Raw genomic sequence first — 115,343 nt, 5'->3', positions numbered from 1 at the left:
TAGCCGGTATTTTGCCGAAGGAGCCCGAAACGGGCCGGTACGGTGGTATCATGGCCTATGGTGAAGATGCTTTCGCCCGGAACATGCTCACCATTATGGAGGCCAACAAGAACAAGCGCGACCGGCAGGAGCTGAACGCCAACCTGTACGGCGAGTGGAGCCCTATTGAAGGGCTGACCCTCCGGGGCGATTACGGCTTGCGGTACTACAACCAGTTTACCAAAAGTTACTCATTCCCGACGGACGAGTGGAACTTCCAGACCAACCAGATTGCCCGCAACGTAATTGCGCCGAGTGCCGGTATCAGCAATGCCGTGAACTCGGGCTACAAAACCCTGTTGCAGGGGCGTATCACCTACAACCGCACGCTGTTTGGCAACCATCAGCTGAGCCTGTTGGGGGCGTATAACGAAGAATACTGGTTTAACCGGAACCTGTCGGCGAGCCGGCAAGACCGGATTAACCCGCTCCTGAGCGAAATTGACGCGGCCCTGACCACCACGCAGGCCGCCGGGGGTAACTCCGACGCCGAGGGCCTGCGGTCGGGTATCGGGCGGATCAACTACGTGATCAACGACCGGTATCTGTTCGAGGCCAACGCCCGGTACGACGGTTCCAGTAAGTTTTTGCCCGGTTTCCAGTACGGATTTTTTCCGTCGGCTTCGGTAGGCTGGCGCATTTCGGAGGAGCCATTCTTCAGCAAGCTGTCGTCGGTCGTTTCGTCGGCTAAAATCCGGGCTTCGATTGGTAAACTGGGCAACAACTCAGGGGTAGGCCGGTACGAGCAGCGCGACATTTTCAACCTGACCAATTACATCCTGAACGGAAAAATTGTGAAGGGCTTCAGCTCCGCCAAAATTATCAACGAAGATTTCTCGTGGGAAGAAACCAACGTGACCAACGTGGGTCTCGACCTGGCATTCTTCGGCGGCCGGCTGACCACCGAGATCGATGCCTACAACAAACTGACTTCGGGCATGATCCGGCCGTCGTCGCTGTCGACGTTTCTGTCGGGCTACAGTGCCCCACGGGTCAACATTGGCAAGCTGCGCAACGTTGGTCTCGAGACCAACATCACCTACCGGGCCAAAGTACGCGACGCCAACGTGGGGGCAACCCTCAACCTGGCGTTTAACCGCAACCGCCTGTTGGAGTGGAACGAGTTTTTGGGTAAGGGCTTCACCTACCTGAATATGCCGTACCACTTTGCCTACAGCCGCGTGTCGACGGGGATTGCGCAGACCTGGGAAGATATTGCCAACGCACCCTTTCAGGGGCAGTATTTCTCGCCCGGTGATATTCTCTACAAAGACATGAATGGCGACGGTCAGGTGAACGACGAAGACCGCGTGGCTCAGCCCCGGTTCAACCGCGATCAGCCAACGGGCACGTTTGGTCTGAACCTGTTTGGTAACTGGCGGGGCTTCGACGTGAGCATTCTGTGGCAGGGCGCTACCGGCCGGAAAGACTTCTGGCTTGAGCCGTTCAACCAGGTAAACATCCCCTCGGCGCGCAATGCCTTCCAGGATTTCCTGTGGTACGATACCTGGACCCTCGACAACCGCTCGGCTTCGTTGCCGCGTCTGGTGAGTGGATCGGGTGGTAACAATCAGGCCGAGTCGACATTCTGGCTCGATAGCTTCAATTACCTGCGTCTGAAGAATATTCAGGCGGGGTACAACATCCCGAGCAAGTACAGCAGCCGGGTGGGTATCGGGCGGGTACGGGTGTACCTGACCTCCGAAAACCTGCTGACCTTCACGAAGTACCGGGGCGTCGACCCTGAGAAAAGTACGAGTACGTCGGGGGCCGAAAACAACGACGACCCCTTCCCACTGCTCAAAAGCTATTCGTTTGGTCTCAACATCAGCCTTTAATTCATCCCGATGTTTGATCTGTCATCCATGAAACGATTTTCTCCTCTATACCTGCTGGTTGGGCTGGCCCTGTTTGTGACCGCCTGTACGGAAGACCTGCTCGATCAGGTTCCGACAACCCAGCTTTCGTCTGACCTGTTCTGGAAAACCACTGACGACGCCATTTTTGCCGTCAACGGCGTGTACGAGGCCAACCGGACGACCTTCGACCGCGATTATTATTTCGACGGGGCGGGTGAGTTTGTCAACACCCGCGGTACCAGCAACGGGCAGGGTACCTACAACCCCGGCCCCATTGGTTCGAGCGGTAACTTCGGGTTTCTCTGGGGCGACTGCTACCGGACCATCAACCGGGCCAACTACGTGCTGCAAAACATCGGCGCGTTGCGGAAAACACTCACCGCCCCGGCCGATTTGGCCCTGATGGACCGGCTTGTGGCCGAAACCCGGTTTCTGCGCGCGCTCAATTACTTCCGCCTGATCGATTTGTGGGGCGATGTGCCGTTCTTTACCAAAAAGCTTGACGGCAACACCGAAGCCTACAATCTGACGCGCACCCCGCGGGCCGCCGTGAAAGATTCGATTCTGGCCGATCTGTCCTATGCGGCAACCGTGCTGCCCGAAACCTACACGGGCGATAACCTCGGTCGGGCTACCAAACTGGCTGCGTGGTCGTTTAGTGGCAAGGTAAATCTGTTCTGGGCCTGCTGGATGAAAAACGCCGGGAATGGCTCCGAAGCGCAGAAGCACTACACGGCCGCGGCTGCCGATTTCAAAAAGGTCATCGACAAAAACATTCCTCTGTTTCGGAATGGGGAGCCCGGCCCGGCCGACAACCCAAACTACTGGCACCTGTTCCAGTATTTCAACGAGTACGACCCCGAAATCATCTTCTCAGTGCAGTTTGGCGGCCCGCTGCTGAGTCAGGGCGAGGAAATGATGCGCGACTTTGGCACCCGCAACACCGGCAACGCTCAGTGCTGGGTAGCGCCCACGTTCCGGCTTGCCAACCGTTACCAGTTGATATCGACGGGCGACTTTGCGCCCCCGCTCGTGCTCAGCCGCAACACCACGCAGGTCAACAGCGCTACCAACCCCCGTTCCTACGTCGGCCGCGATTACCGGATGCGGGCCACGATGCTCTGGGATGAGCAAAAAATGCTCCGGCTCTCGACCGACGGCCTGAACGTACTCGACAGTATTCCGTTCCGGTTCGGTAGCCGCGATGGGGTCACGTATATCAACTACGACGGTGCGCCCTCGGGCTATATTTTCCGGAAGTGGGTACGCCAAACAGGCGGCATTGGCCGGAGCGACGGCCCGCAGGATATGTACCTCATGCGCTTGCCCGATGTGTGGCTCATGTACGCCGAGGCTGTCAACGAACTGAGCGGCCCCACACCCGAAACGTTTACACTGCTCGACCGGATTCGTCGGCGGGGTAACCTGCCCCCACTCAACCGGGCCAAATTTGCCAGCCGCGACGAGTTCTTCAAGGCCATTGAGCAGGAGCGGATTATTGAGCTGGTCGGCGAAGGACACCGTTTCTTCGACATCCGGCGCTGGAAAAAAGTAGAGGAAATCTGGCCAATGCCGGGCGGACAGGTCTTGTTCGATACGCAGGGGACGCGGGTGCGCGACGAGTTTGTGAACGCACCGGACCGGAACTACCAGCGGTTTTACATCTTCCAGATTCCGACGGGCGAGATTGAGGTAAACCCCAAAATTGTGCAGAACGAGCCCTGGTTATAAACTGATGCTTTCTACTGAAATGATGAAAAAGAGTATTTTGATCAAATTGATGAGCCTGTTGACGGTGATCGGTCTGCTTTCGTGTGCGGAGGAACCCGTCGACGAGTCGGGCTTGCTCATTACCGGGCGTTCCCAATGCTTTATGACCTTCTTCGATCTGTTGGGCTCCGACCACCGCACGGTGCTGGTGAGTGGCCAAACGGTGATCGATACCACGGCGCTGACCGTAAAAGCCGTAGCCCGGTTTGGTACGAATATGCAGCGGGTAAAACCGTATTGCAGCGTGGTGACCGATGCCATTGTCGAACCAAACATGGGTGTCTGGACAGACTTTACCGAGCCCAAACAGTACACGGTGGTGTCGGGCAACCGGAAAGTCCGGAAAACCTACACCATCACGGTAACGCTTCAGAAATAACCCCCAACCGATTTAGCTCATGAAAACAATAGGTTATGCTATCGGTGCGGTGGTGGGAAGTCTGCTGCTGATAACCGGTTGCCAAAGCGACAAGGTGACGCCCGAAGGCCCCCTGCGCAACGATCTGCTTAAAAAAACAACCGGCCCCGCCGTTGTCGGCGACCGCATTGAGTTTGCCTACGCCCTCGGCACCGTCGAAGGGAACCTGCAAAACGTGCGGGCCGAAGCCACCATTGCCGGGGGGGCGGGTACCGGTTTCAGCCGGTTCTCGTGGTTTACCAACCGAAATACGGGCGTCGATCAGCCGGTGCAAACCGCCACCGATACCGTTACCAACGGAGCCCTCTCGACCGCCCGTATCATTGACTCCCCAACGAGCAACAAGGCCGTGACCCTGCGCTACTACTATTACCCCACGGCCGACGCCAAGGGTAAAGATGTATCGTTTCGGTTTAGCGGTACTTCGTCGACGGGGCAGGAGGTGAGTTTCCAGTCGCCCACGTACCGGATCAGCAACATGGACATGCGCCGGTCGCTGGTGCTGGCCGATGGGGCCAAAGCCTACGTGTCGATTGCCGACATGGCCGTGTACACCAAAGCCGAGGTGGAGCAGAATAATCTGGCCAACAAAATCGATTTTGTGTACATCTACCGCCCTACGCTGGGCACCGGTAACTTCGCGTTCGGACACGCCATTGTGGCCCCTTCTAACCCGGAGTATCTGAAAGACGTAACCCTGCCGACTGGTTTGGCCCGGACGCGTACGGCTATCGACAAGCGTGTGGATGTGAAAGATGCTCAACTGCGGGGAACGTCGGGTTTTGACCTGTATATCGACGATATTGATCTACAACAAACCACCTTCCCCAGCGCGGCCGATTACGCCTTCGGGTTTGCCGCCGATCAGGGTGCCTTTGTCAAAACCGCCGATGGCGCTTACAACGCGTATGTGTACGTCAACGCCGTTAACAACACGGCCAAAACTATGACCATCAGCATTAAGCGACTGAAAGTGAACTAATTGTATTGCCGGAGCCAGCGCAGAGTTGATATATCCATCAATTCTGCGCTGGTTTTTTATGGGGCTATCCCGCACCGAACGAATGGATCGAAAACTTATGGAAAAACTGGCCTTTTACGGATTGGCGTTTCTCTGGCTGCTTGGCTTGCCCGCGTCCGCTCAGAACCTCCGAAAGCCAACCACGTTTCTGCTCAATGCGGAGCTGTTGCAAGCCAACAAGACGAAGATTAAGCAGGGGGACCCTGTTTTGAAGGCGGCTCAGCAGGCGTTTTTAGCGATTGCCGACAAGACGTTGACCAAGCCGACGTATTCGGTGGTGAATAAAAGCAAAGTGCCTCCGAGTGGCGATAAGCACGATTACATGAGTGTTGGGCCGTACTGGTGGCCCGATTCTACCAAGCCCGACGGCCTACCCTACATCCGTAAAGACGGACAGATTAACCCGGAACGATACGCCATTCAGGACGATGCTTACATGAACGGCCTGTGCAATGATGTTCAGACGCTGGCAATCGCGTATTACTTCTCCGACAATGAGAAATACGCACGTCGGGCCGCCGAATTGCTGTGGGCCTGGTTTCTGGACCCCGCTACCAAAATGAACCCGAATCTGAATTTTGGGCAGGCTATTCCGGGGATTACACAGGGGAGGGGAATTGGCCTGATTGATTCGCGGGAGTTGGCCGTTCTTGCCGATGCCGTTCAGCTGATTCGTGGGTCGTCGGCCTGGTCAGAGGCTGACCATCAGGCTTTGCAGGATTGGTTTCGCCAGTTTCTGGACTGGATGCTGACTAGCCCGATTGGCAAGGATGAAGAAGACGAACATAACAATCACGGGACGTATTACGATTTTCAAACGGTAGCCTACGCGTTATTCACCGACAACAAGCCCCTGGCGAAGCAGATCATTGAGCAAAAGACGTACAAACGAATTGGTAGCCAACTGACCCCCGAGGGAAGCCAGCCCCACGAGTTGGCGCGGACGCTCTCGTGGAACTACTCGGTGATGAATTTGCAGGGCTTTTTCGGTATCGCGCAACTGGCCGATAACCTAAATCTGGATGTGTGGCACTACGAAACGCCAGACGGAAAAAGCCTTCAGAAAGCTTTTTTCTGGTTGTTGCCCTACGCCGAAGGGAAAAAAAGCTGGACACACAAGCAGATTAAGGCTATGCACCCCGAAAATCTGTGGCCCATGGCCCTAGTGGCTGCCGGCCACTACAAACTGGAAACGCTGCCAGCGGTAGCTCACGAACAGGCTTCAAAGCAGCCCCTGTTTACCCTGACACAGTCGTTATTCTAAAGTCGGCAGGTTGTAAAGCAGATACGGGGTGAATGTGCCAGCTTAGGCACATTCACCCCGTATCTGCTTTTATGGAGGCAATTGCTTATCCTTTCTTAACTTCTTTACCCCAGCTGTCTTTGAGGGTCACTGTCCGGTTGAAAAGGAGCAAATCGGACGTAGAGTCGGGGTCGACGGTGAAGTAGCCTTTCCGCATAAACTGAACGCGGTCGCCCACCTGCCGGGTGCTCAGGTTCGGCTCAACCTTAGCCCGAACGACCTGCAGTGAGTTGGGGTTGATGTACGACTTGAAATCACCTTCCTCGCCCGACGGGTCTTCGACGGTAAACAGGCGGTCGTACAGCCGGACTTCGGCTTCTTTGGCGTGCGGTACCGATACCCAGTGGATGGTGCCTTTCACGTTGATACCCGAGGTGTCGGAGCCGCTGCGGCTTTCGGGAATGTAGGTGCAGTTGAGCTGTACCACCGTGCCATCGGCATCTTTGACCACCTCGTCGCACCGCACAATGTAAGCCCCTTTGAGCCGGACCATCTGACCCGGAGCCAGCCGGAAGTATTTCTTCGGCGGGTTTTCCATGAAATCGTCGCGCTCTACGTACACTTCCCGGCTAAACGGCACTTCGCGGTCACCCGCTGAGGCATCTTCGGGGTTGTTTTCGATACGCAGCGTTTCGGTTTGGCCTTCGGGGTAGTTCGTAATGACGAGTTTGATGGGATTCTCGTCCACCACGGCCATCACGCGGTCGGTGGTTTTGTTTAGTTCTTCCCGAATGCAAAACTCGAGCAGACCCACGTCGATCATGTTTTCGCGCTTGGCGATACCAATCCGGTCGGCAAATTCCCGAATACTGGCGGGCGTGTAGCCACGCCGACGCAGGCCCGAAATGGTGGGCATGCGGGGGTCGTCCCAGCCGGTTACGTGGCCTTCGTTCACCAATTGCAGCAGTTTCCGCTTGCTCATGACGGTGTACGTCAGGTTCAGGCGGGCAAACTCGTACTGTTTGGAGGGGAAGATCTCCAGTTTTTCGATAAACCAATCGTACAGCGGCCGGTGCGGAATAAACTCCAGCGTACAGACCGAATGGGTGATTTCTTCAATCGAGTCCGACTGCCCGTGGGCAAAGTCGTACATCGGGTAAATGCACCACTTGTCGCCGGTACGGTGATGGTGGGCGTGTTTGATCCGGTAAATAATCGGGTCGCGGAAGTGCATGTTGGGCGAGGCCATGTCGATTTTGGCCCGCAGCACTTTAGCCCCATCAGGAAACTCACCTGCCCGCATCCGACGGAACAAATCCAGATTTTCGTCGACGCTCCGGTTCCGGTAAGGGCTTTCCTGACCGGGCTCGGCCGGGTTGCCTTTTTGTGCGGCAATCTCTTCCGCGGTCGAATCGTCAACATACGCAAGGCCTTTCTGAATGAGCGACTCGGCAAATTCGTATAGCTTGTCGAAGTAGTCAGACGCGTAAAATTCGTTTTCCCACTCGAAGCCTAACCAGCGTACATCCGCCTTGATCGACTCAACGTACTCGGTGTCTTCGGTAACGGGGTTGGTGTCGTCGAAGCGCAGGTTTGTCTGACCGCCGTACTTGTCGGCCAGCCCAAAATTGAGGCAGATCGACTTGGCGTGGCCGATGTGCAGGTAGCCGTTGGGTTCGGGCGGAAAGCGCGTGTGGACCCGACCACCGTGTTTACCACTGGCCAGATCGTCTTCGACAATCTGCTCAATAAAATTCAGCGAACGGGCCGACGATTCGTCGTCACGGCGTTCGGTAGCGTCTGTAGGTGCGCCTGTCATGCGGTCAGGTTGTACTTGATAAAGGGTCAAAATTACGGGTATTGGCCCGTAAAGGCAAGTAAAGCGATGAGTAGAAACACCGGGCCTAGACAGATGAACAGACGGCCCGCCCCGGTACGCTGAGGCTCCATGAAGGGGCTTTGAACCAGTTTACGCCTAAAATTTCGGAAAAGCATGCCCGAATACGCAGCCGTTCCGTGCGACTCTGTGCCGCAGGGTTTACCTTTACGGCATGAATGATTTTACCATCGCGGCTTTATTTGACATGGACGGTGTGCTGGTCGACAATTACCGTTACCATGCCGATTCGTGGGTGCAGTTTGCGGCTCGTTACGAGCGTACGGTTACGCCCGAGCAGTATGCCCGGTATATCAATGGTCGGGTGGCTTCGGATTCGATGCCTTACGTGATGCAGCGCGACCTGCTGCCCGACGAGATTGTGACGCTGACGGAGGAAAAAGAAGAAATCTACCGGGCTTTGTACGCACCCGATCTGGCTCCCACGCCGGGCCTGATTCCGTTCCTGCAATCGCTCCAGGCACACAAGGTGCGTATGGCGGTTGGTACATCGGCCCCGGTGAGTAACATCGCCTTCACGCTCGACGGCGCCGGTATTCGGCCGTATTTCCCAACGGTAGTGGATGCGTCGATGGTCCGCCGGGGCAAACCCGACCCGGAGATTTACCTCACCGCAGCCCGGCAATTGGGAGTGCCGCCCGAACGCTGTGTGGTATTTGAAGATGCTTTTTCGGGCATAGAGGCCGGTTTGCGGGCGGGCATGGCGGTGGTAGCTCTGGCAACTACCCACACCCGCGACGAGCTCGCCGTTGCCAAAGCCCAATTGGTTATTGATGATTTTACCCAGCTAACCTACGAAGGGCTGGTTCGGCTGGTAGAAGGTAACTGGCATTAGTAACGCGGAGAAGAACGTTAAACGAAACGCTACATAGGAGAATGTATAATGTAAAATGAATTTCAGTGCTGGACATTCGGACTTCAGACACTGGACTTTAGACTTCCTACCTTTATATATGAAGGTCTAACGTCTAATGTCTAACATCTAATGTCCGGTAATGAGAAAATGAGGGATGGATAATGGTCTTTCCCGCTGATTGTCAGCGTATTCATTATCCATTCTGCACTACACATTATACATTGAATTTTTGCTACACTATACATTCTGCATTGAATTTTGACTCAGTACTCAGATGAAAGTAGGCATTGAAATAGGCGGTACCAAACTTCAGCTCTTCGCCACCGACGGCTCTGGTCAGGTGAAAGAGCGGTTCCGGTACGAAGTCGATAAAACGAAGGGCGCCGAAGGAATTCTGGCTAACATCAGTCAGACCTTCAAAAAACTCAATACGCCCATCACGGCGGTAGGTGTCGGGTTTGGTGGCCCTATCAATAGCGAAACCGGACAGATCAGCACCTCGTATCAGATTGAAGGCTGGGCTGGTTTTAACCTGGTAAGCTGGCTCGAAGAACAAACAGCCGCTCAGACCATTCGGGTAGAAAACGACGCCAACGTGGCGGCTCTGGGCGAGGCTCTGCACGGGGCCGGCCGGGGGTATCGGCACGTGTTTTACGTGACGGTAGGCAGCGGAATCGGCGGGGGAATGATTGTCGATGGGCAGATCTATCACGGGGCTTTACCGGGTGAGGCCGAATTGGGTCACCTGTGGTTGGTGCCGCCGGGCGTCGGTACGCCGGGGGGCGGTACGTCGGGCGAAGCGTCGCCCGGTCAAACTCTGGAGGAAACCTGTTCGGGTTGGGCCGTCGACCGGCAGATTCGGGAATTATTGCCGCAATTACCCACCGACTCGCCCCTGCGGCAAATGGTGGAAGCGGCCACAAACGAAGGCCGGGTTGGTGGCGAAGCTCGTTTTCTGCACCCAGCCTACGAAAAAAGTGACCAGGTAGCTAAGATGCTCATTGAGCAGGTCGGCTCGGTGCTGGCGCTGGGTCTCTCGCACGTCACGCACCTGTTTCACCCACAGGTGATTGTGCTCGGTGGAGGGCTGTCGCTCATTGGCGAACCCTTTCGGGTGGCCGTTAAAACGGCGCTGGAGCGGTTTGTGATGAAAGCCTTCCGGCCGGCCCCGTTAATTTTTCAGGCGCAGCTCCGCGAGGAGGCCGTACCCATCGGCGCTATTGCGATGCTGTAGAGGTGCTTATTAGCGATGACATCTCGTTTCGAGAGATGTCATCGCTAATAAGCAGGCTGATGAACCAAGAGATGTCATCTTTGAACGTGCCGAGGCCATTTAGCGATGACCGCCGGGCGGCCCCGATCTTTCCAAACAAGATGTCATCGCTAATAAACTGGCTGAATTTCGTTCAGCCGATTCATTAGGCCCAATTGCTCAGGCGCTTTATCAGGTAACCCCCCCTACGAACTGACGGCCGGGGCTTGCCGATTCGTTAACTTCTTATTCCCATGACCTATTTTGCCGAGTATCTGACTCAACAGAAAAACGCCTACGATTCCATTCCGCTCGATCAGGTTGCCCAAGTGGCCGAACTAATGACCGATTGCTGGCGCAACGACCGCCAGTTATTTGTTTTCGGAAACGGGGGAAGTGCGGCCAACGCGTCTCACTTTATCACCGATCTGGGCAAAGGGTCATCGGACCGGGTGCAGCGCGATGGGCTGGGCAAACGGTTTCGGTGTCTGTCGCTCAACGATAATGTCGCCTGGCTGACGGCCCTTGGTAATGATTACAGTTACGACGATGTGTTTGTAGGGCAGTTGCAGAACTACGCCCGCCCCGGCGACCTGGTGTTGACAATGAGCGTGAGCGGCAACTCGCCTAACCTCGTCAAAGCAATTGATTGGGCCAACGAAAATGGCCTGAAAACGGTGGCTTTGGTAGGCGGAAAGCGGGGGCGGCTGGCCCAGTTGGCTCATCATGCCTTGGTGATTGAGTCGGAGCATTACGGCCGGGTCGAAGACGCGCACATGACTATTTGCCACATGCTTTGTTATTATTTCATGGAAAGGTTGAAATAATCAAAAAAAACTTAACTTTCAGGTAGTTAAGTTGGTTAAGGCAACAACCGAAAACGCTACGCGGCAATGAAACAAACGTTTACGTTCGTGCTTCTTTACCTTATCACCCTCGTGGGCGTGTCGGCTCAGGGCCTTGTGGAGTATTACCAGGCCGGTAAGCAGATAAAGACGCAGCAAAAGAGTCTGTTGCAGATGCGATACGGCCCTTATCTGGCTCCGCAATGGTATCTGATGACCGAGGGGTTTGTTCGGCGCGACAACAGCAGGCTCGATCAATCGCTCGGTGGATTACTGACGGCGAGTCCCGTAACCCGGGTGGGTGGGAGCCTTGGCGTTGGGGTTACCTACCGCAACAAATGGGCGCTGGAGGCTGGGCTGGCGTTGTCGCCAGTACACAATCAGGCCCGCGTTAATACCTATCCGCCTGTGGAGATACAGACGCGTACAGGCAAGGCAAGTGCTTTTGTGCGCGGAAAATGGGCGTTGCTAACCACCAGTCGACAATGGCATCGGTCGGGCTTCTGGCTGACCGGTGGTGCTTGGGCTGTACCCAATTCAAGTGCAACGGCGGAGGCATCGGCCGTAACGGGTTACCGGTACCTGAGCTACGACGCTCGTAGCAAAATGACGCTCGTGAGCCAGGCACGGCCCGGTAGCGGCCTGACGGCGCTGGCTGAGCTGGGTGCCGAGTACCAGGTGCGTCTGTCGCCGACACTCGACCTGAGCCTGTTTGCACGGGGTAACTGGGGCCTTGGTGAAGTACTAACCACCGATGTAGCCTATCACGTTAATAACCAGCCTATTGGCGAAACGGTAATTCGGGCGCGGGGCAACGGAGCGAGCTACGGGCTATCGGTCCGGTACGTTTTTCAACGCCCGACGGCCAACCCAAAATCACTGTATCAGCTTCAGGGCAACGCGACGAAATAAGGTTTGCTATATTCTAAATACTGGACATTCGGACTTCAGACACTGGACTTTAGACTCACTACCATTCTGTAGGGAGGTCTAACGTCTAATTTCCAACATCTAATGTCCAGTACTGAGTACTATATTCAGAAAACGGGCGTAAGTCGTTGACATAGTGTCAATCGCTTACGCCCGTTCTGCTTGTCAAAGGCCTTCGTTTTTGGATTACGAGTACCGGTCGTTGCGCCAGGGGTAGGCCGTATCGGAGTAGCCCCGTTCTTCCCAGAAACCCAGCCGGTTACCCGCCATAAATTCAATTCGTTTGATCCACTTGGAGCCTTTCCAGGCATAGAGCTGTGGAGTAATCATCCTGACCGGGCCACCGTGCTCTTTGGTAAGCGGTTGCCCATCGGCGGTATGTACGAGCAGTACGTCGGGTTTGAGGGCTTCTTCAAGGGCCACATTGGTTGAGTAGCCATCGTAGCCGTAGCACATGATGTGGGTTGCCGTGCCTTTCGGATCAACTAAAGCGGCCAAATCCATAAACCGAACCCCCACCCAGGGCACATCGAGCCGCGACCAGGTTGTTACGCAGTGAAAATCACTCGTGTCTTCAACCTGAGGCAGCTCCATAAAATCGGCCCACTTAAGCCGCACGGGGTTGTTCACCTCACCGTCGATGTTGAGTTGCCACTTCTCGAGTGGAATAGCTGGCTGATAGCCAAGGTCGAGCACCGGCCATTTGGTCGTGACGGTTTGCCCAACGGGTACCTGTGGCATGCCGTGCCGGTTGGTTGGGCCGGTACCGCGCGCCCGGTTGGGGCCCACGAGCTGGTCCGACATCGACGGCGTGTTGACCATTTTCTCCTCAAAACGCCGTTTGAGTTTCATCCGGGCCTCTACAATCCGGTCCAGTTTGTCGTTCGATTCCATGAAGGCTATAACCCGCGCTGAATCGGGAAAGTTTTTGGAGGACACTTATCGGCTCATTGTCGCCCGGCCGAGGTAGATTTCGTCGCCCCGGAGCTGGATCTGACTATAAAACCGGTATCCGTTTTCCACGTAACGCACCAGCACCCGGGTCGATTGGTTGGCCTGGGCGTAGGGCATCGTTGCACTGACCAGAATCTGGTCGCCGTTGACAATGGCCCGCACAAACGGCAACGATTTGGTTTTGAGTTGATTCGCGTTGTATTTGTACCACGTCTGCCCCCCATCGAATGAGCACTCGGTGTTTTGGTTGAGGTATTTCTCCCGGCCATTGAACAGGTCGCCGTGGTGCTTAAACAACCGCCAGAGTCCGTGCAGGTAGTGCTCATAACAAGCATAGTTACGGTCGTCGCCCAAGCCCTGCATAGCCGGGTCACGCGGGACGGGCTGGCTGGGCGTCAGCCGGTTATGGTCGTCCCAGAACAAGACCCCGTAAGCGCCTGTAAACCAGTAAAAAATAGACATACCCTCGGCAATAGCGGGTGGGGCCGCGTTGGAGGCTTTGGCACTGTTGGCAAACTCGCTGCTCTGAGTGTTGAATAGCCATTGCCAGGCTACCCGCCGTTTGTTCGTCAGGGCCATGTTTACCTCTTGCTCACCCACGAGCGAGGCCAGCCAATGCCGGGCATCGTCGGCGTTGTGCGGAATGGTGTAGTCAAAGTCGGGGTAGAGATAGTAGGTGCCGGGCATGGCAATATCCATGTAATCGGAAAACGACTTGCCAAGTATATCGTCGGGCATACCGCGCTGCCGGCTGGTGGCGGTGTGTTGGGCTGTTTTGGTCCAGAGCCACTCGGGGCCAGCCGTGTAGTCCGACGTGCGTGAGTAGCCAAAACTATTGTGGGGCACTGGTGTGATGGAGCCGATCTGCGTGTACGGCATAGCGTTTTCCTTCACGGTTTTAGCCATGTACACATACATATTGGCGTGCTCCTGCTGGTTACCGGCCGACGTACCGTCGTTTTCCAGGTCGAAGAAAATGAAGCCGTTTGTGTTTTTGAGCGTACCCGGCGGGCAATCGCCATAGTTCACGCACTGTCCGCACAGCTCATACGATGCCTGGTACATGGTTTTGCGGGCTTGGGGGTGGCTGGGTGGCCGACGGTACCAGGTTTGCCGGGCCAGTTCACTATCCCGCGACCATGCCAGGGCAAAGGGCTCGTCGATGTAATAGTTTCGGTAAATCGTTAGCGACCGCTGACTTGGCTTGAGTCGACTCCGCCAGTTGGCCGGGGGCATGCCGGGCTCACGCCAGACCTCGGTGCCGCCTATCATGCGGGTTTGGTCGATGGCCGAAAAACCCCGCCGAAACAGTTTGTCCCAACTCTGATCGACGTGCAGGTTACGCCCGGCCGCCGAAAAAATGAGGGTTTTGGTGGGCGGTAATTGAAAATCGCCCACTACGTCGATGTTCCAGTAGCCTTTGCGGGTGGTGGGCCGGAAAAAAGCGCGTGGAGTGGGCTGCAACGGGGTGAGTGTGGGCAGGTGCCCCTGTAGTTTTACACCCGCGGGATCTGGTAGGCCGCCAATCAGGCCGGTCTTGTCCAGCACGAAAAAACCGCCAGCCAGTGAGGCTAAGGCGGTTGATAAAAGGAGTATCTTCATGGGGTTACTCATCAATATACCGTTTGGTAATGGGCTGGTAGGAGTCGATCCGCCGGTCGCGGAAGTACGGCCACGTAGTGCGGTACCGGTCCGACTGATCGAGGTCTATCTCCTGAACGTGCACAATCTCTTTATCGTGTGGAGCTACGTACAACAGAGACCCAAACGCATTGGTCACAAACGACCCTCCCCAAAACTGCTGATCGGCCTCGCGACCAACCCGGTTCACGGCCACCACTGGCACTCCGTTGGCAATGGCATGACTCCGCTGGATGGTTTGCCACGCGCTATATTGTTCCTCGTTGGCTTTGGGGTCGGGCTCGTTAGTATCCCAGCCAATGGCCGTGGGATAAAACAACACCTCGGCCCCCATCAGTGATGTGATGCGGGCGGCTTCGGGGTACCACTGATCCCAGCAGATCAACACCCCGATTTTGGCCACTTTAGTGTCGAATACCTTATACCCCAGGTCGCCGGGTGTAAAGTAAAACTTCTCGTAATAGCCGGGATCGTCGGGGATGTGCATTTTACGGTACTTACCGAGGTAAGTGCCGTCGGCATCGAGCACGGCGGTTGTATTATGGTACAGACCCTGGGCGCGCTTTTCAAACAGCGAGGCAACCACCACTACGCCACACTCTTTGGCTACCTCGGCCATGCGGTCGGTAGTGGGGCCGGGAATTGACTCAGCGAGGCTGAAATTATGGTGATCTTCGACATCGCAGAAGTACAGCGACCGGAAGAGTTCCTGCAAACAGACGATCTGTGCCCCCTTGCGGGCAGCCTCCCGAACGCCTTCGATGGCTTTCTGTACGTTGGCCTCCACATCGTCGGAGCAGGCCATCTGAACAAAGCCGATATTTATCTTTCGTGACATTTCTATTCAGTTTTCAGTGTACGGTTTTCAGTTTTCAGTTGTTAGTACCTGAAGCGCTGTATCCACGCACATAGTAACTCTAAACTTTTAACTCTAAACTGTAAACTTTAAAATGGAAGTTTCCCTAAGTCAACGTTGCCGCCGGTGAGGATAATTCCCACCTTTTGACCGGCAAATAGGTCTTTATGTTTTAAAACAACAGCCAGTGGGACAGCGCAGGAGGGTTCGATGATAATTTTCATTCGTTCCCAAATCAGCCGCATAGCTGCAATGATCTCCGGGTCAGATACCGTTTTGATGTCAGTTACGTGCTGCCGGATAATCGCCAGGGTTCGCTCGCTGAGGGTCGTAAGCAGGCCGTCGGCGATGGTATTAATGTACGGCGCTGGCTCGACCCGGCCGCTCTGAAACGACAAAATAGCGTCGGCCGCACCCTCCGGCTCGCCCGCCAGTACGCGGGTGCCCGGCGCGAAAAAGTGCGCCGAGAGCGCCGTACCGCTCAGTAACCCTCCGCCCCCAACGGGAGCCAGCAGCCAGTCGAACGGCCGGTTGCCGGTTGCGTCTTCCAGCAACTCCTTGGCTGCGGTAGCCTGCCCGGCAATCACCCGGTCGTCATCGAAGGGGTGGATCATGGTGGCTCCAGTACGAGCCATCACCTCAGCTACCCCCTGTTCGCGGGCGTCGAGCGTAGGTTCACACTCAATCACCTCGGCTCCATATCCCCGAACGGCGTCTTTCTTGACTTGCGGAGCCGTGCGTGGCATCACGATGTACGCCTGTGCGCCTACCTCACGGGCTGCGTACGCAATGGCTTGCGCGTGGTTGCCCGACGAGTGAGTAGTTACCCCCGATTTCAACTCGTGAGGAGCCAGCTGTAAAACGGCATTAAGCCCCCCCCGCGCCTTAAACGCGCCGATTTTCTGGAAGTTTTCGCACTTAAAATGCAACTCGGCTCCAGCCAGCGCGTCGATGGTGCGGTTGGTTAGTACGGGCGTGCGGTGAATGTACGACCGAATCCGGTCGTGGGCGGTCAGAATGGTTTCGGCGGTCATCGTTTGAAAGGGTTCTGGCACAAAATGGCACAAAGGCCTTGCCATGTGAAACAACGCCTTTGTGCAACTCGATGTGATAGCTTCAGGTAAGCTCGGGCAACCTAAAAGTTATACCGTAGACCGAGGCCCGACTGTACGTTCATGAACAGCGGGGCGGGTAGTACCTCTACGTACAGGCCCGATTCCAGAAAGACCGAAAAAGGCTTGTCGGGTACGAAATATTCCAGGCCGGCAATAGCCGAGCCACCGAGTGAAATTTCGGCGATGTAGTCGATCTGCTGCCCCCGCAGGTTGTCGGGGTAGTACCTACGGCGGTTTACCTGCCCGCCCAATCCGTAGTAACCCCGCAGGTTGTCGCGGCCAAACAGGCGGTTGTGCCACACATAGTGACCCTGCACCGAGAGGCCAATGCTCCGGTAACGTCCCTGCCGGTACTCACGGGTGTTGCCATAAAGCCCCCCGTACGAGCCTACGTTAAGGTCAAACGCTTTGGTGTCGCGGAAATATTTGCGGACGTTGATGCCGGAGGGTTCGCCCAGCCGGAAACCAACGGCCCAGTTGTTGTATTGGGCAACCGCCCGACTACCCGGAAACAGCCCCAGCATGAGGGCCACAAAAGCGACCAGAAAGGATTTCTGCATAAAGAAAAAGATTCGGTAATAGAGATGCGACCGTCGGGGCGGTGTCAGTGCGTTACGGCCCCGGTGTCTTCTGTCAAACGGCCAACGTCCTGAAACTGTTGTAACCGGCTCATAAGTACCGCGTTTTCGGCCGGGGTACCTACCGTGATGCGTAGGCAGCCATCGCACCATTTTACCTTTGATCGGTCGCGGACAATAACTTGTTGGTCAATTAGATAGTCGAATACAGCCCTGGCATTGTCGAACCGGACGAGCAAAAAGTTCGCGTCGGAGGGGTACACATGCTGCACAATAGGCAAAGCGCGCAGAGCAGCGGCCAGTACGGCCCGCTCGGCCAGAATCTCCCGGACCATCGCGTCTTTGTCGTCCACATGATCGAGGGCTTCGAGGGCGAGGGCCTGCGTAGGGGCCGAGATGTTGTACGGCGGCTTGATTTTGTTCAGTACCGCAATCAGCTCTTCGGAAGCAAAGCACATACCGAGCCGAAGCGCAGCCAGGCCCCAGGCCTTCGAGAAGGTTTGCAGCACCACCAGATTCGGGTATTGGTCAAGCTGGGTCGTCCAGGACGGGGCATCGGCAAAGTCGATATACGCTTCGTCGACCACCACAAGCGAGTGCGTAGCGGCTTCCAGTACGCGCCGGATGGCGTCGGCTGAGAGCTGATTCCCCGACGGGTTGTTGGGCGAACAGATCCAGATAATCTTGGTGTCGGGCTCGATAGCGGCCAGCACGGCCTCTACATCGAGGTTGAAGTCGGGCGTGAGGGGTACCCGAATCTGACGAATATCGTTGATAGTAGCCGACACCTCGTACATGCCGTACGTGGGCGGCATAATCAGAATGCTGTCGTGACCAGGGCGGCAGGTGGCCCGAATCAGCAGGTCAATGGGTTCGTCGGAGCCGTTACCCAGAAAAATCTGACCCGGCCGCACACCCTTAATGGGCGCCAGCTTTTCCTTAATCAGGGCCTGATAGGGGTCGGGGTAGCGGTTGTAGGGGCCGGCTGTAGCCGAGCCGAGGGCATTCTCATTGGCATCCAGAAAAACTCCTTCCTTGCCGGTGTATTCGTCGCGGGCCGACGAGTAGGGCGTGAGCGTCAGGATATGGGGCCGCAGTAGCGTGTTCAGATCAATAGTTGGCATTCGTCAGAAAGTCGTAGGCACAAAAATACCGCATCTTACTGTACCGACAAATTACGGGGGGCTTCGGTTCGGCCGGGTATAGAAAAAGCCGCCCCGGAGTGTCAGGAGCGGCCAAGGTAGGTTGGGCGTGTGCGAATCAATTATTCGTAATACCCCCCGCCAATGTCGAATCCCAGCTTGAAGCCGAGGTACGAGTTGTTGGATTTGGCCGGGGCTACGGTCCCATTCATCATAGAAACCGTGTATTTGGTGGTTGGGACGAGGTTATACTCCACGCCCATGTTGAAATGGCCCAGTTTAAAGCCAACCCGCGCCATAGCCCCCAGCTTGCGCGATGCGCCTACGCCAAGGTCGGATGAATTCTCACTAAAACTCAGGCTGCCCACCGAATACAGACCACCTCCAATACCTACGTAGGGTCGGAAGTACGTGTTGGTCAGCATGTAGGTACCTGTGAGTACATACGACGACGAAATGCTGATTTCTGAGTCGGCCATTTCACCGGCGATCTCGGCAGCGCGGGCCATAAATGCCCCCTCCATGCGCAGACCTACATCGATCTGATCGTTAAGACCGTACTTAGGTTCTACCGAAAGTAGAATCCCGGCCGATGAGCCAGCACCCATTGGCTTGGCATACCCCAGCGATGTGTTTACTTTGAAGGGTTTAAAATCTTGAGCATTGGCTCCATAAGCCAATAACCCGAGTACTACGGCGAGGACTTTTCTCATAAAATTCAATCGTGTAAAGAATGTGGTGGACTTGTTAGGTAGTCCCAACGCTACCTGTGGTGACCAAAACTACTGTGTCTGAGGACCAAATGAAAATATACCAATCAAAGCGATTCGATGGGGTAAGCTGATGTTCAGGTATTTATGTGTGAAATTTTAATGAAAAAATTTCACTTTCAATGTATTAACGTACTGGAATATCTCTTTGATGGTACAAAGGCCCGTTCGTTTAATGGCTCAGACAACCGTTCATCCCAAAATGAAGATTATCTATTCGCCAACGGGGTGAAATGACCTAATTTTAGGGTTTAAATGCACTACAAACGCTTCATACATGTTAACATTCGGAAAACAAGCTAGTACGGTAGCTACGCTGGCTTTACTGACTCACGCCGGTTTGGCCCAGCAGAACAGCCGCCCGGCCAGCCCGACTACGCAGCCGGCATCGGCCCGCGCTGCGGTGAAGTCGGCGTCTACCCCCTCTGATCGTATGACTCAAAATCCGCTTCTTCAGGCGTTTGCAACGCCCCACCAGACGGCCCCGTTTGCGCTCATTAAAAACGAGCATTACCTCCCCGCTATTAAGGAAGGAATGGTGCAGGGCCGTAAAGAGGTTGACGCTATTGCGGCCAACCCGGCCAAACCAACGTTCGAAAACACGATTGTTGCCCTCGAACGCTCGGGCGATTTGCTGGGCCGTACCGTGTCGATCCTGTTTAACCTGAACAGTGCCGAAACTACCCCTGAGCTACAGGGAATCGTGCGCGAAGCATCGCCTTTGCTAACTGAGTACGGCAACGACATTACACTCAACGAAAAACTCTTTGGCCGTATCAAAGCGGTGTACGACACCCGTGCCAGTCTGAAACTCGATACCGAGAGCCAGATGCTGCTCGAAAAAACGTATAAGCGGTTTGCCCGCAACGGTGCCAACCTGAGCGCCAAAGACAAAGACCGGCTGCGTGCCATTGACAAGGAGCTCTCACAACTGTCGCTTCAGTTCGGTGAGAATGTGCTGAACGAAACCAACGAGTACTCAATGCTCGTGACTGACGAAAAAGACCTCGCCGGCTTGCCCGATTTTGCTCGTGAAGCCGCCCGGTCGACGGCTAAGCAGAAGGGAAAAGAGGGATGGATGTTTACCCTGCAGGCTCCTAGCTACGGTCCATTCATGCAGTATGCCGATAACCGGGCGCTGCGCCAGAAACTGTTCATGGCGTTCAACTCGCGCGGGTTCCGGGGCGATAAGAACGATAACTCAGCCATTATCCAGAAAATGGTGAACCTGCGCTACGAGCGGGCTAACCTGCTGGGCTATAAAACCCATGCTGACTTTGTACTCGAAGAGAGCATGGCCGGCTCAAAAGATAAGGTACAGAGCTTTCTGAACGAGCTGGTGGCGTACGCCAAACCAGCCGCCGAGAAGCAACTCACTGAGCTGAACACCTACGCAAAAGCACATGGCTTCACCGGCGACCGCGTGGAGCAGTGGGACTACAGCTACTACTCGGAGAAACTCAAAAAGGAAAAATACGACCTTGACGATGAGACGCTGAAGCCGTACTTCAAACTTGAAAACGTGCTGGAGGGTGTGTTTACGGTGGCCAACAAGATGTACGGCCTGACGTTCAAAGAAAACAAGTCGATTCCGGTGTATAACCCCGAAGTACGGGCCTACGAGGTATTTGACCGCGACGGCAAGTTTATCTCGGTTTTCTACGGCGACTACTTCCCCCGGCCGGGCAAGCGGAGCGGTGCCTGGATGAACGATGTGCAGGGGCAGAAGATCGTGAACGGGCAGAACATCCGGCCGCATATCGTGAACGTTTGTAATTTCTCGCGCCCAACCGAGACCAAGCCTTCGCTGCTGAGCTTTTACGAGGTGACCACCCTGTTCCACGAGTTTGGTCATGCCCTGCACGGTATGCTGGCCAATGGGCAGTATGAGAGCCTGTCGGGTACGAGCGTACCCCGCGACTTTGTAGAGTTGCCTTCGCAGGTGATGGAAAACTGGTGCTACGACCCCGAAGCACTCCGTTTGTTTGCCAAGCACTACCAGACCGGCGAAGTAATTCCGAATGAACTGGTAGAGAAAATTCGGGCCAGCCAGAATTTCATGGCGGGTATGGCCAACCTGCGTCAGCTCCGGTTTGGTCTGGTCGATATGTACTGGCACAGCCAGAAGCCCACGGGTGAGTCGGTGACGGAGGTAGAGAGCCGCGTGGATTCGCTGGTGCAGTTGCTGCCGCCGGTGAAGGGCACCGCGTTTAGCCCGGCGTTCTCACATATTTTTGCCGGTGGGTATTCGGCTGGTTATTACAGCTACAAATGGTCGGAGGTGCTTGACGCCGATGCGTTTGAAGCCTTCAAGGAAAAGGGTGGCCTGAACAGCCGCGAAGTAGCCGAAAAATTCCGGGCCAATGTCCTCGAAAAAGGCGGCAGCGAGAAGCCCATGGAGCTGTACAAGAAGTTCCGGGGTCGGGAGCCATCGCCCAAGGCTATGTTACGCCGAAGCGGTCTGATTTTGTAAAGGGAAGTTTACGGTTTTCAGTCTACAGTTTTCAGTTTATTGGGGGGCTCTTTCCCCATAAATAGCCCCCGGTAAAAGTAGCCGCTTAGAGCTGACTACCGAAACGTATGAATACTAAGCGAAGAAGCGACCCGTCACTGGGTCGCTTCTTCGCTTTTGTTATATCAGATCTTCCAAAGAGAGGCAGTGCCGAGTAAATAAGGTATTGTGCCGATCAACGCACCGGGAGGCCTACAGCCCTGGCGAACCTAAAATTGGTCGGCAAAGAAAGGGTTTAGATCGGCACAGACCTGGATTTGGCAACGGGAAGCGGAAAACTTTTGTAAACTGGAGTATGAAGTTTCTCGAACGGTATCAGACCCCGCTTCACCTCATGGGCTGGCTGGTGTTTATCAGCTTACCTCTGCTGACCATTCCCGGTTTTCTGCGAAACCCGCAGGACTTGCTGAGTTTAGGTATGGCGCAATTACTCACCAGCCTGCTCATTATGGTGTACTTTTACATCAATCTGGGTAGGCTCACGCCGGCCTTGTTGCAGGGAGGCTCACCTCGGCGGTTCTGGCTCATTATGGGACTAATGCTGGTCAGTGTACTGGCTATTAAAGTAGGCTCATTTTATGCGTTTCCGCCTGCACAGCCTCCCCGAATGCCGCCCCCACCCATGCCGCCGGGTATGCGCCCGACTATCCGTCTGTTTGGTCCACGCTCCCCCTGGCCGAGCCTGCCGGGTACCGCCATTTCATTTGGGTTTGCCATGGTAGTAGCCTCCATGATTGCCCTGTTTCGGTACCATACCCGCGCCCTTGAGGCTCAGCAGCAGATGGCCCTCGAAAAAGTCTCGGCCGAGCTGGCCATGCTCAAATTGCAGGTGAGCCCCCACTTTCTGTTCAATACCCTCAATAACATTCGGTGGCTGGCCCGGCAGAAATCCGACCAAACCGAAAACGCCATCATCACGTTGGCGCAACTGCTGCGGTACATGATTTATCAGGCCCGGCACGATTGGGTGCCCTTGCGGCAGGAGGTTGAGCATGTACAGCATTACATCGACTTGCAAAAAATGCGACTGACCGCCAGGCATACGGTTCGGTTTACGGTGTCGGGTGATGTTGATAAGCACCAGATTGAGCCGTTGCTGTTTATTCCGTTTGTCGAAAATGCGTTTAAGTACGGCACCAATCAGGCAGGAGGGGGCATCGACATATGGCTGCGGGTAGACGCACAAACGCTGGAGTTTGGGGCCGAAAATCCTATGCCCATTACCGTGGCTGAATCGGGGTCTGTCAATGCTGAGTCGGGTATCGGGATTGCCAATGTTCGGCAGCGGTTGGCTTTGCATTACCCAGAAACCCATACCTTGCAGATTACCGAGACCGATCTGCTGTTTCGGGTGGTACTAACCCTCCAGCTCCATCATGCATAAACTCCGTTGTATTGCGGTCGACGACGAACCGTTTGCGCTCGATATTCTGGCCGACGATATGGCCAAAGTGCCGTTTTTGGAGTTGGTCGGGCGGTTTAGCAACCCGTTGGATGCGTCGGTGATGTTGCAGCGTGAGCCGATCGACCTTTTGTTTCTGGATATTCAGATGCCCGTACTGACCGGAATCCAGTTTCTACGAACCATGGCCAAGCCGCCTATGGTGATTCTGACAACCGCTTACGAACAATATGCCCTCGAAGGGTACGAGCTGGCTGTGGTCGACTATTTGCTGAAACCTATTCCGTTTGAGCGGCTTCTGAAAGCGGCAAACAAAGCGTACGATTTGTACCAGCTTCGGCAGGGTGTTATCTCCGAACCGACAGTGACGGCAACGGCCGAGCCAGAACCCGCCGACTTCTTCTTTATTTTCTCGGAGTACCGGGAGATTAAAGTTTTTTACAGCGAGGTGCTGTACGTAGAGGGTCTCAAAGACTACGTTAAAATCTACACGACCGGGCAAACCCGCCCGCTGCTAAGCCGTCTGACACTGAAAGCCATCGAAGCCAAACTGCCCGTGAGTCGGTTTTGCCGGGTCCACAAATCGTTTATTGTTGCATTGGACAAAATCAGCTCGTTTCAGCGGTCCAGGCTGTACGTTGGCCCGCGGGAAATTCCGGTCGGTAGCAGTTATGTTGATCATTTTGAGCAGCGGTACCGGCAATAAAAAAACCGGTGAGGACCCAAAGGCCTCACCGGTTTAACTGGTATGTTAACTTCCCCTTACTGCTTGATAATCTTGGTCGAGGTAGCGCGGGTGCCGTCGCTTACCTGCATGACCAGAACTCCCGCATCCTGACCGCTCAGGTCAAACACGTGCTGACCGGGGCGGTCGTTGCCCGTGAGCGTACGGGTGGCAACCACGTCGCCATTGTAGTTCACAATCCGGAAGTCCAGTGTCTCGCCGGTATAGCCTTCTACCACAACCACCAACTGATCCACAACCGGGTTACCCCAGACAGAAATCGTCAACGGCGTTTCTTCCGACGAAGCTACGCGGGCGGCTGTGTTGGCGCAGTAAGCCCGGAAGTCGAACGTGTAGCTTACTGTTACACCATTCTGACGGGCTTGCAGCGAGAGGGGTTTCGAACCCGGATCGAGCCGGAGACCGAGGTCCACCGTTTGGACCGGGTTGGTAGTCCAGCCGGTTACCCCAATCGCCATATACTCAATCGTTGACCCATTACCGCCCGATGTGCGGAACGTTATCTGACCCGTCTGACAGTTATAGGCAGGCATAATGAGCTGGAACAATTGGCTTGTCGAAGTGCTTCCCGTGGTTGGACTAAGGCCGCCGACAGGGCTCGTGGAGACCGTCGGCGAAGTGGTAGTAAGCGTGCCCGAGCAGTATGCTTTGAACGGGAATGAATACGAGATAGCTACTCCGCTCTGCCGTGCCTGTAAGGTCAGCATGGTAGTCATGGGGTCTTGCCGCAGGGCCGCATCCACAATGTGGTTGGGATTTGTTGTCCAGCCCGTGATACCCATCGCCATGTATTCGATCGTAGAACCGTTGCCGCCCGAAGTCTTGAAGGTGAGCGCCCCGGTGTTGCAGTCGTAAGCCGGTGCCAGTAGTTGTAGACCTGTGCTGCTGGTAATCGAAGCAGCCATAGTGGTAGTCAGCGGGGCAGTGGTGGTACCTCCTGCACAATAGGCCCGGAAATCAAACGTGTACGACACCGTTATGCCATTTTGTCGAGCCTGTAGCGTAAGTGTTTTCGCGGTGGGGTCTTGCCGGATACCCGCATCCACTATTTGATTAGGGTTGGTTGTCCAGCCGGTTACGCCCACAGCCATATACTCAATCGTTGATCCGTTGCCGCCCGTTGTTTTGAAAGTCAATGCTCCCGTGTTGCAATTATAGCCGGGAGCAACCAGTTGCAGCCCTGTACCGCTTGGGGCCGTTGGAGTCGGGCTAACCGTAATTGGGGTTGCAATAGCCGTGCCCGAGCAGTACGCCTTGAACGGGAACGCATACGATACGGCTACTCCGCTCTGCCGAGCCTGCAGGTTGAGTGTAGTGGTCATGGGGTCTTGCCGGATAGCCGCATCCACAATGTGGTTGGGGTTTGTTGTCCAGCCCGTAATACCCAGCGCCATATATTCGATCGTAGAACCGTTGCCGCCCGAAGTCTTGAACGTGAGTGCCCCCGTGTTGCAGTCGTAAGCTGGTGGCAGTAATTGCAGGCCCGTAGTGCTGGTGACCGGTTCGGTTGGGGTAGGTGTGGGGCTGGTGTACGTCGGGGGCGGAGTTGTTGCGACCGGGGTAGCATTGGGGTCGGTTGTGACCGACTCGATTTTTACCCAGCCATTCACATCGGGTCCGTCGTAGCGGGGGCCAAACATAAACTGTACAATCTCCTGGTCCGTCCAGCTGCTGCGCTTGCTGAGGTCAATGGCGTAGGTATGAAACTGACCGTCGTTGATAATCGGGAAGTCGATGTACCGATCGGGGGTCGGAATAAACTCCCGGTCGTTCAGTTGCCGCCAAATCATACGGTACGTGTCTGATTGCCCCTGGAAGGCGGCCCGCAGATAAATGATTTTGTTATCGCGCCCCCGCCAGAAACCTGCGGGTGATTTGATGGCTGCTTCTGACTTGTTCGATACCATCACGTGCAGGTTGTTCTGGATGGGCCAGCCTGTATCCTGCGCTTTGTGGTAGTACCAGCCTTTGCGTGTCTGATCATCAAACCGGTAATTGATCGTGGCTCCCAGACGTGGCTGGCTATACACGTAATTCCGAATCTGGTCGATGGAGCCAACAATCAGGTCGTAATCCCACTCGTGCACAATGTTGTGGTCGAGTACCACGAAGTCGGAAGCGGCAACGTAGGTCGAGCTGAAGCCAAATTCACCACTGTTGAAGTTGTCGCCGAAAAAGCCTTTGGTCCACTGGTAGTTGTTCCGTTTGAACAAACCCACGCCAAAACCACTGTTGTTGGTAGCGGCCATCCAGGGCTCGGTCACGGGCCGAACGTACTCCTGTTCGGTTGGGGCCACAATCCGGGTCATGGCACCGTTGGTATAGGGACTGTTGCCCTGATACATGTACACGTTGTTGTAGGCCGGATTGATAAAGAGGCAGGGGTGTTCCTGCGAGCGGGCATCGTACTGGGTACGGTCGCTGCGGAACAGGGTCAGCTTGGCGTGTACCTTCACTACGTTGCCCGATAGCCGAATCCAGTGCTCAATGTACACCTCGCCGGGTACGTTGTTGAGAGCAAACTGTTTGCCAATCGTCTTAACGTAGATCTCGTTGGCCTGTTTCTGAAACGCTACAACTTCGGCGGGGTTACCGGCCCAGTCGCCACCCTGAATCGGGTTCCAGCCGATACTCGACCACATAGCGTTCCCGTTCTGCGAATAATTGGCCGGGCCACTGTAATTGGAGATTTGAAACTGGCGTCCGGGGTCGAAGTTGTTGACCATGTTTTGGCCGCCAATGGGAGCGAGGTACGAGATGGCCCCCCCGTAACGGGAGTCAACGCCAACTTTGATAATACCGTTTTCGATGGTTTCCAGCCCATTCAGAGGGGATTGGGCCGAGGTAGTGTTGGTTGCGGGCGGACCGTCGTGAACGGCTGGCCTCGCTTCTAAAGGTAAGGTAACTGAACCGTTTAGAAGCGCTCCCAGCGTGCATAAAGCGGCCAGGCGTTTCAGAGAAACGTGAAGCATTTCAATCAGTAGGTTTTAAGTGGTAAGTACAAGAAGCAACCACAGCCAACGTACCGAATGCCCCGCTTCTAATCAGTGACGAACATAGGTGGGTAAGTGGCCTCCCCCGGTGGGGAGGCCATACGAAACATCGTTTTCCTGCCTGATCTACGAACCTGGTTGATTACCTCAACGCTCCCTGATGTCTTTGTGAAAATCTTCTCAATCGATAGAAGAAGATCCTAAAACAACGCGACAAAACGGCTTGTTTGCCGTTCGACTTGGTTGCAAGTTTAATACTAAACCTATAGACAAAACATTAAAATGCTGTTAGGCTTCCCGACCTGTTGGAATAGGCAAAATTGATTAGGTATCTGAACTCATTGAACGTGAGTATGATACAGTACGATTTCGTCATATATCAGTCGTGCAAAAATTCGATTTCCTTAAAATTAAAATGTTGCCTGTCTGAACCGACCATAAGCACCAACTGCCCATTTTCGTTTACGCCTATGATGGTGCCCGTAAAAACGGTACCGGTTTGCGCATCCCGAAACCGGCCTGCCTCCCCAAACCGGTAGAGTCGTTGCAGGTAGGTAGCTTTCAGGATGGCTTCATGACCGGCTTTAAGCTGAAGGTATCGTTTCTCGATGTGTTCACAGATCGAGGTCAGGACGCCCGGCAGGTGATAGCCTTCGGGCAGCGGAAACCGCGCTTGCAGCGAGGTAGCGGTGGGGTAGGCAAACGTGGTTTGATTGAGGTTGAGGCCCAGGCCTACAATAGACCACGCCAACCATTGCCCCTGAATCGTGTTTTCGATGAGCAAACCGCCGGTTTTCTGGGTCTCGATGTACAGATCGTTGGGCCATTTGATCCGAATCAGGCCGTCGGTGAGGGGGAGCAGGGCGTCGGTAATCCCGACCGATACGGCTATGTTGAGCCAGAACTGCCGGGCTGCGGGCAGGAAATTAGGCCGTAGTACGAGTGAAAACGTCAGGTTTTGCCCCGGCTCGGCCAGCCAGATATTGCCCCGTTGCCCACGCCCGGCCGTTTGGTTGTCCGTAACAATGAGCGTACCCTCTGCGAGGTCCGTTTGGCTCAGCAGATCGGCGGCTTCGTCATTCGTAGACTGACAGCTTGGCAGGTATTGACAATTTTGGCCAATAAAAAGAGTTTTGGGATGGATTTTGTACAAAAATTTGTTACGTTTAGTGAAAGGCTTCATTGACGGTGCGCGCGACAGACAGACCTGCCCTTTGGTAACGCACCCGCTCGTACAGACCTGATGTGCAAAACTAAGCCGAGAACGCTTAGCTTGAAATTTTAAACCATACGCATGATAATTAACAACTCAACAGCCGTTGAGCGCGTGCGCGCCAACAGCGATCAAGTATCTTCCGAAGAACTGCGGGACCTGATTGTGAAGGGAATGCAGGAGAAGAAAGCCGTGGATATAGCCGTGATGGATCTTCGGGAGGTAAAAAATGCAATCTGCGATTACTTCGTTATCTGTTCCGGTAACTCCGATACGCAAATTGATGCCATTGCTAATTCCATTGATGAAGAAGTGCATAAAGCCACCGGTCAGAACCCCTGGCACCAGGAAGGTAAAATGAACAAAGAGTGGATTCTGCTCGACTATGTCGACGTTGTGGCCCACGTGTTTAAGAAAGACCGCCGGGCATTTTATGATTTAGAGCAACTTTGGGGCGATGCTGACGTTCAGTATCTTGATGAAGCTAACCCCGACGAGGCTCCTGTTGCCATTTAAGCTTCTTATCCCTTAATCTGACCGTCTATCAATGGCGTTTCGGCCCCCGAAACATTCACTTTATAAACGGTGTTAGTCTTTGAAAACCCCTTTTTGTACAACCTGTCGAAATGCCAGAGAATAACAATAGAAATCCGCTGTCATCCCGCGGGCCCAAGCGCCCGAATTTTCAGGGATGGATCGTTTTCCTGCTGATTGCGGCTATTCTGGGAATCACGTTTATGAGCCGCACCAGTTCGGTTCGCGAGATTTCCCTCAAACGCTTTGAGCGGATGGTGAAAGACCGCGAGGTTGCCGAGGTAACCGTGGTCAACGATCGGGTGGCTGAAGTAACACTGACCCAACAGGCGCTTCAAAGCCCAAAATACAAAAGTCTGTTTGCCGAGAAACCGTACTTCGGTACCGGTAGCGGCCCTCATTACTCGTTTCAGGTGGCTTCCGGCGAGTCGTTTAAAGAAGATCTCGATAAACTACAGGCCAACGTTGGCGACAACGAGAAAATTGAGTACAAATTTGAACAACGCAGTGACTGGGGTAGCTTTATCAGCACCTGGGGCATCCTGATTATCATGATTCTGGCGATGTACTTTTTGCTGGGTCGGATGTCGGGGGCTGGCGGGCCCGGTGGGCAGATTTTCAACATTGGTAAATCGCGGGCGGCTTTGTTCGACGCCGAGAACCGGGTGAAAATTACGTTCAACGAGGTAGCTGGTCTGGAAGAGGCCAAAGAAGAAATCAAGGAGATTGTTGATTACCTCAAGGCGCCAACTAAGTTTACCAAGCTGGGGGCTAAAATCCCCAAAGGTGCGTTGCTGGTTGGCCCTCCGGGTACCGGTAAGACCCTGTTGGCCAAGGCTGTAGCTGGCGAGGCTGGGGTGCCGTTCTTCTCGCTTTCAGGCTCCGATTTTGTGGAGATGTTTGTCGGGGTTGGGGCTGCCCGTGTCCGTGACCTTTTCAAGCAAGCCAAAGAAAAAGCACCCTGTATCATCTTCATTGATGAAATCGACGCCGTAGGCCGTTCGCGGGGGCGGGGTGCCATGCCCGGTGCCAACGACGAGCGCGAAAACACGCTCAACTCGCTGCTGGTAGAAATGGACGGTTTCGCAACTGACTCAGGTATCATTATCTTGGCCGCTACCAACCGCCCCGATGTACTCGACTCAGCCTTGCTGCGCCCCGGTCGCTTCGACCGGCAGATCAGCATCGATAAGCCGGACATTGTCGGTCGTGAGGCTATCTTTAAGGTACACCTGAAGCCGCTCAAGCTGCATTCTGATGTTGACCCGAAAGATTTGGCTGCTCAGACTCCCGGTTTTGCCGGTGCCGAAATCGCCAACGTTTGTAACGAAGCGGCCCTGATTGCGGCCCGTCGGGATAAGGAGTCTATTCAAATGATCGATTTCCAGGACGCAATGGACCGGGTAATCGGTGGTCTGGAGAAGAAGAACAAGCTTATTTCGCCCGAGGAAAAAGAGATTGTGGCCTATCATGAAGCGGGTCATGCCGTGGCTGGCTGGTTCCTCGAACATGCCGATCCCCTCGTGAAGGTGACCATCGTACCGCGTGGTGTGGCCGCGCTGGGCTACGCGCAGTACCTGCCCCGTGAGCAGTACCTGTACCGCACTGAGCAATTGCTCGACGAGATGTGCATGGCGCTGGGTGGCCGGGCTGCCGAAGATCTGGTGTTCGGTAAAGTATCAACCGGTGCCCTGAGCGATCTGGAGCGTATCACCAAACTGGCGTATAGCATGGTGACCATGTATGGCATGAACGACAAGATTGGCAACGTTTCGTTCTATGATTCGAAGCAGTCAGAATACGCGTTCAACAAGCCCTACTCGGAAGAAACCGCCAAGCATATCGACGAAGAAGTCCGCAAGATTGTCGATGAGGCTTATCAGCGTACCAAAAACCTGCTCGCCGACAAGCGCGAGGCTCTGGAGATTATCTCGCAGGAGTTGCTGTCGAAAGAGATTTTGTACCAGGCTGATCTGGAGCGTCTGATTGGTCGTCGTCCGTTTGAGCGCGACACAGCCTATCAGGCTTACAAGAAGCGTGGCGAAGAGGTGAAGGAAGAGATAGGGCCTGAGTCGAAGCCTGCTCAAACCGAACCCGAATCGTTACCGCAGATTTAAAGAATATTTAGTCAAAAAGCCGCCCTAATCTGGGGCGGCTTTTTTTATGCACTCAAATCGCCTTTTTCAAAATAACCATACCACGCCGTTCTACTTTCATCTGAGGGAATTCGAGCTGTAACGTTCCGCAGGTTTCGAATCCTACCCGGTTATAGAACTGAAGTGCATCACTCGTGTCCATTGCCTTCAGCCATAACACTGTTTTACCCCGTTCACGGCCCAGGTTTTCGGTAAATGTGAGCGCGGCCCGACCCACTCCCCGACCTGTTACCCGGCCAATCAGATAAATGCGCTCCAGTTCAAAACTTCGGGGATCTGTGGTGCCCGGTAGCGGATGATCGGGGTTGATTTTGAGAAAGCCAACAGGCTCACTATCGAGACTCACCAAAAAGAAAAGAGCCGTCGGATCGGCCAATTCGGCAGAGAGCACCGCCGGGTCAAAGGAGCGTTTCATGTACCACTCGCCCCGGTCGTACCAGTAATCGAGGTAGTGGTCGCGGTAGGCGCGGAGCGCAATCTCAGAGAGCGCAGGGGCATCGGTGGTGGTAAGCGGGGTGATCTGTACGGCGGGCATTTGAATACAAACTAAAACGAAACTGCGAGGAGTATTGTGACGACAAAGTTCGTCGATTCGAGGTAAAAAAGGCGTAGAGCGCCGGTCAGACTTTTTGCGAGAAAGGGAGTATGATGTTGTGTTAGCTTACCTGTCAGAAAGAAATTAAACGGGCCATACAATAAGGAAAAGGCTAAAAGAGGATTTATCGGAGAAAATTTAAAAATCAAGTAAGGTGATTTTCGCTAAAAGTTGTCTTTACTAATATGAAATAGATTTTATCTAAGGAGTTGTCTTAAACCCCCTGCCTTATGCAAGTTCGTCGAATGGTTGAGTCGGAGGTTGAGGAAACCCAGATGGAAAAAGTAGGGCCAACCGTGGTAGGTGGGGATGCGAGTGAGTTGGCAGATCGGCAGGACACCGAGTTTTTTGTCCGGTCGGTATTTCTCGATAACCCCCGCAAAGGGTGCGAATTGCTTTTCCGTCGGTATCATGGGGCACTGTGTAGTCATGCTGTTCGGTACGTATATTCCAGAGAGGTAGCCGAAGATTTGGTGAGCGATGTGTTTTGCAAATTCTGGAAAACGAAAGCGTACGAAAATATCACGTCTTCGTACCGGTTTTACCTGTTTCGGAGTGTGCGCAACGAAGCCTACAACTACCTGCGGCTCGAATTCCGGGATCTCGACACCATTGATACGGCAGGTGTGCAGGAGGGGGCTTTTAGCCAGCAACCCGACCAGATTATGCAATACGAAGAGGTGCTGCACAAAGTTGAGGACCTGGTCGAACGGCTACCTCCGCAATGCCGGAAAGTGTTCTTACTCAGCCGATTCGAGGGCAAAAAGTATCAGGATATAGCCTCGGAGCTGGGGTTGTCGGTCAAAACTGTTGAAGTGCACATTGTAAAAGCATTGAGTCTGGTACGGCGGGGCCTTAAGGATTACTGGCTTACAGTTGCTCTGGCACTGGGGTACGGCTGGTAGAGAGGATTGGGATTGGTTCGCGAAGGAACCCGGAAAGTTGACCTACAAAAGCAGCGAACGCACATGGGAACAGACATCAACAAAGACTTTATATTCAGGCATTTTGCCCGTAAAACCTCTACACTTCAACGTGAGCTGATTGCGCAGTGGCTGCGTGATCCCAAAAACGAAGAAACGTACTACGAATGGCTGGAGGAATGGGAAACCCGGCACCCGCAGTACATAGCGCCTACCGAAAGGGCGTACGAACAGTACCGGGCTTATCTGGATGCCAACGCCAATACCGATGAGGTGACGCTGTTGGCACCGGTGGTACCGCTGCACGCCAGCCCGTGGTGGAACCGCCCCTGGTTTATGGCGGCTTCGATAATCGTGTTGCTGGGCCTGACGGCGTTTTTCCTGCGCGACCGCCTTCAGTACCAAACGTACCGGACGGTCTATGGCGAAACCCGCGCCCTGACCTTGTCGGATGGAAGTCGGGTGCGGCTAAACCCCAACTCGCAGCTGCGGGTACCCCGGTGGGGGTTTGGCCAGCGCACCCGCGAGGTCTGGTTGACGGGTGAGGCCGACTTTTCGGTGACGCACACACTGGACAATAGCCGGTTTGTGGTCAAAACAAACAAGAACGTGGAAGTGGTGGTGCTGGGCACCGAGTTTACGGTGTTTGCACGCAATCGGGGAGCCCGCGTGGCCCTCACCAAAGGACAGATTCAACTTCAATACCGCGACGGTGGCCAAGCCCGTGAACTGTTGATGAAGCCCGGCCAACTGGCAACGTTTGAACCGGGGCGGCACATGGCGCTGACGGCCGTGAAACCCACAAGCCCGCTCCCCCTTTCGGCCGGGAATCGATTTGTGTTCGACGAAACGCCCCTGCGCGAAGTGGCCTTTATGCTCGAAGAACGCTATGGGTTGCAGGTGCAGATCAGTAGCCCCGAACTGGCCGATCGGGTGCTGGTAGGCTCCATACAGGCCGGTGACCCTGACCAACTGCTGCAATTTATTTCTGAGCTGCTGGATATCAACGTAATCCGGCAAGAAAACCGAGTGCAATTGACGAGTCATTAACCCCCAACAAGTAAACCTTACCTTTCATGAAAAATCAGTTACGAAGGTCCATTCAGTTAGGACTACCGCTCTCTGTTTTGCTTTTGTCGACGCAGCCGGGGCAGTCGCAGGGTGTTTTGCTGGCAAGTAATACCCAACGCGGTACCGCGCAGGATCATGCGCCCAGTGCTCGTCAGCTAAAAGATGTGCTGACCGAATTTAACAGCCGTTACAACGTAAATATTCTGTTTGAACGAGCCGCGGTGGAAGGACTGGTCGTAACTCCTGCGGCTATCAGTCAGCGGGCAACTCTCGAGGAAAACCTGGCCAATGTGCTCAGCCCATTGGGGTTACGTTACAAAAAAGTCAATGGCAATTCGTACCTGATTGTTGGCAACCGGAAAGCGCGTAAAGTGGCCGAAACCACTTCGTTTATTCCCGATGCCGACCTGATGCTACAGGCAAGTCGGCAGTCGGTACCCACAACCCGATCGGCCGAAAATACGATGCGCCTACCCCGCATCGAGCAGGTCGACCGGACCATTACGGGCACGGTTAAAAGCGAAAGCAACGAGGCTCTGCCAGGCGTAAGCGTGGTGATTAAAGGCACCACTCGCGGTACCACTACCGACGCCGAAGGGGCCTTTCGGCTGGGAATCCCCGACGAAAATGCGGCCAATACAACCCTCGTTTTCTCGTTTGTTGGCTACACCAATCAGGAGGTTGTAGTGGGCAACCGGTCGGTGATCGACGTACAACTGGCCCCCGACCAGAAACTCCTCAACGAAGTAGTCGTGGTGGGTTACGGGGTCCAGAAAAAATCGGACCTGACGGGGGCCGTGGGTACTGTAAAAGCCGAAATGTTGCAGGAACGGCCGGCCGCGTCGCTCAATCAGGGGCTGGCCGGGCGGATTCCGGGCGTCAACGTATCGGTCAACTCGGGTCGGCCGGGTGGCCGGGCCAACATCCGTATTCGGGGCAATACGTCGGTGAGTGTAGCCAATAACCCGCTCTACGTGATCGACGGGGTGATTCTGAACGCGTCGGGTCTGACCAACGGGAGTACCCCCATCGACTACATCAACCCCAACGATATTGCGTCTATCGAAGTCCTGAAAGATGCGTCGGCAACGGCCATCTACGGCGCACGGGGTGCCAACGGGGTTATTCTGGTCACCACCAAGCGGGGCAGCACCACGGGCGGGCGCATTACCTACGATACTGACTTCAGCGTGGGCGTGTTGCCGCGTAAAATTCCGCTTCTCAACTCGAAAGAGTTTCTGATGGTCGAAGATATTGCCTACCAGAATGCCCAGAAATATGACCCCGTGGGCTGGGCGGGTGGCAAGTACAAAGACCCCAAAACCAAACGTACCAACCCGCTGCTGTTCGATGCCAGCGGCCAGCCCCTCTACGATACCGATTGGCAGGATGAGTCGTTTCAGCGGGCCCTCACACAGAACCATCAGCTGTCGTTTGCAGGTGGCAACAGCAAAGACAATTTTGGGGTGTACCTGGGCTACCGGAACGAAAACGGCCTGGTGCGTGAGTCGTACCTGAAGCGGTATGCCGGCCGGTTTGTGTTCGACAGTCAGCTCAAAAACTGGATTCGGGTGGGTGGCTCGCTCAGCTACAACGACCAGAAAGAGAACCAGGTTGACCCCCTCGGCGCGGGTGGTATTATTGCCATGCGTCAGGTACTGGAGGCTCTGCCTATTATCCCGGTCAAGTACCCCGACGGCCGATGGGGTGGTAATGAAGACTACCCCGGTATGGAAGGGGGCGGCAACCCGGTCAACATTCTGAAAGAGCGCCTGTTTCTGGTGAACACGCAAACCATGCTGGGCAATGTGTACACCAATATCAACCTGACCAAAGACCTTGAACTCCGCACTACGCTGGGTACCAACATCATCAATCAGGGTATTAACGAATACGCGGGCCGCACGCTGAACTACATCTCGCGGAATCAGGGTGGTACAGCGGCCATCACCAGCGAGCGGCACAATTCATGGCAGTTTGAAAACTACCTGACCTACAACAAGCGGTTTGCCAATCAGCACTCGGTTACGGGTCTGCTAGGGCTTGCCTGGCAGCACGTCGACCGGTTTACGAGCCGGGCAGCCACCCAGAATTTCCAGGACGATTATTTCCTGTTCAATAACCTCGGCGCGGGTTCAGTGCCGCAGGCCCCCAGCTCGTCGGCGGTGGGCTACGGCCTCAACTCGTACTTCGGGCGGGTCAACTACGGTCTGCGCGACAAGTACCTGTTTACGCTCACGGGCCGGGTCGATGGCTCGTCGAAGTTTGGTTCGTCGAACCGGTACGCCTTTTTTCCCTCGGCGGCTTTGGCCTGGCGCGTTATCGAAGAAGATTTCATGAAGAGCGTGCCTGTCATCTCGAATCTGAAACTCCGCACCAGCTATGGGGTCACGGGTAATTCCGAAATTACAGCTTATCAGGCCCTCGCGGGTCTGGGCAACTACTCGGTCATTTTTGGTAATGCACGTGCTATTGGCGTAGGCACCGGCCGACTCGCCAACCCCGACCTGCGTTGGGAGAAAACCCATCAGGTCGATGTGGGTCTCGAACTTGGTTTGTTCAACAACCGGCTGTCGCTGGAGCTTGACCTGTACCGCAAACTCACTACCGATATGCTCCTGAATGCCCCCGTACCCTTCAGTAGCGGCTACGAAACGGTCGCCAAAAACGTGGGTAGTATGGAAAACCGGGGTGTCGAACTGGCCCTGAACAGTGTGAACGTCAACACGGGCGGGTTTAGCTGGAATACGACGTTCAATATCTCGTTCAACAAAAACAAGGTATTGGCCCTCACGGGTGGCTCCGACATTTTTGTGGGCTTCACCATTGTGCGGGAGCAACAGCCGGTAGGCTCGTACTTTGGGTTTGTGCATCAGGGTACCTGGGGTACGGCCGAGGAGTCGCAGGCGGCCAAATACCTCAAAAAACCGGGCGACGTGAAGTACCAGGACGTAAATCAGGACGGCGTCATCAACGACAAAGACCGGGTTATCATTGGCAAGGGTATCCCCGACGGATTCGGGACGTTGCTCAACAACTTCCGCTACCGCAACTTCGACCTTACCGTTGATCTGCAATTCATGTACGGCAACGATGTTCTGTTCCGCAGTCAGCACTCGGCCGAAGACCGTCAGGGTATTGCCAACAGTTTCAAGACGGTGCTCAACGCCTGGACACCCGAAAACCAGAACACGCCCATTGCGCAGTTCCGGCCCGTATCGGCAGGGTACAACACCAACGAAGACACCCACCGCGTGCAGGATGGCTCGTTTATCCGGGGTCGCAACCTGCTACTGTCGTACACGTTCCCGGCACCCATCGCCAGTAAGCTGAAACTGAACCGGCTGCGCGCCTTTGCGTCGGTGCAGAACTTCTTCCTGCGTACCAAATACGAGGGGTACGACCCCGAAGTGTCGACCACCGGAAATGCCTTCGATCAGGGGGTAGCCCTGTACGATTATCCCAAGCCACGGGTATTTATGGCCGGGCTCAACATCGGACTTTAATCAGCCTAAACCTGAACCATGAAACCAACGATCAATACCCTTCGTCGCGGGCTGTTTGCCGTGGCACTTCTGATAAGCAGTGCGTCCTGCTCCGATTTTCTGGAAGAAACGGATCTGTCGAACTTCACCACCGATAATTATTTTACCCGGCCTCAACACGCTACCAGCGCGGTGAACTCGGCCTACGAATTTCTGAAAACAACCACCGGGGGCGGCTTCAACGGAGCCCCCTGGATGATGCTGGAGTTTGCCACCGGCCTGGCCAATACCGAGCTGGGGCAGGCGCAGAACAGTATTTTTGTGCGCAACCTCGTCAACACCTCCGACAACGAATACGGGCGGGTGTATTGGGTGAGTAGCTACAAAGGCATTGGTAATGCCAACCTCGTGATTGCCAAGGTGCCGGGCATTCAGATGGACGAGGTGGCCAAGAAAAAGGTACTGGGTGAGGCACGGTTCCTACGCGCCCTGTACTATTTCAATCTGGTGCGGATTTTCGGCAAAGTACCCCTCATTACGGAGCCGGTGGAGCTGACTTCTCAAACGCTCTATCCCGAACAGGCTACCGAAGAAGCCGTTTACAAGCAGATTGAGGCCGACCTGGTGGAAGCCGAAGCCGCCGGTCTGCCCTTAACCGATGCGTCGGGTCGGGTATCGGCCGGGGCCGTTAAGTCGCTGTTGTCGAGTGTGTACCTGACCATGGCGGGCTTCCCGTTGCAGAAAGGGGCCGAGTACTACAAAAAAGCCGCCGATAAAGCCGCAGAAGTCATCAAGGCGGGTAGCTTTAGCCTGTTTCCGAGCTACGACGACCTCCACAACCCGGCCCGTAAGAACGTAGGCGAAAACATCTTCATGGTACAGTTTGCGACAAACATTCAACCGTCGGGCTGGCAAACGTCTATCATTCCTTATAATCAGGGTATTTCGGCCTACTCCGACGAAACGGGGGCTATTTTCGCCAATAAGGAGTTTGTTGAATCGTACGAAAAAGGCGATCTGCGGGCGCAGGAAAAGCAGTTTTACTACCGCACCTACACCCTTAGCAATGACCGCAATACGACGGTCGATCTGGGTGGGTACTACATCTATAAGCACTTCGATACACAGGCCCACCTTGTCACGTCGAATAGTGACCTCAATTGGCCCATGATCCGGTTTGCCGAGGTGTTGCTCACCTACGCTGAAGCCGCCAATGAGGCCTCGGGGCCATCGGCCGAGGTGTACGATGCCGTTAACCGAATCCGAAGCCGCGCCAAGTTGCCCAATCTGGCCAATCTGACCAAAGAGCAGCTCCGCGAGGCTATCTGGAAAGAGCGCTGGCATGAGCTGAGTTTCGAAAACAAGACCTGGTTCGATATGGTCCGGCTGCGTAAGGCGTTCAACGTGACTACCAAAACGTTTGAAAACTACGTAGGGCACAAGTTTTCGTACGGGCCGGTGCTGAAAGAGCGGGAGTTGCTGTTCCCGATACCCACCGCCGAGATTCGGAACAACAGCAAATTGAAGCAAAATGCAGGGTATTAAGGGTTCAGCCCGCAACGATACACGTTGCGGGCTGACTTTCATTCGACGATGGCTAATTACATACGCAACTGCTCAAGGAAAAGCGTGAATGGGTGAAACTTACGCAAACGTATATGTACGTAGGTGACCGGTTAGCCGGGGTCCTTACTGTTTTAAAGCAAAAGTGCATCTCTGAGCACACAGCAGGCTTTTTGGAGTAACATGTGTCCGATCAGCTGGTTTACTATCAGGTAAGATAGGGATATTTAAGGTTTTTCGTAAAAAAGGTATAAATCGTAAGTATTTGATAATGAGCTTCTGCTTCATAGTATAAATCCTTAACATCATGAAGCAACTCTATCTAAACCCTCCTTTGGCCTTGCCTTTGGTAAGGCTGGCACGTCGTCAGTTGCTGGCTGCGGCTCTATTTGCCGGGGCTACGCAGGCCTACGCTACCGACCGCCCAGGCCAATTATCCACAGCGGGTACCCCTAAACTGGCGATCCCAAAGACCGGGCAATCCGTGACAATCCGGGGGACTGCCCCTGTTGACCGCACGGTTTCGGGTACCGTAACCGACGAAACCGGTGCCGGTATGCCCGGCGTTAGTGTGGTGGTAAAAGGCACCCAACGTGGCACCAATACGAACGTCGACGGGAAATTTACGCTGAGTGTCCCCGACACCGATGCCGTGCTTGTGGTCTCATTTGTGGGTTATCAGTCGCAGGAGATAGCCGTGGGCAATGGGTCGGAGTTTACCGTCCGGCTCAAGGTCGATACCAAGTCGCTGAGCGAAGTGGTGGTAGTCGGTTACGGTACCCAGAAGAAGGCTAATCTGACCGGGGCCGTTGACATGGTAACCGGTGATGTGTTTGAAAACCGGCCGCTCTCGAACCTGAATCAGGGCTTGCAGGGGGTATTGCCCAACCTGAACATCAAAATGGGTGACGGCAAGCCCAATCAATCACCTGCCTTCAACATCCGGGGTACCACTTCCATTGGTCAGGGGGGCAACGCGCTCGTGCTGATCGACAACGTAGAGGGCGACCCCAGTCTGCTCAACCCCAACGATATTGCCAGCATTACCCTGCTGAAAGATGCTGCTTCGGCCGCTATCTACGGGGCGCGGGGGGTGTTTGGGGTAGTGCTCATCACAACCAAAAATCCGTCGGCAGGCAAAACAACGGTCAATTTTTCGAGCAACTACATGCTCAAAAGCCCCATTGCCCGGCCCGACCTGGTGACGGATGGCTACACCTGGGCATCGATGTTTGCCGAGTCGTTTGTCAATTTTGGCGGAGCATTTCCGCAGAATGCCAACAAGACCCTGAAGTTTTCGCAGGCCTACCTGAACGAAATCAAACGGCGGTCGGAAGTGGGGGGCCTGCCCGAAGTAGAAATTGATCCGGCAACGGGTGAGTACGTTTATTACGGCAATACGGCTTACTACGACCTGCTGTACAAAAAGCAAACCCACGCCCACGAGCAAAACCTGAGCATTTCGGGTAGCTCCGACAAAGCGAGCTACCTGATTACGGGTCGATACTTTGGGCAGGATGGCCTGTTCCGGTATAACTCCGATGATTACCGAGTTGCCAACTTTACCGGCAAAGGGTCTGTGCAGATCAAGCCCTGGCTACGGGTCAACAACATGACGCAGTTCTCCGATATGAAGTACCACAACCCGCTCAACGTGGGCGAAGGGGGCGGTATCTGGCGGAACATCGCCGACGAAGGGCACGTATTGTCGCCGTTGCTCAACCCCGACGGCACCCTCACGGCCTCGGCGGCTTATACCGTGGGTGATTTTTACTACGGCAAAAACGGGATTGACAATAACAAGCGGGTGTTTCGGAATACGGCCGGATTTGTGGCTCAGTTTTTCAACGACAAGTTTCGGGTGAAAGGCGATTTCACGATTCAGAACACCGACAACAACGACGTGACCAAGGCCGTGCCTGTGCCCTATAGCACCCGGCCGGGCGTAATTGCGTACGTGGGTACTACTACCAATTACATCAGCAATGTGTACCGGGAAACCAATTACATGACCAGTAACCTGTACACGGAGTACGAGAACACATTCAAAACCGACCATTACCTCAAGGCAATGGTGGGCTACAACTACGAGCAGTCGACGTTTAAGCGGCTCACGGCCCAGCGCAACGGTCTGATTTTTGAAGATGCGATGGATATTAACCTCGCTCTGGGTCAGGCTATTACCACAGCCGGTGGCTGGGAGCGCTGGAAAATTATGGGGGGCTTCAGCCGACTCAACTACTCGTACAAAGACCGGTATCTGTTTGAAGTGAATGCCCGCTACGATGGCTCGTCGAAGTTCCCGGCCAATCAGCGGTTCGCGTTCTTCCCGTCGTACTCGGTGGGCTGGCGTTTGTCGAAAGAGTCGTTCTGGCAGGTACCCGCGCAGATTGTGTCTGACCTCAAACTGCGGGCTTCGTACGGCTCGCTGGGCAATGGTAACGTCAACTCATACGCGTACCTGGAGCAGTTTAATATTTCGCAGTCGAACGTGATTCTGAACGGGCAGCGGCCGCAGCAAACCCGTAACCCAACGGTTATTCCGGAAGGGCTCACCTGGGAAACCGCTACGACCAAAAACATCGGTATCGACCTGTCGATGCTCTCGAACCGGCTCACCTTTGTGGCGGATGCCTACATCCGCACCACCACGGATATGTTTACCGTGGGGCTCACGTTGCCCGCTGTGTTTGGTGCCGCAGCCCCTCGCGGTAACTACGCCGACCTAGAAACCAAGGGCTGGGAAGCCATGCTGTCGTACCGCGATAAGTTTTCTCTCGGTGCCAAACCGTTTGGGTTTGATGTACGGCTCACCATGGCCGACTATACCGCTGTAATTACGAAGTACAACAACCCGCAAAAGCTCCTGAGCGATTATTACGTGGGGCAGCGGCTGGGCGAAATCTGGGGTTACACCACAGAAGGCTTCTTTAAATCGCCCGAAGACGTGAAAAACAGTGCGTCGCAAAGCCTGTTCCGCACGGCGTCGAGCGGCCTCTGGTTCCCCGGTGATATTAAGTTCCGCGATGTGAACGGCGATGGTGCTATTACGCCCGGCACGGGTCGGGTAGAGAACCCCGGCGACCGGTCGATTATTGGGAACTCAACCCCGCGCTACACCTACGGCATTATGCTCGGCGCCGACTGGAACAACTTCTTTTTCTCGTCGTTTTTGCAGGGCGTTGGCAAGCAGCAGTGGTACCCAAGTGGCGAGGCAAGCCTGTTTTGGGGGCAGTACAACCGGCCGTACGGTGGCATCCCCAAAAGTCAGTTGGGTAATATCTGGACGGAGCAAAACCCTGATGCTTACTTCCCACGCTATGTGTCGCGTTTGGCCAGCAACGCCAACGGAACCCTTATTGCCCCGCAAACCCGCTATCTGCAAAACGTAGCGTATATCCGCCTGAAAAACATTCAGTTGGGGTATAACCTGCCGCGCACGCTGGTGTCTAAAATCGGCTCGCAGGCCGCACGGGTGTTTGTGTCGGCCGAGAATATCTGGAGCTGGTCACCGTTGTTCCGCATTACCCGCGACTTCGACGTGGAGAACGCTGTGGCTTCCGATCAGGTATTCAACCCCGGTGGCAACTCGGGCGATGGCTACAACTATCCGCTCATGAAAAGCGTCACGTTTGGTTTGTCTGTGACTTTCTAACTTTTGATTTTCAAGCTCATGAAGCTCAACTATATTTTTGTTTTACTGGCGGCTGTGTTGCTGGCCGGTTGTGAACTGGAGGAACTGCCCGTAGCGACAACCTCCAAAGGGCCTATTTTTAGTAGCGAGAGTGGTTTGGTGCTGTACACCAACTCGTTTTACAACATGTTGAACGGCAAAAACCTGCACCGGGCCGATGCCATGTCGGATTATCTGGCCCGGAAAGACACCCCGCCCTACATTACCGAAGGCAACTTTAGCCCGCAGGTAAGCACCGGCTGGACCTGGACCGATCTGCGCAACATCAATTACTTTATCCAGAACTGCACCGACCCCAAGGTGCCGCTCAATGTCCGCCGAAATTACCTCGGTATTGCCCGGTTCTTCAGGGCCTGGTTTTACTTCGATAAAGTGAAGCGGTTTGGCGACGTGCCCTGGATCGGGAAAGCCCTTGATGTGACGGACACCGACATCCTGTACAAAGGCCGCGATCCTCGCGCCATGGTGATGGACTCGGTACTGGCCGATCTGGATTATGCCTGCAACAACATCAGCACCAACAGCGAGCCTACGCGTAGCCTCATTACCAAATACGTAGCCTTTGCGTTTAAGGCGCGGGTGTGTTTGCACGAGGGGACGTTTCGGAAATACCATGCCAATATTGGCTTGCAGAGTACGTCGGCCGCGTGGCTGAATCAGGCCGCTACGGCTGCCAAGAAGGTTATTGATGAAGGTGGCTACAAATTGTACGATGGTGCAGGTACCGACAAATCGTACCGGCAGGTGTTTATCAACCCGGCGCCGATGGCCACCGAGGTGATGCTCTCGGCCGTGTGCGACCTGGCCTTGAACAACCTCAACGATGCCAACTGGTATTGGACGAGCGGTACCTACGGCGACAAGGCGAGCTTTATCCGGACGTTTATCAATACCTATCTGAACATCGATGGAACGCCGTTTACCAATAATCCGAACTACAAAACCATGCTGTTCAAGGATGAGGTGAAGAACCGCGATAAGCGTTTAACCCAGACCATCCGGGCGGGCGACTACAAGCGAACGAGTGGGGGAGCCGTGGTGCCGTCACCGCCTTTGTTCTCGTACACCTACACGGGCTATATGCCCATCAAGTGGGCGCTCGACGATATGTATTACGACACCCGCGACCTGAATATCAACTCGGTATCTATTTTCCGGTATGCCGAGGTGTTGCTCGCCTATGCCGAGGCCAAAGCCGAACTGGGTACCCTCACCGATGCCGATTGGGCCCTGACCGTGGGTGCCTTACGGAAGCGGGCTGGTATCACGGGTGGCCTGAGCACCCGGCCGACGGCGGTAGACCCGTACCTGCAAGCCAATTATTTCCCCGGCATTACCGACCCCATCTTGCTGGAGGTACGCCGGGAGCGGGGCATTGAGTTGTGCCTGGAAGGGTTCCGGTTCGACGATATTGTGCGCTGGCGTCGGGGCGAACTGATGCAGATGGAGTGGAACGGTATGTATGTGCCGCAGCTCAATACGCCGATGGACCTCAATGAAGACGGAGTGATGGACGTGGCCTTTTTCAAAACGCCACCGGCGACCAAAGTGCCGGGTGTGACCTATGTAGAAGTGGCCCCGATTGTAGCCGGAAAACCTAACTCGCAGCTGATTGCAGGCGACACCTCGGGCGAACTGACCTGGCTCAACAATATTCCGCGCCGGTGGACCGACAAGCATTATTATTATCCCATTCCAACGGGCGACATTATTACGAATCCCAAGCTGACCCAGAATCCGGGCTGGTAAACTGGCGTTACGGTTTATTGACCCGAGGAGTTTGTTACTCAGCGCGTCCTTAGTAAAAACCGTGTCCGGTACATGCAAACGAGGGCTTATCAACACATTGATAAGCCCTCGTTTTTTATGAATTCACCTTATTTTACCCATGCAACTGCGCAAGCCGGATGCTCACCGCGCGTTGCTGGAGAGATTGTCTAACTGTCGATGGGTTGGCTATCTAAATACAACGTATCAGGGTCGAAATCAAGGTCGTTAGGCCAAACGACAGAACCGTTGAAGGCTTTTACCTGGAAAAAAAGGTTCTGATCGACCAGCTCAGTGAAAATGCCAATCTGCAAATAAGGACTTGCATCGAAAACTTTACGCTCCCGATTGGCAAACGTAAGCTTAAGATGATAATTGGGTAAGGCCTCAACAGCAATTACTCTTGGGTTCATTATTTCAAAGGGTCTATAGGGAAAAGCCGTTGGCCAGCAATGGCAAGTTGCCAATCGGCCATAAGGTCTTCCCGGTGAATTTCAATCCAAGCCTCTACCAATTTGATCTTGTTTTTCGGAAGTTGTCCTTCCAGTAAATTACCGTCAGGAATGGAAAAAACACCTTCCTGTTCCCCATATTTAACGTGAATATGGGGAAGCTTGTGCTGCTTGTTATCGAAATAGTACATAGAAACAAGCAAGCCGTAAAACATCGAAATAACCGGCATTGAGCGTATTAGATTAAATGAGGCCCAAAGTATTTTATTTTACCCATGCAACTGCGCAAGCCGGATGCTCACCGCGCGCTTGTGGGCATCGAGCGATTCGGCTTCGGCCATCGCTTCCACAACGGGGCCGAGTACCTGTAAGCCCTCAGGGCTGATGTGCTGAACGGTAATCTTCTTCACAAAACTGTCGAGCGAAACCCCGCTGTATGCCCGTGCAAAGCCGTTGGTGGGCAGGGTGTGATTGGTGCCCGATGCGTAATCGCCCGCCGATTCGGGGGTGTAGTTACCCAGAAAAATGGAACCGGCGTTGGTAATGCGTTCGGCCACGGTTTCGGCGTCCTGAACGCTCAGAATCAGGTGCTCGGCCGCGTATTGGTTCAGCAGATCAATTGCTTCATCGGCCGTATCAACCAGAATTGCCTTGCTGTTCTGAATGGCTTGAGCGGCCAAATCGCGTCGGGGCAGTCGGCTCATCTGCGTATCGAGCACCAGGTTGACAGCCGTAACCAGTTTTTTGCTCGTCGATACCAGCAACACCTGCGAGTCGGCACCGTGTTCGGCCTGCGAGAGCAGGTCAGCAGCCACAAAGGCGGGCACAGCGGTGTCGTCGGCGTACACGGCCACCTCACTCGGGCCGGCGGGCATGTCGATCGCAACGCCTTCTTTCGCCACGAGCATTTTGGCTGCCGTAACATACTGGTTACCAGGTCCAAAAATCTTGTACACCTGCGGGATGGTTTGGGTACCGTAGGCCATGGCCGCAACGGCCTGCGCACCACCTACCCGAAACACCCGCGTAACGCCTACCAGTTTGGCCGCAAAAAACACCGCCGGGTGCGTAGCGGGTGTGCATAGCACCACCTCGCGGCAACCGGCCAACTGAGCCGGCACACCAAGCATCAGCACCGTGCTGAACAGGGGTGCCGTGCCACCGGGAATGTACAATCCGACCTTGTCGATACCGACGCTCCGACGCCAGCAGCTGACACCGGGCATGGTTTCGATTTTCTGAATCGGCTGCTTCTGCGCTTCGTGGAAGGTGCGAATGTTTTGGTAGGCTTGCCGGATAGCGGCTTTGAGCTCGTCGCTTAGTTGCCCCTCGGCGGCATCGAGCTCAGCGGCCGATACTTCCAGACCAATTTCGTCCAGATTAACCTTATCAAATCGTTGACTCAGCTCCACCAGAGCCGCGTCGCCCTGCTCCCGCACCTGTTGCAGAATAGGAGCCACGATAGCCTCAATTTGGTCACTTTTCTGCACCGGCCGGGCCAGCAAAGCCGACCATTCGGAGCGGGGTGGGAAGGGGATGATGTTCATAGTGGGGGAGGAGGTAGGAGGTAGGAGGTAGGAGTGAGGAGCGCTTACGCACAAACACTACGTTCGCGTCAGCAACTCCTACCTCCTATCTCCTCGCTCATATCTCCTTTAATTAGTAAATCATCTTTTCAATCGGGATCACCAGAATGCCCTGCGCGCCAGCGGCCCGGATGGCTTCGATGTTTTCCCAGAAATCGTTCTCGTTCAAAACCGAGTGTACCGAGCTCCAGCCTTCGGTAGCCAGCGGAGTCACGGTAGGGCTTTTCATACCCGGCAGCAACGACGTAATCTGCTCCAGCGCGTGGTTGGGCGCGTTGAGCACGATGTACTTGTTGTTTTTGGCCGCCTGTACGGCTTTGATGCGGAACAGCAGTTTGTCGAGCAGGGCCTGCTTGTCGGCCTCCAGGTCGTTGCTGGCAATCATGATGGCTTCGGAGCGGAAAATAGTTTCCACTTCTTTCAGCCCGTTGCTCAGGAGGGTACTGCCCGAGCTCACGATGTCGCACACGGCTTCGGCCAGCCCGATACTTGGGGCAATCTCCACCGACCCGCTGATTTCATGGATCTGCGCCGTTACGCCTTGTTCGGCGAGGTAGTTGCCCAGCAGCCGGGGGTACGAGGTCGCGATGTTTTTTCCGTCCAGGTCGTGCAGGTTGTTGTAGGTTTCGCCCCGCGGAATCGCGATGGACAGGCGGCACTTCGAGAAGCCCAGTTTATGGACTGTCTGCACGGCGCGGCCCGTTTCGACGGCCACGTTTTCGCCCACAATGCCGAGGTCGGCCACGCCATCCTCTACATAACCGGGGATATCATCGTCGCGGAGGAACAGAAATTCCGCCGGGAAGTTTGAAGAAACTGATTTGAGTTTGCCGGTTCCGTAGTCGAAACGGATACCACACTCTTTAAACAGTTGGTATGAGTCTTCACTCAGTCGCCCGGACTTTTGCAGGGCGATGCGAAGCATAGTTGTTGCCATCAGGTTGCGTCACAAAAACAGGGCGCAAAGATACGGAGGAAGGGGCAGAAAATGTGCAGGATGGTTAATTCGATCCGCGCTCAAAACAACAGCCACCGTTTCCGGCGGTACAGGCGCGGCAGGTCGTTTTCGAAAAGGGTAGCCGGGTCGCTGTAAAACCGCCGGAAATCGGGCACACTTACCTGACCGGGAAACGGAGCATAGTAGTGCGTGGGGCTTTGTGTATCGTTGCGCCACACGAGCACGTAAGAGAGTCGCATTCCGTCGGTTTTGAGCGCCCGTAACAGTGTATTGGTCCACCAGCTTGTGTCGGGAATCGACTCCAGACCCGTCTCGGTGAAAGCCGCCAGTTTACCCGATTTCCGGGCGTAGTCAGACACGATTTTGAGCTTGGCGGTGCCAGCCGCTACGTTGTACCGCCCGTTGCGGCCAAAGTCGGCGTAATTGTCAACGCCCACCAGATCGACCCAGGCATCGCCGGGATAGCGGTCGAGGTATTCGGCCTCGGTTTTGTAGAGGCAATCGGGCGAGAAGGCGTAAATAAAGTTGTGCACCTGAAGGCTGTCGCGCAGGTACGAGACCGTGAACCGCCACAGCTCGGTAAATTCCTCCCGCGAGCAGTGCGGCTTTCCCCACCAGAACCAGCCCCCGTCGAGCTCGTGGTATGGTCGGAAAATCATCGGCACCGGCTTGCCATCGCGGCCCCTGGTCTCGTGGGCCAGACTACCCACCGTTTGCAGGATGCGTTTGTACTCGTTGTGATGCGACCCGCCCGGAATCAGGTGCCGCACGGCCGGGGCCGAGACCGAATCGTTCCAGTAAAAACCCGTTTGGGGCGTCACCGGATTGGTAAAATGCCAGGCTACCGTCACCACACCCCCCCGGTTGTAGGTATCGGCTATCTGCTGCCGGAGCGACGCTTTGGCCCGCCCAATGGCTTCGGGAGAGCGTCCCGACAGACCGCTGAAATCGACGCCAATAACGGCCGGGTGCGATCCACTCACCGACTTCACATCCGAACGCCCGGCCTCCCCCGACCACCCGTGCCCGTACTCTGTAGCGTGCTGATGCCCAAACAAAACGTGTTTTCGGGCCAGCCGGTGCAGGTTGTGGTACAGGGCTTTGGTTTCGCGGGTGGCATGCTTGTCAATGAGTCGCGGGCGTGGGGCAGCCTGCACACGCAGGAGGGTGCAGGCCGTGAGGATAATCAGCAGGGGAAAAGAAAAGCGCATTCGGCGTTTGTTGGGAAAGTGGGGTTACTCAAACTTGTTTTTTTCGGTGATGCCGGGCCAGGCGTCGGTGCGGAAGGGGCTCACGGGGAAACCATCTATGCTGAATAGGTTGGCATCGACCGGGGCATCGGCCCAGCCGTAGCGCACGGCAACCGGTTTGGCTATCTGAGGGCTGCTGACCACCACGGTACTGCCTTGAATCTGAGCCTGCGCAGGGTGAAACACCTTGTCGTCGCCCGCCATTTCGAAGCCGCGTACGTAGCCATATTTGTCTTTGGTCATCAGGCCCTGATTGGCATACTGGAAACTCACAATGGCCTTGTTTCCGTCTACCCGAAGGCTCTGATATAGCGGAGAACCATCGGGCCCGGCCTGCCCGTAGTCCTGTTTGAGGGCTATTACCGCCAGCCGGTGGCCTACATCCTGCTTGTTGGTGGGGTGAATATCGTTGGGGTTGCCCACATCGGTTGTGACGGCCATGCCTGTTTGGGGCAGGCTCAGAGTCAGGGTTTGCGCTTCGCGAAGTTCGGCCCAGTTGCTGCCCTGATTGCTGTTTTGGTTGGCTCCGTAACTCGACAGTTGCACGAAATAAAACGGAAACGCGTAGCCCCATTTTTTGCGCCAGTCAGTAATCACGAGCGGAAACGTTTGGCGGTACTGGTAGGCCCGGCCGGCGTTGGTCTCGCCCTGATACCAGAGGGCACCCCGAATCCCAAACGGTACGAGTGGGTGAATCATGGCGTTGTACAAACCCGTAGCCAGGTTGTTCATAAACCGGGTGTAGGTATGTGTTTCGGCAAACGAAGGCATAATGCGCCAGCCATTGGCGAGGCTTATTTTGCCCTGCTCACCAGCCACATACAAATCGTTGGGTGAGCCCTGCAACCCCAGCCCGAACCACGGCAACCTGACCGCATTGCCGAATTTAATCATCAGCAGGTTGGTGCCCGGTTTCCAGGTGTTGGCGGGCAAAGTGAGTTTCCGGACGCCCGTCAGTGTTCCCTCGGCCACGCGCTGCCCGTTGATGTAAATTTCGTTCGGACTATCATTTTCGGCCAGAGCTAGTGTAGTGGTTGTGCCGACCATAGCCGCCGGTATCTCGATTTGCCGGGCCATGAACCCCGTTCCCCGAAATCCGCTCATTCCCTTCCAGTCCCACTGCCCAAACGGGTCGCTCGCCCGCCAGCCCGAAATGTCGAAATTGGCCGTGAGGTAGCGGGCTTCGTCGGCTACGGTGGGGGTTAGGCTGCCTTCTTTCAGCAATTGCTTGCGGAGTTTGTAGTCGACCAGACTGTCGGCCTGCTGCCAGTTGGTGGGCAGGGTTTGGGCCATGGGCCGCAGGTCGTTGTTCGTGAGCATACCTTCTTTGCTGATCCAGCCCTCGGCTTGCGAACCTCCCCACGACGAGTGGAGTAGCCCGACAGGCACGCCTAATTTTTGGGTCAGCTCGCGGGCGAAGAAGAACCCGACGGCCGTAAAATCGCCAACGGTTTCGGGCGAGCACACTTTCCAGTCGCCGGTTTTTAGGTCGGTTTCGGGCGTCAGAGCCAGCTCATGCTCGACCCGGAAGTGCCGTATTTGGCCAAAACTGGCGTTTCTCTTTTCGTTCTCGTAATTGTCGGCCTGTTTCACGGGCCATTCCATATTCGACTGACCGGAGCACAGCCACACTTCACCGATGAGTACGTCGGCAGCTTTGGCCTGCCCCGATTTGGCCGAGGCTACCAACTCATGCGGGCCGCCTGCTTCGAGCGGGGTCAACCGTACGGTCCATTTGCCCGAGGCATCGGCCTTGGCTTGCCCGGTTTGGCCCGCCAGCGTAACCCGCACGGTTTCGCCGGGCTTGGCCCAGCCCCATACCGGAATAACCTGCTGGCGTTGGAGCACCACATGGTCGGAAAACAAACGGGCCAGCCGTACCTGCGCAAAGGCGGGTGAAAGGAAGAGGATGAATAAGGCAAAGGGGAGAAGACGATTCATAAATGATGGTTTTTAGTTTTCTGTACAATGGAGCGATGCTCCGTTGGGCCGACAGGCCAAAAAGGCTACTTAATTGGCTTAACAGCCCAACGGAGCATCGCTCCATTGTACAGGGGGAGCTAGGCCTTCTAAAAACTACGTTGCAAGGCCTCGATGGACGTAGCCAGATACACCATAGGGGCGTTCCAGTTAATGGCGATTTCGTTGGAGGCATACGAACAATCGGCATCAATAAAGACCTCGTCGGGAATGTTGGATGCGTACCCGGCGCATTTGTCCTGCTGAGCGGCCCGGGCGTTGGTGCCGCCCGACAGCAGCCCCGGCACGGGCTCATCAATTCCATCGGCTACGGATGGTCGGTGATGGGGATGCATCGGCGTTTTGTCGCCAAAACCCGTCAGAAATGAATACCCTACGCCGTTGCGCCCCAACAGATAATCCAGATTGCCGAGGGCCGCTGTCAGATACCGCCGGTTTTTGGTCAGCCGGTACGCCTGAATCAAGGCGATCCCCTGATTGGCGGCTACGGCGCTGCTCCCCCAGATAAAATCGCGTGCCGACTGCCCCATCACGGTTCCGTAAGCCTGCTTGTCGGTACCAGCCAGCAACGAGTCGGCCTGACTAATCAGGTGTCCGTTTATCTTCGGAAGATCGGCTTTGCCACGGGCCGTCAGCTCTTTAGAAAACCGGGCGAGCGAATAATAGGCCAGCGTGCGGACCTGTGCCCACGACGGTAGCGGGGTTTTTGAATCGGCAAACAGATTGACGGCTGTGTAGTACGCGTCGTCTTTGGTGGTCAGGTACAGCTCCGCAGCGGCCCAGATCCACTCGTCGCTCGCGTCGCGGTCGCCGTAGGTGCCCGTGCTGATGTCGGGGTCGAATTGGCGGTTTATGGCGTCCTGATCGTAGAGGGCATTGGGGTGTTGTTTGGCCCAGCCCCACGCCCGAACGGCAGCCACCCGGCATGAGTCGGCAAGGCCCGGCAGCTCGCGCCCAAAGGGTCTGAACACCCGGCTTGCCTGCGCCATCACGGCGGCAAAGTCGAGGGCGGCTGTTACGCTTTTCTGCACCACATACCGTTCTTTAACGGCCTTATCGGGCATCACCATTCCATCGAAACGAGGGTTGGTCAGTTTGTGATACACCCCCCCGTCGGCGGGGTCCTGCATGGTGAGCATCCACCGAAGATTCCAGAGCGACTCATCGAGCAGATCGGGTAAGCGGTTGCCGCTTTCGGGAATATTGGTGTTTAAGACCCGGCTCATGTCCGGGAAGTCTTCATACAGTGAGAGCAGCGTGCCCATCGTAATACCCGAATTGACAATGTACTTGTTGTAGTCGCCCGCGTCGTACCAGCCCAGGGGCGACGAGAGCGTGCTGCCTGCCGGGCGTGTGGCTGAGGCTGCCGACGGGTGCACCAGCACACGCGTGTCGGGGTGGCCCGCCGGGCGGTGCCAGCGTCCGGCGTATTGTTCGGGCAGGTCGATGGCGGTGCGCTGAAAATAAAACCCTTTGAGCGACCCAACGGCTACGTCACGGTGTACGTTGGCCCCGATCTGAAACGGGTACGAGCGGGCCATGCGCCCCACTGCCACCCGGTACGTGCCGGGCGTTTTGAAGGCCGAGAAATCCGCCAGCCGGGTCATGCGCCCCGAAAACTCGTTCCGGCGGGGTTCGCTCAACGGACCTGTAAACAGAACCGTTTTGCCATCGGGTGTTGTGATCTGAAACGTAGATCCGGCGGGTACGTAGGCCGCTTCGCCGATAACCACCGCCACTTTGGGAGCATCCGGGTAGAAACCAATCTGATTGAGCCGGATAGATTCGACAACCGGCTGCGCGGGCGATAGGCCCAGTGTCAGCAGGAAGAGGCAAAGCGAATAGAAACAAAGGCGCATAATGAGTCGGAGGAATAGCTTCAGGATTTGATGATCTTAAGGGTAGAAGCAGTCGTCGACGAAATTATACGTATCAGGTACAGGCCGGGTTCGTCGGAGCCGAGAGGCAGGGCATACCGGATGGTGGGCGTGCGGGGCGTTACTATTTTTTCGGTAAGCAGGCGGCCCCGGCTGTCGAACACGGTCAGGTGCAGGAGTTGCCCCTCTGCCCCCTGAATGTCGAGATTAACGAGACTATCGGCTACGGGGTTGCCCGCTACCGACACCGACCAAGTCGGCTCAAGGCCTGTGAGGAGGGGTTGGGTCGGGGTGCGCCAGTCGGGTAGTTCGTCGCGGGTCAGCACGTCGGCATCGGTAAAAACGGCCTTGAGTAGGTCGTCGGGTTGTTTTTTGATGTAGTCGGCCCCGGTCCAGACGGCAAACCACGACCACCAGGTGGCGAACCCCCGGATGGCGTCGGGGCGGGGGAGGTGCCCACTTTCAGAGAGGGCCACGAGTTTTTTGCCGCTAAACTGGGCCAGAGCTGCTTCCCAGTTGGTGCTGAGGGTAGCGTCCGCAGGGGCGTAAATGTCGAGGCCCACCACGTCGACGTACGCATCGCCGGGGTACCAATCGGTGTTAAAGGCGTCGGTGCCGGTATATACCCAAATGAGGTTGTGGAGGTTGTGGAAGTTTGTCAGGCGGTTGTACAGCAGTTGCCAGAGCTGCCTGAACGGGTCTGCCCCTTTGGCCCCCCACCAGAACCAGCCGCCCGAGGCTTCGTGTAGCGGTCGCCAGAGCACCGGCACGTTGGCGGCCTGGAATTTCTTCAGTTGTTCGGCAATGGCGTCGATGTCGCGCAGGAGTAGCGCGTAGCGCGGTCCGGCCGGGTCGGCGAGGGTTGCGGCCAGGTCGAAGGTAGTGGCCTCGGTATAGAAGCCGCGCCACCACAGTTTGTCAGGGGGCTGATTAATCAGGTCGGTGGGGGCATTCCAGTGCCACATCAGGCTTATGATGCCGCGCCCATCGCCCTTGCGGGCCCACGCAAGGCAAGCTTCACTCGTGCGCAGGGGCCGGGCTCCGTTTTGCACGCGGGTGGGGGAGTAATCGATCAGGTCGAAAGCACCGATCGCGGGCTCTTTGCCGGTTTTTTCGAGGACATACTCCACGTCGTCCTGCTGCCCCGAAATCACTTTGTTGCCATACTGGCTGAGCAGAAACTGGTACAGCCCCACGGTAACCGGGCTGGCGTTCGGGTCAGTCAGGCGGGCGGTAGCGGGTGGGACCGGGCGTTTTACGGTGGTGGGCGTCAGCAGAATGTAGTCAATGTCGAAATAGCCCCACCCCCGGAAAATGGTCAGGCTCACAGGGCCACCCATGAGCAAAAACTTGCCCCCGTCAAAGCGGGCAAACGTAGTGCTGGGCCGGAGCATTCCGCCCGCTTTTTCGGTGTTGATCTGAAAGTCAATGCCTTTTTCGCCGAACGGTGACCGGTAGCCAATCGTGAGTTCGTACAGCCCGGCGGGGGCTGTAAACGACAGGTTGAGTGCGTCGGTGGGGTTGTCGAAGCCGGTCACGTAGCCCGTTCCCGAAAAACCAGCCACGGCCGAGGCCACCTCGACGCCCGACAGTTGGCCGCTTTCCGCTTCGACCCGGATCGGGTTGTTGGCCGTACCCGGTTGGGCGTACAAGTTGAGGCTGAGCAAAACGCCCAGGAAGGCCAAAAAGCGGGTAAAAAAAAGAAGCGAAGAAACCATTTTCATAGCGAGAGTAGCGGCAAAGGGCCTATAAAAACCATCATGAGAGGCCGGGTAGGCCCGACTCATGATGGTTCTGACTAAGGAAAGAGACGATTATTTCACGAGCATGATGTCGTCGAAGTAGAACGTTTCATCCTGCTTGTCGGGCCCCTTGATGCGGAAACCGAGTTGTTTGAGCGTTTTGCCGGGCAACCAGAAATCCATGTCCGAGAGCTTCAGTTTGAAGTACGTCCAGGTATTGGCTTTCACGTCGATCCGGTTGGCTTCTACAAACTCCCCGAAACCGGCCTTGCTGGCGTCGGTGGTGAGGTAGAGCGAGTAATCGGCCGACGCGCCTTTGATCCAGCCGGTTACGTACGTGTACTCGTTGGAGTAGCTGATGGCCGAGGCCGACCAGTTGGCGAAGGCAATCAGGTGCCAGTTGCCTTTCTGGTAGGTTTTGCTCGCCGAGGCCGTCCCGTTGCGGAACTCTTTGGTATTTACCGTGCCCGCATCACCCCACGAACCATCCTGAAAGCCCGTGCCGTAGGTATCGGTGAAGACCTGATACGCCCGATCGACGTTCACAAACTCCTGCCGGGTCCGAATCCGGCCGGTGCCGTTGGTAATGCTGAGCGTACCGCGTGTGAGGGTCGATGCGGGCATCTGAATCACCAGTTGTTTTTTGGTTTTCGAGACAACCGTAGCCGGGTCCGAAATGCCCTTCACCGAGTCGGCAAAGGCCACGGCCGTCACATCATCGAAGTTGTTGCCCGTAATCGTGATGGTCTTGCCCTTCGAGAAGTTGTAATCCGACACGTCGGTAACCGAAGGGTAGGCCAACACCCGGAACGGAATCGAAACGGATTTGCCCGCGCTATTGGTAAACGTGATGTTCTGTACCCCGCCTGCGGCTTCGGTCGGTACCCGGAAAATAAGGGTTTCGGCGGTGTTGAGTGTTGGCTGGAAACCGGCCGGAACGCTCAGTTTTTCAAACACGATGGTGCGGATGTCGCCCAAACCACTGCCTGTGAGGGTTACCACAGCCCCGCTCGCGGCCGAGTCGGGCATAATCTTGGTGGCAACGGGGTTGCCCGGCTGAATCTGCGGGCGTCCGTCTGTATCTTTTTCGCAGCTGCTGAGGCCAAAGCCCGCTAACAGGGTCAGGCTTGCCAGGGGAATGAGTTTATAGAAAGTCATGGTTTGCTTTTTTAACGGGAACACAGATTGGGCGGATTGAATGGATGAAAACGGCTTGCTTCAAATCGGTCTACTCCGTTATATCCGGCCGATCCGTGTTCCAATCCATTACTTGTAATACGGAACAGGGTCTTTGCCCAACGCGGGGGCCTGCACAATTTCGCCGGCCGGAATGGGCAGATACATCTTGTCTTCGGTGAAGTTGGTCAGGTACACCGCCCCGGTGACGGTACCCCGGTTCTGCTTCTCGATGATCGCCTTGGCTTTGGCAAAGCCCTGCCGCTGAATATCGTACCAGTAATCGCCCTCAAACGCAAACTCGACCCGGCGCTCGTGCAGAATATCGTCGTTGGTAATCGAGGTTTTGGGGTTCAGACCCGCCCGTTTCCGTACCTGATTGAGGGCGTCGAGGGCTTTGGCGTCGGAGGTGGAAGCCTGCCCGGCCAGAATAGCCTCGGCATAAATGAGCAGAATATCGGCATAACGCAGCAACACCACGTTGTTGCCTGAGTTTTGTCCCAGCACCGGCTCCCCGCCGAAGCTCTTGCCTGGCCCGGCAAAGTATTTCAGGATGTTCGAGCGGGTAGGGCTCAGGCTGCCGCCTTCTTCAACCGGCTGGAGGGTGTCGTACCGGAAACCGTTGGCCATAAAGGCGTTGTATTTCGGCGCGTTGGCGCGTTGCGGTTTCCAGCTGGGGTTGGTCCAGCCGTGTTCCATCACCGACCATCGCCGACGCAGGTCGCCAAACTCGTACTCTTTCAGCATGTCGAGCGAGGGTACGTACATTTCCCAGGCGTCGGCTTCGGACGTACGCAGGGCACCCGCACCCCGGTCGGGGTTTTTGATGTTGCCCGTACCCCAGGGGTCTTGCGCAAACTGATGCTGAATCGAGAAGATCGACTCGGCATTGTTGTTCATGCTTGCCTTGGTAAACATGCCGTTGTAGTCGCTCACAAGCGTGTATTTGCCAGCGTTGATTACCTCCTCGGCTTTGGTTTTGGCGTTGGCGTAGTCTTTCTGGTACAGGTACAGCTTGGCCATCAGCCCTTTGGCGGCATACTTCGTCACCCGGCCCGGTACGTCCGACTCAGGCAGTCCTTTCTCAGCGGCCTGCAAGTCTTCCAGCGCAAACCGAAGTACGTCTTTCTGGAAATACCGGGGAATGTTGAAGTCACCAGATAGGGCGGTTGCACCCGGATCGGTGATGATCGGGGCGGCCCCCCAGGTGCGGGCGATGTAGAAATATACCAGCCCCCGGATAAAACGGCACTCGGCAATGGCCGGGTCGAGGTAGGCGGCACCTCCCCCGGCGGCTTTCTTTTCCTCGAACGTTTTGATCATCACGTTGGCGTAGCCGATGATCTTGTAAAAAGCGCCCCACGACGCGCCAATGCGTTCGGATGCCGACGAGATCGTAAAGTTCAGATACTCGGTGTCGGTGTAGGTAAACATGTTACCGGCCAGTACGTCGCCGATGGCGTCCTGCGCCCGGCTTTCGTAGTTGCGCCAGGGCAGGCCGCTGTACAGGGTGCTGGTAGCCGCCCGCACTTCGTCGGCATTGTTGTAATAGTTGCCAGTAGTTGTGCCCGACAGCGAGGGCCGCTCTATGAAGCTTTCCTTGCAGCCAGCCAGCAGCAGAGCCGGGGCCAGAAGGGCAGCGTATATGAAGTTTCGTTTCATGATATTTAATGAGTGAAAGAGGTTGTTACGCAGAGATGCGCAGAGTAAGAGGAGATTCACAGAGGTACATGTACTTCTCAGCGTACCTCGCTTTTCTCTGTGTATCTCTGCGTAACAACTCATCATTTTAGAATTGAAGATTCGCGCCGACGGTAAACGTGCGTGGGTTCGGGTAGTGGCCTGCGTCGACGTTCATGAGCTTGATGCTGTTGTTGAACGCGCCGATTTCAGGGTCGTAGCCTGAGTACTTCGTGAAGGTTTTCAGGTTCTGGATCGAACCGTACACCCGTACGTTGGCCACCTTCACCCGGTTGAGTACCGTGCGGGGCAAGCGGTAGCCAATCGTGATGTTCTGAATCCGGGCGTAGGAGGCATCTTCCACGTACCGGTCCGACATAGCCGTGTTGTTTTTGTTCGTGTTCGTAAACCGGGGTAGGGCTCCGTCGGTGTTGTCGGCCGTATAGCGGTCGTTTACAGTCTTGAGCTGATTGGTGTACGCATTGCTCAGCCCTTCCAGCTGCCAGCGCAAAAAGTTAAACGCCTTGGCCCCCTGACTGCCTTGCAGAAACAAAGAGAAGTCGAAGTCGCCGTAGTTGACCGAGTTGGTCAGACCCCAGGTAAACTTGGGTAGTGGGCTGCCAATGTAGGTGTAGTCCTGCGCGTCGATCTTTTTGTCGCCGTTGATGTCGCGGAACCGGATGTCGCCGAGCCAGGTTTCGGTCGGATTCACCTTGTACCCAAACTGCGGCAGGCCCGCGTTCAGCTCCTCCTGCGTGCGGAACAGCCCGTCGGTTACCAGCCCCCAGAACGAGCCCACCGGCCGGCCCGGCGTGGTGTGCGTAACGAGGTAGTTGTTGTAGTAAATCTTGCCGTCGAGGGCCGATGCCGCCGAGGCTGCTTTCTCGTAGCGGTTCGTAAACTGGGTCAGCACGCCGTTGGTCTTCCAGCTGAAGTTGCCTTTTTTGATGTTGGTGGTAGTCAGGCCAATATCAATACCGGTGTTGGTCATGCGGCCGGCGTTGCCCAGCGGAGCTTTCAGGTCGTCCCACTGATCGCCCACCCCGATGAGGTTGGGGCCGGTCAGGAAGATAATCATGTCCGACGTTACTTTCTTGTACACGTCGACCGTAGCATCGATGCGGCCGTTGAGGAAACCGAGGTCAACCCCGACGTTGGTGGTTTTCACCGACTCCCACTTGAGGTTGGGGTTCGGAATGCCATTGATCATGTTCGACGAACCGAAGCCCACCGGGCCTGAGAAAAACTGCACCGCACCCACATAGGCCGGGTTGGGTGCCCCACCGGGGAAGTTCTGATTCCCCACAGCGCCGTAGCCCGCCCGCACTTTGGCATAGCTCAGCACGTTGGCAATTGCGCCTTTCATAAACTCTTCGTTCGAGAGCGTCCAGCCCACCGATACGCCGGGGAAATACCCCCACCGGTTGTTTGGGCCGAAGTTCGACGAGCCGTCGGCCCGGAAACTGGCCGAAATCGAGTACTTATCGCCGTAGGTATAGTTGGCGCGGGCAAACCACGACTCCATGGCCCACTGCCCTTTGCCACCGCTCAGACCCCAGGTGGTTTGGTCGGCACTGCCCGTGTTGAGATCAAAAATGTTGGCCTGCAAGTCGACCTTGGTGCCCGAAATGCCCTGGTAGTACGAGTTCTGCGCCTGATGCCCCACCGTTGCCTGAATACCGTGTTTGCCCACGTACTTGTTGTAGGTCAGGTAGTTGGTAAGCGACCAGTAGTAGCTGTCGGACCGCGAGTCGATCAGTTTGCTCCGAAATGAGGTGCTGCCTACGTTGCCGGCCTTCTGGAAAGCCACGTTGTTGTCCTGCCCGAGTGAGTACGAAAGCTCGTTGCGCAGCGAGAGGTCTTTCAGGATTTGCAGCTCGGCGTAGAGGCTACCAAAAATGTTGTTGGTGGTTTTGGTGTTGCCCCGGAACTGACTGTTGCCTACAAGGTTGGCCCCGAAGTACTGCACCCCGCCCACGGTTTGGCCACCGCCCCAGCTGCCGTCGAGGTTCTTCACGGGCGTGAGTGGGCTTGTTGAGGCTCCCCACCAGATGGTTCCTTCGGCGGCATCGGCCAATGACACGTTCTGGATACTGCGCGACACGTTGGCGCTGATTCCCACCTTGGCCCAACTTTTGAGTTGGCTGTCGAGGCTAAACCGCGACGCGTACCGCTTGAAATCAGAACCGAGCAGAATCCCCTTGTTGTCGAAATAGTTGAGCGAGAGGTAGTAGGTCGTTTTGTTCTGCCCACCCGAAAAACTCAGTTGGTGGTTGTTGATTTTGCCGCGTTGAAACATGGCCTCCTGCCAGTCGGTACCCTCGCCGAGCAGGTCGGGGTTCCGAAACTCGTCGGCCACGGGGTTGCCAATAATCGGCAAAACCTCGTTCTGGTACCGGGCAAAGTCGCGCAGGTTCATCAGGTCGAGCCGTTTGGCCACTTCCGACACCCCCGTGTACATTTCGTAGTTGATTTTTCCCTCGCCCTGCTTGCCTTTTTTGGTGGTCACGAGAATCACCCCATTGGCCGCCTGCGACCCATAAATGGCCTGAGCCGAGGCATCTTTCAGTACGTCGATGCTCTCAATATCGTTGGGGTTGAGCATGGCCATCACCGAGTTGCCGGTCTGCCCATCGCTGCCGCCCAGCCCGGCATAGCCAGAGCTTGAGGAGGTGTTGCCGCCCACAAACGGCACGCCATCAATCACAAACAGCGGGTCGTTGCTGTTGATCGAGGTAACCCCGCGTACCTTCACCGATACGCCACCGCCCGGCTGCCCGCCGTTGCTCGTAACGGTTACCCCGGCGGCTTTGCCCTGCAACAACTGATCGATACCAGCGGCCGGAATATCTTTCAGCTCGGTGGCTTTGATCGTTGTGATCGACGAAGTCACGTCCGAGCGTTTGGCCGTACCGTAGCCGATGACCACCACCTCGTCCAGCGACTGATCGCCGGTTTGGAGCGTGATGTTGAGGGTGGTGCGGCTACCGACTTCCACCTCCTGGGTTTTCATACCGATAAAGGAGAACACCAATACCTTGGCCCCCTCGGGCATGTTGATCGAGAAAGCCCCGTTTACGTCGGTGGTTGTTCCGATCTGCGTTCCTTTTACCGACACGGTTGAGCCGGGTAGGCCAACGCCTTTTTCGTCGGATACGGTACCCCGTATGAGCGCCTGCACGTCGGCCGGTGCATTGCGTTTGGCCGGGTTCACCGCTTTGGTGGTGGCCAGTGCCGCCCGATTCGGATCGAGGGCGGCCCGGGCTGATGGACGTTCCTGCGCGTAGGCCGTCAGCCAACAGCTCAACAGAACGGTACCCGTAAGCACATGTTTCTTCATGAGTGGTAATTGTGTTTGAAATAGTAAGGTGATAGGGGTAGTAGATAATTTGGTGTGTATGAGCCCCGCCTACCGCCGGGGGCCGGTTGATTTACTCGGGTATGGATTCGGTTTTTAGAAGCCGGGGTATGGGCAGCGAAATCATGACCGAGGTGCCCCGTTGCGGTTCGCTCTGCCACATGACCTGCCCGCCGAGGTAGTTAATGCGCGACTTGATATTAGTGATACCGTTGCCCCGGGTCGGAACTTCCGGAAACTCGGCCCCCCGCCCGTCGTCGTCGACGCTAATCAGCAGGGTTTCGTCGTTGGCCATAATCTGAACCGTAATTTGCCCAGCCTGTGCGTGTTTCAGGGCGTTGTTGAGCAACTCCTGCACCACCCGGTACAGCATCACCGAAGCCTCGTCGCCCAGCGGGGGTAGCTCGCCGTAATGCTCCAGAATAAGCCGCGTTTCGTTGACCAGATTAAGCTTTTGGACCAGGTCTTCGAGGGCCGGAATAAGCCCAAACGTGGTGAGCGTGTAGGGTCGTAAGTTGCTCGATACCAGCCGGGTTTCGGTACAGGCTTCGTCGAGAAACTGGTTGAGCGGCTCTTTAACCGAGTTGGGTAACTGCTCCTGATGCGCTTCGACAAAGAGTTTGATGCGCGAGAGCTGAATGCCCAGGCCGTCGTGCAAATCGCGGGCAATCCGGCTCCGTTCGCCTTCCTGCCCCTCAATCATGGCCCGCAGCGATTTCAGTTCGAGTTGCCGGATCTGCTGCTGGGCAATTACCGACTGCTGGTGGGCAATCAGTTTCTGCTGACGGCGCAGAAAGATCAGGGCTACTACCCCCAAAACGCTAATGATCAGAATAATGGCCAAGGTTGTGTTGAGTAGTCGCTGATGTGCACTTTGCTGTTCAACCAGCTGTTTTTCAATTTCAAGGGTTTTGATCTGACTGTCCAGCTCCTGTAACCGAATGCTTTTGGTTTGCTCCGAAAGGTAAAACTCATCGGCAAAGTCGAGCGCCCGCAGCGAGGCCTCGTAGGCCTGCTTGTAGTTGCCCATGCTCGAATAGCTGGTGGCCGAGTGCTTGGCCAGTTCGCGGAGCATCCCGACGTTATTTTCCGACCGGGCCAGGGTTACGCTTTGCTCGTAGGCTTTCAGAGCCGCCTGCGGGTTGTTCTTAAACTGTTCGACAATGCCGAGGTAAAAATGATTGAGCGCAATGAGCCAGTTGATATTCAATTGCTTAGCCAGAATCAGGCTCCGGCTGGCATAGTACTGCGCCGAGTCGGGCTTTTTGAGTTGCGAATACGTGTTGGCCAACAGATTCTGCGCAAACGCCTGAAAGTACGTCTGTTTGTTGGCGGCACTCAGTTGCTCTACCTCGCGCAGCCGGGTGGCCAGCCCGGCCGGAATCGGTACTTTTTTCTGGTCGATGTTGGCCAGCCCCAGCCGGCATTCGATGATTTTGGGCAGGTTTCGGACGCGCCTGAAGTATTGGAGCGCCTTGGTCAGGTATTTCTCTGCCGACGACTGCATAAAGTAGTCGTGCGTGTAGTAGTCGCCAATCACCAGATGCTGTTGGTAGTACCCCAGCGAGTCGCCCGCCAGACTGTAGTATTTGAGTCCGTTGAAATAGGCATCCATGGTGTACTTGTTGTAACCAAACTGTTGGTGATAGAGGTACCCCAGCTGCTCGTACGACTGAGCCGCCCTGGCATACTGTTTATCGCCCAGAAACCGGTTTATCGCTCTCTTGACACTATCGATGCGGACCGAGTCGGCCCGGCCGAGTGCCTGACCGGCGCTCAGCATCAGACCCAGATAAAGCCAGAGAACCCTATCCATGTTGTCGGTTAATCAATGTACTGCATTTCCATGGCGTTCTTGATGAGCAGGGCCGTATTGGGTACGCCGAACTTCATCAGGAGGCTGCTGCGGTGAAATTCGACGGCCTTGGAGCTGACAAACAGCTGATTAGCCATTTGCTGGGTGGTGAGGCCCTGTGCAATCAGGGCCAGCACCTCCGACTCGCGCGGGGTCAGGTTGGGTCGCAACCCCGCCCCCGACGTAGCCTTTCGGCTCCGTGGCTCATCGTTAAGAAGTATATGGGTTATGGTTTCGTTGAAATACTGTTTCTCGCCGTGTACCGTCAGAATAGCCTGAAGCAATTCGGTTTTTGTGGTGTTTTTCAACAGGTACCCCTTCACGCCTTTTTTCACCACCCGCTTAATCAGGCTGGCGTCGTCGTGCATGGTTAGGGCAATCACTTTTATGTGTGGATATAGTCGATTAATCTGTTCGCAAAGCCCAAGGCCATCGTCGATGTGCGGAAACGAAATATCGAGCAACACGACATCAACTGGGTTCGCCTGCAATGATGCGAGCGCCGACGCTACGGTGAAGCAACGTTGGGTCACGGCAATCTCCGACGAGCCCGACAACAGCGACTCAATCCCTTCGACAAACACATTATGATCGTCGGCGATCAACACCCGTATCATGAATTCGATTAATTACCCACTGATGGGGTCCGGCAGGCGGATTTGATCAATGGTGGTTAAAGGTTTTGGGTAACTAAACCCCAAAATTAGTTAACGTTCAGGACGTATGCTCTCTTGTTCAACTGAGGCCCAATAGTTTTACCTATTCGGGGCTCTTTTATTGAACTTTGTTAAGCAAAATTAGGACGGAAAGGGCGGTCGGGGGAATAGGGTAAACCCCAATTTTCCGAAAACTTAGGGTTTACCCTATAGCCTTAGTAGCGTAAAAAAGGCCCTCTCTCAGGGCCTTTTTTACGCTAAAATAAGGTGAGCTATAGACAAAGTTTTCTAAAGCAATTCGTTTATAAGTAAAAGCTGACGCCAGCTGACCGGTCTGCCATTTTCCATAATTCACGTTAAAACAGGCGCAATTAGGGGCTGGTGTGAGCGTTTTCGTTCGGACTCAGGCCGTTATTTCAAGCCGGTTTAGTTCGGGGTCGAGCACTACGCTTTCGTAGTAGCCGTCGCCGGTGCGCCGGGGTTCACCCGCAATGGTGTACCCATCGGCCCGGAGCCGCTCGGTGAGGGCATCCACGTCGGCCTCGCTCCCGACCGAGATGGCCAAGTGAATCAGACCCGTAAACTGCACCAGCGGGTCGTTTTGCGAGTCGGGAATGCCCGGCATCTGCATCAGTTCGAGCCGCGGCCCACCGTCGGGAAACGACAGAAAGTACGACGAAAACCCTTTGCGGGCGTTGGTGTATTTGTCGTTGGGAACCGCTCCGAAATACGTCTGGTAGAACGCCCGCATTCCCTCAAGGTCGCGCACCCAAATGGCTATGTGTTCAATGCTCATAGGGCAAATATGGTCTATTTACAGTCTCGGTTCACACCGAAGCGGTCAATCGGGAAAAGAGTTGGTTCCAGTCTTGCACAAACCGCCCTATTCCGAACCGGGTGCGGGCCAGTTGTTGCGCATTGGCCCCCATTCGAATGGCCTCGTCGGGGTGGTCAATGAGGTACTGCATCCGGTCGGCCAGCACATCGGGGTCGTTGGCAACAAACCCGTGCACCCCGTTCTCGATCACCGTTGGTAACTCGGTAGTTGCCAGAGCCACAACCGGCATCCCGATGGTCATGGCCTCGATCACGGCCAACGGCAGGCTGCTGTACCGCATCGGGCTGAACAGAAACCGGTAGTTGGCTACCGTACGGTGCAGGTCGCGGTAGTGAATTTCGCCCAGCCCGCCAATGGCCCCGGCATCCATCCCGACGGTGGTGAGGGGCACGCGTTTGCGGAGGGTTTCGAACAGGTCATACCCGGCAATCCGGCCCCGGTGCTGCATGTTGTTGATCACACAAATCCCTTCGGCCCGCTGCCCGGTGTACTGCACCGTGGGGTCAATGGCCACACTGTGCTCGATGACCTGTGCGGGAGCCTGCCCGTTGTCCCACATGAGTCGGTTATACTGCGTTACATGTACCAGTTGCACGCCGGGGTCACCAGAGGCCGGGTGCAGCGTGTGTGTCGGGTGCGGTTCGGGGGTGTTATGCTCCAGATAAATACCCGGCAACTGCCGCTGCGCTTCCGACAGGATCTCGAATCTGTCGATGGTGTAATTCTTCGGAGTCTGGTAGATAATCAGGTTCAGGTCGAGGTCCTTAATCCGGTCGGCGGGCACCTCGCGCACGTAATCGGGCAGGGTAGAGCCTTCTCCCCGGCCAATGTACCCCTCCGCCCGGTCGGGCCGGACGGGGAGGTACCAATTGTGTTCGGTTTGGGTAATGGCCGTGAGATAGGCACCGTGAATGTGCCAGATCAGAATGTTCAGTTTCATGGTTTCGCTAACGTTTGAGTAATGATGCGGGGCAGGCCCGCCGGCTACAGTTTGCCGAGAGATCGCCAGAGGGCGAGTTCGTCGGCAAAGCGGTTGTTGATGACCGTGCAGGTCGTGTCGATGCGTAGGGTAGGTCGGGTTTTGGGGTTGTAAGCGGGCCATGCGGGGCCACCCTGAAGGCTCGGTTTACCGGTGCGGGCAAAAGAGGTCCAGAGTTCGGCAAAGTGGCGCGAGGCTGCAAAGCGTTCGGGCCGGTTGCCCCCGAAAAAGCTCTCGCGCGGTGGCGACCCATCGCGGGGCATAATCTCGTTGTTGAACTTAAACGAAATATCCATGGCGTGCGGGGTGCCCATGGCGTAGTCGGTGCCAGGTACTTTTTTTTCTGACTTATACCCAAAATTGTAGAGGTACACCGGAGCCCCGCCCTGCTTGGCTTTTTTCTCCGCAATATCCACCGATCCAAGGCCCATCATGGTGATGGACGAAATAGCCACGAAAATATCCGGGGCCGATGCGTTGGGGTTAGCTTTGCGGTAGGTATCCACAATTTTTTGGGCGTCGGTCCCGTAGGTGGGTTCCAGCTTGGCAGGCAGCGAGTCGAAGGTCAGTTTGGCGAAGTCGGTGTCTTTACGTTCCCAGGCAAAAAACGTGTATTCGTCTTCGTTCCAGCCCACCAGCAGGGGTTTGTTGCGCGAAATAGCCGGGGCTTTGGGATCGAACGGATGCTGCGGTAGAGCCACTCCATCCACCACCGGCCCGAAGCCGCCCGCTTTCCGGTCCATAGGCGGTTTGGCGTTGTTTTTTTCCAGGAATGGGGCCACAAAAGGCAGTTTGGTTTGAATCGCCAGCAAGTCGGCGGCCGGTACGTCGAGCAGCTTTCGCCAGTCTTTAGGGGCAATGTTCAGCTCGTGCAACAGCCGGGCCGTAGCCTCAGCGGCTACGTCTTTGGTCGTCATACGGACACCCGGCCCGCTTTCGATCGAGGCCTTGTTGAAATACGGAGCGGCCGAGGGCATGGTGTACAGGCAGGCCGTTTTTGCCCCACCACCCGACTCGCCCCAGATCATCACATTGGCCGGGTCGCCCCCGAATCGGGCAATATTTTCGTGTACCCATTTCAGCCCGTCGACAATGTCGAGCATCCCCATGTTGCCCGACCCGGCATAGTCGGAGCCTGCCAGTTCGTCGAGGTACAGAAAACCGAGCAACCCCAGCCGGTGGTTTGTTTCCACCACGACCACGTCGAAGTTACGGGCCAGATTGGCCCCATCCTGACTCGCCGACGCGCCCGAGCCAATCACGAATCCACCCCCGTGGTTGTAAAACATGACCGGCCGTTTACGATTGTCGTTGGCGGGTGTCCAGACGTTCAAAAACAGGCAGTCTTCGCTCGGGGTCGGTTCGTTCCGGCGGGGTGCCTGTATGGCGGGTGGGCCTACCTGAAGAGCATCGCGCACGCCTGTCCAGGGCTCCAGCGGGGCGGGTCGCCGAAACCGGCGATCGCCCGAAACCCGACCACCGTAGGGTATGCCCTTGAATATATTGACGCCATCCTGACGCACGCCCCGAATCCGGCCGTAGGCGGTGTCGGTCTGGATAAATTCGTCGGCTTTACCCGTGTGCGCCATACCAAGCGAGGGCAGGGAGAGGGCGGAGGTAGTCAGGGCGAGTTGTGCCAGAAAATCTCTTCGGTGAATGGGGTTCATGGAATAAAAGGTTACGCGTGCAGGCTTGTTTCTGGAAGCGAAAAAGGGCGGTAATCTAATTCTTTCGGCTCCGTAATACTGGAAGTGGTAGACCACCCCCTAACCCGGAACGCCGGACCGCCCTCCTTGAACTAAGGGTGGGGGAAGCTTTCAGGCAAACTAGAGAGTCATAAAATGACGTGAATTTTGGTTTCAGTACTGGACATTCGGACTTCAGATACTGGACGTTAGACTTACTATCTTTATAGAGGGAGGTCTAACGTCTAATGTCCAACATCTAATGTCCAGTACTGAGAATTTTGGTTTGACTTTTATAGCAGCTGGTTGACCCTATTCCGAACAAGCGATAGCAGCCGGTCGGCGATGGTGGTGGGGGTAGCATCGGCCTCCCGAACGGCGTGGTGTCGATGGGTAGCCAGCGGTGCCCACTCAGCGGGGTCGGCGGAGGTGAAAATCACCACGCTGGGTACCTGACAGGCCGCAGCCAGGTGCGATACGCCCGTATCGTTGCTCACAAGTCCGCCCGAATGCCGGAGCACAGCCGCCAGTGTGGGTAAGTCGGTTTGGCCGGTCAAATCAACCGCCCGTTGGTGCATGTGTTGCTGTACTGTCTGGGCAATGGTGGCTTCCGCCTGGGTGCCGGTCAGGACAACGGTTAGCCCTGCCGTTGCCAGCCGGTCGGCCACATGGGCAAACTGCTCTGCGGGCCAGCGTCGGCCCGAAATACCACCAGCGTGTACGCAGACGTACGGCCCACGGAGGGCGTTCAGGGCGTCGGGTAGGGGAGAATCCGTTGGGGTGGGTGGGAACTCCAGTTCGTAGCCCGCGGCCGGTAAGCCCAGAAATTCCATGAGTCGCTCGTGCCGGATTACCTCGTGCTCAGGTTGGGGGTAGGGCATCCAGAGGTCGGGACTTCCCATTCGTTCGGCGGGCAGGTGCTGAGGGTAGTACCCGGCCACCAGCCGGGCTCCGAACAGGCTCAGCATGGCGTTGACAAACGTGCCGTTACCTTGCATCTGAAGGGCAATGTCCCACTCGCGGGCTTGCATCTGGGTGAGAAAGGCTACCGTTTTTGCCGGGTCAACAGGCTGCTCCGGTAAGCCAGGCCAACCCGGAAACGGGATGAATTCGTCGAAGTACGCCGGAAAAAGCTTTACAAACTCGGCCGCCCAGGGTAGGCTAAGCAGGGCAATATGAGCCTCGGGAAACGCTTGGCGTAACGCCCGAAACGCCGGAACCGCACACAGCAGGTCGCCGAGTTTGAGCGCCCGAAATATTACAATCCGTTGCGGGGGAGCTTGCAGCAGACGGGTAAGTGTGTTCATTGAGTAAAAGTTGGTTGTGGGGTTTGTGTGTTGGGGACGCTGCCAGTAGCTACTCACCAGAACCAGACCCGGTGTTTGGCCGACCCGTACAACCGCCAGTACACCGATAGAAAAGGCGTTACAGCGCTGACAAGGGCGTTGCGCGGCAATTGGTCGGCGGGTTGGCCAGCCTGCCGTCGGGCCGTTAGTAGGGCGGTCAAGGCCAGCCAGCTTAGGCCACCCGCCCGCATCAGCGCCCGGTTGCCTACGGCTGCTCCACCAGCGGCCAGTATGGCACTACCCACCGCACCATAGTAGGTAGCCACCAGCCCCCGGTACTGCGGAATGCGCTCGCGAAACAAATGGGGGTAGCGTTTGTAGAGCAGGGCGTCGTACTGGTTTTTGCGCTCGTTACGCATTGGGGCCTGCCAACCTGTGGGTTCCAGCGGGTGCACAATCACGGCATCGGGGCAGGGTTCAATCGAAATTCCGGCTTCCAGTAGGGCAAACTGAAGGGCGCTGTCTTCGCGCCAGGCCATATCAAACGACTCATCGAATCCGCCCACCCGCTCCAGCGCCGACCGCATACAGAAGCAGTTAGCTGTCACAAACTCGGCCGATTGGAGCAGGGCGGTGGTACGATCGTGGGCCGTGGGCTGGTTGGGGAGGGGCATAATCACCCGGCCCGTCAGCACGGTGGCCCCGGCTTCGAACCCCTCATTGGCTGCTGCCAGCCAGCCCGGTTGCGGAATACAGTCATCGTCGGTAAAGGCGATGATGCACCCCTCGGCAGCCTGCCAGCCCCGGTTGCGGGCTGCGGCCGGACCCCGGCGTTGTACCTGCCGCAAATACCGAATGGTAAGTCCGGTGGCTTCGGTAGCAGCATCGACGATATCGGCGGTGGCCAACTCGTTGCCATCGTCGACAACCAGAACTTCGAATGCATCGTGGGCAAATGTTTGTTTGCCGAGGGCATTCAGGCAACGTTGTAGCAGGTGCGGTCGCCGAAACGTCGGAATCACAACGGATATAAGAGGTGTCATGGAGCAGCGGTGAAACGTGGGCAGTAACGCAGTTATTCGTACAACGGCATAAACTCTTTGGAAACTGCTTCGCTCTGACGGGCGAAAGCGGTGCCGGTTTTTACGAGCATAAACGACCCAATCACGAGTGCATCGAGCGGGGAGGTCCAGAATGACTCAATGGCGTCGCGGGGGGAGCATACAACCGGTTCGCCCCGGGTGTTAAACGAGGTGTTGATGAGCACGGGCACGCCTGTTCGACGTTCAAACGCCTTCAGAAGGGCGTAGTAGGGCCCATTTTGCCGGGCGTTTACCGTCTGAATCCGGGCGGTCCCGTCGGTATGAGTTACGGCCGGGATGTCGTCGCGTCGTTCGGGTCTCACATCGTTCACAAACAACATGAAAGCGTTCGGGGTAGACGCACCGGAGGCAGACGGACGGATATTCAGAAAATAGCGGTCGGCGGCTTCTTCGAGCACTACGGGGGCTACCGGCCGGAAATCTTCCCGGTCTTTGAGATCATTAAGTTTGGCCTGCATCTCGGCCGGAAACGGCGGGGCCAGAATAGATCGGGCACCGAGGGCCCGTGGCCCAAACTCCATCCCCTGCTGAAACCACCCAATAATATGCCCCTCGGTCAGATAGTCAGCGACTTCATCGGCTACGTTTTCGAGCCGCCGGTACGGGAGCTTCGACCACTGCAAAAACCGTTCAATATCAGCGTCGGAGTAAGCCGGGCCCAGGTACACGTGCTCCATCTGGTAGGCGCGGGTGTCGGTTTGTCGCTGCTGGGCGTCGATGTGCAGAGCCGCCCCCAGGGCCGTACCGGCGTCGCCCGCGGCTGGCTGAATCCAGATGTTCCGAAAAGGGCCCTCGTCGCGCAGCCGGGCATTCATTACGCAGTTGAGGGCCACCCCACCCGCCAGGCACAGGGTATCGGCGCCCGTGCGTTGGTGAAGCCACCCGATCAGGTGCAACACGGTTTCTTCGAGCACCTGTTGCAGCGAATGGGCGATGTCGAAATGAAGCTGGGCGAGGTCGCTCCCTTTGTCGCGAGCTGGCCCGAACTGAGCCACAAAATCGGGTTTGTCGATGGTGTATTGCCCCTCGGGGCCGAGGTGAATGAGGCTTCGGAAATAGTCGGTGTAGCGGGGTTGGCCAAACGAGGCCAGCGCCATCACTTTGTACTCGTCCGACGAACGCAGGAAGCCCAGGTATTCGGTCATGTCCTCGTACAAAAGGCCCAGCGAATGGGGGAGTTTCACCTCGCCGATGAGGTCAAGCCTGTTGCCTTCGCCGAGCCAGTAGCTGGTCGTGGCCGTTTCGCCCCGCCCGTCGATCACCAGCACGGCGGCTTTGGTGTATGGGCTGGGTAAAAAAGCACTGGCTGCGTGCGCCAGGTGGTGATTCACAAAATGCCACGGCCCGAGCGTGGAAAGCGTGGCTCCCCGGAATCGTTTGGCCAGGTGAAGCGGCACGCCATCGACAAGGTGGCCGGGCGCATTCAGAATCGAAGCCAGAAACAGGCCTTCGTAGGGGTTTTGCCAATTGTCGCCCGTATGGTTGGGGTTCATGAGCTGCCCAATGGCTTCGGGGCGAAACGGAATCCGGACAGTGAGCGTATCCGATTGCCCGCCCAGCAATGGCTCCGGGTCGAACGAATAGGCAATATGATCGACGTCGGTGAGTTGAATGCCGGCCTTTCGAAGGCAAAAATCAATGGCGTGGTAGGGTAGCTCCCAGGTCGAAAAAGGCACCGGTCGTTTGCCGTGCTTGATGTGGGTGAACCGCTCTTCTTCGGCAGCGGCCAGTACCACCCCGTCGCAGACAAGGACCGCAGCCGGGTCATGAAAAGCCGCGTTGATTCCTAAAGTGTACATAACGTTGGCGGGTCGAACCCGCAGTTTTGGTTAAAAGGTTGTCGGTTGCAGATCGATTGGTTGCGCAATCCGGTTGGTGTTCAGCGCCAATGCGCTCCATCGGTCTCCAATAAGTTCGCAAACGGCATTTGCCAGCCCGGCGGGGGTAGCTTTGGGCAGGGCTGGTTCGGGAAATTGCTGTAACAGCACGTTGCGGCTTCGTAAAAACGGGGGCACATCCATGTACAGAACCCGGTTGGGTACCATCCAGGGAGTATGTTGCGGGTTGGTTTTGGCATAGGCTACCACCACAGGCGTACCCACGGCCGCAGCAATATGAACGGGGCCGGTGTTGTTGCTGAGTAGCACGGGTGCGTCGGCCACGAGGGCGCAAAAAGCCGGTAGTGGTAAGGTGCCCGCCAGATTGAACGCACCCGACCCAATTTGCTCGCGTATCAATTGGGCGTACGGCTGTTCGTCGGGGCTTCCGGTCAGTCCTACCTGAATGCCCTGGGCCGTTAGTTGGCGGCCCACCTCGGCAAATTGCCCGGCTGGGTACCGCCGTTTTTCCTCGCTGACACCCGCATGAAGCAAGATCCAGGGGCGGGTTCGGTCGAGGCCGACTTTGTGGAGCAGCTGCCGGGCCTGAGCGGGGGCCTCGGGGGGGATTCGGAGCGACAATCGCTCGTTGGCCGTGGTTGCGCCAATTGCCCCGACTAAATCCAGTTGTCGGGTTACCTCGTGCCGGGTCGCTACGAGCACCTCGGGGTCGGGCACCCAATTGGTTAGCAGGTGATAGGGGTTCTCTCGGCAGTAGCCCAGCACCCGCCGAATCTGCGCCATGTAGCATAGCATCGCCATCGGGAGGGGATTCTGGCTCTGCACCGTAAACACCACGGCAGCATCGAACCGGCCCGCCCGTAGGGTATGGACTATCTCAAACAAGGCTTGCGGATCGGTGGGTGTCTGGTCTGTTTTTACCCACGGCAGGTCAAACGTAATCACCTCGTCGATGTCGGGAATAAGCCCGGCTACCGCCCGCCCGGCCGATGAGGTCAGCAAGGTGAGGTGACAGTCCGGGAACGACGTTTTCAGAGCCCGAAAAGCCGGGGTTGTCATCAATACGTCGCCCAGATTATCGGGACGGGCGCACAAAATGCGCCAGCCATTGACCCAGGGGTGGTGGGGGGCTTCGTTCATGGCAGCGACGGGGAGATAGCCTGGAGTTGCAAAATCTGTTCGGCGGCTTCCAGTAAACTGCTTACCTGAGCCGTTGGGGTTCGGTACGGCCCCGCCAGCCACTCGGTTTCGTGGCCCCGGTCGACCAGGATCGTTCGGCACCCCGCCCGGTTGCCAGCCTCCACATCGTTCAGAATATCGCCCACCATCCACGATGCGCTCAACTCGATGCCCAGGTCGGTGGCGGCCTGCCGGAGCATGCCCGGTTGGGGTTTGCGGCAGTCGCAGCCGGGCTCCGTGTCGATAGCGTAGTGGGGGCAATAGTAAAATCCGTCGAAAACCACCCCGGCCGGCGCGACCTCGTCGGCCAGTCGTTGCCACACGGCCACCAGGGACGATTCGGCAAAATAGCCCCGCGCCACTCCCGATTGATTGGAGACCACTACCAGCCGGTAACCCGCCTGTTGCAGGGCCCGCAACGCCCCGACTGCATCGGGATAAAACGCAATACGGTCGGGGTCGACGTTGTAGGGCACGTCGACGATCAGGGTTCCGTCTTTGTCCAGAAAAATAGCTTTGTTCATGCCTTTGGAGCCAGCACCACGGTTTTGTCGGTGGGGGCCATAGTGGGCAACAGGGGTAAATGAATGGGGGAGGGACCAACGGACTTGTTTTGCGCAATCCGTCGATAAAGGGCAAGCGTTTGCCCGGCTACGTGCTGCCAGGTGTAGTACTGCCCCACATGCCGGATGGCTTCTTCGCCCAGCAGCGTGCGGAGTTGCTTGCTATGAATGAGTACCGCCAGTTTGGCGGCCAGGGTTTCGGGTTGGTTGGGAGGCACCAGAAAGCCGGTTTCATTATCGAGTACGGTGCATTTGATACCACCCACCGCCGACCCCACCACAGGGGTGCCGCAAGCCATTGATTCAAGCGGGGTAATGCCAAACGGTTCGTACCAGGGTGTGGTCACAAACACGTCGGCGGCACTGTAGTAATAACGTAGCTCTTCGCGCTTACGGCTACCCGTAAACGTAACCTGATGGGATATGCCCTCTTCGTCGGCCAGATGCGCCAATCGGCCAATTTCGGGGGTTCGGGTTGGGTCGGGTGTTTCCGAATCGCCCCCCACAACCAGGAGTCGGGCCTGTATGCCGTAGTGGCGGCTCATATACCCCAGCGCCCGGATCACATTGTCGACTCCCTTGCGGGGTACCATCCGGCCCAGTTGCAGGATAATCGGTTCGGGGGTGTCGTGGCCAATCATCAGCCGCGCCAGGGCCTTATCAACGGGGTAGAACTGCTCCGGGTTGAATCCGTTCGGAATGGTGACAATAGTCCGCGGATTAGCCCCGTAGAGACTTATCATATCCTGCCGATCCTGCGGGCACAGGGCCACCACCGCATCGGCTTCGAGTATGGTTTGTCGTTCAATGGCGAACCGGTCGGCCGGAAACCGGTCGGAGGTACCCTGCAGCTGTCGGCGTACTTCGCCCAGCGCGTGAAACGTAATGGCAAACGGAATTCCCAGCCGGGCTTTGATTTGGCAGGCTACGTAGCCCGACATAAAAAAGTGGGCATGAATGAGGTCGTACGGGCGCGGCTGCGTACCCATGAACCGGATCATCTGCTCCGTAAACGCATCCATGTACGGGAGCATGTCTTCTTTGGCGACGGGGGCTACCGGCCCGGCTTCGATGTGGACCACCCGGATACCGGGTTGCCACTCGACAATGGCGGGCAGGGCCGGGTCGTCTAATCGGGTAAACACATCGACGTTGGTCCCGAGCTTCGTCAGGTGGAGAGCCAGCTCGGCTACGGCAATATTCTGGCCGCCCGCGTCGACCCCGCCCACGGCCGCCAGGGGCGATGCGTGTTCGGAAAGTAAAGCAACAGTAAGATTCATCGATGAGTCGTCTAGGAACGACCCCCAACCCGCCCGCAAGGCATGCACCGAAAAGAAAAAAAGCAGGGTGGAGTTGCTGTTCGTCAGCATCGCTCGTGTTTCGATGAACCGACTTCTACCGTTTATGTTACTTGTTTGTCTGCATGGGTTATAGATTAAGTGATTCGAGTGAGGATTCGGTCCCCCAATGGGGTTTTGGATCTGTTATTAGTTGAGCAAGGTTTCAATACTGGACAATCGGACTTCAGATACTGGAGGTTAGACGCACTACCATTCTGTAGAGAAGTCTAACGTCTAGTGTCCAACATCTAATGTCCAGTACTGAGGAGCGAGTTATAGTACACGAACACACCGGCCATATCGGCTTCTTTTTTAAGGTCTGGTTTCCGGGTTTTCAGATAGCCTTCGATCTCGGTTTGCCTATCGGCCATCAGCTCCAGCAGTGCCTTTCGGGTGCCCGCAAATCGGGTAGCCTCGGCTCCGCGTGCTACGTACCATTCGCGCTTTTTGAGCAGTTCTTCGTCTTTGGTGCCTACGTTCAGGGCCGCGTTGTAATTGGCGCGTTGGAGGGTAATGCTGTGCCGCTGAAGCAGTTGCAGTTTGCCGGGTACGAGTTGCTCGAAAAAGCCCCCGAGCTTGTCGGCTTCGCCTTTGAACTCGCGCACGTTGACAAACTGACTCACCGACCCCGCCCGGTTATTCATCACAAACTGCCGCACGCTGGGTGCTTTGGCCGCCCGGATGTCGTTGGACCCCGCCCGTACCTCTACCTCCTGATTGAGCAGATTGAGCCGAAGAGGCACCCCGCCGAGCGAGTCACTGGCTCCGATGCGGCCGTAAAACCGGATGTTACCCGCCTGAAATGTGGTGTCGTAATAAGCGTCGCCGAGGAGTTTGCCCTGTTCGCCAGCTACACCAAACAAGACACCGGTCGACGGAACAATGAGCCCGCTGAAGTTGACCCGGTCGCGGGTGGCACTGAGCATCCCGCCACTTTGGGCGTAACCGGGGCTCGTCAGGAATACGAATAAACAAAGAATAGACAGGTGACGCATCGGAACAGGATGGTTTGTGAGCTGATACTGACCCAGAAGGCACGGAAAGGGCCGTTCATACCTGAAAACGACAAAAAGGTGCCCGTCGGTGTGGGCCAAATTTTATTTGGTAAAGTGCGTAAAGCGTCCGGCTGTGTTTTGTACTTTTGGGGCTTTACTACTTCTCACTTCTAACATTTTCTTTATGAAAAAACTCGTACTGACGGGGCTGTTAGCCGCTGGACTAACGGCAGTCGGTTGGGCTCAGACTACGTTCCCACAAAACGGGGTTTACGATGAGCGGCCGGGGGTGTATGCCTTTACCAATGCGACCATTGTGGTAGACCCCAAAACGACGCTGCAAAACGCGACCCTGCTCATTCGCGATGGGCGTGTCGAGGCCGTTGGTACGTCGGTATCGGTGCCGGCTGGCGCGGTTGTAGCCGACCTCAAAGGCCGACGCATTTACCCTTCACTCATTGATCTTGACTCGGACTACGGGATGCCCGAAGTGCGAAGGGCTACCGGCAACAACCGGCTGGCTCCGCAGCTGGAAACCGCCAAAAAAGGCCCGTACTACTGGAATCAGGCCGTACAGCCCGAAAACGAAGCGGGTCAGCTGTTTAAAGTAACCGGCCCCAAAGCCGACGAACTGCGCAAGCTGGGCTTCGGGGCGGTGCTCACTCACCCGCACGACGGCATTGTGCGCGGTACGGGCTCGCTCGTGACCCTGGCCGACGACCGGGAAAACACGGTGGTGCTCAAAAACAACGTGTCGGCGCATTACTCGTTCAACAAAGGCAGCTCGGGTCAGAACTACCCCAACTCGATGATGGGGTCGGTTGCCCTGATCCGGCAGGCTATGTACGATGCCGACTGGTATAAGCGGGCCGGAGCCAAAGAGCAGGCCAACCTCTCGCTCGAAGCCCTGAACCGGATTCAGGCGCTGCCCGCCATTTTCGAAGCGGGCGACAAACTGAGTGTGCTCCGGGCCGATAAAATTGGCGACGAATTCAAAACGCAGTTCATCATTCGGGGTGGGGGCGACGAGTATCAGCGTATCGACGAAATAAAAGGTACGGGTGCTTCGCTTATCATTCCTGTCAACTACCCACAAGCTTACGATGTAGAAGATGCCTGGGATGCTGACAATGTGGCCCTCTCGGAGCTGAAACATTGGGAGATGGCCCCGATGAACCCCGGTATGCTGGCCAAAGCGGGCATTCCCTTTGCCCTGACGAGTGCGGGCCTGCGCAACCGTACCGAGTTTATGGCGAATGTTCGGAAGGCGGTTGAAAATGGCCTGACTGAGCAGCAAGCCCTCGAAGCCCTTACCACGACACCCGCCCGCCTGATTCGGGCCGAAGACATGGTGGGTACGCTGCAACCGGGCCGGATAGCTAACTTCATCATCACGTCGGGCAATTTGTTTTCGGCCGACAACGTGATCTATGAAAACTGGATTCGGGGTAAGCAGTATGTGGTAAACAACCGCAACGTGGCTGACCTGCGCGGAAGCTACAACCTGACACTGACACCAACGGCGGGCGGTAACAGCCGAAATCTGAAACTAAACATTTCGGGCAACAACCCCGAAAAACCGGAGTACCAGATTGTGGTTAGCGATACCGTGAAGCTGACGCCCAAAGTGGCGATCGACAACAACGTGGTATCGATGCAAGTGGCCCTCGACCGGCGTCAACCGGGTTCTCTCACTCGCCTGACCGGCTACCGGGATCAAACCTCGTTCCGGGGTGATGGCGAACTGCCTGATGGCAAACTGGTGACCTGGACGGCCGTTCGCACGGGCGACGCCCCGGCAAGCATGACGTCGGCCGCCCGTAGCACATCAGCTGTATCCACGTCGGCCGTATCCACGTCGGCCGTAGCATCGATGCTTTACCCGTTTGTTGGAATGGGCAATGCCCAGAAACCACAGGCTGAGACGATTCTGATTCGGAACGCTACCGTTTGGACTAACGAAGCCGACGGTATTCTGCAAAATGCCGACGTTCTGGTAACGGGCGGCAAAATTCAGCAGGTAGGCAAAGGGCTGTCGGCCCCGGCCAATGCCCGGACCATCGACGGAACGGGTAAGCACCTGACTACCGGTATCATCGACGAACACTCGCACATTGCTCTGCTGTCGGTAAACGAAGGCTCGCAGTCGTCGACGGCCGAGGTGCGCATGAGCGACGTGGTCAATTCCGAAGACATCAATATTTACCGGCAGCTGGCGGGTGGGGTTACTACCTCGCAACTGCTGCATGGGTCGGCCAATGCCATTGGTGGGCAGTCGGCGCTGGTGAAGCTGAAGTGGGGCGAATCGCCGGAGAACATGCTGATTAAAGGGGCTGACGGCTTCATCAAGTTTGCTCTGGGCGAGAACGTGAAGCAGGCCAACTGGGGCGATGCCAACCGGGTACGTTTCCCACAGACCCGTATGGGTGTGGAGCAGGTGTACATGGATCACTTCATCCGGGCGCGGGAGTACCTCAAAAGCTGGGCCGCTTACAATGCCCTCAAAGGCAAGGCGAAAGAGCAGGCAGTAGCCCCCCGTCGGGATATTGAACTCGACGCGCTGGGCGAGATTCTGGAGAAAAAGCGGTTTATCACCTGCCACTCGTACGTGCAGTCGGAGATCAACATGCTGATGAAAGTGGCCGACTCGCTCGGGTTCAAGGTAAACACCTTCACGCACATTCTGGAAGGCTATAAAGTGGCCGACAAAATGGCTAAACACGGGGTCGGTGGTTCGTCGTTTGCCGACTGGTGGGCTTACAAAATGGAGGTGAAAGACGCCATTCCGTACAATGCGGCCCTCATGCATCGGCAGGGCGTATTGGTGTCGATCAACTCAGACGATGCCGAAATGGCCCGTCGACTCAATCAAGAGGCTGCCAAAACCGTGGAGTACGGTGGAGTAAGCGAAGCCGATGCCTGGAAAATGGTCACCCTGAACCCTGCCAAACTGCTGCACCTCGACAATCGTCTGGGCAGTATCCGGCCGGGTAAAGATGCCGATCTGGTGCTCTGGAATGCGCACCCGCTGTCGATTTACGCGCGTCCTGAGAAAACCATCATTGAAGGAGCCGTGTATTTCGACTTGCAGGCCGAAGACGCCAAGCGCGATGCCCTACAGGCCGAGCGTGCCCGGATTATCCAGAAAATGATTGCTTCAAAAGCCGGTGGTTCGCCCACGCAACGGCCCAATTTCCGTCGGCAGCGTATGTGGCACTGCGAGGATATCGAAGGGCTCATGGCCGAAGGCGAAGAAGCCGACAATGCAGGAAAATAGTTGTAACTTTCATCTGCAAGCACGTTGAAACAGACTATGGAAACCACGGATCTCAAAAACACAATTCACCAACTGGTCGACAGTGTTCATAACGAGCATACGCTAGTGAATTTGTACGAACTTGTTGCCCTGGTGGTAGAGCAGCAGGACTTGCCCCTGGATACAGACACCGCCCTTCTGGAAGAGCGGCTGAAACAGATTCCGGGCCGCATGGAGCAAGGTCAGTACACCACCAACGAGCAAATGAAACAACTGACAAAAGAGTGGCTCTCCAAATAATCTGGACCGACGAAGCCAAAGAGGAGTTCCGACAAACAGTTGCCTATTTGTTGGATGCCTTTGGGGATGAAGTGACCGAAAAACATACAGACAAACTGTACCATACGCTCGAAACTTTGTCGCAGATGCCTTTCATCGGGAAACGACACGCCGAAGTGCCGGCCATCAGACAACAGGTAGTACGACCCTATACGGTGGTGTGCTACACGGTGGTGGCGGAATTTTTAGTCGTTGTCAATCTGAAAGACTCGCGCAAAGGGGGGCGTTAATCATCATGAGACATTTCTTTCTTTCACTATTGGCCCTGACCGCCTTCGGGAAGGTATGGGCGCAGAACCCCGCCCCGGCCAAGCCGCAGGCGCGGGCTATTGCCCTCATGGGGGCTACTATTCACGTTGGCGATGGCCGCGTGATTCAAAACGGACTCATTACCTTCGATAAGGGTGTGATTACGGGCGTGGGCGATGCAAGCACCGTGCGGATCAACCGCAACGAAGTCGATGTGATTGACCTCACCGGCAAGCACATTTACCCCGGCCTTATCTCACCCGCGTCGTTGGTGGGCTTGCAGGAGGTAGCCTCGGTACGCGCTACCGTCGACTCCCGCGAAATTGGCGAACTGAACCCCAACGTGCGGGCGCTGATTGCGTATGATACCGACTCGGAAATTATCCCGACGATTCGCAACAACGGGGTGCTCCTCACGCAGGCCATGCCTCTGGGCGGTACGGTTTCGGGCTCGTCGTCGATCATGCACACCGACGGCTGGAACTGGGAAGATGCTGTTTTGCGCAAAGACGACGGGATCTGGCTCAACTGGCCCGGTTATTTTGCCCGCAATTTCGACTTCGACACCTTCTCGGTGAGCATCAAAAAGAACGACAAGCGCGACGAGGCTATGCGGGCCATCGAAACGGTGTTTGCCGAAGCCAAAGCGTACGCGGCCCTGCCGTCGCCCACGCCTATGAACCTGAAATTTGAGGCTATGCGCGGCTTGTTTACGGGGCGGCAAAACCTCTACGTGCGGGCCGATCTGGGCAAGGACATCATCGAAGCTGTGCGGTTTGCCAGGGCCGCCGGCGTTCCCAACGTGGTGATTGTTGGGGGCGAAGAGGCTGATCGGGTGGCTGGTTTCCTCAAAGAAAACAACGTGCCGGTGATTCTGAGCGCCCTGCACCGCCTGCCCAACCGGCAGGACGAAGCCGTTGACCTGCCTTACCGGTTGCCCGGTATCCTGCAAAAAGCAGGTGTACTGGTGGGTCTGAGCTACGCCGAAGAGTGGTGGCGCACGCGTAACCTGCCCTTTTTGGCAGGCACGGCTGCTGGCTTCGGCATTGGCGACCGCGAAGAGGCCCTTAAACTGGTGACCTCCAACACGGCCAAAATTCTGGGTATCGACAAGGTGGTGGGCACGCTCGAAACAGGCAAGCAGGCCACCCTGTTTGTGTCGGCTGGCGATGCGCTCGACATGCGGACCAACGTCGTTGAGCACGCCTTTATTCAGGGCCGCAAGGTAAACCTCGACGATAAGCACAAGCGCCTGTACCAAAAGTTCAAAACCAAGTACGGGCAGGAATAAGGAGCGATGAGTGATGAACGATGAGTGATGAACTTGCTGACGCCCTAAAAACGCTCATCGTTCATCACTCATCAGTCATGGTTTTCCTTTTCTTCCAAAACAATCGTTCGGGGTGGGTGTTCTACCTGCAAAGTAGATTATCAACCCGAATCGAACCAACGTTATGGAAGATCCCGATAAAGAAGACATCCTGCGGGCCAAACAGGCTATTTCGCCCGCGGGCCTGGGCGACCGCTCCGACAAGGCAACTCAATTGCCCGGCAACGACAGCCCGACCGACACGCCCATCGACGACATGAACGTGACCCCCACCGATGAGGTTGTGGGTGAAGATGATAACGAGCCAACCACGCACCCCAATCGCAACCGCGATGGCAAGGTAGACATTGGTAAAGGGCCGTATGCGTAGACACAAATCCAGTTTTTGACTAACAGCAGGCCCAGTCGGTTCAATCGGCTGGGCCTGATTTGTGGAGGGGTAGCTCGCTACTTGTTATCCTTTCTCCCTTCTGCCTTCTCCTTTATATCTTTGCCCTATGATTCGCATCTTTCAGCAGGACGAAGCCGCCGTTCGGAAAATTCGGGATATTGACTCGTTTCGGGATACGGAACGCACGCTTTGGGTGGATTTGCAAAATCCGTCTCCCGATGAGCTGACGAGTGTGGAAGAAAAGTTTGATGTCAGCTTTCAAAGCCAGCAGGAGCAGGCTGAAATTGAGAGTAGCTCGCGGTATATTGAAGAAGACGATTATCTGATTGCCAATACCAATTTTCTGGTACAGGACCGGAAAGGTGGCTATTCCAACGTGCCGGTTAGCTTTATGCTCAAAGATGAGTTGCTGTTTACCACCCGCAACGCCGACCTTAAAGCCTTTGCCGACACCGTAAAACGGATCAAGTCGCGCCGGGCCCGGTTTCGCGACGGCGGACAGATTATGCTCTCTATCTTCGAATCCCGAATCGACTCCGACGCCGACCTGATCGAGAGCATTTCGCAGGAGGTAAAAGCCATCAATAAGCAACTTGACCTCGATGCCAAGCTCGACCGTGAGATGCTGCTGAATATCAACGACTACCAGGAGTTAACCATGACCCTGCGTGAGAGCGTGGTGGATAAGCAACGGGTGATTTCGGCCATGATTCGCTCCAACGGCTGGTTTACCGACGAAGAACAGCAACAACTTCGGACCTTAATCAAGGACATCAACTCGCTCATTGAACATACCAACTTCATTTTTGAGCGGCTCGAATTTCTGCAAAACACGTTTCTGGGTTTGATTAACCTTGAACAAAACCAGATCATCAAGATTTTCACCGTCTTGTCGCTGGTGTTTTTGCCGCCCACGCTTATCGCCAGTATCTACGGGATGAACTTCGCCCACATGCCCGAACTCGGCTGGGATTACGGCTATCTGTTTGCGCTGGGCTTGATGGTGTTGTCGTCAGTGGGTACTTATTTGTATTTCCGTAAGCGTAATTGGGTGTAACTTTTCGGTACTTTCCCGGTCTTACACAACAGGCTGGGGGAACGTATGTGTGGAACCCGCCCACCACTCACGAAAAGTTGTACGTAACTATGCTTAACACTTCAGAACCATTTAACGAAACTATTGCCCGATTTGCCGCTCAGTACGGGGGGCGCCTGCTAATAGCTGGCTTGCTCATGCTGGCAGGTTATTGGCTCATTAAACTACTACTGAACGCCATTGGGCGTGTGTTCAACCGGCAAAAGGTTGACCGGGATATTCAGCCGTTTCTGCTCTCCTTTCTGAAAATTGGCCTGCAAATTGTCCTGATTCTGAGTGTGCTCAGTACGTTGGGCGTTGAAACAACCTCGTTTGTGGCTGTGATTGGTACGGCGGGGTTGGCCGTGGGGCTGGCTTTGCAGGGTAGCCTGGCCAACTTTGCCGGGGGTCTGCTGATTCTGGCCTTAAAGCCCTTTCGGGTTGGTGACTTGATTGCCGTTCAAACGTTTACAGGCTATGTAGAGGCTGTTCATTTGCTCAACACAGTGCTCGTGACAACCGACAATCGCACCATTACTATACCTAATAATGTGCTGACTACCAACGCAATTACCAACTATTCACGCATGGGTACGGTTCGCGTCGATTCGCAGGTGGTGGTCGACCGCTCATACACAGTGTCGCAAATCCGAACGCTCATTCAGGAGGCCGTCTCGACCTGCCCGCAGGCCTTGCCCGACCGGAAGGCCGATGTGCTGGTGAATAAGCTGACCGATAGTGGCCTACTTCTCGACGTGCGGGTGTGGTGCAAAATTGACCACATTGGGCAAACCAACTATGCTGTGCAGGAAGCCATCGCGGGGGCATTTGCCCGTGAGGGTATCGAGGGCCCCCGCAACGAAATCAATGTGCTCCGGTTCAAAACGGAGTGATTAGGAGGGAGCGATCTTTGGAGCACCCGCCAGGGCTTGGCATGGGTAACCAGTCCATAACTCGCATTAAATACCAAAACCCTGAAGGGGCGTAACTATTGACAAGCTATCAATAGTTACGCCCCTTCAGGGTTTTACGAACCTACAAACATACCCCTTATTTCTCCGCCCAGTAATCGACTACAAACACTTTGTCGAGGTGTGGGCCAAGTACTTTACCGAACGCCTTGTGGGCAGGGTGGGGCAGATAAGCTGCCCGACCAGCCTCACTGTCGAAGGTCAGAAAAAAGGCGTGGGTGTATCCCTGATTGAGGTTTTCGGGGCTGTTGTTGGTACCCCACTCAAAATCTTTGATTTCCTTGATCTGGCTCGGCAAGGCGCGGAAGGCATCTTCCACTTTCTTGATGTCGGCCGGCGTGGCAGAGTCTTTAAACTTAAAAAAGACAGCGTGACGGAGCATACGGGCAGTTTTTTTAGTAGGAGGATTATCGTTGTCAGATGCGAGCGAAACAGACAGGCTTAGGGCGGCTATCAAAACCGTAAACAGAAACTTGCGCATAGAAAAGATTGGTTAACTGAGTTATTGGCCCACAAGTTAGCCATCAGACGGTAGCGGGCCAAGTATTGCGTTCAAGGCTTATTGTGCCGTAGTTCGAGACCCACGGCCGAGCGGGGTTTGAAACCGGTCCAGGCGCCTTCGTTGGGCGACAAGGGCAGGTTGAGGTACCTGGCGTAGTCGAGTTTTTTGAGGTGTAACCCCAAAAAAGCCGTCACAAAATGCTGATTGATGTTATTAATGCGTCGCTCATTCCAGGCGGGTTCGGCATAGCGGTAGTACTCATCAAAGTGCAGGCCCGGTTTGAGCGACTCGGCTGGCGGAGGGTTAGGGGCTACGTTGTGCCGGGCGTTCAGATACGTAAGCAGGTACCGGTCGGCGTTGATGGCTCCGTCGTAAATAGCCTTGATGCCTTTTTCGTACCCCGAAATATCGTCTTTACTACCAGCAATAAACAGGGTCGGGACTTTCAGACCGGCCAGCCCTTCGGCATCCCACACACCCCGCTCCATACCCCAGGGGGCAAACGCAACGGCTACTTTGATGCGCGGGTCGAGCGATGCTTTGTAGGCCGGGTTCGTCATGGTTCTGCTGTCGAGGGCGTTGCTGCCACCGCTCAACTGCCCGAACGTTTTGGCCGCCTGCGCGCTGTAGCCAGCCCCCACTACGTTGAGCGCCCCGTAGCCGCCCATTGAGTAGCCAATAAGGGCCGTGTTGTCCGAGTCGACCAGACCCGCCAGAAACGATTGGCTGTTTTTAGCACTAAGCCGGGCTATTTCGTTCAGTACAAACAGGTCGTCGAGCGAGCGGTTGAGGAGTGTACTGGCAAAGCCGCCCGCATCCCGAAACGTCGATTCGGCATGGTCAATTCCCACCACGACGTAGCCTTTCGAGGCCAGATTTTCGGTGAGGTAGGTAAACAGCAACCGAGATCCCAAATAGCCATGTGACACAATCACGAGCGGATATGCCTCCGTGCCGGGGTCGGGTTCGGCGTCGCGCAGGGCCCGACCGGCAAACGTAAACGGAATGAGCGGGCGTTTGGGGTCGTTGGAGCTACCCATCACCTGATCGTAAACGACACGTTCGGTTTGGCCCGCCGGAATACGGGCCGGATACCAGATTTCGAGCGTCAGTTTACGGTCGTAACGGGGTGTTTGGCCACCTTTGCTGCGAAGCACGTCAGGCTGATCGGTATGGGTCACGGTCAGGGTTCGGACCCCAACTGAGTACTTACCCCGGGCGGCCAGTTCGGGGGCGTCGGGCAACAGATCACCAAACACAAAGGCATCGTTGGGGGCTTGTGCCCAGACGGCCGCCGAATAAAAAACAATACCCAGCAGCAGGGCGATAAAACGGGAAGAGAGTAGCATGAAGCAGGTACGATTTAGGAAACCGGGCCATAAGGCCAAATCGGCCCCGCAAAATAGGGCAAAATGGGTTTATTTCACCCGCCTGCTTCGGGACTTCGGGCTATTCTTTTACATCGGGCGGGCCGTATTTGGCATCGCGTAGGGCCACCCAATCGCGGGCGCTACCGCCAGCCGCAAAAAAGTCGTCTTCGTCCTGCAACTCCTGATCCCAACTAAACTCGGCCTTAAACTTGCCCTGTGCCGTCAGGTCGATCTGGAGCCGGTTGGCGCGGGGTTCATTGGCGTTTTTGCGGAGCAGGTACAGCGCCCGCACTACGTCGGTTACCTCGTCCGGAAAATCGGTATCGAGCACCTTCAGCTCATTCGTTGGGGTCAGGTACGTACCATCAAACTCAATATCGGTGCCGTCGGTCAGAATCTGAACGTTCAGACGGGCAATGAGCCATTCGTCGGGGATGGCCGAGCTGATGGCGTCTGTCAGTACGTTGAAAATATCGTTGTGGGTCATGTAAGTGGTTGGTTGGTCCGTGTAGTTTAACCGAAAAATAGAGGTCTCTTGTTCGTTTTGCCGTTCAGAAAGTCTTTTTTGTCGAATATTCAGAAAATGAGGAGTTTAGCGGCCAATCAAAACCCTTTACCAATATCGTATGAACCAGAAACCCTCTGCCGCTTTTATCGGAGCCTCGTGGGTAGCCTTAGGAGCCGGTATGGCTGGCTACCTGATCGGGCTTTGGCGTTCCGATCTACTCCTCAACGAAAAGGGGTACTATTTTACCATTCTGATGTATGGCTTGTTTGCTGTGGTGTCGGTACAGAAAAGTGTCCGCGACCGCCTGGAAGGTATTCCTGTCACGGATATTTACTACAGCATTTGCTGGTTTTCGACGGTTCTGGCCATTGTTCTCCTGACGGTGGGGCTGTGGAATGCGACGATGCTACCCAGCGAAAAAGGTTTTTATGCCTTTGCGTTTCTGCTGGCGTTATTCGGGGCCATTGCGGTGCAGAAAAACACCCGCGATAGTCAGGTGCCTAACGCAGCCGATACAGCCCCCAAACGTTCGGTTGTGTAACACGCATTCGGGATGGCAGTGAAACGTTCGGCCTGCAAACTGTTCGATTTGGTGTAATTTTGGGATTTTCGTGTCGGGTTTTTTGTTGACCCGACAGGGAACCCAATCGTTGGCCGATACCTTTTTATCGCTGACGAACGTCTCGTTCTGACCAACTCGATCTGCTCCGTATGCCTGCACAAACCGTTCTGCTCCTGACCCCTCCGTTTACGCAACTGAACACGCCTTACCCGGCCACCGCGTACCTGAAGGGGTTTCTGAACGCACAGGCCAAAGCGGGGATGCCCGTTGTGGCTCATCAGGCCGATTTGGGCATTGAGGTTATTCTGAAACTGTTTTCGGCTCAGGGGCTGGCCGCCATGTTTGCCGAGCTCGATGCCGCCGAGGTAGCCCTCTCGGACAACAGTTACCGAATCTGCCGGTTGCAGCGGGCCTATGTGAGCACCATCGGGCCGGTGATTCGGTTTCTGCAAAACAAAAACCCGACGCTGGCGCACAGCATCTGCGATCGTACCTACCTGCCCGAAGCCTCGCGGTTTGCCCAACTCGACGAACTCGACTGGGCGTTTGGCTCGATGGGCCTGCACGACAAGGCCCGGCATCTGGCCACGCTCTACCTCGAAGACCTGGGCGACCTGATTCAGGAGGCCGTTGATCCGCACTTTGGCTTTAGCCGGTACGCCGAACGACTGGGCCGGTCGGCTACGCACTTCGATCCCCTGCACGCGGCTTTGCAGGCTCCGCCCACGCGCATCACCACCCTGTTGCTCGAACAGCTCGAAGCCCATGTGCAGCGTACCCGCCCTGATGTGGTATGCCTCACGGTGCCCTTCCCGGGCAATTTGTTTGGAGCACTCACCTGCGGGCAGTATCTCAAAACCCATCACCCCCACATGAAGGTGGTGCTGGGGGGCGGCTATGCCAATACCGAACTTCGGTCGGTGCAGGAACCCCGTTTGTTTGATTGCGTCGATTTTGTGAGCCTCGACGATGGCGAAGCACCCTTGCTCACCTTGCTCGACCACATAGCTGGTAACCGGCCTCTCACGCAGGTGAAGCGGGTGTTTGCCCGTGTCGACGGGGTTGTGAAATACCATAATGGCGCGCCCGAAAAAGACGTGCCGCAGCGCGAAACTGGAACCCCCGACTACCGCGACCTGCCCCTGACCGACTACCTATCGGTGATTGAAGTTGTCAACCCGATGCACCGGCTCTGGAGCGATGGTCGTTGGAATAAACTCACGCTGGCGCATGGTTGTTACTGGGGTAAATGCTCGTTTTGCGACATCACGCTCGACTATATCAAGCGCTACGAGCCCGTTACGGCCTCGCTGCTGTGCGACCGAATCGAAGAAATTATCGAGCAAACCGGGCAAACGGGGTTTCATTTTGTGGATGAAGCTGCCCCGCCCGCGCTCATGCGCGATTTGGCGCTCGAAATTGTCCGGCGCAAGCTCACCGTGACCTGGTGGACCAATATCCGGTTTGAGGTGAGTTTCACGCCCGACCTGTGCCGGTTGCTCAAGGCGTCGGGTTGTATCGCCGTGTCGGGCGGGCTTGAGGTAGCCTCCGACCGGTTGCTCGACCGGATGAAAAAAGGCGTGACGGTAGCGCAGGTGGCCCGCGTAGCCGACGCCTTCACGCAGGCGGGCATCATGGTGCACGCCTACCTGATGTACGGTTTTCCGACACAAACTATGCAGGAAACCGTCGATTCGCTCGAAATGGTGCGGCAGCTTTTTCAGCAAGGCGTGGTGCAGTCGGGTTTCTGGCACCGGTTTGCCATGACCTCGCACAGCCCCGTGGGGCAGCATCCGGCCGCATTTGATGTGCAGCGCATTGGTCCCGACCTGCCGACGGCAAACGGGTCGCTCTTTGCCGACAACGACCTCGACCATGCCGACCCCCTCGGTGCCGACCATGATCTGTTTGCCGAAGGGTTGCGTAAATCGCTCTTCAACTACATGCACGGGGTGTGCTTTGATTTCCCGTTGCAGGAGTGGTTCGATTTCCCGATTCCACCCACGACCATACCCCCTCGATATATCGAGAAAGCCATCCGGCAACGCCCAGCCGAGGGGCAACGTACCAACGCGCTCGTGGTCTGGACTGGCGGAGAACCTACGCTCGAAGTGTTCGAAGCGGCTGTGCCCCGATCCCGGCGCGGGCAACAGGTAATCGAAATGGCCGAGTTGGAGTTTTACAGCAAGCAAGACCATTGGTTACTCGAAACCGAATTGCCGGTGGGTGAGTGGTTAGTGACTGTTCTGCCCGACATGGACATCGACGCCCCAACGCCTATGTCGATGCAACGGCTACAGACCCGCTACGAAGAGGCAGGCCTGGGCGATTTTGAGCTGTTTAAAGCGTCTGCGGTCTGGAAACAACTCCGCGAACATGGGCTGTTGGTAGTGTAGGGATGAAAATAGAAGAGGTGCCATCTCGTTTTGGAGAGATGACACCTCTAAAAGTAATTCAATGTAGTGTGAAACAAAGCGATGACATCTCTCTAAACGAGTTGTCATCGCTTAAGCATCTCGCAAATCTACGCCAGCGTTTCTTCTACGCGGGCCTTGCCGTTTTGGTATGCCCCTTTGAGCGAATCGACCACCGATTGCCCGGCGTGTTGGGCCTGATTCGTGTACTCGTTAGCCATCTGCTGCGCCTTCCAGCTTAGACGCTTGGCTTTAGCCCGGTACCGTAGTTTATCGTACGTGCTCAGGTTGTTGTACGACCGGAACAGTAAGAGGCCTGCAACCGCGAGGGCCGCTACACCTACGCCGAGCAACAGGCTGTTCATTTGCGACTCTTCTTCCTGATCGGTGGCGTAGTTTTTATCCTGCATCTGCTTGCGCATGTTGGCGGCAACGGCCCCGTCGGGCAAAACATACGAACTGGCCACCGACAGTTTGTTTTTCATGCCTGAAATAACCTTGTCTTTACCCGCCATCAGGGCTTCGTAGCCATCCTTAGCTACACGGGCCGGGTCGGTTTTACGGGCTTCTTCCTGCGCTTTGGTGTTCATGGCACCGGCCCGGTTGAAGAAATCGGTGTCGGTAGCGCCGGGCATGAGCACGGTCACGGTCACGTCGCTGTCTTTCAGCTCGTTGCGGAGGGCTTCGGAGAACGAGTAGATAAACGACTTAGTGGCCCCGTACACGGCCATCATGGGGTTAGGCATCACCGAAGCCACCGATCCGAGCATCAGAATCTTACCCGAGTTGCGCTGTACCATGTCTTTGCTGAAGAGCTTGGTCAGGTACACCAAGGCTGAGATATTGACCTGAATAATGTCTAACTCTTTCTGAAGGTCGGTTTCGGTAGCAAACATACCGTATTCGCCAAAGCCAGCATTGTTTACCAGCACATCCACCTGAATACCCTGCCCGCTTAGTTCGTCGTAGATTTCCTGAGGGGCATTCACTGCCGCCAGATCCTTACCGATCACGGTGATCTGCTGACCACTGTATGCACTTTTGAAGTCCTGTTCGACGGCGTTGAGCTTCTCGTCGCTCAGGGCCACAAGCACCAGATTATAGCCGTCCTGGGCAAAAAGGGTCGCTAATTCTTTACCGATTCCACTAGATGCGCCCGTAATGAGTGCGGTTTTCCCGGTTTGCGTTGTCATAACGTGAGTTTACAATTGATTTCATTTGACAACACGCCCACTAACGGGATGTTTGGAAAAAGGAGGGAAAGGGGAGAAGGGAGAAAAGGAGAACGGAGGAATGCAAAAAGCAGAAAGGAAGGCGAGGGGCTGCCTCGGTTCCTTTCTGCTTCAGGGTGTTTTCATCGTGTCTGGTTGGGTTGATAAGAGTTCGGTTAGGTTTCGGATCCCTTTCCTCCTTCCTCCGTTCTCCTTTTCTCCCTTCTATTTATAAACCACTTTCATGTCGATCTTACGCAGCGAGGGAGTGCGTGTGCCGGTTGAGTCGCCGGGTCTGGGTTTTGAACCCGTGCCCAATCCAACCGCATCGACCCGGATGTAGTTGATACCCTGGGCCACGAGCATGGATTTGATGGTATTAACGCGCTTGAATGACAGGGCTTTGTTGGTTGTACCGGCCCCGGCATCGTTAGCGTATCCTACCAACCGAATCTGAGCGGCCGGGTTGGCTTTCAGGAAATTAGCAATTTCGGTAACGGTCGTTTCCGAACCGGGTGTCAGACTGGTTGAACCCGGTTGAAACGATACAGCCGACAGCGAAAACGTACGTCCTTTCGGAGCCGTAATGTCGGCCATGTAGCTGTTAAGTGCCGTGGTGAGGGTACCTGCTCCGGCCGTTGCGGTGGTAGAGGCAGCCGAAGGGGCTACCGGAGCCACAGCCGACGCAGTGGCGGGTTTGGTCCGCATGGCGCTGGTGTCTACCGGAACTGCCATTGACCGGGCTACGGTATCAGCCTGACCAGCATCGGTTGTTACGGTCGTTTCGGCAACTTCGCTTGCATCGTCGGTTTGGCCGGTGCGACTGTTGTTATAAACCATGTAGGCACCGGCACCGATAATAGCTGCCAATACCAGGCCGATACCGATTTTACCTACCAACCCATTGGTATTGTCGGAGTCAGAACTCGTATCGTAGACTGGGGCCGTAACGGCTGGGCCGGGTGCCGAAATAGGTCGGCCGGGCGTAGCTGCCGGTTCGCCCCGGCGAGCGGGGCCGGCAATGCCTGCTACAATCTGCTGCAAACCAAGCTTTTCGACCAGTTTGGGCATCAGGCTTTCGGGCACTTTCTGAACAAACTCTTCGCGTTGTTCAAACAGAGCAGCTGCCAACCCGTCGGCATCCATTTTTTGCTCACGTACCTGCTTGCCCAGCACATCGAGTACGATCCCCGACGTCAGACCCAGCAACGACACTGCCGACGAGTTGCGGATTCCCGCATAGCTCGAAATCATGTTGGCAATGGAGCTTTTCATGGCCGGCAGCAGATGACTGATCGTATCGTTGCCGTGTGCAATGAGCAAATTGGTTTGTGCCGGATCTTTAAGGGCACTGGACAGACCTGCCGTCTGCGAACCATCGTAATTGCCTTTCTGAATGTAGTTAAAAAGCTGATTGACCCCAATTTCGGAGGTTGTCCGCTTCAACAAACCACCCAGTACCGTCAGGCCGAGGCCTTCGATTGCTTTTTGCGTTTTCGGAGCGGACTCCTCGACAAAAACGGCTGCTTTATTGATGACGTCCGGCGTTACAATGTCGTTAAACGCGGCAAAAAAATTCATATTGTCTGTTTTCTTAATCATTGAATCAGGTACTTCTCTATCCCACACGACCAAAAACACGTACCCGGCATGCCCGAATCGTTAAAATTAAGGGAAAGCCGGGTACTCCCACAGAGAACCCCTGTGCAAAAGTAAAATTTTATTGGCTTTTAATTCTCGATAAAGCCTCCTGGAAGTCACCTTCTACCGAACGGAGTCGCTGTTGGCAGTACGCAATGAGGTCGGTGGCCAGCTTTATTTTGGCGGGCAGCTCATCGAGCGGAGTGGCTTCGCTCTCGATATCGTCAATCAGTTCGACCAGTTGGTCGTAGGCTTCCTGGTAAGACATGGGGTCAACGAATTGTGGCATCGGTGATGCCGTCGGCAAGTTGAATTTGTACAGAATCACCAATTGCCAGCGCCGACGTTTTGGTAATAATACGTCCATCGCGCTGAATGAGGGCGTATCCGCGCCGGAGCACATTGGCCGGATCGAGGTGTTTCAGGGTCACGCTTTTCTCGACCAGATCAAGCTGTTTCTGCTTCAAAAAATCGTTTGTGACAAACCGAAACCGTTCGGTTTCGGCGGTCAGGCGTTGCCGGCTGTGCTGAATTGACTGCCGACTCGCTTCGATAAGCCGCCCGAACAGGCGTAGGCATTGCTCCTCAAATTGCCGGTTATGGTCGATCAGAAAAGCAGCTGCTTTGGTGGGTGTTTTTACGCTCTGATGACAGAGCATATCGGCAATACTGACGTTGCGCTCGTGTCCGATGCCCGTAAGCACTGGCACCGGAAAACCAGCCACAGCCAGCCCCACCCGCAGCGTATCGAACGACCCAAAGTCGAGCTGTGAGCCCCCGCCCCGGACAATCACGACGGCATCGTAGGCTACGTCGCTCTCCCGAATCCGATCGAGTTGGGCGCAAATGGCCCGGTCGGCCCCCTGACCCTGTATCTGGGTCAGATACTCGTCGATCTGGTATTGGTAGCCGAAGGGGTTGTTGGTGAGTTCGTGCCGAAAGTCGCGCCAACCGTCGGAGCCGGGGGCGGCAATAAGGGCAATGCGTTGCCAAACCGAGGGGCGCGGCAGCAGCTGGTTGGCGGTTATGTAGGCGCCCCCTTCCTGCCAGACCAGTTCGGCATGGTCGCGTACAAGGGTATCCAGAATGGCCTGCCGCTCGCGTTCGAGGTTGCCGAGCGTGTACGAATGATCGATCTGGTGAATCTCAAGCCGCATTCCGTACACGGCATGGAACCCTACTGTCACCTGCAACAGCAGCGAGATGTTGCGGGCAAAAGCTACCCCGGTAGCCTGTTCAAAGGCCCGGATGATGCTGTAATTTTTGCGCCAGATAGCAGCCTCCAGTTTAGCGACCGTATCGCGGCCACCCGGCGAACTGCTGTCCCGGTCGACCAGGGTCAGAAAACAATAGTTGCGGTCGGGGTAATTCTTGATGTCGCTCGTTTCGGCTACCACCCAGAAAGCCCGGCCCGAAAATCGTTCTTCAACAACGGCCTCAATGGCGTAGGCTAAATCGGCTAAACGGATGGGTGTCATGATGCAGTGGCAGTAGGCAGTAGCAGTAGGCAGTAGCAGTTTATACGTCAGTTACTGCTTACTGCCACTGCCTACTGCTTACTTTTTTTATAGTCCTTCAAACTGCTTCAGGAATCGGACGTCATTTTCGAAGTAAAGGCGTAGGTCGCGCACTTCGTACTTGAGCATTGTGATGCGTTCGATACCCATGCCAAATGCAAAGCCGGTGTATTCTTCGGCATCAATACCGCTGTTGATCAGCACCTGTGGGTCAACCATACCCGAACCGGCAATTTCGACCCAACCCGAATGCTTACAGATGTTGCAGCCCGAGCCGTGGCAAATCTGGCACGATATATCAATCTCGGCACTTGGCTCCGTAAATGGGAAATACGATGGCCGGAACCGAATCTTGGTATCTTTCGTGAACATCTCTTTCACGAAGTGGTACAGCGTGTCTTTAAGATCACGGAAACCCACGTTGCGGTCTACATACAGCCCTTCAACCTGGTGAAACTGACAGTGCGCCCGTGCCGAAATGGTTTCGTTGCGGTACACCCGGCCCGGCATAATAGAGCGAATCGGGCGGAAGGTTTCTTCTTTGCTGCGGTGCTCCATCAGCCGAATCTGCACATTGGAGGTGTGCGTACGCAGGAGCATGTCGGCCGATTGGTTTTCGGCTGATTTCTGCACGAAAAACGTGTCCTGCATATCGCGCGCGGGGTGATTATCGGGGAAGTTGAGTGCCCCGAAGTTATACCAGTCGCTTTCGATTTCAGGGCCATCGGACACGTTGAAGCCGATTCGCTCAAAAATCTGGATGATGCGCTGCCGGACAATCGAAAGGGGGTGTTGGGTACCCGTCAGGCCCGGTACATTGGGTAAGGTCAGATCAACGGCCGGACCCTGATTGCCCGTTCCACTCGCTTCCAGAGCCTCCGATGAGTCCTGGAATCGGGCGAGTGCCTTGTTTTTAAGGTCGTTAAGCTCCTTGCCCACCGCCCGGCGGTCTTCGGCGGCCACAGTTTTCAGATTGTCAAACAACTCGGTCAGTACCCCCTTGCGGCTGATAAACCGCATCCGAAACTGTTCTAAATCTTCTTTGGTGGTAATGGTAGCCTGATCGATTTCCTGTACTAATTCCCTGACTTTATCCAGCATGGCGCAATTGAACTTGACTAAAACTTCATGATGAGCCTGCAAAGATAGGTAAACTTAACCACGGCCCTGCTATGCCTTGCTACCTGTGGCCCGGTTGCGCTGATGTGGTCTTGGGGAATGTGGGGAATTAGTGTGGCGAAAATTACACACATTGGCGACGTATACACACAAAGGTGCCCATTGTTACTTGTCGACCAATTCAGTAGGTTACTTTAATGCCCGTAGGCTAACTTACTGATGATAAGTACTATTACTTACAGGCGAAAAACAATATGAAGCTTGCGTGACAAAAAGGTCTGATTGTTGTCTAAGGTAAAGCATCTCCGGGAGTATGAGACTGGATAAAGTTGGTGGCTCACCAGCTACCTTCTCAGGAAAAAGCTCCTACCAGTCTTAACCGCGCAAACTCAAAACGCTATGAACACTATGACGTCAGAAGCTTTCTTAGACAGCATGTCAATGCCTTTTCCCAAGAGTGTGGAAAACAACACCAGCTCGCCTTGTTTGCAGAAATTGTTGATTCCGTTTTATGACCGTAAACGTACGGTTTCTGTTGACGAAATTGTCCGGCTGGAAGGTTGTGGGAATTACACGAACTTCTTCCTCAAAGACGGTACCAAAATGCTGGTGTCACGCACCTTGAAAGAGTACGAAACATTGCTTGATGGACAAGCTTTTGTGCGGGTTCATAAGTCGTGCATTGTTAACCTGAGCTTTGTTCGCAAGTTCTACGTGAAGAAAGAAGGTGAACTCGAACTGACCGACGGTCAGCAGGTAAAGATCTCACGTCGGCGCGCGCAGATGTTTATGGATCGGATGCAACAGCGTCAGCCAGCCGATATTAACTAATCGGGTTGTTGAAGGCACGGGAAGGTCCTATTTGAGGCATACGTAGTTTTACGTATTCGTGCAAGGAGATATACCCAAAATATAGCATTGGATTGTGTATAACCAACTGTTAATCAGGGAGTTGATGATAAATCGGCCCCTGCTTGGCAGTTGGTTTTTCATGGTTTCGGCTCGACTAAGCGGTAGTTTTGTTCTGTCACTATCTCAATCGCTAACCGTTTTCGACCAATGGAATCACTTACCAACAATCCGTTAATTCCTGTTATGCCTAACTTCCCGGCTTCGTACCAGCGGGGAACCCAGCGCATTGCCTTGCCATACCTGAACCGAACGGTTATGATTTCGGTAGATGACATCACCTGCCTCGAAGGCGAGGGGAATTACACCTTTCTGTACACGCGGGACCGGAAAAAGTATTTGATCTCAAAAACGCTCAAAGAATTTGAGCGTACACTCGATGGTAATGTGTTTCTGCGCGTACACAAATCGCATATTGTCAATTTAGGCTACGTGCGCCGGGGGGTACTGGGTGCCGACCGGATGCTGCGAATGGCCGATGGCCGTGAGGTGGCTGTGTCGCGTCGGCGGTTGAAAGAAATTTGGGATCGCCTGAACGAATACTATCAGAATCTTCTGAATTAAAGCAAACAATATAGTGGGTTAATTGGACGGATAACCGTTGCCCAACTCCTCAGGACGCAGGGCAACGGTTTATTTTTTTACAATGAACAATGAACAATGAACAATGAACAATGAACAATGAACAATGAACAATGAACAATTGCTTTTCTACGCAAAACTGTTCGTTGTTCAATGTTCACTGTTGGTTGTTCACTGTTCGTTGTTAAAAGATTTTGTAGGCCAGCGTAACCTGCCATGACTTCAGCTTCTGGCTAAACTGAGTGGTTTGGCCTGCCGTACCGAGGTCAACGGCGGCAATGTCGGAAAAGCTGCCTTCCCGGCGTACGTCAATGCCAATTCGGCCGAGGTCGAGGCCGCCCCCAATCTGATACCCATAATAGGCTTTTGCCCAGGCATCGTTGAGCGAACCCGTCGTGTACTGCCGCAGGGCTTCACCGAAGCGCTGATTATCCCCAATACGGAACGAGACTACCGGCCCGGCCACCACACGCAACGGGCCACCTTTCAGACCCAACAATACGGGTACATCGAAACTGGTAGTCGAGATATTAACGGTTTCAGTTTGCGTCTGTCCGTTTTGCGTTCGCACAATATCGAACGAGCTGGCTTTTGTCGAGTACAACACCTCAGGCTGAATATACAGGTTACGACCAAAGCGGGCGTACACCCCAAAGGCGGTGCCGGTCCGGCTGTTGAGGCTCTCGCGCAGATTGTCGCGAATGAGCTGTCCATCGACCCCCACCGCTGGGGAGCCATTCGCATTGAGCCGGGTGGTCACAACGTTTTCACCGAGGGAAAATTTCGACAGGTTGACCCCGCCCTTAATGCCGAATTGAAACGAATCCTGCGCAACCGATACGGCAGGCATTAAGGCGATGGCAGCGAACAGAAGGCTCTTCTTCATGGATTGGTCGTATAGTTTATGTGTTGACAACTGAACTAACGCATCCCCCTATTAATCGGTGTACCGAGGCCAACTAATTTTGAGTGAATGGCGTTTTTATAGGGAACAGCTAACAGAGAACAACGAACAATTTTGGCTGTATCCTGTGCTGCCTCGTTTTGAATCATTTGGGCCAATAAGGTTTAATTCACGCAAAAAAAGTCGGACAGTTTTTAGTGATCACCATTCGTTGTTCACTGTTCGTTGCAGATTGTTCACTGTAGAAATGGCTAAAATCAAAACGTCGTACTTCTGCCAGAATTGCGGGCAGCAATCGCCCAAGTGGTTGGGGCGCTGCCCGGCTTGTGGCGAGTGGAATACCTTTGTGGAAGAGCTGGTTCAGAAAGATGAACCCGAAAAAGGCGGTTGGCGCGTAACAACGGGGGCCGCCAAGGCCGCGCCCAAACCGAAAGCCCTGCACGCCATTAATTACGAGGAGCAGCCCCGTGTGCTGACCGTCGATGCCGAACTCAACCGGGTGCTGGGCGGGGGGATTGTGCCGGGCTCGCTCGTACTCATCGGTGGGGAGCCGGGCATTGGCAAATCGACGTTGTTGCTCCAGATTGCCCTGACTCTACCAGGTACGCGTGTGCTGTACGTGTCGGGCGAGGAAAGCGAGCAGCAGATAAAAATGCGGGCCGAACGACTCGAAGCCCCCACGAGTGACTGCCACATCATGACTGAGACCTCGACCCAGAATATTTTTCGGGTGGTCGAGCATTTTGAGCCCGAAGTCCTCATCGTCGACTCGATTCAGACCATGCACTCGTCACTCGTGGAGTCGGGGGCGGGTAGCGTATCGCAGGTGCGGGAGTGTACGGCCGAGTTTATGAAGTACGCTAAAGAGTCAGGTGTGCCGGTGTTTATGATCGGGCACATCACCAAAGAGGGCACCATTGCGGGGCCTAAAGTACTCGAGCACATGGTGGATACCGTGCTGACGTTTGAAGGCGACCGGCACACCACCTACCGGATTCTGCGCACCACTAAAAACCGGTTTGGCAGCACCTCTGAGCTGGGAATCTACGAAATGCTGGGCTCCGGCTTGCGGCAGGTGACCAACCCGTCGGAGATTCTGATTTCGCAACGCGACGAGGTGCTGAGTGGCGTGGCTATTGGGTCGATGCTCGAAGGTAACCGTCCACTAATGGTTGAAATTCAGGCACTGGTGGGCGTTTCGACCTACGGTACTCCGCAACGGAGTAGCACGGGTTTCGACAATAAACGGCTTCAGATGCTCCTGGCCGTGCTCGAAAAACGGGGTGGCTTCCGGCTCGGGCAGCAGGATGTGTTTCTGAACATTGCGGGCGGGCTTAAAGTAGAAGACCCGGCCATCGACTTGTCAGTGTGCGCGGCCATTGTGTCGTCGTACGAAGATATTCCCATTCCCTCGACCGTGGCTTTTGCGGCCGAAGTCGGACTGGGAGGTGAGGTGCGAGCCGTCAGCCGCATTGAGCAGCGCATTGCCGAGGCTCAAAAACTCGGATTCAAGGAGATTTTTGTGTCGAAATACAGTTTGAAAGGCTTAGATACGGGCGGTTTTTCAATAAAAATTCGGCCGGTTGCTAAGCTCGACGAAGTGTTTCAGGGGGTGTTAATGTAAGATTGGAAATCATAGATAGTCATACGAAAGCTGTCGGCCGTATCTTCGCCGACAGCTTTTTTTGTAGCTTGTACGCTCTAATCGGGTGTAGGACAAGTTTAGTTTTTCGACAGGATTACAGGATGCACAGGATTATATTTAGGGAAGAAAATCCTGCGCATCCTGATAATCCTGTCGAAAAAAGCTTCTGTCGAGCTTATCATAAAGAACCTGTCCTACACCCCTCTAATCTTATTCTGTCATGAGTAAAACACTTTTACTGTACTTCATTGCGGCCGTTGCGGCTACCGGTGGGTTGCTGTTTGGTTTCGACACGGGCGTGATCAACGTGGCTCTGCCTTTTATCAAACAGGAGTGGCAACTTTCCGAAACGGCCGAAGGCTGGGCGGTGTCGGCCGTATTGATGGGCGGTATGGCGGGTTCGCTGTTGAGCGGGCAACTGGCCGACCGGTTGGGCCGCAAGCGAATCAATATTCTGGCTTCGCTTATTTTCGTAGCGGGTTCGGTGCTGACGGCCATTGCCCCGGCTCCGTCATGGCTCATCGCGGGTCGCTTGCTACTGGGGCTGGCAATTGGTATTGTGTCGTTTTCGGTGCCGCTTTACATCGCCGAAATTGCCCCGAGCCATATGCGCGGGCGGCTGGTTACGTTTTTTCAGTTGGCCATCACCATCGGTATTCTGGTGTCATACCTGTGTGGGTATGCCTTTGCCGACTACGAAAACGGCTGGCGGCTCATGTTCTGGGCTGGGTTTGTACCGGCGGCTATGTTGCTGGTGGGTATGTTTCTTGTACCCGAAAGTCCGCGTTGGCTGGTGAGCAAAGGCCGTGCCGATGAAGCCATGCTGGTGCTGGAACGCATTCACGAGTCGGCGCATGCCCGGCAGGAGCTGGCCGACATCACCCGCGCCATGCAGGACGAGAAAAACCGTCGGCCCGACTGGCGCGAGCTGTTTTCGCCCCGGCTCCGTATCCCGCTGTTTATTGGTATCGGTATTTTCCTGATTCAGCAGTTTTCGGGGATCAACGCCGTCATCTATTACTCTACCCGCATTTTCGAGATGGCGGGCTTCGGCTCGGGCGACACGGCCATTATGGCTACCGTGGGCGTGGGGGTGGTCAATACGCTCAGTACCCTGCTGGCCGTGCGGTTTCTGGATCAGTGGGGGCGCAAACCTCTCCTGTACACCGGCCTCATCGGTACGGCGGTGTCGTTGGCGACGATCAGTTTTGCTTTTTACTTCAAAGATTCGCTCGGGGCCGATTTGCTCAAGATTCTGTCGGTGGGTGGGGTGTATGTCTACATTCTGTTCTTTGCCATCAGCCTCGGACCGCTCGGTTGGCTTCTTATTTCGGAGGTTTATCCGTTGCGTATCCGGGGTTTTGCTACCAGTTTGGGTAGTTTTTATCACTGGTTTTTCGACTTCTGGGTCAGCTTCACCTTCCCGATTCTGGCGGCAAGCTCGCTGGGCACTAACGGGGGCATTTTTATGATCTACACTCTGGTGGTTTTATTAGGCCTGCTTTTTGCCCGGTACATCGTCTTCGAAACGAAGGGGCTTAGCCTGGAGGATATTGAAAGAAAATGGGCCGATAAGTAGAAATTCATAAACTTAATCAGTTTATAATCAGAGAGAGTCGTTGCTATAGGTTGGCTGGGTGGTACAAGCCCGGCCAACTTTGGCGCGATTTCTGGTAGAAGTAGGGTCAGAAAGCTTTGTCAAGCTTGTCGCCAAACTGATGAATATACTTGAGTAAAATAATCGTCAGTTTATTTTGAGGATTTTGGACCATAGAGCCATGCGCATTCTGATTGCCCCGGATAAATTCAAGGGATCGCTTACCGCTGTAGAGGTTGCTCAACGTATCGAACATACGCTGCTGGATGCTGAGCCAGAATGGCACGTAAAGACCCTTCCCGTTGCTGACGGGGGTGAGGGCACAGCGGCCGTACTGACGCAGGCTACTGATGGCCATACCGTAACGCTCACGGTCAACGATCCGCTGTTTCGGCCCGTTGAAGCCACGTACGGTATCTCGGGCGATGGCCGGACTGCCTTTATCGAAATGGCGCAGGCATCGGGGCTGCAACACCTGAAAGCACACGAGCGAAACCCACTCGAAACGAGCACATTTGGTACAGGAGAGCTTATTCGGGATGCCATTGCGCGCGGGGTGAGCGAGGTGCTGCTGTGTATCGGGGGGAGTGCGACCAACGACGGTGGTATCGGAATGGCGTCGGCGCTGGGGTACGTATTTCTGGATCGTGACTACCGGTCTTTGCCTGCCATTGGAAAATCGCTGCGGCATATTACGGCTCTTAAGCGGGCTGTGCTCGATGTACCCCTTTCCAAAGTAACGTTTCGGGTTGCCTGCGACGTAGCCAATCCGTTGTATGGCCATCAGGGGGCTGCCTACGTATATGGACCTCAGAAAGGCGCCAGTCCCGACGATGTCGCGGAGCTTGATCTGGGGCTACGTCGGCTGGCTGCGGTATTGCTGCGTGACTTTGACATCGACGAGGCCGACCTACCCGGTAGCGGGGCTGCTGGTGGGTTGGGTTTTGGCGCGCGGGTGTTTCTTAAAGCGCGGCTGGAACCCGGTTTCGACATGGTTGCGTCGTACCTGAATATCGAATCGGAATTAGACAACACCGATCTGGTGATTACGGGCGAAGGAAGCCTCGATGAACAGACCCTCAATGGGAAAGTCATTGGCAGCCTGGTGCGTATGGCGCAAACTCGTAACATTCCGGTGGTAGCTTTTTGTGGCCAACTGGCTTTGCCGGCTCAGCGAGTAAGGCAGTTAGGTCTGCACGAGGCTATTGCCATTACCCCATCGGGTATGCCGCTACCTGAAGCAATGCAACAGGCTCCGTACCTGCTGGAAAAAGCCGTGGGCGACTGGGTCCGCGAGCGCACCTATCTCCTTACCTGAGACGTATACCCTTACTTTATAGCCCAACTCTCTGTACTGGACATTAGATGTTGGACATTAGACGTTAGACCTCCATCTGTAAATGTAGTAAGTCTAACGTCCAGTGTCTGAAGTCCGAATGTCGAGTACTGAAAACCCAACTCATTCGAGGCTGGCCTGTGTGGCATGGCCCAATGGCTCGTATTGCGTCACGTTGCCTAGGAAAAAAGGAGAGGCTCAATCTGAATACAAACTATTGTCGTAAGGTAGAGTTGGTAGAATATTGCCAATTCAATTTTAAACGTTATGCCTTACATCAAGACCGGCGATCAACGCCACCATGAATCAGTAAATCTTTTCTACGAAGATTACGGACAGGGACAACCTGTTGTGTTTATCCACGGCTGGCCCTTAGACCACCAAATGTGGGAATATCAGCTCACCGACCTGCCGGGGCGGGGTTTGCGCTGCATCGCCTACGACCGGCGCGGGTTTGGTAAATCATCAAAGCCCTACGACGGATACAATTACGATACCTTTGCCGACGATCTGAAGGCCGTTCTGGAACAACTCGACCTGCAAAATGTTACGCTCGTTGGTTTCTCGATGGGTGCCGGCGAAGTAGCCCGGTACATGAGCCGTCATGGCGGGGCTCGGGTAGCCAAAGTTGTACTGGCGGGCGGTGTAACCCCTTATCTGCTCAAAACAGATGATAACCCTGATGGTGTTGACCGGTCGACGTTCGATGACATGGTTGATAAAATCCGCACCGACCGCGCCGATTTCCTCCAAACATTCGGCAAGCAGTTCTATGGCGTTGGGATGCTCAGTAAGCCCGTGAGTCAGGCTATGCTCGATGGTGATTTTATGCGGGCTTACCTGGCCTCGCCCAAAGCAACTATCGACTGTGTGCGGGCGTTCTCCGAGACGGATTTCCGTTCTGATGTGCAAACTATCAATGTCCCAGCGCTGATTATTCACGGTGATGCCGATAAAACGGTGCCTATCGAATCGTCGGGTGAGCAAACCGCCAATCTGATGATGAACGCTTCGTACAAGATTTACGAAGGGGCTCCGCACGGTTTGTTTTACACCGAGCGGGAGCAATTCAACCGCGACCTGCTCGACTTTATTCTGGAGCCATCGTCGGTATCAAACCGCCCGTCGACTGTTACGTATTAACGCGTCAGGAGTCTCGGTTTTTGTCGCTGCCTAACCGGAATTACCAGGGTGTACTTCAACCGGAACACCAAAGACAATAAACCACAAACTCTAAACAGGCAAAACGCCCCGACTTACACAGCTAAGTCGGGGCGTTTTGAGTTTACGTTTCAACAACTTTGGTTTTAAGGCCCGCCCGACTACCCTCGGCGGTGCGGCCCAGCAGGTACACATCAATTTCGGTGTCGCCAACCCGGAATACCTGCCGACCGGTGGTGTGGGTTTCGAGCAGGGTTTTGAGATGGATAAACTGAGCTGCACGTTGTTTTTCTTCGTCGCCAAACCATTCCTGTTCTTCGGTGACGGGTGCCCAGAAGTCGGCCTCCGGAATTTCTTCCACGTACACCGCGGGCGGAAGCATCAGCCAATCTTTTATGTGACTCACGGTAAGCGGCTCCTCCGTTTTGAGGTAGCACGTCACAAACTCGATGGGTTCGTCGGATTCGCTGGGGTACCACAGGTCGGGGAGCAGGGGTTGAATCAGCAATTCCAGTTCGGAAGGCTGTTCAGATGTGTTACTATTATCGGGTTGGCTCGTCATAGTGTCCGGTTTTGGAGTAGGCGAAAATACAAGCTAAGTAAGTAGCCATTCACAAAAACCGCTTATTTTTAGTGCTGGCTCCAGCAAAGCTGGTTTCCTTTACTTTCACCCCTTAAAAAAGGCTTTAATCATGTTAGAAACTCTCATGAACCTGGTTCGTCAGCAAGCTGGCGACGCCATCGTAACAAATCCGGCAATCCCTAACGAGAAAAACGATACCGCCATCGAAACTGTAACCGATAGTATTCTGGGTGGGTTGCAGCAGCAGGCACAGGGTGGAAACATTGGTGGCTTGCTCAGCTCGATTATGGGCGCTCAGGGCGGTGGCCTGAACATGCAAAACCCCCTCATGGGTGGCATCGTGAATAACGTAGTAGGTAACCTGATGGGCCGTCTGGGTGTATCGCAGAGTGTTGCTACGGGCATTGCGTCGGCGTTGGTGCCGGTGGTGCTGAACAAACTGTTTTCGAAAGCAACCGACCCGAACGACTCGAGCGTTGACGTAGGGAGTATCATGGGTCAGGTGACTGGTAATCAGGCCGCAGCGAATGTCGACTGGATGGGCATGGCTTCAACGGCAATGGCCGACGGGAAGCTCGACATGAGCGACGTGATGCGCGTAGCCGGTGGTTTTCTGGGCGGTGGCTCAGGCAATCAGCAGGCGGGTGGAGGTCTGGGCGGTATGCTCGGCGGCTTGTTTGGCAAATAAGGTGGGTTCGGTAAGGCTCTTGCCGAAAGCTCTCGTGCCAGCCATTTTCAGAATCTCCTAAACGAATAAAATCAGAAAGGCCGCAATCGGTTTAGAACCCGGTTGCGGCCTTTTGTTGTGTATGAATTCGCTACTGTTTGTGAAAAAGGGAGAGTTACTGACCTGCCGCAAGCGCTTCGAGCGCCCAGCTTTCGTCGGGGCGGTACAACAACGTGCCGTGATCGATATGAAGCGGGCTTTGAAAGTTGTTGTGGTACAGTTGGCCCGTACCAAGCCCCTGCGGAATCAGGTGCCGGAACTTAGCCGTGTACTGCGCAATGGCGTTCAGGCCGATGTTAGACTCCAAAGCCGAGGTAACCCACCAACCAATGTTCAGGCGGTTGGCCAGCTCGATCCATTCGTCGCAATGCCGTAGCCCACCGAGCAACGTGGGTTTCAGAATCACAAACTGCGGACTAATTTTTTTGAGCAGCTTGAATTTGTCGACGTACTCCATGTGCCCGATCAGCTCCTCGTCGAGGGCAATCGGGATAGGTGAGTGCCCACACAGTTCGGCCATTTGTTCGTGCTGCCCCGCCCGAATGGGCTGCTCGATAGAATGCAGCTGGAAGACCGCCAGTTTTTCGAGCTTGTGCATGGCCTCAGCGGGCGAAAATGCCCCGTTGGCGTCGACGCGCAACGTAATCTGCTCCGGCGAAAAACGCTCCCGAATGGAAGCCAGCAAATCGAGCTCCTGCTGAAAGTCGATAGCCCCTATTTTTAGTTTCAGGGTCGTGTAGCCTGCCTGTAGCTTCTCCTCGATCTGCCGTTTCATAAACTCCCGATCACCCATCCAGATCAGGCCATTGATGGGTAAAGGACGCTTGCCGTGCGCAAATTCGTTGTCGACAATGAGCCGCTGACCACCCGACAGGTAATCGAGCATGGCTGTTTCGAAGCCAAACAAAATACTCGGAAACTCCTGGCTAATGAGCTGATTCAGAACGATGGGTACGTTCCAGGAGAAGAGTTGTAAATCGAGCTTGCTAAAATACTGACAGAGTTCGGAGAGCCGCTGCTCAAAGTCGGGCCGGTCGTCGGCGCTGAGGCCGGGTAGGGGGCCGCATTCGCCCAAACCCATCACGGCCGGGTTCTCGCTGTCGTAGATACGAACAATGTAGGAGGTTTTCTCCGTCAATACGCCCCTCGACGTCCCCGCTTCAAATCGAAAATGAAGCGTATATTTCAGGTAGTCGGAAACTAAAGCCATACGAACGGAACCTGGTGTCAGTGGGTATTTGTGGGGACGAAAACTACTACTTTTGAACGCGAATAAAAGCAAGAAATCTCACAATTGTAACTTTCTGTTTGTGCTTACCCGCCTGCTCAGACCTTTTAGTGTCCTGTACGGCCGTATTCTGGCGGTCCGTAACTGGTTGTATGATAAAGAGATCTACTCGGTTTTTGCCCCTGTTCAGCGTACAATAAGCGTTGGCAACATTACCGTGGGCGGAACCGGCAAAACGCCATTGATCGAATTTCTGGCCAGTAAGTTACTAACTGGTCCAACCAGTTTGGCCCAATCCGACACCATTTGGCCTATGGCAACGCTCAGTCGGGGGTACGGTCGCCGGACCTCGGGCTTCCGTATTGCAACCCCTTCCGACACGGCCGAAACCCTCGGTGATGAACCCCTGCAACTGTACCAAAAATTTGGCCAGCGGCTGGTGGTGGCCGTAGCCGAACGCCGGGTGTTGGGCCTACAGGAACTGGCCCGGCTGCACCCCGATGTACAGCTGGTGTTGCTCGACGACGCTTTTCAGCACCGGGCTGTACAACCGGGCCTAAATATTTTGCTGACCGACTACAACCGACCTTTTTACCGCGATCATCCGTTCCCGGAGGGTCGCCTGCGCGAGGGGCGCCATGGTGCACGCCGGGCCGACCTGATTATTGTGACTAAGTGCCCCGATGGGCTGTCCGGAGCCGATCAACAGAAGATCCGGGCGGCTATAGAACCCTACAAAGCCCCCGACGCCCCTGTTTTTTTCGCCGGACTTCGGTACGGCGAGCCCCGCAACGGGATGGGACAAGTGCTGACAACGGCCGCTAACCGGGCGGTGGTGCTGGTGTCGGGGTTGGCCAATGCCGATCCGCTCGATGCGTACGTTCGGCAGGTCTGGAATCTGCGGGCGCACCACCGGTTCAACGATCACCATGAGTACACCCGCACCGAGATTGACCAACTGTTGGGGAGCTTGCCCGACGATGCCGTGTTGATGACGACCGAAAAGGACTGGGTGAAACTCCGGCCGTTGCTCCCGGCCGACGCGGGTGAGCGAGCGTTTTACCTGCCTATTGCGGTGCAGTTGTTAGGCGAGGAGGCCGATTTTTGGGCCCGAATCGAGCAGGCGGCCTTCCTTAAAAATTCCTAACCTGACCCGGCGGGACGGCCCGTCTGCCGTTTTGGGTTATTTTTGCGATCTATAAACTGTAGTTTCCGTTGCGTACCACCCCAGCATTCTATTTTTTGATGATCAGTCGACGCGCTGTTGCGGGTCAGATTGCCGTGCTTTTGCTCATGCTGTTTGCGGGCATTGGGCTGGCGCAGGCGCAAAGTTTTCCGGGGTCTACGGTGCCGGGCCGGATGGGCGGCTTTGGCGGGCAGAGTGGCGGTAGGCCGGGCGGTGGTGGCGGAGGCTCGGGGCGGGCTGGTATTGACGATAGTACCAAAGCTATTTACGGCCCACGTACCACCCGCTACTTTCTGGAAACCGATATTCTGAATAACCGCAAAACGCTGTACACCACAGATACCCTCCTTGATGGGGTGCATCAGTACAACTTTGTGCAGCGCAACCAGAACCTGTATCAGGACCTCGGAAATCTGGGTACAGCGCTGCGCCCGGTATTTTACCAGACTCCCACGCAGATTGGCGCACAAACGGGCTATTCTGTGTTTGCGCCGTATGCGTACCAGACCGATGGGGTAAAGTACTACGACACCAAGTCGCCGTTTACCCGGATGTACTTTGTGCTGGGTGGCCGTAATCAGAACGTGCTGAACTTCGATTTTAGCCAGAACATCAACCCACGCTGGAATTTCGGTTTCAACATGCAGCGGGTCACCTCGCGCAAGCAGTACGGCCTCAACCCACCCTCCGGGCTTATTGCGGCCAGTTCGAACCAGATTTTTCTGATTCAGAGCTGGGCGTTTGTGGGCCATACCAGCTACCGGGCCAAAAACGAGAAATACACGCTCCTGCTGCATTTCAACCACCTCAACCACGACCAACCCGAGCAGGGTGGCCTGGTGCCAAACCTCCGGGCCGATGGCACCCGCGACCTTTTTTACTACGATGGTAACCCGCGCCTGCCCCGCGCCGACGGGAACGAACGGCGCAATATGTGGCACCTTTACCAGCAGTACAAACTGGCCGAAGGATTTCAGGTGTTTCACAAAATGGATTACCTGCGGCAGATCAACAGTTTCAACGATTACAGCCTCCAACAGGATTCTACGCTGACCCGCTACTACCCCTTTGTTGACCGAACCCAGTTTGGCGACCCGGTTCGGCGGGCCGAACTCGACAGCTCGGTTACGTTTCAGACCAATAGCTACCGATTGCTCGAAAATCAGTTTGGGCTCAAAGGCGATTTTCGGGGCTTCAACTACCGGGCTTATCTGCGCAACCGTCTGTACGGGCAGCAGGGCCGCTACAACCGGCAAATTTCCGTGACCGACTCGTCGTTTTGGGGGCGTTACAACAACCCCCGGCTGCGGCAGGAAACGTTTCTGGGGCTTTGGCTCGGTTATTATTTTCCCGACAGCCTGTCGCGTCTGACGGCCGAGGGCGAGTACCTCCTCGGTCGGGACCTCCGGCTCGAAGGGCAGCTCGAAACCCGCTTCGGGACCGTCGGATACCGGAGCATTTTTGCCTCGCCTACCTTACTTCAGCAGCGTTTTGAAAGCAATAACTACAGCTGGTCGAATAACTTCGGACTCCGGGGTACGCAACACGCTTACGGAACCCTTAACCTGCGCTACAAAGGCGTGTTGGTGCAACCGGGCCTCGACTATCACCTGCTCAACAATTACATTTATTTTGATGAGGACGCCCGCCCCCGGCAATTAAGTAGCGCATTCAGTATTCTGCGCGTGGGCCTGGGGGCTTCGGCCGGAAAAAAACGCTGGCGAGCCACAACACAGGGGTACTACACGCTTGTCTCGCGCGACGATATTCTGCGGGTACCTCAGCTGTTTTTGAACGCCCGGGCCACCTACGACTTCATTTTCCGGAAGGTGCTATTTATCCAGACCGGGGTGGAACTGCACTACAAATCGGCGTATTATGCCGATGCCTACATGCCGCTGACCCAGCAGTTTTACCTGCAAAACCGGCAGAGGGTGGAAGGCTACGTTGTGGCCGACGTATTTGCCAACCTGCGCATCAACCGAACCCGGCTGTTTGTCAAAATGGCCCACGCTAATCAGGGCGTGTTTGCGCCCGGTTATTACGTAACCCCCGACTACCTGGCCATGCGTCGGTCGTTTGCCTTCGGGGTCGACTGGTATTTGTTTGATTAAAATACTGGAACCGGCAGAAGGGAAAACGAAAGAGCCGCCACCGTACACTCCCTTTTCCCTTGTGCCTGTTCCGTTCTCCCACTAAGCATGACAACCCTCGGACTTGAGCTTCCTACCGACCCGCGATGGGTCAACGTTGCCGAGATGAACATCGGCGAGATTTTGATCGACCATGCATACTGTGAGCAGAAAGCCGCTTCGTCGTGCATTTCGCTCATTGTGCAGTACCCCGAAAAAGAAAAACTCGTGGAAGTGCTCACGCCCGTTGTGGCCGAAGAGTGGGGCCATTTCACGCGGGTGCTTAAAGAACTCCGCAAACGGAATATTCCGCTGGGTCGCCAACGTAAGGACTTATACGTGAATGCGCTACAGGCGCAATTGCGGACTTCCAGCGATTACCACGAGCAGTTGATGGAGCGCTTGCTGCTCAACGCCCTCATCGAAGCCCGTAGTTGCGAGCGGTTCAAACTGCTGTCAGAAAACATGGCCGATGAGAGCCTGCGCAAATTCTACCGCGAGCTGATGGTGTCCGAAGCAGGGCATTATCGTAACTTTATCGAACTGGCCGAAGAGTATGTCCCCAAAGAGCGGGTGCGCCAGCGCTGGAAAGAAATTCTGGACATAGAAGCCGGAATTATGGCGACGCTCGAAACGCGCGGGGACCGAATGCATTAACATGAATTTTCTTCAACAAACTGCCCGCACCGTATTTGATAAACACCCCAAACAGGCGGGTCAATCGGCCCGTTTCGATCATGTTTGGGTTATTTTACCCACCCGCCGGGCTGTTTCGGTGTTTCTCGATGAGCTGGGTAAACTGTCGGATGAGCCGTTTCTGGCCCCGCACGCCATGGCTATCGACGACTTTGTGACCGAAGCCGCCGGAGTACAGCTGATTGATCAGGTTGGGCTGTTGTTTGAGCTGTTTGAGGTATTTCGGGTCATTGACCCGCAGGTGGAGTTTGAACAGTTTATCGGCTGGGCGTCGGTACTACTGACCGACTTCGACCGGATCGATCAGTATCTGGTCAAGGCTGATTTTCTGTTCGATTATCTGACTGAGGCCAAGACGCTGGAACGCTGGCAACTCGACCTGCCGCCCGGCAGCCGGAGCCTGACGCCCACGCCCGCCATGTCGCGGTATTTCAAGCTGTTTGAAAATCTCAAAACGGCTTATCACGCCCTGCACGAGCGACTGACCGGGCAGGGATTGGCGTACCGGGGTATGGCATATCGCCTGCTGGCCGAGCAGGTTCGCGAAAAAATCCTCGATAATCCGGCCTACGAGAAAGTCTATTTCGTGGGTTTCAACGCCCTCAGTAAGGCCGAATCGCAGATTATGGAGTCGCTCCTGCGGGCCAACAAGGCCGAAATGATCTGGGATGTTGACCGGTATTATCTGGACGACAAAAAGCAGGAAGCGGGTTTATTTCTGCGTCGCTACACCGAAAATGGTTACCTGTTTACCCGCGAAAACCGCGCTCAGATCGGTACGAATCTGACCACACTGCCCAAGCATATCCGGGTGGTAGGTGTGCCTAATGCGAGTATGCAAACCAAGGTGGCCGGGCAGATTTATAAAGAATGGCGACAGGCGAGTGAAGGTGAGGGTCCGGATAGGCTTCACCAGCCCAAAACGGCCATTATTCTGGCCGATGAGTCGCTGCTGGTGCCTATGCTGTACGCCCTCGATGAGTCGGTGACCGACCTGAACATCACGATGGGCCTTTCGCTACGCGATTCGCTGCTGTTCACGCTTGTTGATACGCTGTTTGAGATGCAGCGAACGGTGCATGAGTTCAGAACCCGCGACGGGCGCGACCTGCGGATTCCGAAGTTCCACTTCCGGCATGTGGTGAAGGTGCTCAACCATCCGTTTGTGCAGCATTACGCCCGGCTCAACAACCTCATGAGCGTACCCGAATCGGCCGATGAACAACCCCGGCCTTTGCTGCTGCACATTCAGGAGCAGATTCTGACCCGGCAATGGGTGTACCTCACCGAAGGCGAACTCCGGCAGCTGGGCCATAACGACCGGCTGCTTAAAACGTTGTTCTGGCGGTGGCCTGCCGATCAGCCCACCGAAATCATCGGCAACCTGTACCGCCTGATCGACCTGTTGCGGGCCGTGTACAGCGACACCCAGGATGCCGTCGAGATTGAGTATCTGTACGTATTCTACACCCTGTTGCAGCAGCTCGAAACCACCATTGAGCAGCAGGCACAGATTGTCAACGGCACGCCTATCACCTTGCGGAGTTTGCGCCAGTTTTTGTACGAGCTGGTTCGGCAAACGAGCATTCCGTTTACGAGTGAGGGCGATAGCCCGTTGCAGGTGATGGGTATGCTCGAAACCCGGGCCCTCGATTTTGAGCGGGTGATTATCCTGTCGGTCAACGAGGGGGTATTGCCGCAGGCACGCAAACAAAGCTCGCTGATTCCGCTCGACATCAGCATCGACAAGCAGATACAGCTACCGACCTACCGCGATCAGGAGTCTGTGACGGCCTACCACTTTTACCGGTTGCTCCAGCGGGCCCGTGAGGTGGTGCTCATTCATACCACCTCGCCCGATGCCTACGGCAATGGCAAGGGTGAGCCAAGCCGGTTTATCCGCCAGATCGAACACGAACTGGTGCCCCGCTCGGCGGGTGCCATTACGCTCAGCACCCCGTTGGTACGGTTTGGCCGCGAACGGACCGGGCAGGAGGGGCTTATGCATAACTGGGAGGTCGCCAAATCGCCGGAGGTGATGGAAAAGCTGCGGACCAATCTGGCTACCCGGGGTATTTACCCCACCGCACTGAACCAGTTTATCAACTGCTCGCTCAGCTTTTATTTCAGCCGGGTGGCGGGTATCGCCGAAGAGGAAGAGGTAGAAGAGAAAATGGGCGCGGCCGAATTTGGCGACTGGCTCCATAAAACGCTCGAAAATCTGGACAAAAAATACCGGATGGATGGCCGGGTGGTATCGCTCCAGATGGTGAAAGACGAACTGGAAGAAACCTTCAAGGAGGTGATGAAGGGCCGGGTGATGGAGTCGGGGATAAACCTGCTGCTCTACGATGTGGCCCAGCGTCTGATGCTCGATTTTCAGGAGCGGCAGGCTCAACTCACCGACCTCCAGGTGATTGGCACCGAAGACCGGTACATTGTGGAGCTGAACGTGCCGCTCGAAACGGGTGAGGTAGTACCCGTGCGGATTGGGGGCAAAATAGACCGGATTGAGCAGGTAGATGGTCAGATTCGTATCATCGACTACAAGACCGGCAAAGTGGAATTGCCCAGCCAATCGGCCGACATGGCGACCATGCTCCCTCTGGAAACCGGCTCCAAATGGGATAAAGCCCGACAGCTTTGGCTGTACAAATACCTCTTTTTGAAGCAGGGCAAACGCAAAAATCCGCATGACCTGCCCGTAACGGCCGGGTTCTACTCGTTCCGCGACATCAACGGCGGCCTCAAGGAAAACCCGGTCTGGTTTAGCAGCAATACCGAGAGCCCCGACGAGTTTATCCGGGCGAGTGAGGAAACCCTGCGTACCCTGCTCCGGCGGCTTCTGGACCCCGGCGAGGCTTTCCGCAAAACCGAAAAGCTCGAAACGTGCACCTACTGCGATTTCCGCCGGATTTGCGGAAGGGAGTAAGGGTTTAGCATCGGTGGCGGAAATCGTGACAAGCTTAGGCTACTGAAACTTCGGATTAGTGGAACGGACGTTAGACGGCTTGGCGATGTGGCGGATTTTTAGCACAAAAGTTCAATAGAATTACTGCTGTTGAACTTTGCATAAATGCCCAATTGAAGCTATTTAGCCCCGCTTTTGGTAATAACATGTTAGCGGTAGTTTTATCTCCAAAATGCTCTGGAATAAATCGTCCCATTTTTATATTTTTCGAAATGAACTTTATATGTTTTTCCAAGAGTTATTCCGTAGTAAACTTCAATGTCAGTATTATTACATACAGATAATATTTTTTTGTCGATATCTGTGTCAGCTCGTGAACCAATATAAATAGCTTTAATAAATTTTCTTTCTATTGGTATAAACTCAGTGTCCTTGTCGCTTAAGAAAACAATTCGGTGCTCACTTTCATATTTCCATTCCGATTGTTTGTTAAACATAAGCTTTTCAACTTTCTGATTAACGTCGTCAAGCCCTTTAACTATTGGTGGCTCGTCAGAATAGTTTACTTTCCAAAAGACAAGGTAACCTTTTTGAGTTTTTAAGTATTCAAATAGTTCAGGTTTATATTCAATGCAAATCCCTTTGTGGTTGTTGGTGTAATGTGACCACATTAAGTTATTGTCATTTTTGTCCGTAAATGAACATAAAGCAATCGTCTGGGCAACAGAATTTCTTTGCTGTTGTTCTGCGTACCAAGTATAACCATCGTGTTCTGTTGCATGTTTTTTCCAATCTTCAAAATCTTGAACAGAAGAACCTGGGTTGTTTTTATAGTATTCTTTTTCGTGTCCCTCTGCTAAAGGGTCTATGTCCAAGTTAAATTTAAGTTCATAAGGGTCATTAAGATTAAACGCAGAAGACAGCTTAATTGTAGCTTCTTCTCCGATAAGTTTATCTATTATGTCTTCCGATGGTATTGTATAGAATTTGAACATTGGTTGCTGTCGTTAAAAATTACCGCTAACGTTTCTGGGCTTTGCGTTCGGGCGGGTTTCAGATCACAAATGCCCAATTTATTACCAAAGTTCATCAGAAGCACAAAGCTTCAAGTTTGCACATCGGCCCGCCTGACGCAAAACCCGTGTTAGTGGCTGCCGTTATTTTTGTCTGCATTGGTTTACAATTGCTGTTGTCAATGAGTCAAATTTTTGTTTGCTCTTAAAGTCATTTTTGTCAACGGTGTCTTTGTTGTAAATATAAAAGTCTGAATAGGTTATGTCCTTTTCTTCGGGATTCGTTGAGTTGGCTTCTATTGTCTGACCAATTGTCCCCGAACCACCAACTAAAACACAAGGTCGTTTTTGAATTCTGTCTTTAAAGTCAAGTATTTGTGATATTTTAGTTCTGTTGCCTAATTCGTCAACTAAATAATAATTGTAATTAACGTGTCTGTCGAAGTCTTCGTTTAGAATCAATATTCCATTGTCAGGGAAAGTCAATGTTTTTACACCGTCTGTTTTATCATAATTACGCCCACAATTTTCTTCATATACAACTCGTAAATTTCCTTCAAAGTTATTTGGAATTAAGATTGTCTTTGGTGTCGAATAATTGTAAGCATACAGAAATAAAAAAGTTGATGGAACGTATAAAATTAATGGAATCAATGTCGTAAGCAATTTTGTCTTAATATTCTGCTTTGAAAGAAAAATCAATATTACTCCAACTAAGAATGTTGGTAATCCTAAAACTAAAAGATAGAAACTTACAACACAAGCAATGAAGCTAATGGCAATTAAAGTCAGTCCGATATAAAATACTGTTTGTTTCAATTTGTGTCTATTCGTTGGTATGTCGTTTTATGCTTGCAGGCAACTCATAAATAGACGCAACTTCTGAGTATTTACACAAAGGTAGGTAGAGGCAAAAAATCTCCAAATAATTTATGGATTTCTCTTCTTAACTACTTGAAAATAAGTTAATTATGCTTGGTTTTGTGCACTTGTCCGGTTCAGTAACAATACGGAATACGCATTGCGTATTCCGTATTGTTATCGTCATTATAGATCTACTGACAATACAAAATACGAAATCAGTTTCAAAGCCTGTCTAACGGACTTTTGATATTCTTCAAATTTTTCTCGCTGACCTGCGTGTAGCGTAACGTAGTCTTGATGTCATTGTGGCCCAGTAGATCCTGAATGAACTTAATACCGGTGCCGTTTTTGAGCAAATGGGTGTATGTCGGCTTTGTGCGAAAGTTTATTGTCGCAGTGGATAGAAATAGTAGTGTGGTTGTCGCTCTCATGAATCACTAAAAATTAAACCCAAAATGAAAGCCCGGTTCACCGAAGATGAATTTCGACCATTTATCATCTAACTGTTTAAATCCATTAGGCAGTTTGGTATGATAGGCGCGGTGGGTAATGGCAATGGATGGTTGAATAAAAAACCGGTCTCTAAAAAGTTTGATATGATAACCAGCACGGTAGGTGTTGAAAATCTGGAAACCATTGTCAATTTTATTACCGTCATTATTTACAAATGTTTGCCAGGTAGGCATCACATTCAGTTCGGCATATAAACCGTTCCACAGGAATCGTTGGTAAGCCACGGATACGCCATATTCACGAACATACCCCGGAAATTTTTCTTCCGGCTTTCCGTATGCTTTGTTTAAAAATGGGTGAATACCGTTTGGCCAGGCGTATTTCCAGGTTTTGGGTTCTAACGTAATCACATCTCGTCCCGTAATCCGGTAGCCTATGTTGAGCTGAGCGAAGTCGGGGGGATTGACGGAAGCCAAATTTCCCAGTATAAAGATGGTACTCCCAACGAACCACCGTTTGTACGTGCTGTCTGTTTTAGCGTATTGGGCATTCACCTGCAGGCTGCCTGCCAACACGATGGCAAGCCCAATCCCGAAAATTTTCTTTTGCATGTCAGTTTTGATTGATGTGAAACGACAGTGCAAAAGTGGACCGACGAGACAGGATTGCTCGTTCACTTAAGTTAAGAAATGCGCATTAGTTCTTTTTCTCCAGAATTCGGGCTCTAAGTCTGCTTAATGATTGTGGTTTTATGCCCAAATAACTGGCTAACTGATGTTGCGGAACCCGCTGAATTAGGTCAGGTCTTTTTTGGATTAAGTTCAGGTATCGTTGTTCAGGAGAAGAAGTCTTAAACGCGTCAAAGTCGATTCGTTGTTTAGCTAAAAGTTCTTCGGATAATACTCGGCACATCGTGTCAAACTTGGGAAATTTCCGGTTGGTCTCTGCTTCTATATCCGAATTCGAAACGGTGAGAATAGTATCTTCAACACAACTCACGTAATAGTCGGATGGCGTTTTGCTAATCACGCAAGGAGGTGTCAATACTTCCATTTCTGTGTAGAAAGCGGTTGTTTTTTCTTCTCCGTCTATCAGGTAATACGTTCGTATACAGCCTTTTAAGACAAAGTAGCTGTCCTTCGATTTTTGGCCTTCCTGGAGTAACGTCGTCCCTTTTTTCACCGAGCGGAATATGTCTAAGTCGAGTAATGCGTTCTTCTCGTCGTCGGTCAGGGAAACGTATTTTGAAATAAAGTCAAACAGTATATTTTTCATTGTCTTGTTATTGTAACTGTCGTTTGTGTCGCCTGCCGCTCATGTTGCCTGGCTTTTGCGGTAAGGAGTCTTGAGAACGGAACAATCAACCTACCACCGAAGCTAACTGGTAGCAACAGCGCTCAATCCCTGTAGCACAAAGCTAATGTTGTGCCGTTTGAATAGGCTCACTATTGTGATTATTGGGTAGTAGCACTTCTGCCGCTATTATGTCAAACTGGTGTTAGCTACAGTCTCTTTATCAGTCGGTCGATTCGTCTTTTATTCTCCTGTTGTAATAAAGAAGGGTACAAATTCATTGGAATGTTGACTATCATGATGACCAATCCAAATAAGTAGTTGGCGTTGAAAGCCTTAGCTAAAGCAAAAAAACTGACAAAGACGAATCCGATTAAATGATCGATTTCAGAAATCGTCATTTCCTTACGTATGCTACACAAATAAGGCTTGTCAATTTTCGTTTTGAGTTTCAGTTTTTGATTGAAAAATTTGAAGAACGTATTTCTTACAATCCACTTAAAAATGCCAAGCCCAATGACTCTGTTGAGATGTTGATTTTCAATAAAAGTAAGGTTCTCTAAGTTTTTGTTGAAATAGGCTCTTTTCCTTAACGCATAATGGATCATCATCCCAACCAGCCAGGATATAAAGCATATTGAAATACTGAATGTCAAGTACCTGACCATTGTCGTTAATTGAATTGTAGCTGCGTTCAGGGCTTTGTGTAGGTGTGATGATAGCATTCCGTCAAGCCAAGCTCGCATAAAGCCCCTTATTGGTGGCTGGCGTTTCTGTCAAATTGGTTTCAATATCCTTTTCCTAAGCTCAAACTCTTGCAAAATCTTCCATTGTCCGCCGTCTTCTTGTTCTATCAGGCTTATTCGTTCAAATCTTAATTGATTTGGTAAACTTAAGCTTTCAATCTGACGAGCTATGGCGTCTGTACAAGTTGAGTTTCTTGGATGCATTAAGGTAATGTGAGCTTCCTGCTTTCTTGGATTGTCGTTCAGTCCAATTAAAATTTGTCTACGTAACTCTTGAAAACGTGCATTCTCCAGTATTGCAGGAAGAAAAATCCCTCGTCCATTATCAAACCTTGTTGGTTTCCCGAATTCAATAACAATTTCTTCCATTGTCAAAGAATGTAGGTTTGATAGTACTTCCTCAAGATTTTCAATTTCGTCCTCTCTACATAGAGTAACGTGAGATTTTATCAACTCAAATTGTATAGGGTTAAACTCTTGTCTTACTTGTTCAATAGTTTCAGCGTCTTTTGGGTCAACAAATAAAGTCAGTTGTCTACGAATATGTATAGCCACTTTGGGTCAACCTTTTGAATGATTAGTGTGTATCATTTTACTAAAGGGTTTTGAGTAACCGCAACCATACAAAACCCGTGTACGCTCAAGTACTTTCGCTCTGATATACAGCGGTTGGGGATAGGCGAGCGAGGAACCCCGGCTCGCTTAGA

At 54.7% G+C, this 115,343-nt stretch carries 93 protein-coding genes (2 of these 93 running past the window's edge); 40 read left to right on the top strand and 53 right to left on the bottom strand.

Going from position 1 to position 115,343, the window contains the following annotated elements:
- The 5 genes from RUDLU_RS0105200 to RUDLU_RS0105180 form a co-directional block, all read left to right on the top strand.
- A protein-coding gene (locus tag RUDLU_RS0105200; RefSeq protein ID WP_245581627.1) for a SusC/RagA family TonB-linked outer membrane protein crosses the window boundary here: on the top strand, positions 1-1,877 show its 3' portion. Its footprint begins 1,270 nt before the window's first position; the window shows 1,877 of its 3,147 coding nt (coding positions 1,271-3,147); the start codon falls outside the window, past its left edge; its stop codon occupies positions 1,875-1,877.
- A 27-nt stretch (positions 1,878-1,904) separates the two neighbouring features.
- Positions 1,905-3,629, top strand: coding sequence for a RagB/SusD family nutrient uptake outer membrane protein (locus RUDLU_RS0105195; protein ID WP_027302778.1), 1,725 nt, complete (start codon positions 1,905-1,907; stop codon positions 3,627-3,629).
- A 4-nt stretch (positions 3,630-3,633) separates the two neighbouring features.
- The gene (locus RUDLU_RS0105190; protein WP_245581626.1) at positions 3,634-4,047 is read left to right on the top strand and encodes a DUF5018 domain-containing protein; all 414 of its coding nucleotides are present in this window, start codon (positions 3,634-3,636) and stop codon (positions 4,045-4,047) included.
- 19 nt (positions 4,048-4,066) lie between these two features.
- A complete protein-coding gene (locus RUDLU_RS0105185; protein ID WP_019987292.1) occupies positions 4,067-5,068 on the top strand; it encodes a DUF4466 family protein in 1,002 nt (333 codons plus the stop codon).
- An 82-nt stretch (positions 5,069-5,150) separates the two neighbouring features.
- Positions 5,151-6,371, top strand: a complete 1,221-nt coding sequence (locus RUDLU_RS0105180; protein ID WP_245581625.1) for an alginate lyase family protein — start codon at positions 5,151-5,153, stop codon at positions 6,369-6,371.
- Between the two features lie 85 nt (positions 6,372-6,456).
- Here the strand turns inward: RUDLU_RS0105180 and RUDLU_RS0105175 are convergent, their stop codons facing one another.
- Positions 6,457-8,169 (bottom strand): glutamine--tRNA ligase/YqeY domain fusion protein, encoded by a 1,713-nt coding sequence (locus tag RUDLU_RS0105175; RefSeq protein WP_019987290.1) that lies wholly within the window; start codon positions 8,167-8,169, stop codon positions 6,457-6,459.
- A gap of 232 nt (positions 8,170-8,401) precedes the next feature.
- Between RUDLU_RS0105175 and RUDLU_RS0105170 the strand changes: the two genes are divergently transcribed.
- From RUDLU_RS0105170 to RUDLU_RS0105155, 4 genes are all read left to right on the top strand, one after another.
- The gene (locus RUDLU_RS0105170) at positions 8,402-9,082 is read left to right on the top strand and encodes an HAD family hydrolase (RefSeq protein ID WP_019987289.1); all 681 of its coding nucleotides are present in this window, start codon (positions 8,402-8,404) and stop codon (positions 9,080-9,082) included.
- Between the two features lie 295 nt (positions 9,083-9,377).
- Complete coding sequence (locus tag RUDLU_RS0105165; RefSeq protein ID WP_019987288.1) at positions 9,378-10,337, top strand: ROK family protein; 960 nt, start codon at positions 9,378-9,380, stop codon at positions 10,335-10,337.
- A 272-nt stretch (positions 10,338-10,609) separates the two neighbouring features.
- The gene (locus RUDLU_RS0105160) at positions 10,610-11,182 is read left to right on the top strand and encodes a D-sedoheptulose-7-phosphate isomerase (protein ID WP_019987287.1); all 573 of its coding nucleotides are present in this window, start codon (positions 10,610-10,612) and stop codon (positions 11,180-11,182) included.
- 66 nt (positions 11,183-11,248) lie between these two features.
- Positions 11,249-12,112, top strand: a complete 864-nt coding sequence (locus RUDLU_RS0105155) for a hypothetical protein (protein WP_019987286.1) — start codon at positions 11,249-11,251, stop codon at positions 12,110-12,112.
- A 204-nt stretch (positions 12,113-12,316) separates the two neighbouring features.
- Here RUDLU_RS0105155 and RUDLU_RS0105150 read toward each other — a convergent pair whose 3' ends face one another.
- From RUDLU_RS0105150 to RUDLU_RS0105120, 7 genes are all read right to left on the bottom strand, one after another.
- Entirely contained in the window at positions 12,317-13,024 is a 708-nt protein-coding gene (locus tag RUDLU_RS0105150) for a sulfite oxidase-like oxidoreductase (protein WP_019987285.1), read from the bottom strand.
- Positions 13,025-13,069: 45 nt separating this feature from the next.
- On the bottom strand, positions 13,070-14,686 hold the full coding sequence (locus RUDLU_RS0105145; RefSeq protein ID WP_027302776.1) for a hypothetical protein: 1,617 nt from the start codon (positions 14,684-14,686) through the stop codon (positions 13,070-13,072).
- 4 nt (positions 14,687-14,690) lie between these two features.
- Positions 14,691-15,563: a carbon-nitrogen hydrolase gene (locus tag RUDLU_RS0105140; RefSeq protein WP_019987283.1), complete on the bottom strand. Its 873-nt coding sequence runs from the start codon at positions 15,561-15,563 to the stop codon at positions 14,691-14,693.
- A gap of 107 nt (positions 15,564-15,670) precedes the next feature.
- Positions 15,671-16,615 carry a threonine ammonia-lyase gene (locus RUDLU_RS0105135; protein WP_019987282.1) on the bottom strand — a complete coding sequence of 315 codons (945 nt, stop codon included), beginning with the start codon at positions 16,613-16,615 and terminating at the stop codon, positions 15,671-15,673.
- A gap of 101 nt (positions 16,616-16,716) precedes the next feature.
- On the bottom strand, positions 16,717-17,256 hold the full coding sequence (locus RUDLU_RS0105130) for a hypothetical protein (RefSeq protein WP_019987281.1): 540 nt from the start codon (positions 17,254-17,256) through the stop codon (positions 16,717-16,719).
- 44 nt (positions 17,257-17,300) lie between these two features.
- A complete protein-coding gene (hisC, locus tag RUDLU_RS0105125) occupies positions 17,301-18,398 on the bottom strand; it encodes a histidinol-phosphate transaminase (RefSeq protein WP_019987280.1) in 1,098 nt (365 codons plus the stop codon).
- A gap of 140 nt (positions 18,399-18,538) precedes the next feature.
- The gene (locus tag RUDLU_RS0105120; RefSeq protein WP_019987279.1) at positions 18,539-19,129 is read right to left on the bottom strand and encodes an outer membrane beta-barrel protein; all 591 of its coding nucleotides are present in this window, start codon (positions 19,127-19,129) and stop codon (positions 18,539-18,541) included.
- Between the two features lie 490 nt (positions 19,130-19,619).
- Between RUDLU_RS0105120 and RUDLU_RS0105115 the strand changes: the two genes are divergently transcribed.
- The 3 genes from RUDLU_RS0105115 (at position 19,620) to RUDLU_RS0105105 (ending at position 23,806) form a co-directional block, all read left to right on the top strand.
- A complete protein-coding gene (locus tag RUDLU_RS0105115; RefSeq protein WP_027302775.1) occupies positions 19,620-21,659 on the top strand; it encodes a M3 family metallopeptidase in 2,040 nt (679 codons plus the stop codon).
- A gap of 334 nt (positions 21,660-21,993) precedes the next feature.
- A complete protein-coding gene (locus RUDLU_RS0105110) occupies positions 21,994-23,082 on the top strand; it encodes a sensor histidine kinase (RefSeq protein ID WP_019987277.1) in 1,089 nt (362 codons plus the stop codon).
- Positions 23,075-23,806: a LytR/AlgR family response regulator transcription factor gene (locus tag RUDLU_RS0105105; RefSeq protein WP_019987276.1), complete on the top strand. Its 732-nt coding sequence runs from the start codon at positions 23,075-23,077 to the stop codon at positions 23,804-23,806. The genes RUDLU_RS0105110 and RUDLU_RS0105105 overlap by 8 nt, the downstream gene beginning before the upstream one ends.
- A 56-nt stretch (positions 23,807-23,862) precedes the next feature.
- Here RUDLU_RS0105105 and RUDLU_RS29620 read toward each other — a convergent pair whose 3' ends face one another.
- The gene (locus tag RUDLU_RS29620) at positions 23,863-26,817 is read right to left on the bottom strand and encodes a T9SS type A sorting domain-containing protein (RefSeq protein WP_020657216.1); all 2,955 of its coding nucleotides are present in this window, start codon (positions 26,815-26,817) and stop codon (positions 23,863-23,865) included.
- A 400-nt stretch (positions 26,818-27,217) separates the two neighbouring features.
- The gene (locus tag RUDLU_RS0105095; protein WP_157580093.1) at positions 27,218-27,991 is read right to left on the bottom strand and encodes a biotin--[acetyl-CoA-carboxylase] ligase; all 774 of its coding nucleotides are present in this window, start codon (positions 27,989-27,991) and stop codon (positions 27,218-27,220) included.
- Positions 27,992-28,132: 141 nt separating this feature from the next.
- On the opposite strand from RUDLU_RS0105095, the gene rsfS reads away from it, so the two are divergent.
- Together rsfS and ftsH are read left to right on the top strand one after the other, a co-directional pair.
- Positions 28,133-28,567 (top strand): ribosome silencing factor, encoded by a 435-nt coding sequence (gene rsfS / locus RUDLU_RS0105090; protein ID WP_019987274.1) that lies wholly within the window; start codon positions 28,133-28,135, stop codon positions 28,565-28,567.
- A gap of 110 nt (positions 28,568-28,677) precedes the next feature.
- Complete coding sequence (ftsH, locus tag RUDLU_RS0105085; RefSeq protein ID WP_019987273.1) at positions 28,678-30,702, top strand: ATP-dependent zinc metalloprotease FtsH; 2,025 nt, start codon at positions 28,678-28,680, stop codon at positions 30,700-30,702.
- Positions 30,703-30,754: 52 nt separating this feature from the next.
- On the opposite strand, the gene RUDLU_RS0105080 is transcribed toward ftsH, so the two are convergent.
- A complete protein-coding gene (locus RUDLU_RS0105080) occupies positions 30,755-31,276 on the bottom strand; it encodes a GNAT family N-acetyltransferase (protein WP_019987272.1) in 522 nt (173 codons plus the stop codon).
- A gap of 290 nt (positions 31,277-31,566) precedes the next feature.
- On the opposite strand from RUDLU_RS0105080, the gene RUDLU_RS0105075 reads away from it, so the two are divergent.
- The 6 genes from RUDLU_RS0105075 (at position 31,567) to RUDLU_RS0105050 (ending at position 43,821) form a co-directional block, all read left to right on the top strand.
- Complete coding sequence (locus RUDLU_RS0105075) at positions 31,567-32,241, top strand: RNA polymerase sigma-70 factor (protein WP_052316740.1); 675 nt, start codon at positions 31,567-31,569, stop codon at positions 32,239-32,241.
- Between the two features lie 63 nt (positions 32,242-32,304).
- Positions 32,305-33,309: a FecR family protein gene (locus RUDLU_RS0105070; protein WP_019987270.1), complete on the top strand. Its 1,005-nt coding sequence runs from the start codon at positions 32,305-32,307 to the stop codon at positions 33,307-33,309.
- A 26-nt stretch (positions 33,310-33,335) separates the two neighbouring features.
- Entirely contained in the window at positions 33,336-36,836 is a 3,501-nt protein-coding gene (locus RUDLU_RS0105065; protein WP_083940519.1) for a SusC/RagA family TonB-linked outer membrane protein, read from the top strand.
- Between the two features lie 18 nt (positions 36,837-36,854).
- Positions 36,855-38,360: a RagB/SusD family nutrient uptake outer membrane protein gene (locus tag RUDLU_RS0105060; protein WP_019987268.1), complete on the top strand. Its 1,506-nt coding sequence runs from the start codon at positions 36,855-36,857 to the stop codon at positions 38,358-38,360.
- A 325-nt stretch (positions 38,361-38,685) separates the two neighbouring features.
- Positions 38,686-42,033, top strand: coding sequence for a SusC/RagA family TonB-linked outer membrane protein (locus tag RUDLU_RS0105055; RefSeq protein WP_245581624.1), 3,348 nt, complete (start codon positions 38,686-38,688; stop codon positions 42,031-42,033).
- Positions 42,034-42,051: 18 nt separating this feature from the next.
- Positions 42,052-43,821: a RagB/SusD family nutrient uptake outer membrane protein gene (locus tag RUDLU_RS0105050; RefSeq protein ID WP_027302773.1), complete on the top strand. Its 1,770-nt coding sequence runs from the start codon at positions 42,052-42,054 to the stop codon at positions 43,819-43,821.
- 188 nt (positions 43,822-44,009) lie between these two features.
- Here the strand turns inward: RUDLU_RS0105050 and RUDLU_RS0105045 are convergent, their stop codons facing one another.
- The 23 genes from RUDLU_RS0105045 to RUDLU_RS0104935 form a co-directional block, all read right to left on the bottom strand.
- Positions 44,010-44,252 (bottom strand): DUF2442 domain-containing protein, encoded by a 243-nt coding sequence (locus RUDLU_RS0105045; protein WP_019987265.1) that lies wholly within the window; start codon positions 44,250-44,252, stop codon positions 44,010-44,012.
- Positions 44,252-44,521 carry a type II toxin-antitoxin system toxin DhiT gene (gene dhiT / locus RUDLU_RS0105040; protein ID WP_019987264.1) on the bottom strand — a complete coding sequence of 90 codons (270 nt, stop codon included), beginning with the start codon at positions 44,519-44,521 and terminating at the stop codon, positions 44,252-44,254. Before dhiT ends, RUDLU_RS0105045 begins: the two co-directional genes overlap by 1 nt.
- A 39-nt stretch (positions 44,522-44,560) precedes the next feature.
- On the bottom strand, positions 44,561-45,838 hold the full coding sequence (hisD, locus tag RUDLU_RS0105035; protein WP_019987263.1) for a histidinol dehydrogenase: 1,278 nt from the start codon (positions 45,836-45,838) through the stop codon (positions 44,561-44,563).
- Between the two features lie 112 nt (positions 45,839-45,950).
- Entirely contained in the window at positions 45,951-46,802 is an 852-nt protein-coding gene (gene hisG, locus RUDLU_RS0105030; protein ID WP_019987262.1) for an ATP phosphoribosyltransferase, read from the bottom strand.
- Positions 46,803-46,894: 92 nt separating this feature from the next.
- Positions 46,895-48,046, bottom strand: coding sequence for a glycoside hydrolase family 26 protein (locus tag RUDLU_RS0105025; protein ID WP_019987261.1), 1,152 nt, complete (start codon positions 48,044-48,046; stop codon positions 46,895-46,897).
- Positions 48,047-48,070: 24 nt separating this feature from the next.
- Positions 48,071-50,026, bottom strand: coding sequence for a sialate O-acetylesterase (locus RUDLU_RS0105020; RefSeq protein ID WP_019987260.1), 1,956 nt, complete (start codon positions 50,024-50,026; stop codon positions 48,071-48,073).
- Positions 50,027-50,154: 128 nt separating this feature from the next.
- A complete protein-coding gene (locus tag RUDLU_RS0105015; RefSeq protein ID WP_019987259.1) occupies positions 50,155-51,924 on the bottom strand; it encodes a glycoside hydrolase family 9 protein in 1,770 nt (589 codons plus the stop codon).
- Positions 51,925-51,944: 20 nt separating this feature from the next.
- Positions 51,945-53,660, bottom strand: a complete 1,716-nt coding sequence (locus RUDLU_RS0105010) for a glycosyl hydrolase (protein ID WP_044129918.1) — start codon at positions 53,658-53,660, stop codon at positions 51,945-51,947.
- Positions 53,661-53,756: 96 nt separating this feature from the next.
- Positions 53,757-54,842, bottom strand: coding sequence for an IPT/TIG domain-containing protein (locus tag RUDLU_RS0105005; RefSeq protein ID WP_027302771.1), 1,086 nt, complete (start codon positions 54,840-54,842; stop codon positions 53,757-53,759).
- 108 nt (positions 54,843-54,950) lie between these two features.
- Complete coding sequence (locus RUDLU_RS0105000; RefSeq protein WP_019987257.1) at positions 54,951-56,522, bottom strand: RagB/SusD family nutrient uptake outer membrane protein; 1,572 nt, start codon at positions 56,520-56,522, stop codon at positions 54,951-54,953.
- Positions 56,523-56,649: 127 nt separating this feature from the next.
- Positions 56,650-59,880 (bottom strand): SusC/RagA family TonB-linked outer membrane protein, encoded by a 3,231-nt coding sequence (locus RUDLU_RS0104995; RefSeq protein ID WP_019987256.1) that lies wholly within the window; start codon positions 59,878-59,880, stop codon positions 56,650-56,652.
- 91 nt (positions 59,881-59,971) lie between these two features.
- Positions 59,972-61,714, bottom strand: coding sequence for a tetratricopeptide repeat-containing sensor histidine kinase (locus tag RUDLU_RS0104990; RefSeq protein WP_019987255.1), 1,743 nt, complete (start codon positions 61,712-61,714; stop codon positions 59,972-59,974).
- Between the two features lie 8 nt (positions 61,715-61,722).
- A complete protein-coding gene (locus tag RUDLU_RS0104985) occupies positions 61,723-62,370 on the bottom strand; it encodes a response regulator transcription factor (RefSeq protein WP_019987254.1) in 648 nt (215 codons plus the stop codon).
- 442 nt (positions 62,371-62,812) lie between these two features.
- The gene (locus RUDLU_RS0104980; protein ID WP_019987253.1) at positions 62,813-63,205 is read right to left on the bottom strand and encodes a VOC family protein; all 393 of its coding nucleotides are present in this window, start codon (positions 63,203-63,205) and stop codon (positions 62,813-62,815) included.
- Between the two features lie 31 nt (positions 63,206-63,236).
- A complete protein-coding gene (locus RUDLU_RS0104975; protein WP_019987252.1) occupies positions 63,237-64,187 on the bottom strand; it encodes a glycosyltransferase in 951 nt (316 codons plus the stop codon).
- Positions 64,188-64,231: 44 nt separating this feature from the next.
- Complete coding sequence (locus RUDLU_RS0104970; protein ID WP_019987251.1) at positions 64,232-65,893, bottom strand: carboxylesterase/lipase family protein; 1,662 nt, start codon at positions 65,891-65,893, stop codon at positions 64,232-64,234.
- A 311-nt stretch (positions 65,894-66,204) separates the two neighbouring features.
- A complete protein-coding gene (locus tag RUDLU_RS0104965) occupies positions 66,205-67,218 on the bottom strand; it encodes a glycosyltransferase family 9 protein (protein WP_019987250.1) in 1,014 nt (337 codons plus the stop codon).
- Between the two features lie 53 nt (positions 67,219-67,271).
- Complete coding sequence (locus RUDLU_RS0104960; RefSeq protein WP_027302770.1) at positions 67,272-68,240, bottom strand: glycosyltransferase family 2 protein; 969 nt, start codon at positions 68,238-68,240, stop codon at positions 67,272-67,274.
- 32 nt (positions 68,241-68,272) lie between these two features.
- Positions 68,273-70,099: a carbamoyltransferase family protein gene (locus RUDLU_RS26975; protein WP_019987248.1), complete on the bottom strand. Its 1,827-nt coding sequence runs from the start codon at positions 70,097-70,099 to the stop codon at positions 68,273-68,275.
- Between the two features lie 30 nt (positions 70,100-70,129).
- A complete protein-coding gene (locus RUDLU_RS0104950; protein WP_019987247.1) occupies positions 70,130-71,278 on the bottom strand; it encodes a glycosyltransferase family 9 protein in 1,149 nt (382 codons plus the stop codon).
- Positions 71,275-71,841, bottom strand: a complete 567-nt coding sequence (locus RUDLU_RS0104945; RefSeq protein ID WP_019987246.1) for a D-glycero-alpha-D-manno-heptose-1,7-bisphosphate 7-phosphatase — start codon at positions 71,839-71,841, stop codon at positions 71,275-71,277. The genes RUDLU_RS0104950 and RUDLU_RS0104945 overlap by 4 nt, the downstream gene beginning before the upstream one ends.
- A complete protein-coding gene (locus RUDLU_RS26970) occupies positions 71,838-73,160 on the bottom strand; it encodes a glycosyltransferase family 4 protein (protein WP_157580092.1) in 1,323 nt (440 codons plus the stop codon). Before RUDLU_RS26970 ends, RUDLU_RS0104945 begins: the two co-directional genes overlap by 4 nt.
- Before the next feature lie 308 nt (positions 73,161-73,468).
- On the bottom strand, positions 73,469-74,215 hold the full coding sequence (locus RUDLU_RS0104935) for a hypothetical protein (protein ID WP_019987244.1): 747 nt from the start codon (positions 74,213-74,215) through the stop codon (positions 73,469-73,471).
- A 184-nt stretch (positions 74,216-74,399) separates the two neighbouring features.
- On the opposite strand from RUDLU_RS0104935, the gene RUDLU_RS0104925 reads away from it, so the two are divergent.
- The 7 genes from RUDLU_RS0104925 (at position 74,400) to RUDLU_RS0104895 (ending at position 81,748) form a co-directional block, all read left to right on the top strand.
- A complete protein-coding gene (locus RUDLU_RS0104925) occupies positions 74,400-77,492 on the top strand; it encodes an amidohydrolase family protein (protein WP_019987242.1) in 3,093 nt (1,030 codons plus the stop codon).
- A 36-nt stretch (positions 77,493-77,528) separates the two neighbouring features.
- Entirely contained in the window at positions 77,529-77,771 is a 243-nt protein-coding gene (locus tag RUDLU_RS0104920) for a hypothetical protein (RefSeq protein WP_019987241.1), read from the top strand.
- Positions 77,756-78,040: a type II toxin-antitoxin system RelE/ParE family toxin gene (locus RUDLU_RS0104915; RefSeq protein ID WP_027302769.1), complete on the top strand. Its 285-nt coding sequence runs from the start codon at positions 77,756-77,758 to the stop codon at positions 78,038-78,040. Before RUDLU_RS0104920 ends, RUDLU_RS0104915 begins: the two co-directional genes overlap by 16 nt.
- 5 nt (positions 78,041-78,045) lie before the next feature.
- Positions 78,046-79,350, top strand: coding sequence for an amidohydrolase family protein (locus tag RUDLU_RS0104910; protein ID WP_027302768.1), 1,305 nt, complete (start codon positions 78,046-78,048; stop codon positions 79,348-79,350).
- A 163-nt stretch (positions 79,351-79,513) separates the two neighbouring features.
- Positions 79,514-79,759, top strand: a complete 246-nt coding sequence (locus RUDLU_RS0104905; protein ID WP_019987238.1) for a hypothetical protein — start codon at positions 79,514-79,516, stop codon at positions 79,757-79,759.
- A 127-nt stretch (positions 79,760-79,886) separates the two neighbouring features.
- Complete coding sequence (gene corA / locus RUDLU_RS0104900) at positions 79,887-80,837, top strand: magnesium/cobalt transporter CorA (RefSeq protein ID WP_019987237.1); 951 nt, start codon at positions 79,887-79,889, stop codon at positions 80,835-80,837.
- An 89-nt stretch (positions 80,838-80,926) separates the two neighbouring features.
- The gene (locus RUDLU_RS0104895) at positions 80,927-81,748 is read left to right on the top strand and encodes a mechanosensitive ion channel family protein (protein ID WP_019987236.1); all 822 of its coding nucleotides are present in this window, start codon (positions 80,927-80,929) and stop codon (positions 81,746-81,748) included.
- A 157-nt stretch (positions 81,749-81,905) separates the two neighbouring features.
- On the opposite strand, the gene RUDLU_RS0104890 is transcribed toward RUDLU_RS0104895, so the two are convergent.
- From RUDLU_RS0104890 to RUDLU_RS0104880, 3 genes are all read right to left on the bottom strand, one after another.
- On the bottom strand, positions 81,906-82,307 hold the full coding sequence (locus RUDLU_RS0104890; RefSeq protein ID WP_019987235.1) for a Dabb family protein: 402 nt from the start codon (positions 82,305-82,307) through the stop codon (positions 81,906-81,908).
- Between the two features lie 71 nt (positions 82,308-82,378).
- Positions 82,379-83,677 carry an alpha/beta hydrolase family protein gene (locus RUDLU_RS0104885; protein ID WP_019987234.1) on the bottom strand — a complete coding sequence of 433 codons (1,299 nt, stop codon included), beginning with the start codon at positions 83,675-83,677 and terminating at the stop codon, positions 82,379-82,381.
- A 100-nt stretch (positions 83,678-83,777) separates the two neighbouring features.
- Entirely contained in the window at positions 83,778-84,185 is a 408-nt protein-coding gene (locus RUDLU_RS0104880; RefSeq protein ID WP_019987233.1) for an immunity protein YezG family protein, read from the bottom strand.
- 139 nt (positions 84,186-84,324) lie between these two features.
- Here RUDLU_RS0104880 and yiaA point away from each other — a divergent pair, with 139 nt between their 5' ends.
- Positions 84,325-84,747 (top strand): inner membrane protein YiaA, encoded by a 423-nt coding sequence (gene yiaA / locus RUDLU_RS0104875; protein ID WP_019987232.1) that lies wholly within the window; start codon positions 84,325-84,327, stop codon positions 84,745-84,747.
- 170 nt (positions 84,748-84,917) lie between these two features.
- A complete protein-coding gene (locus RUDLU_RS0104870) occupies positions 84,918-87,164 on the top strand; it encodes a B12-binding domain-containing radical SAM protein (protein ID WP_019987231.1) in 2,247 nt (748 codons plus the stop codon).
- A 128-nt stretch (positions 87,165-87,292) separates the two neighbouring features.
- Here RUDLU_RS0104870 and RUDLU_RS0104865 read toward each other — a convergent pair whose 3' ends face one another.
- The 5 genes from RUDLU_RS0104865 to pheS form a co-directional block, all read right to left on the bottom strand.
- Positions 87,293-88,375, bottom strand: coding sequence for an SDR family NAD(P)-dependent oxidoreductase (locus RUDLU_RS0104865; RefSeq protein ID WP_019987230.1), 1,083 nt, complete (start codon positions 88,373-88,375; stop codon positions 87,293-87,295).
- A 243-nt stretch (positions 88,376-88,618) separates the two neighbouring features.
- Complete coding sequence (locus RUDLU_RS0104855) at positions 88,619-89,974, bottom strand: OmpA family protein (RefSeq protein WP_019987228.1); 1,356 nt, start codon at positions 89,972-89,974, stop codon at positions 88,619-88,621.
- Between the two features lie 139 nt (positions 89,975-90,113).
- A complete protein-coding gene (gene xseB, locus RUDLU_RS0104850; RefSeq protein ID WP_019987227.1) occupies positions 90,114-90,302 on the bottom strand; it encodes an exodeoxyribonuclease VII small subunit in 189 nt (62 codons plus the stop codon).
- 4 nt (positions 90,303-90,306) lie between these two features.
- Positions 90,307-91,512 (bottom strand): exodeoxyribonuclease VII large subunit, encoded by a 1,206-nt coding sequence (locus tag RUDLU_RS0104845; RefSeq protein ID WP_019987226.1) that lies wholly within the window; start codon positions 91,510-91,512, stop codon positions 90,307-90,309.
- Between the two features lie 87 nt (positions 91,513-91,599).
- The gene (pheS, locus tag RUDLU_RS0104840) at positions 91,600-92,652 is read right to left on the bottom strand and encodes a phenylalanine--tRNA ligase subunit alpha (RefSeq protein WP_019987225.1); all 1,053 of its coding nucleotides are present in this window, start codon (positions 92,650-92,652) and stop codon (positions 91,600-91,602) included.
- A gap of 417 nt (positions 92,653-93,069) precedes the next feature.
- Between pheS and RUDLU_RS0104835 the strand changes: the two genes are divergently transcribed.
- Positions 93,070-93,501, top strand: coding sequence for a LytR/AlgR family response regulator transcription factor (locus tag RUDLU_RS0104835; protein WP_019987224.1), 432 nt, complete (start codon positions 93,070-93,072; stop codon positions 93,499-93,501).
- A 228-nt stretch (positions 93,502-93,729) separates the two neighbouring features.
- Positions 93,730-94,143 carry a LytR/AlgR family response regulator transcription factor gene (locus tag RUDLU_RS0104830; protein WP_019987223.1) on the top strand — a complete coding sequence of 138 codons (414 nt, stop codon included), beginning with the start codon at positions 93,730-93,732 and terminating at the stop codon, positions 94,141-94,143.
- Positions 94,144-94,345: 202 nt separating this feature from the next.
- Here RUDLU_RS0104830 and RUDLU_RS0104825 read toward each other — a convergent pair whose 3' ends face one another.
- Positions 94,346-95,047, bottom strand: a complete 702-nt coding sequence (locus tag RUDLU_RS0104825; RefSeq protein WP_019987222.1) for a porin family protein — start codon at positions 95,045-95,047, stop codon at positions 94,346-94,348.
- Between the two features lie 265 nt (positions 95,048-95,312).
- Between RUDLU_RS0104825 and radA the strand changes: the two genes are divergently transcribed.
- The 4 genes from radA to RUDLU_RS0104800 all read left to right on the top strand — a co-directional run bounded on the left by radA (position 95,313) and on the right by RUDLU_RS0104800 (position 100,786).
- Positions 95,313-96,689, top strand: a complete 1,377-nt coding sequence (gene radA, locus RUDLU_RS0104820; protein ID WP_019987221.1) for a DNA repair protein RadA — start codon at positions 95,313-95,315, stop codon at positions 96,687-96,689.
- A gap of 241 nt (positions 96,690-96,930) precedes the next feature.
- A complete protein-coding gene (locus tag RUDLU_RS0104815) occupies positions 96,931-98,289 on the top strand; it encodes a sugar porter family MFS transporter (RefSeq protein ID WP_019987220.1) in 1,359 nt (452 codons plus the stop codon).
- Between the two features lie 199 nt (positions 98,290-98,488).
- A complete protein-coding gene (locus RUDLU_RS0104805) occupies positions 98,489-99,625 on the top strand; it encodes a glycerate kinase (RefSeq protein WP_019987219.1) in 1,137 nt (378 codons plus the stop codon).
- Between the two features lie 285 nt (positions 99,626-99,910).
- On the top strand, positions 99,911-100,786 hold the full coding sequence (locus RUDLU_RS0104800; protein ID WP_019987218.1) for an alpha/beta fold hydrolase: 876 nt from the start codon (positions 99,911-99,913) through the stop codon (positions 100,784-100,786).
- Between the two features lie 142 nt (positions 100,787-100,928).
- On the opposite strand, the gene RUDLU_RS0104795 is transcribed toward RUDLU_RS0104800, so the two are convergent.
- A complete protein-coding gene (locus RUDLU_RS0104795; RefSeq protein ID WP_019987217.1) occupies positions 100,929-101,366 on the bottom strand; it encodes a nuclease A inhibitor family protein in 438 nt (145 codons plus the stop codon).
- A gap of 130 nt (positions 101,367-101,496) precedes the next feature.
- Between RUDLU_RS0104795 and RUDLU_RS0104790 the strand changes: the two genes are divergently transcribed.
- Positions 101,497-102,075, top strand: coding sequence for a hypothetical protein (locus RUDLU_RS0104790; protein WP_027302767.1), 579 nt, complete (start codon positions 101,497-101,499; stop codon positions 102,073-102,075).
- A gap of 154 nt (positions 102,076-102,229) precedes the next feature.
- On the opposite strand, the gene RUDLU_RS0104785 is transcribed toward RUDLU_RS0104790, so the two are convergent.
- Positions 102,230-103,324: an o-succinylbenzoate synthase gene (locus RUDLU_RS0104785; protein ID WP_019987215.1), complete on the bottom strand. Its 1,095-nt coding sequence runs from the start codon at positions 103,322-103,324 to the stop codon at positions 102,230-102,232.
- A 52-nt stretch (positions 103,325-103,376) separates the two neighbouring features.
- Here RUDLU_RS0104785 and lpxK point away from each other — a divergent pair, with 52 nt between their 5' ends.
- The 4 genes from lpxK (at position 103,377) to RUDLU_RS0104765 (ending at position 110,288) form a co-directional block, all read left to right on the top strand.
- Positions 103,377-104,489, top strand: coding sequence for a tetraacyldisaccharide 4'-kinase (gene lpxK / locus RUDLU_RS0104780; RefSeq protein ID WP_019987214.1), 1,113 nt, complete (start codon positions 103,377-103,379; stop codon positions 104,487-104,489).
- A 98-nt stretch (positions 104,490-104,587) separates the two neighbouring features.
- Positions 104,588-106,642, top strand: coding sequence for a putative porin (locus RUDLU_RS0104775; RefSeq protein WP_044129909.1), 2,055 nt, complete (start codon positions 104,588-104,590; stop codon positions 106,640-106,642).
- A gap of 87 nt (positions 106,643-106,729) precedes the next feature.
- Positions 106,730-107,317, top strand: coding sequence for a MiaE family protein (locus RUDLU_RS0104770; protein WP_019987212.1), 588 nt, complete (start codon positions 106,730-106,732; stop codon positions 107,315-107,317).
- A 1-nt stretch (position 107,318) separates the two neighbouring features.
- Positions 107,319-110,288 (top strand): PD-(D/E)XK nuclease family protein, encoded by a 2,970-nt coding sequence (locus RUDLU_RS0104765; RefSeq protein WP_019987211.1) that lies wholly within the window; start codon positions 107,319-107,321, stop codon positions 110,286-110,288.
- A gap of 200 nt (positions 110,289-110,488) precedes the next feature.
- Here RUDLU_RS0104765 and RUDLU_RS0104760 read toward each other — a convergent pair whose 3' ends face one another.
- From RUDLU_RS0104760 to RUDLU_RS0104725, 8 genes are all read right to left on the bottom strand, one after another.
- Entirely contained in the window at positions 110,489-111,262 is a 774-nt protein-coding gene (locus tag RUDLU_RS0104760; RefSeq protein WP_019987210.1) for a DUF2971 domain-containing protein, read from the bottom strand.
- A 162-nt stretch (positions 111,263-111,424) separates the two neighbouring features.
- A complete protein-coding gene (locus RUDLU_RS29615) occupies positions 111,425-112,099 on the bottom strand; it encodes a DUF6843 domain-containing protein (RefSeq protein ID WP_157580091.1) in 675 nt (224 codons plus the stop codon).
- A gap of 266 nt (positions 112,100-112,365) precedes the next feature.
- On the bottom strand, positions 112,366-112,575 hold the full coding sequence (locus RUDLU_RS29170; RefSeq protein ID WP_019987208.1) for a tyrosine-type recombinase/integrase: 210 nt from the start codon (positions 112,573-112,575) through the stop codon (positions 112,366-112,368).
- A gap of 6 nt (positions 112,576-112,581) precedes the next feature.
- Positions 112,582-113,208: a hypothetical protein gene (locus tag RUDLU_RS0104745; RefSeq protein WP_019987207.1), complete on the bottom strand. Its 627-nt coding sequence runs from the start codon at positions 113,206-113,208 to the stop codon at positions 112,582-112,584.
- A gap of 85 nt (positions 113,209-113,293) precedes the next feature.
- Positions 113,294-113,872, bottom strand: a complete 579-nt coding sequence (locus RUDLU_RS0104740) for a Crp/Fnr family transcriptional regulator (protein WP_019987206.1) — start codon at positions 113,870-113,872, stop codon at positions 113,294-113,296.
- 227 nt (positions 113,873-114,099) lie between these two features.
- Entirely contained in the window at positions 114,100-114,498 is a 399-nt protein-coding gene (locus RUDLU_RS30265; RefSeq protein ID WP_245581731.1) for a glycosyl-4,4'-diaponeurosporenoate acyltransferase CrtO family protein, read from the bottom strand.
- 168 nt (positions 114,499-114,666) lie between these two features.
- Positions 114,667-115,191, bottom strand: coding sequence for a 2'-5' RNA ligase family protein (locus tag RUDLU_RS0104730; RefSeq protein ID WP_019987204.1), 525 nt, complete (start codon positions 115,189-115,191; stop codon positions 114,667-114,669).
- A gap of 147 nt (positions 115,192-115,338) precedes the next feature.
- On the bottom strand, positions 115,339-115,343 hold the 3' end of the coding sequence (locus tag RUDLU_RS0104725; protein ID WP_019987203.1) for a polysaccharide deacetylase family protein. The gene runs 865 nt beyond the window's last position; the window shows 5 of its 870 coding nt (coding positions 866-870); the start codon falls outside the window, past its right edge; its stop codon occupies positions 115,339-115,341.

Origin of the sequence: Rudanella lutea DSM 19387, from assembly GCF_000383955.1 — a bacterium.
Classification (GTDB): Bacteria; Bacteroidota; Bacteroidia; order Cytophagales; family Spirosomataceae; genus Rudanella; species Rudanella lutea.
This window is presented reverse-complemented; position numbering and strand designations above follow the sequence as displayed.

What these genes read in the sequence shown, in the direction of transcription:
- RUDLU_RS0105185 (WP_019987292.1), top strand. Translation starts at nt 4,067, where the DNA reads ATGAAAACAATAGGTTATGCTATCGGTGCGGTGGTGGGAAGTCTGCTG.
- RUDLU_RS0104740 (WP_019987206.1), bottom strand. Translation starts at nt 113,872, where the DNA reads ATGAAAAATATACTGTTTGACTTTATTTCAAAATACGTTTCCCTGACC.
- RUDLU_RS0105045 (WP_019987265.1), bottom strand. Translation starts at nt 44,252, where the DNA reads ATGAACCCAAGAGTAATTGCTGTTGAGGCCTTACCCAATTATCATCTT.
- RUDLU_RS0105075 (WP_052316740.1), top strand. Translation starts at nt 31,567, where the DNA reads ATGCAAGTTCGTCGAATGGTTGAGTCGGAGGTTGAGGAAACCCAGATG.
- RUDLU_RS0104985 (WP_019987254.1), bottom strand. Translation starts at nt 62,370, where the DNA reads ATGATACGGGTGTTGATCGCCGACGATCATAATGTGTTTGTCGAAGGG.
- RUDLU_RS29170 (WP_019987208.1), bottom strand. Translation starts at nt 112,575, where the DNA reads ATGAGAGCGACAACCACACTACTATTTCTATCCACTGCGACAATAAAC.
- RUDLU_RS0104885 (WP_019987234.1), bottom strand. Translation starts at nt 83,677, where the DNA reads ATGCTACTCTCTTCCCGTTTTATCGCCCTGCTGCTGGGTATTGTTTTT.
- RUDLU_RS0104800 (WP_019987218.1), top strand. Translation starts at nt 99,911, where the DNA reads ATGCCTTACATCAAGACCGGCGATCAACGCCACCATGAATCAGTAAAT.
- RUDLU_RS0104965 (WP_019987250.1), bottom strand. Translation starts at nt 67,218, where the DNA reads ATGAACACACTTACCCGTCTGCTGCAAGCTCCCCCGCAACGGATTGTA.
- RUDLU_RS0104870 (WP_019987231.1), top strand. Translation starts at nt 84,918, where the DNA reads ATGCCTGCACAAACCGTTCTGCTCCTGACCCCTCCGTTTACGCAACTG.
- RUDLU_RS0104990 (WP_019987255.1), bottom strand. Translation starts at nt 61,714, where the DNA reads ATGGATAGGGTTCTCTGGCTTTATCTGGGTCTGATGCTGAGCGCCGGT.
- RUDLU_RS0105065 (WP_083940519.1), top strand. Translation starts at nt 33,336, where the DNA reads ATGAAAAATCAGTTACGAAGGTCCATTCAGTTAGGACTACCGCTCTCT.
- xseB (WP_019987227.1), bottom strand. Translation starts at nt 90,302, where the DNA reads ATGTCTTACCAGGAAGCCTACGACCAACTGGTCGAACTGATTGACGAT.
- RUDLU_RS0104815 (WP_019987220.1), top strand. Translation starts at nt 96,931, where the DNA reads ATGAGTAAAACACTTTTACTGTACTTCATTGCGGCCGTTGCGGCTACC.
- RUDLU_RS0104905 (WP_019987238.1), top strand. Translation starts at nt 79,514, where the DNA reads ATGGAAGATCCCGATAAAGAAGACATCCTGCGGGCCAAACAGGCTATT.
- RUDLU_RS0104925 (WP_019987242.1), top strand. Translation starts at nt 74,400, where the DNA reads ATGAAAAAACTCGTACTGACGGGGCTGTTAGCCGCTGGACTAACGGCA.
- hisC (WP_019987280.1), bottom strand. Translation starts at nt 18,398, where the DNA reads ATGCCAACTATTGATCTGAACACGCTACTGCGGCCCCATATCCTGACG.
- RUDLU_RS0105105 (WP_019987276.1), top strand. Translation starts at nt 23,075, where the DNA reads ATGCATAAACTCCGTTGTATTGCGGTCGACGACGAACCGTTTGCGCTC.
- RUDLU_RS0104805 (WP_019987219.1), top strand. Translation starts at nt 98,489, where the DNA reads ATGCGCATTCTGATTGCCCCGGATAAATTCAAGGGATCGCTTACCGCT.
- RUDLU_RS0104795 (WP_019987217.1), bottom strand. Translation starts at nt 101,366, where the DNA reads ATGACGAGCCAACCCGATAATAGTAACACATCTGAACAGCCTTCCGAA.
- RUDLU_RS0105080 (WP_019987272.1), bottom strand. Translation starts at nt 31,276, where the DNA reads ATGCCCGCCGTACAGATCACCCCGCTTACCACCACCGATGCCCCTGCG.
- rsfS (WP_019987274.1), top strand. Translation starts at nt 28,133, where the DNA reads ATGATAATTAACAACTCAACAGCCGTTGAGCGCGTGCGCGCCAACAGC.
- RUDLU_RS0105110 (WP_019987277.1), top strand. Translation starts at nt 21,994, where the DNA reads ATGAAGTTTCTCGAACGGTATCAGACCCCGCTTCACCTCATGGGCTGG.
- RUDLU_RS0105145 (WP_027302776.1), bottom strand. Translation starts at nt 14,686, where the DNA reads ATGAAGATACTCCTTTTATCAACCGCCTTAGCCTCACTGGCTGGCGGT.
- RUDLU_RS0105160 (WP_019987287.1), top strand. Translation starts at nt 10,610, where the DNA reads ATGACCTATTTTGCCGAGTATCTGACTCAACAGAAAAACGCCTACGAT.
- RUDLU_RS0104890 (WP_019987235.1), bottom strand. Translation starts at nt 82,307, where the DNA reads ATGCGCAAGTTTCTGTTTACGGTTTTGATAGCCGCCCTAAGCCTGTCT.
- RUDLU_RS0105055 (WP_245581624.1), top strand. Translation starts at nt 38,686, where the DNA reads ATGAAGCAACTCTATCTAAACCCTCCTTTGGCCTTGCCTTTGGTAAGG.
- pheS (WP_019987225.1), bottom strand. Translation starts at nt 92,652, where the DNA reads ATGCTGGATAAAGTCAGGGAATTAGTACAGGAAATCGATCAGGCTACC.
- RUDLU_RS30265 (WP_245581731.1), bottom strand. Translation starts at nt 114,498, where the DNA reads ATGATCCATTATGCGTTAAGGAAAAGAGCCTATTTCAACAAAAACTTA.
- RUDLU_RS0105140 (WP_019987283.1), bottom strand. Translation starts at nt 15,563, where the DNA reads ATGTCACGAAAGATAAATATCGGCTTTGTTCAGATGGCCTGCTCCGAC.
- RUDLU_RS0105005 (WP_027302771.1), bottom strand. Translation starts at nt 54,842, where the DNA reads ATGACTTTCTATAAACTCATTCCCCTGGCAAGCCTGACCCTGTTAGCG.
- RUDLU_RS0105175 (WP_019987290.1), bottom strand. Translation starts at nt 8,169, where the DNA reads ATGACAGGCGCACCTACAGACGCTACCGAACGCCGTGACGACGAATCG.
- RUDLU_RS0104975 (WP_019987252.1), bottom strand. Translation starts at nt 64,187, where the DNA reads ATGAAACTGAACATTCTGATCTGGCACATTCACGGTGCCTATCTCACG.
- RUDLU_RS26970 (WP_157580092.1), bottom strand. Translation starts at nt 73,160, where the DNA reads ATGAATCTTACTGTTGCTTTACTTTCCGAACACGCATCGCCCCTGGCG.
- RUDLU_RS0104945 (WP_019987246.1), bottom strand. Translation starts at nt 71,841, where the DNA reads ATGAACAAAGCTATTTTTCTGGACAAAGACGGAACCCTGATCGTCGAC.
- RUDLU_RS0105025 (WP_019987261.1), bottom strand. Translation starts at nt 48,046, where the DNA reads ATGCGCTTTTCTTTTCCCCTGCTGATTATCCTCACGGCCTGCACCCTC.
- RUDLU_RS0105015 (WP_019987259.1), bottom strand. Translation starts at nt 51,924, where the DNA reads ATGCGCCTTTGTTTCTATTCGCTTTGCCTCTTCCTGCTGACACTGGGC.
- RUDLU_RS0104760 (WP_019987210.1), bottom strand. Translation starts at nt 111,262, where the DNA reads ATGTTCAAATTCTATACAATACCATCGGAAGACATAATAGATAAACTT.
- RUDLU_RS0104880 (WP_019987233.1), bottom strand. Translation starts at nt 84,185, where the DNA reads ATGACCCACAACGATATTTTCAACGTACTGACAGACGCCATCAGCTCG.
- dhiT (WP_019987264.1), bottom strand. Translation starts at nt 44,521, where the DNA reads ATGCCGGTTATTTCGATGTTTTACGGCTTGCTTGTTTCTATGTACTAT.
- RUDLU_RS0105135 (WP_019987282.1), bottom strand. Translation starts at nt 16,615, where the DNA reads ATGACCGCCGAAACCATTCTGACCGCCCACGACCGGATTCGGTCGTAC.
- RUDLU_RS0104865 (WP_019987230.1), bottom strand. Translation starts at nt 88,375, where the DNA reads ATGACAACGCAAACCGGGAAAACCGCACTCATTACGGGCGCATCTAGT.
- RUDLU_RS0105180 (WP_245581625.1), top strand. Translation starts at nt 5,151, where the DNA reads ATGGATCGAAAACTTATGGAAAAACTGGCCTTTTACGGATTGGCGTTT.
- hisD (WP_019987263.1), bottom strand. Translation starts at nt 45,838, where the DNA reads ATGAACATCATCCCCTTCCCACCCCGCTCCGAATGGTCGGCTTTGCTG.
- RUDLU_RS0104895 (WP_019987236.1), top strand. Translation starts at nt 80,927, where the DNA reads ATGCTTAACACTTCAGAACCATTTAACGAAACTATTGCCCGATTTGCC.
- RUDLU_RS0105170 (WP_019987289.1), top strand. Translation starts at nt 8,402, where the DNA reads ATGAATGATTTTACCATCGCGGCTTTATTTGACATGGACGGTGTGCTG.
- RUDLU_RS0105165 (WP_019987288.1), top strand. Translation starts at nt 9,378, where the DNA reads ATGAAAGTAGGCATTGAAATAGGCGGTACCAAACTTCAGCTCTTCGCC.
- RUDLU_RS0105000 (WP_019987257.1), bottom strand. Translation starts at nt 56,522, where the DNA reads ATGAAACGAAACTTCATATACGCTGCCCTTCTGGCCCCGGCTCTGCTG.
- RUDLU_RS0104935 (WP_019987244.1), bottom strand. Translation starts at nt 74,215, where the DNA reads ATGCGTCACCTGTCTATTCTTTGTTTATTCGTATTCCTGACGAGCCCC.
- RUDLU_RS0104775 (WP_044129909.1), top strand. Translation starts at nt 104,588, where the DNA reads ATGATCAGTCGACGCGCTGTTGCGGGTCAGATTGCCGTGCTTTTGCTC.
- RUDLU_RS0105050 (WP_027302773.1), top strand. Translation starts at nt 42,052, where the DNA reads ATGAAGCTCAACTATATTTTTGTTTTACTGGCGGCTGTGTTGCTGGCC.
- RUDLU_RS0104770 (WP_019987212.1), top strand. Translation starts at nt 106,730, where the DNA reads ATGACAACCCTCGGACTTGAGCTTCCTACCGACCCGCGATGGGTCAAC.
- RUDLU_RS0104785 (WP_019987215.1), bottom strand. Translation starts at nt 103,324, where the DNA reads ATGGCTTTAGTTTCCGACTACCTGAAATATACGCTTCATTTTCGATTT.
- RUDLU_RS0105020 (WP_019987260.1), bottom strand. Translation starts at nt 50,026, where the DNA reads ATGAATCGTCTTCTCCCCTTTGCCTTATTCATCCTCTTCCTTTCACCC.
- RUDLU_RS0105155 (WP_019987286.1), top strand. Translation starts at nt 11,249, where the DNA reads ATGAAACAAACGTTTACGTTCGTGCTTCTTTACCTTATCACCCTCGTG.
- RUDLU_RS0104950 (WP_019987247.1), bottom strand. Translation starts at nt 71,278, where the DNA reads ATGAACGAAGCCCCCCACCACCCCTGGGTCAATGGCTGGCGCATTTTG.
- RUDLU_RS0104920 (WP_019987241.1), top strand. Translation starts at nt 77,529, where the DNA reads ATGGAAACCACGGATCTCAAAAACACAATTCACCAACTGGTCGACAGT.
- RUDLU_RS26975 (WP_019987248.1), bottom strand. Translation starts at nt 70,099, where the DNA reads ATGTACACTTTAGGAATCAACGCGGCTTTTCATGACCCGGCTGCGGTC.
- ftsH (WP_019987273.1), top strand. Translation starts at nt 28,678, where the DNA reads ATGCCAGAGAATAACAATAGAAATCCGCTGTCATCCCGCGGGCCCAAG.
- RUDLU_RS0104960 (WP_027302770.1), bottom strand. Translation starts at nt 68,240, where the DNA reads ATGACACCTCTTATATCCGTTGTGATTCCGACGTTTCGGCGACCGCAC.
- hisG (WP_019987262.1), bottom strand. Translation starts at nt 46,802, where the DNA reads ATGCTTCGCATCGCCCTGCAAAAGTCCGGGCGACTGAGTGAAGACTCA.
- RUDLU_RS0105195 (WP_027302778.1), top strand. Translation starts at nt 1,905, where the DNA reads ATGAAACGATTTTCTCCTCTATACCTGCTGGTTGGGCTGGCCCTGTTT.
- RUDLU_RS0105150 (WP_019987285.1), bottom strand. Translation starts at nt 13,024, where the DNA reads ATGGAATCGAACGACAAACTGGACCGGATTGTAGAGGCCCGGATGAAA.
- RUDLU_RS0105130 (WP_019987281.1), bottom strand. Translation starts at nt 17,256, where the DNA reads ATGCAGAAATCCTTTCTGGTCGCTTTTGTGGCCCTCATGCTGGGGCTG.
- RUDLU_RS0105120 (WP_019987279.1), bottom strand. Translation starts at nt 19,129, where the DNA reads ATGAGAAAAGTCCTCGCCGTAGTACTCGGGTTATTGGCTTATGGAGCC.
- RUDLU_RS0104995 (WP_019987256.1), bottom strand. Translation starts at nt 59,880, where the DNA reads ATGAAGAAACATGTGCTTACGGGTACCGTTCTGTTGAGCTGTTGGCTG.
- RUDLU_RS0104845 (WP_019987226.1), bottom strand. Translation starts at nt 91,512, where the DNA reads ATGACACCCATCCGTTTAGCCGATTTAGCCTACGCCATTGAGGCCGTT.
- RUDLU_RS0104745 (WP_019987207.1), bottom strand. Translation starts at nt 113,208, where the DNA reads ATGCAAAAGAAAATTTTCGGGATTGGGCTTGCCATCGTGTTGGCAGGC.
- radA (WP_019987221.1), top strand. Translation starts at nt 95,313, where the DNA reads ATGGCTAAAATCAAAACGTCGTACTTCTGCCAGAATTGCGGGCAGCAA.
- RUDLU_RS0104790 (WP_027302767.1), top strand. Translation starts at nt 101,497, where the DNA reads ATGTTAGAAACTCTCATGAACCTGGTTCGTCAGCAAGCTGGCGACGCC.
- yiaA (WP_019987232.1), top strand. Translation starts at nt 84,325, where the DNA reads ATGAACCAGAAACCCTCTGCCGCTTTTATCGGAGCCTCGTGGGTAGCC.
- corA (WP_019987237.1), top strand. Translation starts at nt 79,887, where the DNA reads ATGATTCGCATCTTTCAGCAGGACGAAGCCGCCGTTCGGAAAATTCGG.
- RUDLU_RS0104855 (WP_019987228.1), bottom strand. Translation starts at nt 89,974, where the DNA reads ATGAATTTTTTTGCCGCGTTTAACGACATTGTAACGCCGGACGTCATC.
- RUDLU_RS0105190 (WP_245581626.1), top strand. Translation starts at nt 3,634, where the DNA reads ATGCTTTCTACTGAAATGATGAAAAAGAGTATTTTGATCAAATTGATG.
- RUDLU_RS0104980 (WP_019987253.1), bottom strand. Translation starts at nt 63,205, where the DNA reads ATGAGCATTGAACACATAGCCATTTGGGTGCGCGACCTTGAGGGAATG.
- RUDLU_RS0105115 (WP_027302775.1), top strand. Translation starts at nt 19,620, where the DNA reads ATGACTCAAAATCCGCTTCTTCAGGCGTTTGCAACGCCCCACCAGACG.
- RUDLU_RS0104765 (WP_019987211.1), top strand. Translation starts at nt 107,319, where the DNA reads ATGAATTTTCTTCAACAAACTGCCCGCACCGTATTTGATAAACACCCC.
- RUDLU_RS29620 (WP_020657216.1), bottom strand. Translation starts at nt 26,817, where the DNA reads ATGCTTCACGTTTCTCTGAAACGCCTGGCCGCTTTATGCACGCTGGGA.
- RUDLU_RS0104830 (WP_019987223.1), top strand. Translation starts at nt 93,730, where the DNA reads ATGGAATCACTTACCAACAATCCGTTAATTCCTGTTATGCCTAACTTC.
- RUDLU_RS0104910 (WP_027302768.1), top strand. Translation starts at nt 78,046, where the DNA reads ATGAGACATTTCTTTCTTTCACTATTGGCCCTGACCGCCTTCGGGAAG.
- RUDLU_RS0104825 (WP_019987222.1), bottom strand. Translation starts at nt 95,047, where the DNA reads ATGAAGAAGAGCCTTCTGTTCGCTGCCATCGCCTTAATGCCTGCCGTA.
- RUDLU_RS0105010 (WP_044129918.1), bottom strand. Translation starts at nt 53,660, where the DNA reads ATGGTTTCTTCGCTTCTTTTTTTTACCCGCTTTTTGGCCTTCCTGGGC.
- RUDLU_RS0104835 (WP_019987224.1), top strand. Translation starts at nt 93,070, where the DNA reads ATGAACACTATGACGTCAGAAGCTTTCTTAGACAGCATGTCAATGCCT.
- RUDLU_RS0105070 (WP_019987270.1), top strand. Translation starts at nt 32,305, where the DNA reads ATGGGAACAGACATCAACAAAGACTTTATATTCAGGCATTTTGCCCGT.
- RUDLU_RS0105060 (WP_019987268.1), top strand. Translation starts at nt 36,855, where the DNA reads ATGAAACCAACGATCAATACCCTTCGTCGCGGGCTGTTTGCCGTGGCA.
- RUDLU_RS0104970 (WP_019987251.1), bottom strand. Translation starts at nt 65,893, where the DNA reads ATGAACCCCATTCACCGAAGAGATTTTCTGGCACAACTCGCCCTGACT.